This window comes from Dysgonomonadaceae bacterium zrk40 (genome assembly GCA_016916535.1).
GTDB lineage: Bacteria > Bacteroidota > Bacteroidia > Bacteroidales > Dysgonomonadaceae > Proteiniphilum.
Window position 1 is genome coordinate 1959887 of the sequence record CP070276.1, and the last position, 115343, is coordinate 2075229.

The window sequence follows — 115343 nt, forward strand, 5'->3', positions numbered from 1 at the left end:
ATAAGGTTCAATCACCCGAAATATGTTATATTTGCTCAATATTTCAATATCCAAAGCATGAAACAAGACTCGTTCTCACTATCCGAACTTAACCGTCGGGTGAAGAATGCCATCAGCGATCACCTGCCGGAAACCTATTGGTTGCGGGCAGAAACCAGCGATGTGCGCCGCAATCAGAACGGTCACTGCTACCTGGAGTTCGTGGAGAAGGATGCAGAGAAACAACATATCGTGGCTAAGGCACGTGGGATGATCTGGTCGAATGTCTTCCAGATGCTTTCAGCCTATTTCGAAGCGGAGACGGGACAATCCTTTACTTCGGGGCTCAATGTGCTGGTGCGTGTGTCGGTCGACTTTCACGAGCTGTATGGTTTCTCTCTTACCGTGGTCGACATCGAACCCTCCTTCACACTGGGCGAGATTGCCCGCAATCGACAGCAGGTGCTCCGGCAACTGGAGGAGGAGGGGGTGCTGACACTCAACAGGGAACTGGAGCTACCGGAGCTGATCCGCCGCATCGCAGTGATTTCCTCCCCCAACGCAGCCGGTTATGGTGATTTCTGTGACCAGCTAGCTCGCAACAGCGGAGGGTTCATTTTCTACACGAAATTATTCCCCGCCATCATGCAGGGGGAGCGCAGCGAGAGTTCCATCATCGCTGCGCTGGAACAGGTGTTCCGTTACAGTGATCACTTCGACGCGGTGACCCTCATCCGTGGCGGTGGTGCCACCTCCGACCTGAACTGCTTCGATAGCTACTCGCTGGCAGTCAACGTGGCACAGTTTCCCTTGCCGGTGGTGAGTGGCATTGGTCATGAGCGTGATGTGACGGTGCTGGACCACGTGGCACACACCCGTGCCAAGACACCCACCGCTGTTGCCGAGTTTTTGATCGGTCACACCTTGAAAACGGCTTCAGAGCTGGCGGACCTTGAGGAGCGGCTGCAGGGTAAAACCCGGTCGGTGTTGCGGCAGGAATCGTCAGAGATCCGCCTCTTTAGCAAGGACACCGTACACCTCTCCACCCTCCTGTTGCAAAAAGAGGAGGCACAGACTCAACAGTTGTCAGAGACGATGCGACATCTGCTAAAACAACAGTTGCAGCAGCAACGTCATCAGGTGGAGAGCATGGAACAGTATGTTCGGATGGTGTCACCAGCAAATGTGCTGAAAAGGGGGTATACCCTCACCATCAGGAATGGCAGCATCATCACCTCCCTCCACGACGTCGCTCCCGGAGATGTGATCGAGACCCACTTTCGTGATGGCATCGCCACCTCGGAGGTGTGTGGCGTGAGCAATCGTCAGGAGGCGGAAAAAATCTGAGCGTGAAAACTTCAAAATATTACAGAATGGATACCAATATGGAACATATGAGCTATACAGAAGCAAAGAAAGAACTTATCGATATCGTTTTCGCCATCGAGACGGGGGAGCTTGATGTAGATGCACTGACCGAGAAGGTGAAGCGGGCCTCCGAGTTGATCCTCTTCTGCCAGGCGAAGCTCACCCAGACTGACGAGGAGTTACAGAAGATACTCGACGACATCACATGAAACCAACAAAACAGCAAAGCGTGATCATCGTTGCCGGAGGTAAGGGCCTCCGTGCAGGCGGGGAGTTGCCGAAGCAGTTTCAACTAATTGGCGGCCTTCCGGTACTGATGCATACCATCGCTGCTTTTCACCGTTACAACCCTGAAATCATCATCGTGGTAGTGCTGCCGGAGGGTTTCGAGTCTCACTGGGAGGAACTGCTCCGCACGCACCATTTCACATTGCCTCATCGCACGGTAACGGGTGGAGAGACACGATTCCAATCTGTCCGTAACGGACTGGAACTGATTCCTGCTGAAGGGTTGGTGGCGGTTCATGATGCGGCACGCCCCCTGGTGACGAGAGAACTGATCGGCCGATGCTTCAAGGCCTGTGACACCCAACAATGCGGTGTGATTCCTGTGGTACGTGAAAGCGCCAGCGTGCGGCTTCTCACGGATGAGGGAAGCCATATGATAGACAGGGAGCTGTTGCGGTTGGTACAGACACCGCAGCTCTTCCCAGCCGCGGAATTGAAAAAGGCATACCAATGGCCATACGATCCCGCTTTCACAGATGATGCATCGGTAGCCGAGAGGCAGGGTCTCCCCATCCTGCTGATAGAGGGTGAGGAAAGCAATATCAAAATCACAACACCGTTTGACTTTTTGATCGCAGAGCAACTGCTTCTTCATCTGCCAAAATGATAGAAACGATTCCTGTTTTTCAATAAATAGGACAAAAAGTGGGGTTTTGTGAAAATAATCATTCCATTTTGTCATTATATCATGTATTTTTATTATTTTTGATGAAATAATACAAAGCTCACTTCTCATGGAAAAAATTGATAAATTAGACAGACAGATACTGGAAATCATCTCACAGAATGCCCGCATCCCTTTCCGCGATGTAGCTGAGCAGTGCGGAGTATCGCGTGCCGCCATCCACCAACGTGTGCAGCGGATGATTGAAAATGAGGTGATCACAGGATCCGGCTATCATGTGAACCCGAAGGTGTTGGGTTATGCTTCCAGTGCCTACATCGGTGTGAAACTAGAGAAAGGATCTATGTACAAGAACGTGATCCCCGAGTTCGACAAGATCCCCGAGGTGACTGAGTGCCATTTCACAACAGGACCCTACACCTTGCTGGTGAAGCTGTATGCCCGTGACAACGAGCACTTGATGGAACTGCTCAACAACCGCATCCAGGAGATTCCCGGCGTGGTGGCCACCGAGACGATGATCTCGCTGAGCCAGAGCGTAAAGCGCGAGATCCCAATCATGCGCGAGAGTAACTGACATCCCTCTTCCGACTCCAGCCATACACCCCTTCACAGGGACGCAGCAGCGCGACCCTGTGTAGGGGTGATTTGTTAAATTCCATTTTTTTACTTACCTTTGCACAGCTTTTGAAAAGGATGTCTTACCTTTTTAAATGCAATACAGTCGGTTTATCAGCAGGTTTTCAGAAGGTTACATGTCCATCCCTGTTACATTTTAACACGTTTCCCGGCTTCCGGGTTTTAGGTTAAGTCCTTCGTAAAAGCTATCTGTCGATGCTTTCCCTTTTTCACGGATGATACAATCCATATTACTGAACAGAGAAGAAATCTCTGATCTGCTTCATCGTTGATTAATCAACATTCAATCCAAAATAAAACTCGAATGGTTTATCAAAAAATTTTACTGATTATTTCACTGTTTTTTATTGCCTCCTCACTCTACCCACAACCTCCTGAAAAGGAAGATGGCTTCACTTTGGGCGGGGCACTTCGCTACAACCTGATGTCGACGAACTACGAGAGCAACGGAAACAAACTTAAAACGAAGACCGACTGGGATACCTGGCGCCTTAACGTGGAGGGATCCCACTCCGGCATCGACCTGAGCTTCGAATACCGCTTTTATCCCTCCAGTGGAACTCATTTCATACATCACGGTTACCTGGGATACGGCTTCACAGATAAGGTATACATGATGCTGGGGGTATCGCAGGTACCGTTCGGTATCGCCGACTTTGCTTCTCATTCCTGGTGGTTCCAGATTCCCTATTACCTGGGACTGGAAGATGACTACGACATGGGGGTGCGGTTCGACATCGCGCCTGCCGACAATTTGGATCTCTCGTTTGCCTACTACCGGCAGGCGGAGCCGGCGGGACCGGTGGCGGGAACGAACAATGTGGGTCAGGGGAGATACTCCTACGACATTCTCCCCGGTACAGGCTCCTTCCTCAATCAGCAGGGGGAATTAATGAGTGCCTATGCAACCCTGCATGAGGTGGATCAGTTCAATGCGCGCCTCAACTGGGAGTTTATCCCCGGCTGGGTGGCAGGTCTCTCCGCACAGGCGGGTGGTCTTTACAACCCCAAGCTGGATGAGACTACCACTTCAACTGCATTTGCCGCTCACCTGGCCGCCACCTTCGGTCGCTTCAGCCTGAAAACAGAGTTGATCAGCTACGATTACAACGCCCTGTCAGACGAGGGTGATAAACTCGATGTGGTACAGATGGGTGCCTATGGTTATGATTATGCGGGAGGTGACAATTACAGCGGTGGTGTGGCGGCCAAGGCTAATATCTATGTGGCCGGTCTAGCCTACACGTTGCCAGTCTCATGGGGACCGTTATCCTCCATACAGGCTCACATCGACTATTCTGTAGTAGACAAGGCCGAGGAGACGTTTTACAATACCCACCACTTGGTACCCGGTATCCTTGTTACCGCCGGTCCTGTTTACACCTACGTGGATTACGCTATGGGTAAGAATCAGCCCTGGCTGACAGATGACTTCGGAAAGGGACTGGGTTCGGGAGTTGAAGATCCCGACTGGAACAGCCGTCTCAATGTCAATGTAGGTTACTACTTTTAAACAACTATTATGACTGAAAACAACGATAGAACGGTAAAAATAAAAGTCGAGGATCTTACACTGATCTTCGGTAAGCGCAAGAAAGAGGCACTGGCGATGCTTGAAAAAGGAGCATCGAAAAAGGAGATCCTGAAGAAGACAAAGTGCACAGTAGGGATCAACAAGGCCAGCTTCGAGGTGTATGAAGGAGAGGTCTTCGTGGTGATGGGCCTCTCCGGTAGTGGTAAGTCAACACTGATTCGCTGCCTGAACAGGTTGAACGAGCCGACCGCAGGGAAGGTTTTTTTCAAGGATCACGACATCACCCGTGAGGGAAACAAAGAACTGATGAAGACGCGCCGCTACGAAATGAGCATGGTGTTTCAGAAATTCGGCCTGCTGCCCCACAAGACCATCCTGGAGAATGCCGCTTTCGGCCTTGAGCTGCGAGGAGAACCTAAGGAAGAGAGGGAGAAAAAAGCACTTCAGGCACTCGAAACGGTAGGTCTGAAGGGATATGAGGAGCAGCTGCCCGCCGCCATGTCTGGCGGGATGCAGCAACGTGTTGGTCTGGCCAGGGCACTGGCAAACGACAGCGAGGTACTGCTGATGGACGAAGCGTTCTCGGCCCTCGACCCACTGATCAAGTCTGACATGCAGGATGAACTGTTGCAAATTCAGGAGAAGCTGCAGAAGACCATCGTCTTCATCACTCACGACCTGGATGAGGCAATCAAGCTGGGTGACCGCATCGTGATCATGAAGGATGGTGTGATCGAACAGATCGGCACCGCCGAGGAGATTCTCACCAACCCGGCCAGTGACTATGTAGAGGCATTCACGGAGAAAGTGGATCGCAAGACCATCATCACCGCTGAGACGCTGATGTTCCGCAAGCCCACCTTGCTGCATCTGAAGAAGGATGGTCCCATGCAGGCGATTCGCAAGATGCGCACCATCTCGGTAGATGTGCTGCCGGTGGAAGATGAGAAACGGGTGTTCCTGGGTTATGTATGGCTGAAAGATGTGCTGAAGCTGGCCGATAAGAACGAGAACTCGCTGCAGTCGGTGATCAGAACAGAGGTGCCGAGTGTCTACAGCCATTATACGGTGGAGGAGATGCTGCCACTAATCTCGAACCACAACTACCCGCTGGCGGTGGTCGACGAGGAGAGCAAGCGGTTGCTGGGTATCGTGACCCAGACCTCATTGATCATCGAGGCTACCCGCTTCGAGCGTGAAGAGGTGAAAGAGTTAATAGAAAAAGCAAACGATATTTGATATGGAAAGAGTAATAAACTTAGGTAAATATATAGAACAGGGAATCAATGCCCTGGAAGAGAATTTCTCTTTTCTGTGGAGCGCCATCGACGATGGGATCTCCTGGACGGTAGATCATCTCAACGACTTGTTGCTGGGCATTCCCTTTGTCCTCTTCCTGCTGCTTATCACTTTCCTGGCCTACTACGCCAAGACAGGCAGTAAGCTATTCAGGAAGGAGGGGCTGAAAATGGGGCTCGGATTGGCCTCCTTTGTGGTCGTCGGCTTCCTGCTGATCTATCTGATGGGCTACTGGGAGGATGCCATTCACACCACCACGCTGGTACTGGTGGCTACCTTTATTGCCCTGATCCTTGGAATTCCACTGGGAATCCTCTCGGCAAGAAACAGGACTGCTGATATGATCATACGCCCTATTCTCGATTTTATGCAGACGATGCCGGCCTTCGTATACCTGATTCCGGCCATCTTCTTTTTCAGCGTGGGGAATACGCCGGGCATCATTGCCACGGTAATCTTCTCACTGCCCCCGGCAGTGCGTCTCACCAGCCTCGGCATCAGGAATGTACCCTCTGATGTGGTGGAGGCGGGACATGCTTTCGGTGCCACCGAAAACCAAATCCTATACAAGATTCAGCTGCCGCTGGCCATGCCGACCATTTTGACCGGTGTGAACCAGGTGATCCTGCTGGCGCTCTCGATGGTGGTAATAGCCTCAATGGTAGGGGCCCGCGGACTGGGTAGCATCGTCTATCAGGGGATCCAGCAGAACGACATCGCGAAAGGGTTTGAGTCGGGTCTCGGGATTGTGATCCTGGCCATCATCCTCGATAGGATCACCCAGTCGATTGCCAATAAGAAATAGAATGATAATTTTAAAACAGAGTAATATGAAAAAAATGAGCAAACTACTGTCCATTCTTATGGCAGCATCGATTCTGCTGTTGATGACAGCCTGTGGCAACAGCCAGAAAAGTGACCGTGAAGAGGTGACCATCCTCTACCCCAATTGGGCCGAAGGAATTGCCCTCTCCTACCTGAGTAAGGTGGTGCTTGAAGAGAAGGGTTACGATGTGGATATGATCAACCTGGAACCGGGACTGATTTATGGTGAGCTGTCGAAAGAGAACTCAAAGGGGGATATCTTTCTTGATGCATGGTTACCCCACACTCACAAGGAATATTGGGAAGATTATGGCGACAAGCTGGAGAAGCTGGGTGAAGCATTTAGCGGCGGTACCACCGGGTTGGTGGTTCCCTCCTATGTCACCATCAACTCAATCGAGGAGCTGAATGCAAACCGAGACCGATTCGATGGTGAAATCATCGGTATTGGTAGTGGAGCAGGAATACATGCTAGCACACTGAATGCGATAGAAGCATATGATCTCGACTTTGAACAGATCACCTCCAGTGGCCCCGCAATGGTTGCCAGCCTCGACAAGGCAGTCAAGAATGAGGAGTGGATCGTGATTACCGGCTGGAAGCCTCACTTCAAGTGGATGAACTTCGACCTGAAGTACCTTGAGGATCCCAAAGGGGTTTATCCCACTGATGTGTGTGCCATCATCTCCAGAAGAGGATTTAAGGAGGATATGCCTGAATTGGCTGCCTTTTATGGCAAGTTCAATCTTAGCGAGGACTATCTTTACAGTCTGATGGCAGCCATTGATGAGCAGGGTGAAGAGGCGGGTGCCGCAGCATGGTACGAAGCCAATAAGGCGATGATAGACGGCTGGTTCGAGTGATCAATGCCACAATTCATTCGCTATGAAAAGAAGAAAGCCGCCCCGAGGGCGGCTTTCTTCTTTTTTAATCTGTCGGGATGAGGTGACTCGAACACCCGACCTCCACGTCCCGAACGTGGCGCGCTAGCCAACTGTGCTACATCCCGATGATTTGTGGGTGCAAAGGTAAATAATTTTTCTGTATTCGCTCAAATTTAAGATAAAAAACAATGTGATGCGTATAACGAATAAAAAAATTGGGTACATTTGCAGGGTAATCCTGCGGCAATAGCTCAGTCGGTAGAGCATTAGCTTCCCAAGCTGAGGGTCGCGAGTTCGAGTCTCGTTTGCCGCTCCCTCAACATCAAGCACTTATCGGTATTTACCGATAAGTGCTTTTTCTTTTGGGTAAACAATGGGTAAACATTTTCCGTAAAACATCAATAATTATCTCATTCCATCGATAAGATAATTCCCGTTAAGCATAAATATTCCAACCCTTTTTATTCCTAATTAATCGATATTATCTTCCCCAACTCTCCTACATTTCTTTCATCAATCCATCCCATTCCCCCATTGGTAACATTTAGGAGTATAACTACCTGTACCAACAATGTTACCAATCCTTGTAAAAACTGCTTTCCTTCACAAAATCACCAAAACAGCCAAAGAACCAATTACATAACAAGCTTCAGCGAACCACCCAACCCATTTAGAGACCACCCGGCCATCCTCCCAACCCCCTGGCAACCCCCAAAACGTGTTACCAATTCCCCCGGGAACGGTCACCCCTCCGCTCCCTTATCCCTTACAAAATCAAACCTATCTGCTGTTTATTGTTTTTTATTCTTATTTTTGTAGCGATGTCGGTCAAACGTAAGATATATTTTTCGGTGGTGCACTAATCCGAAATTGGGACATCGGCATGAGTCTTGTTATCTTGGTGCCTATCGTTCTCAAGTAGAACACTCGGCACAGCGTGTAAACTGGTAAGCGGTGTAATTGCTACAGCGTTTGTCGGATGAGTGATATTTTTTCACTTTTTGAAAAAATTCCTTTTGAAGCATGAGGTCTTTGGATTAAGATCAATTGCTGTGCGTATTTAATTCTAACTGTCCTTCCATGAGAGCGAAAGAAAAGCTTGAGTTCAACAAAGCTGAATTCGAATTCTACGAGCTTGTCAAAAAATCAATCTACGATCTTTATTCCCTGAGAACAAACAAACGAAAAACAGAAGAGTATTGCGACAATCATCTCTTTGCCGATGCCAGGTGTCGGGAAATCTTCAAAATCAACAACTGCAATCATGAATCGGTCAATTTCCATGAAAACGATGATGAAATAGATCACCTGATCTCCTACAGGGTCCGGAAGGAGATTCAAAACGCCATCTGCGACGACAAAACATTTATCTATGCCTACAACATCATCGAACGGGACAATAATCCCTACGACTATCATTACAAGAGCAAGAGTCTCCAACTCAAACCCGAGACTCTAACCACCTCGAGAGAGATCGAGGAGGAGATATCACGCTACAAGGAGGACTATCCGAAGAGCAATTTGAGCGACTACCTGATCGATGAGGCGAATTTTAAATTCTACAACGAACGCTTCTTGAATCTTAATTTTGATGATGAGGGGTGGCTCTTTATCTTCAACAAGGCTTACGAGATCTTCGATCGCATTCGCACCTTTGCTGCAAATCCCTCGCAAGCCCATCATATAGCCAACAACATCTATTTTGGCGACAAGCTGATGGAGGATGCAATACTCGACTTTCTACTCCTTCTGATCGATAACTACTCCTACGATCTGACACCGGAGCAGGTGAAGAAGTTCAGGTTGCTGGCATTCTTCATCCGCAAACATCGCGACCCGCAGACGCTGACAATTGAGAAGAAATATCTCGACAGAATTCCATCCCTCAACCTGGCTAAGGTGGACTGGATGAAAGCTACACGCTATTTCAAGGTGTTCGTCAATCGCTCACTTAGTTCACAAAACATGTGTGCAAGGGCAAGCAAGTGGCTTGAAAAAAATCTCCACCTTTTGGAGATCCGCCTCCGGCTCCTCTCTTTCAAAAGGTAGTATTTTTTTCGCCACCCTTGCACACACCGCATCCACACTTAGCTCTTGCGCTCCCACTCACTTCGCTCCCATTCCCCGTATCTGCAATGTGATTGGTTTTAAACACCCAACAGCATTCCCAATCACGGCCAGTCTAAGATCGCTTCGTTTGGTGCTCATCGCTGCGTGGCTGCTTGTTTTGTTGCACAACGCTCGCTCAATCCTCACGCGTGGCTACTCTTGCCCCCTTGAATCCCCAATAAGGTATTCGCTTCGCTCATACATTATTTGAAAGGGGGCAACCGCCACTCCGTGTTTCTGCTCGCCTGCGGGTCGCTCAGGCTAATCGGGGTGTCACACTTTTTGTAAATCTACCGCCCCACCACATCACCGGAGTCCCTTTCTAATCCCATCGCTTTGCCATGTCCATTCCGCTCGCTCCCTCTCCGCCCGACCCTCATGCTTCGGGTCGGACCGGATCCTGCGCTTGCTCCATTCACATCGCATCGCTCTCTCGGTTCTGCACCTCCGCGTTACTGCCGTGTTCGCTATAGCTCTCTCTGTCGGCAGCCGACCCTCATGCTTCGGGTCGATCTCCCTCCTCCGTTCGCTTCGCTCGCACCGCAACGCTCCCCGCGTTTACCACCACCGATCTTTCATCGGTGTGAGCTTGCTTCCGCTCCTCATCTGTTCCATTCCGCGCTTTCACGCCAGGCGCTTTCTACCAATGGACAAGGGATATCAAGCTTTCTTCCCGCCCTTGCAGCCAAGTATGCTTCGCACTTCGCTGCAAGGCCGCCCTCCCCAAAGCCCCTGGCGTTTCATCGCTCCATTCCACTCCTTTCGTCGCTCCACCAAGCTCACACCTTCCCGGAGGCCATATAACAAAAAGTCCGCCACCCCGGCTGTCATCAGCAGGCGTCACCAGCGCTCATTACTTCGCGCTCCCTCATGCCACCGCCTTCGCTCCACTCGCGTCGGCTCGCGCCTCGTCACTCCGCAAGCAAAAACAGGTCGCTGCGCTCCCCCGTTTTTCCATTGCTCCGTTCCAGCTCAAGGCTGCATTTCCTGTTCTTGTCCTATTTTAATCCATTAATAAAGGCTACAACATATAATTTCGTTTGTTCAGAAATAATCACTAAACTTGCAATTGTTGTTTTATTCAACTGTGTGGTTACTTTAATTAACTTATTTCTGAAACTACCCAAATGGTACTTTTTTAAGTCATTACCATCTCATTAATTTTATCAACTTATTACCGAAATTTTAAATATAGTCATTTTATTATGAGTGAATTAAATCAAATAATAGCTTCTCCTAAAAATGGAACCGAAGATTTGACTTTCAACGGACAAAAGACAGAATACAAGCTATTTGACTTTTGGCGTTGGAGCGTTTCGGATCTTTTGAGTAACGCTACCCGTGGTAGATTAGCCGAATTTATAGTTGGAACAGCAGTTGGAATAAATCCTGATCATATTCGCGACGAATGGGATACCTACGACCTGAAAACAGTAGATGGTATAAAAATCGAAGTAAAATCTGCTGCATACATCCAATGTTGGAGTCAAAAATGTTTTTCATCAATCTCATTTTCGATCAAGCGATCTTTTTATAGGGTTCCGGATACAAATAATGAATCTGTTAAACTTAAAAGATACGCTGACCTATACGTATTTTGTGTCTTAAAACACAAAGACCAGAATACAATTGACCCGTTAAAAATGGAACAGTGGGATTTCTACATCTTGCCTACTTTTCGCCTTGATAATTACAAAAGAAGTCAAAGTTCAATCACATTGAACTCTTTAAAGAAACTGACCGTTCCGGTGTCTTACATTGAATTAAATAACCGTATTCAGATAGCTTTTTCAGAACAAACAAATTACATTTCACATTCAGTTCAATGATGCAAGTACAAAAACTATATCAGCAAGAAGCCAAAATGATTTACGACATAAATGGAATTCCTTTGATACAGTATTTTTTTTAATAAAAATCCTATCCCCTTCCGCATTAAAAACCCTACATTTGCTCCATGCAAAAGGAACTCAACACCCAGAAAATCGAACTGATTCATCCTGAAAGCTCTGAGCAAAAATATCCCTACATCGGGGATATCCAGGCTGGGTTTCCCTCTCCGGCCGAAGATTTCTTCCACGATTACATCAGCCTCGACGAGCTGCTGATCGATCAAAAGGAGACCACATTCTTTGCCCGAGTGACCGGCAGTTCCATGAGCAACGATTTCAACGACGGTGATTTGCTCATCATCGACAAGAGCCTGGAGTGGGAGGAAAACAAAATTGCCCTCTGCTTCATCAATGGTGAGTTCACCTTAAAACGGATCAAGGTGAAAGATAATAAATGCTTCCTGCTCCCCTCGAACCATGATTTTCCCCTTATCGAGGTCAACTACGAACAGGGTGTGACGATCTGGGGCATTGTCAAATATTCAATTCGCAAACACTGATGTACGCGCTGGTCGACTGCAATAACTTTTACGCCTCCTGCGAAAGGGTTTTCAACCCTTCGCTGAACGGCAAACCTATCGTTGTTCTCTCGAACAACGACGGTTGTGTCATTGCCCGATCCAACGAGGCCAAAAGCCTCGGCATCCCCATGGGGGCGCCGGCTTTTGAGTATGAATCTGTTTTCCGTCGGAACAGTGTCAAAGTCTTCTCCGCAAACTTCCCGCTTTATGGTGACATGAGCCGCAGGGTGATGAGCCTGCTCTCCAACTTCTCCCCCGATCAGGAGATTTATTCCATCGACGAGTGCTTCCTGAATCTCGATGGCCTCAACGTGGACCTGCAACAGTATGGTCTGCAGATGAAATCCCGGGTCGAAAAGGGTACCGGTATCCCGATCAGCATTGGAATCGCACCCACCAAAGCTCTCTCCAAACTGGCCAACCGCATCGCGAAGAAGTTTCCCAAGGAGACCGGTGGCAGCTACGTGATCGACAGCGAAGAGAAAAGGATCAAAGCCCTCAAATGGTTGAAGGTGGAGGATATCTGGGGTGTGGGCAGAAGGAATGCGAAGAAACTCTATACCATCGGTGCCAACAAGGCCCTCGACTTTGTACAACTCCCCGAATCCTGGGTGCTGAAGAACATGACGATCGTCGGATTAAATCTTCAAAAGGATTTAAAAGGGATCCCCACCCTCGAGATGGTACCGGTGGAAAAGAAGAAGAGCATCGCTACCACTCGCACCTTCGAGTCGGATCTCCGCTCCTTCGATGAGGTGCGGGAGCGCATCACCACTTTCACGGCCATGGGTGCCGAGAAGTTGAGGCAGCAGCGGTCGCTCTGCAAAAAAATGATCGTTTTCCTCGAAACCAACCGTTTCAAAGAGCACGAAACGCAATACTACCCGTCCATACAGATCAAACTTCCTTTCCCGACCAACTCCACGCTCGAGCTGGTGAAGTTCGCCAACATCGCTTTGAAACAGATCTACAAGCCGTATCTCTATTTCAAGCGGGGTGGGGTGTGGTTCACCGATTTTGTCGATGCCAACGAGTTCCAACCGTCGCTCTTCTTCAACTCCGATCCCAAACATAAAAAACTGATGGAGGCCATCGACGGCCTAAATCACAAGTACCACAAGGAAGTGGTCCGCATCGCCACCCAGGATCCCCGCAAACACAAGATGCGCCAGGAACACCTCTCCAAACACTTCACCACCGACATCAACGAAATTCTTACTGTCGGATTGTAGTTCTTGCAACCCCATAAATGAACCCCCGCAAAGATACGGTGGCTTCCGCTGTAATCTTACAAGGTCAAGCCCTCCGGGTTTCCGATCAAATCTCCAATTCCGCTTCCGCGGAAATCGTATTTTACCGGAAAACCTTGCCGATTACAAAGCCACCCTTTGCTGATCGCTATGGTTTCATTTATTCCTTCGATCTATTTCTGTTCGCGCTTATTCTAATTTTCGACGATTAATTAGAATTAAAAGATTCTGATCCTATATTTTTCACTTCCATTGAAGTTCCATTCTTTTCGCTCCAAATTATTAGAGTATTGTTAGAGTATTGTTAGATTTTACCCTTTCTTTCCCCTGCAATCCAATGCTTTTACAAGCATAAAAGCGTAATCCTCACCGGTTTAATTGTGCCTTGATTTCCATTTGTAATTTTATTTCCGGAGATGGCCCGATAGGTATCTGCCCTGGGGCTAGGTGGTTTCCGGCCGGCATCGGTTTACGATTCCGTAAACCAAAAATTTCAGAGTCACCCTACCGACAAGTCAATACCAACTCCGTACCATCTCTTATTAAACCATATGTTTAACATTTTAAAATTTATCTATCATGGGTACAATTAAACAAGGTATTTTAGGCGGATTCTCCGGCAAGGTGGGGAACATAGTCGGAGCCTCCTGGAGAGGCATCGATTACATCAGAAGCATGCCTGCCAGCGTGCACAACCCGCGGACCGAGGCACAGGTGTCTCAGCGCACACGGTTCTCTATCATCGGCAAGATGTTGAAGACTTTCGTCCCGATCATCCGGGTGGGCTTCGCAAGCAGCGTCGGTACGGGTAAGAGTGCCTTCAGCGTGGCGATGTCCTACAACGTCAAAAACGCGGTGATCGGCATCTACCCCGACTTCGAGATCAACTTCCCGTTGGTGAAGTTGACTTCCGGAGAGCTCTATGGTGCCGGCAGTGCATCGGCGACAAGCTCTGGGGGGAGTCTCGACTTCGTGTGGGACACCGATCTGCTCAACAACGCGGCAGCCACCGACAAGGTGATCCTGATGGCATTCAACCCGATCACCGGTGATGCATCCTACGACATGGATGCGGCTACCAGGGCCGACGGCAGCGGTTCACTGGCTGTGCCCCCCACTTGGGATGGCGGATTCGTGGATACCTACCTTCTGCTCACCTCGGCAGATGGCAAGTTGGTCTCTAATTCGGTCTATGCGGGCCGGGTTGAGGTCTCGATGATTTGATCTTTGTTCGGAGCCGCCCCACGGGCGGCTCCGTTTCTCCCTCTGCAGGCTTCCGGCTCCAGGAGAATCTAATGGATTGCTACGATGGATATGTTGATGGATATACTTCCGGTGAACGGTGAATGGCTGGTCACCATGAGTTCTTTCCTGGGCGGTGGCGCCCTGGGGGGATGGATCTCTGCGGTGGTGAACCGCAAGGAGAACAAACGTATAAAGCAAAGCGAGGCTTTCCAATCGGAGGCTTCCGCCAAACGGGAGGATGCCCTGGCTGCAACGGAGATGATGGGTCTCCTGGAACGTACGGTGGCCCATATGGAGAAGATGAACTCTTACAACAAATCCAACTCCGAAGAACTGTTGAGACTCCTAAGGGATAAGGAGGGCATCAACGAGAAGCTGAAGAAGGATCTTGCCTTGCTTCAACTGCAGATCACCGAAGATCACCGACGGATCACCGGTCTCGAGAAAACTGTCGAACGGGAGATCCGCTGGCGCAAGGATGGGGACGATCACTACTGCTTGGTGGTGGATTGTCCAAACCGTTTACCACCTCGTGGTACTTTCAAACGGGTTGAGGAACAACAATAAAATTAAACTCAATTCAAAAACATCATGAACCGGCAACTCTTCTTTCAGGAAATCAATCGTTCTCTCTTCAATGGGAAGCTGAATGACCGCCAGCGGGAGGGGATCCTCCACAAGCTGGCAGCATTCGACAAGTTCGAGGTAACCGTCGACCAGTGGATTGCTTACATGCTGGCCACTTCTTATCATGAGACCGCGCATACCATGCAACCCATTGAGGAGTGGGGGAAAGGCATGGGGAAATCTTACGGGAAGAAGATCAAACAAAATGGCCAGCCTTACACCTGGCCGGACAAGATCTACTACGGCCGCGGGGATGTCCAACTGACATGGTATGAGAATTACGAACGGATGGGTGATCTGATGGGCCTGCCGCTCCTGGAACAACCGGAGCTCGCGCTCGATCCCGAGATCTCTGCCCAGATTCTGGTTGAGGGAATGATCCTGGGTAAATCCAACCGGGGCGACTTCACCGGCTATTCGCTCGAGAACTTTTTCAACCCCCAACGCGACGATCCCTTCGGTGCCCGCAGGATCATCAACGGCCTCGACAGCGCCCACACCATCGCCGGGTACCATTACAAATTCCTGGAAGCAATCCGTAAAGCATCATGATGAACGAACACAAACTTACAGCTTCACAACTCACAATTGTTGTACCAAATGCTACACCAATTTTTGTACCAGTGATTGCACCAGTGGTTGCACCAAATAGAACAACACCGGTTGTCCTTCTGCTCTTCACAACCCTACTCTTCCTGGTGGGCTGCAAACCCAAACAAATCATCACTGAAAAGGTGGTGACAAAGATCGACAGTACAGCTGTGATCTCTTTAAAGAATGAGCTTCATGCAAAGGAGATCCAGGTAGAAAACCTCAAAACCGATTTTAAGCGCCTCAGCGATGAGAATACCCGGTTGATGAGTGAAGCCTCAACCCACACCATAAACTACGACACTGCGGCCGCTGTGGATCCCCACACAGGTAAATACCCCATTGCAAGTGAAACGATTACCCAAAGCAAAAGCCTGCTTGAAAAAACAATCAAAGAATTTGAGATCCTGGAACAGGAGTACAACAATGAGATTTATAAACTAACCAGGGAAAACCAAAACCTTGAATTCACCCTTGAAACTTTAAAAGAGGAAAACCATTCTCTTAAAGAGAAAATCACCACAACAACCGGATTTAATTTCAAACTTTTCTTTGCAGGTATGATCTTCGGTATTGTACTTATACTTATTTCAATTGCTTTTAAAAACAAAATTTTATCCCTCAAAATACCGAGCAATTTATAACGGTTCTCAGCTATACGCAGGCAGGGATTTTAACCACTGAACTTCCTACGAAGAACTGAACTTCAAATTTAGCACTTTCCTGTCCTACGAAGCACGAATCCCCTGCTTGCGTATAGGTGATGTGTGCGCCCTGCATGAGCAGAGCGCACCTGCTGCAAGCAACAGTAAAATTTCAAAATTACAAATAATTTTGGTTAAACAATGCTCTAAGCAGGTGTATTTTTCCAGAGGGTGTAAGTCCCTTATGCACGGGGTCGTGCCCGAAGCATTAGCAAGTCGCAAGCTGGTTGTTGGTGACGACAGCAGTGAAGGAAGCGAGACTGCAAAATCCGGTACTGACGAACAGAAACGGTATATGAGGCATAATTGTCCTGGGTAAGCAACCACATCATTGTAACGCCCAAAAGGTAGTTTGTGGACAGATATGTAGATACCGCAGGGATTGGAGGAAGGAAAAAGCTCTTACCGGGGGAGATCTCTAAGCAGTAAAATGTAATGAGAAGTCAGCCGAGGTCATAGTAATTACGGAAAACGAGCCGGCAAGTGATAGAAATCCAGAGAGTCGGAGGTCTCACGAACGTAATGAAGGACTGAACGTTAAGAAGTTTTTAATGCGACATGGATTTTCAGCAATGAAATAGCCTGTAGCAAGCGAAACAGGGCAAGAGAAGATGATTAAATTAGCAAACAAAAACGAAATGGAATTGATCGAGCAAGTGATTAACCGTCACAACATGATGCGTGCATTGCAACAGGTCAGGCAGAACAAAGGTTCGGCAGGAGTTGACCGGATGCCTGTAAGCGAACTATACGACCACCTGACAAAGAACAGGGAAAGTATAGGGCAATCATTGTTAAATGGCACTTACCTGCCACAACCCATTTTGGGGGTAGAGATACCCAAGGGAAATGGGAAGACACGTCTTTTAGGTGTGCCTACCGTGGTTGACCGAATGCTTCAACAAGCCGTAGGGCAAGTTTTAGCCAACCGGTTCGAAATGGAATTTGAGGATTACAGTTATGGATTTCGCCCGAATAAGAATGCCCTGCAAGCGGTACTCAAAGCATTGGAGTATATAAACAATGGTTATCAGGATATAGTAGACATTGACCTGAAGAGCTTCTTTGACGAAGTAGACCACTGCATTTTGCTGCAATTGTTGTATCGCAAGGTAAAATGCCCGCTTACGCTGCGTCTTATCCGCAAATGGCTGCGAGCGCCGATTTTAATCAACGGGAAGTTAGTCAAACGCCGAAAAGGAGTACCACAGGGCAGTCCGCTGAGCCCGATTCTCTCCAATATCATGTTAGATGAATTGGATAAAGAATTAGACAGACGTGGATTAAAGTCTGTCCGCTATGCTGACGACTTTAGCATTTATTGCAAAAGCCAATGGCAAGCCCGCAAAACAGGCAACGAGATCTTTCTCTTTCTAAAGAGTAAACTACACCTGCCTATTAATCGGGAGAAAAGTGGAATCCGTCGCCCCGTAAACTTTTCGCTATTAGGATATGGTTTTGTGCCCACTTACAAAAAGGGGGAAAAAGGCAAATACCAGCTGGTGGTAAGCGGCAAAGGATGGAAAAACCTGAAACTAAAACTCAAAGCCATCACCCGAAAAACCACACCCGCCAGTTTCGATGAGCGTATCCACAAACTGAAAGAAGTACAGCGAGGCTGGCTTCAATACTACCGCATGGCAAGTATCCAGGAAAAACTCAAAGATGTGGATGGGTGGGTGCGTAACCGGTTACGTTGCTGTATCTGGAAACAATGGAAGAAATCCGAACGAAGACGGAAAAACCTGATACGTTTGGGCGTTGACCTTGAACACGCATACAGCCACAGCCGTAGCCGAATGGGTACATGGGCGGTCGCCTGTAGCCCTATTTTGAAAACCACCATCACGGTGGAACGTCTGCAACAACGCGGTTACGAACCTATGTTTACTTATTATCAGAAAATTGCTCCATTTCTTAACGAACCGCTGTATACGTGAACCGTACGTACAGTGGTGTGAGAGGCTCTCCCCGTCAGCCAAGGCTGGCGGGGCAGTCTACTCGATTGTATGCTGGTGTTTATCCTTCAAAGTCAATCCGTCTCAAGTTTTAACAAATTTAACAGTTTTCTTATCAATCTGCACAGACGTTGATTCGGAGTACAAATTTATTTTGTTTTTGTGGGTGGGTAAATCCCCAAACCGCCCTTAAAGGCGGTTACTTGGGCTGGCTTTGTAAGCTCTTTGGCAAGCTTTGGTCGTGCGGCGGCTCGTGGGGCTTGCCAATGTGCTTACAAATAGGGTGGGCTTTTCCATCAGCTTCTCACTGTTTTACCCAATGCTTCTAACAACTGCGGATTATCCTCTAAACCAATCTTTGCTACTGCATAGAATTCACTCATCCAATCATCTATTTTGGCAAATGCAGCATCTTTTATTTTTGTTGCATCTTGTGATTCCCCTTTTTCTTTCAGATAAATTGCTCTTGCTGCTTCTAATCCAGATATTAGGGTGTTTGCTGCTGTCAAGTCGTCAACTGATATTTTTAAACGAGCTAATTTACCTTGAATAGCAGAATCGGCAGATGCAACACTGTAAAACTTTTTTGCTGCTTCTAACCATTTTATATATGTCCGTGGCATTACGCCTGAAATGGCTAATTTATCTGCGATTAATGAATCATTTCGGAATACAACTTTAGCTTTTTTTCGATGGGTGTTAAATGTGTCTTCTAATTGCTCCTTTTTACTTGAAAAATCTGCGTAAGCGGCAGATGTTTCATCATCTTCGGTTTTGTTTGCATCGTATGCAGTCCGGGTTTTTGTAAGCAATGCTTTACCTTCTGCGATAACTACTGAATCATAACCTAAATCAGCCATAATAGCCGCAATTTCAGGTTGGGTCTCCGCATTTTCCAAAGCTACCCGGTACAATTCCAAAGTTGCTGTGTCTGTAAGTTTTGTTCGTGATGCCATAATTAAATTTTTAAAGGTTAATAATTAATTACATTTGGTTTTTTCGCTTTTACAATTCTGTTTTTCAGTCTTACAATTGCGTTACCCCCACCGACATTTTCTCTATTCGGATTTGAAATTGATTTTTCCGACCGTACTGCAATATTTCCCCTACTTGCCAGTCTTTTTTTCCTTTCTACTATTGCATTTTTCAAACTTACAACTGCTATTTTTCAACTTGATGTTGTATTTGTAAAACCAAATGTTAAATATAATGAAAATACTTTTTGTAGGAACTCAGTTGCATTTCCGTTTTGTTAAAAAATCAGCAACAACTTTCATTCTTTTGTATCGAAGGGCATTTTACCGAACCATACGAACAATAAACGCAGCAATCGCCTTTTTTGGGTTTTATAAAAGCTTTGCACTTTTCACACTCATAGAAGAACTGGCATGAATCTTCAGGCATTTCTTCTTCTTTTTGATGCCCGCAATTTGGGCAGGTTATGATTGAGTGGTATTGAATTTTCATATCTATAAAGTTTTCAACAATCAGTTTTACATTCCTTTTCAATCCTTTCATTCTCAATTTGAAAGGTAGTGTGCCCTATCCCGAATTCGTGTTCAAGTTTCTTCTGCAGTTCAGAAATAAATTCATCGTTAAACCCTTCCGGCATTATCAGGTGGGCGGTTAAAGCTATTTGGGTGGTACTCATTGCCCAAACGTGTAAATCGTGAATATCGTTAACTCCATTTTGGGATAAAAGAAAGTTGCGTACTTTATCAAGTTTTATTTGTTTGGGTACTGCATCCAGTGCTAAATCAATGGAATCGGCAAATAACCGCCATGTACCCCAAAGGATGACCAGAATAATTATAAAACTCATTACCGGGTCAATCCATTGAATTCCGGTAAGGTTAATCAAAAGCCCGGCAACAACTACACCCAACGACACCCCGGCATCGGCAGCCATGTGCAGGAATGCCCCTTTGATGTTCAGGTCATCCTTTTGGCCTTTCAGAAACAGCAAAGCCGTTATGGTATTGATTACCACACCTATCCCGGCAACAATCATTACTTGCGTACCTGCCACGGGTTCTGGATTTTTGAATTTTCCTACAGCATCCCAGCCAATTGCTATTACTGCCCCAAAAAGCAATAGCGCATTGAGTATCGATACAAGAATGGTTGTTTTGCGTAAACCATAAGTGTATTTCCCTTTTGGTTTTATGGAAGCGAGCCTGATTGCAGCCCAGGCAAAAATCAAACTCAGTACGTCGCTGGCGTTGTGGCCTGCATCGGCTAATAGTGCTGATGAGTTGGCTAATAAACCATAAAATATTTCAACGGCTACAAAGGTGATGTTTAAACCGATGCCAATAGAAAAAGCTTTTCCGTAACTTTTGTTTGTCGCATGTGAATGTGCCATAATTTTACTGATTTAATTTCTTGGGGCGTACATAATGATTCCCATCCCGATAAGCGCAACGATTCCCCCAATTATATCGTACCTGTCGGGGATAAACCCGTCTACTTTCCAACCCCACAGTATGGCCATAATGATAAAAACTCCACCATAAGCGGCATATACACGCCCAAAATTAGCGGGTTGCCACAATTCCATACATTATAAGAATTATCCCTCCGATTGCTCCAAACCACCAGGGTTTATTTTCCCGAAGCCACAGCCAAACAAGGTAACCACCGCCGATTTCACAGAGTCCGGCTAAAACAAATAAAAGTATGGAATAAACTATTTTCATAAGCATCTATTTCCCTAATTTTAAAATTCTTAAAGCCCCTCTTACCACAATCAAAAATACAATTGAGCCAATGATTAAATCGGGATATTTTGATTGGGTCAACAATACCAAAATACCTGCAAGGATAACGCCCGTATTGATAATAATATCGTTTGATGTAAAAATCATGGTAGCTTTCATGTGTGCTTCTTTGCTCTTTGACTTTTGCAACAGATATAGACAAACTGAATTCGCAATCAATGCCAGTATTGATACAATTATCATGGTTTGAAAATCCGGCACCTCTTCAAAACTGATAAACCTACGTATTACTTCTACGAGGCCTATCAGTGCCAATGCCAGTTGAAAATAGCCACTTAGTCGGGCTACTTTTTTCTTGCGGGTTACAGTTGAGCCAACTGCCCAAAGGCTTAGGCCATAAACCAACGCGTCTGCCAGCATATCCAGTGAATCGGCAACCAGGCCCATAGATTTTGAAATAAAACCTGTGGTAATTTCAATGAGAAAAAAAGCAAAATTGATAATCAGAACTGTCCAAAGCAGTTTCGATTGTACTGATGAATCGTCCTTGAATTCATCCTGTTGGACAACAATGGTTTCTTTGTGTTCCGTGCCCAATTTGAGTTCTTTAAGGTGTTTTTCGATTTCCTCATTTTCTTCGGAATGAAACACGGTGAGCTTCCGGTTTTCAATATCGAACACCAAACTTTTAATTGTGGAAAGCCCTTCCAGCTTCATCCTGATAAGGGATTCTTCGGAAGGGCAATCCATTTTGCTGATGGTAAATACAGATTTGAACATGTTAACTATTCTTTATGTAACACCACGTTTAACGGAATAAAGACACCTACTTTCAAGCCCCAATTAATATCATCAACAGGTGTAAACAGGAATACAAAGGCATTTCCCACGTTACCCAATTTGAAATTGGGGCCGGTCTGAAGTATGAATTTTTTTTCATCAATCATATACTCTTCCGCCAAAACCCACGATACAGGAATCTTTTTGTCGAAGCCGACAAACCAATATTCGTTAAAATTGTAGATAGCGTTGGCAAAGGGCGTGTATCCCACCGACAGGTAGGTTTTATTATTGAACATGGCGCCCAACTCGGCATGGATACGCGTTATTTCCGTTTTGTTACCGTCAAAATCGTACATCACAAAAGGGTTAACACGTACCCCTGTGATTACTTTTAACCGTTCGCCTTCCTGGGCATTCGCTGTGAATACCCAGAAAAGTACGAAGGTTAATAACAACAGTTGTTTTCTCATTTCCAAAGATTTTTTAAATACTTTAGGTTAAAATACTGGCCGTATTATACGTTTTCAATGACCTTTTCAAGTTTTGCCCTTATTTCGTTGGCGATTTCCCCTAATTTGTCATTTTCAACCGCCAGCATCGAAGCCATCGGGTCAACGGCAGCTACTTCTGTTTTGCCATCATCCAGTTCCTGCACAATCACATTGCAGGGAAGCATGGCTCCGATTTTATTTTCGGCCCGCAGCGCTTTATGTGCAAATGGCGGATTGCAAGCCCCTAAAATTTGGTATTTATTGAAATCGACATCCAGTTTCTTTTTCAATGTGGCCTGCACATCAATCTCTGTCAAAACCCCGAATCCTTCTTTTTTAAGTTCTTCGGTTACTTTCTCAATGGCTTCATCGAAACCGTACTCTGTTATCTTTTCAATGTAATACTTCATGATTTTTTATTTTACATTAAATCTTTTTTTCGTTCTTCAAATTCTTGTTTATCAATTTCTCCCTTGGCATAACGCTCTTTTAAAATATCGAGCGCCGACTTACTTTCGGGTAGGTTGCCGGGGCGGTTATTTTGACTCATTCCTTTAACAACCATCCAAACAACGGCAATTACGATAATGAGCCCTATAACCCACCACCAGCCCATTCCCATTCCCCATCCGTGACACCCAAATCCATCCATCATAACATTCTCCTTTCTTTTTATCGCTTGTTTTTTTAAAAACCGAACTGGTGTTTACCAACAATTGCTGCGACGTGACATCATCATCTGTTTACGAGAATTCATTCCCATATTACCTGCATGCCAGCAATTTTCCGACATATCCCACCAATTGTAATTGTTGTTGTTAAAGTAGGTAAGCTGCTTTTCAGTAAGAAGTTTTTTTACCTGAACTTTTGTCTCCAGGTTGATATCCTCAATTTTTTCTTCTTTATCGCGGATAGTGCTTCTCAGTGATTTCACCTTTTTTACATAGAGCTCGGGATTTGAATTAGCAGCCCGGTATTCCATTCTCAAACTGCGAAGCTCATTTTCGATTGGAAGCTTTTTCTCGTAACTGTTTTTACGTAGCTCATTGATTTCCGTAATTTGTTCGGCTGATAAGGCATATTCCGCCGGGGTGTTGTTGTTCCACCATTGGGCATTAGCGTTTACCGACCAGTTTGAGTTACAACAATGAGGTTGTGCCATTGCCTGCGATGCAGAAAAGATAATTAATCCTGCAAGTAAAAAAGCCATTTTAAATTTTCCAGTTTTCATAATTAATAATTTTTAATGTTAGACATTCTAATAATTTCAACATCAAAATTACCAATAAGTTAGTGCAACACTATTGCAAAGTTAATCGCAGCGAGGACACACACCGTTAATAATGAATTGAGCATTATCGTAGGTGTAGCCTTCAGGAAGTTTAATGTTGGGAATTGGAAGTTCTTTCATACAACGTGTTCTGCCACAACGTGTACAATAAAAATGAACGTGCAGGTCATGTATATTACATGTGCATTCATCATCGCAAACGGCATATTTAACCGAGCCTGAACCATCATCAACAGGGTGGACAATGAAATTTTCCTCGAATGTTTTAAGCGCCCTGAAAATGGTTGAACGCTCCACTTTTTCAAATCGTTGCTCCAAATCCGCCAGGCTCAGCGCTTTCCCGGTTTCGGCAAGTGTTTTATAAACCAGGGTTCGCATGGCTGTTGGTTTGACGTTTTTCGATTCGAGTTTTTTGTCGATTTCCTTGTTTTCCATATCGTCAAATATTTATGAGAGAAATATTATTCAGAACTTTCATACCCCAAATTTACATAAAAATGTTTAATAACCTTACGGGATTTATCTTTACAACTTCAATTGCTGTACTACCCACATCTTTAATTACTTGACTCCTTCAAATACTTCAAAATAATTGGAATTGTTCTGAATTGTAAATTTGAAAATACATGAATTCATTTTTGGATTAAATCCCCCAAAATGATTGTCATTTTGATTGTGTTGGGTATTCATGTGATTGGTCCAGGCGTTCCATTGGTCAGTTCCCGCCCAGTTGCTGTTGCCCCAACCTTGATTCATATTTCCCCAGCAATTGCCATCGTTCATCCAGGCGTTATTTGTCCAACCGGATTGGCGGTTTGTGCAAAAATCATAATTATTGCGATTATGTCCATATTCAGCAAAAAAATCTTGTCCGGTATAACACACCATAATGCTGTCATAGTTTTGGTATAGTTGCATTGTAAAGGTTGAATCAAAATTGTAGGACAAACAATGCATACTAACTAAGCTATCGTTTATTAGCGTTACATTTAATGTCGCCAGACTGGACTGATTAGTAGCTGTACTCTTAAGAGTACCTGTATATGTGCCGATTACGCTGGAAGCTAAAGTATTATCCAAGGGTGTTTCTTCTTCCTTGTTACATGAATAAAAAAGGAATCCAACTACTGCTACCATTAAAAAAAATAACTTTTGTATTTTTCATGCCAGTAAATAATTTATTTCGTTTCATTTTTCTATCCTCCTATTTTATTCCAATATAAATCCTGCATTTTTAACTTTTGCCTCCAATTCGCTATACGCAATTTGTTTTGGATTGTATTCAATCAGTACCTGGTTCGATTTACGATATAACTTAAAATCTTCAACACCTTTAATTCCGTTTAACAAAGTCGTCAATTTCTCGTTATCACCTTCTTTATGCTCAACAAAACAGATTACGGTTTTTCTTTCATCAATTTTAATTGTAGTGATTTTATTATTATCATTAAGTTCAGCTTCTATATAGAGGGCAAAAGGTAAATCTGTCAATTTTGTTTCCTCCCCGTTGTATTTAACAGTCATGTTTTTGTCTATCTGAACCGGCATGCAAGCCTGTGTTCCTAAAACACATATTACAATTCCGTCGTCACCTAATTTTTCACCACCGACTGTTCCAATAATTTTTTCTGTTTCCTGCGCATAGATGTTCGCAATTGATACACCAAAAATCAATACTGTTGCTTTGATTACATTTAATATCTTGTTCATTTTACTTTTTTTATAAATTTTAAGTTATTGTATGCGAATTTTTTGTTTGATTTCGCTTTTCTGAAAGCGGGCAAGTTGCCTTGCCTGCCTTCAAAAAAAGCATCTAAATCTGTTACAATCCTTTGCTATTCAGAAAGGAATTGATTTTATATGAACCACTTGACTGGTTGTATGCATGTAAGGCTGAATTTGAACTAAACAACAATTCCATTTCAGAATAAAGTGGGTCGTCAGCGGGAATAACATTATTGACTCTAAAATTACTTCCATATCTATTTTCCAAGTTTTAATATCCTGAAAGCCCCCCTGACCACAATTAAAAAAACAATTGCACCAATGATTAAATCAGGATACTTTGATTGGGTCAACAAAACCAATACTCCTGCTGCGATAACACCAGTATTGATAATAATATCATTCGATGTGAATATCATCGTGGCTTTCATGTGTGCTTCTTCACTTTTTGATTTTTGTAATAAATAAAGGCAAACGGAATTGGCAATTAATGCCAATATGGAAACAATAATCATGGTTTTGAAATCCGGCACAGCTTCGAAACTGATAAATCTGCGTATTACTTCTATAAGCCCAATCAATGCTAAAGCCAGTTGAAAATAGCCACTCAGCTTTGCCACTTTTTTCTTACGGAACACAGTTGAACCGACAGCCCAAAGGCTAAGACCATAAACAAGTGCATCTGCCAGCATATCCAACGAATCGGCAACCAAACCCATAGATTTAGAAATAAAACCCGTGGTAATTTCAATAATAAAAAATGCAAAGTTGATAATCAAAACCGTCCAAAGGAGTTTCGATTGTACCGATGAATTGTCCTTGAATTCATCCGCTTGGACAACAATTGTTTCTTGGAGTTGCGACCCTAAATTGAGTTCTTTCAGGTGATTCTCAATTTCAGAGCTTTCTTCAGAATGAAAGACAGTAAGTTTTCGGTTTTCAATATCGAACACCAAACTTTTAATCATGGAAAGCCCTTCGAGTTTCATCCTGATAAGGGTTTCCTCGGAAGGGCAGTCCATTTTGGAAATGTGAAATGTACTCTTTTGCATATAGTTATTTTTTGTAGGCCAACAACCTCAAGGCATTAAATACCACAACAAGGGTTGAACCTTCGTGAATAACTACGGCAAGGCCTATGCCGGCCAGCCCAAAGATGGTTGCCGGAATAAGTAAAGTAACGATACCCAGGCTAATCCAGAGGTTCTGTTTTATAATACTTGTTGCTTTTCTGCTCAGGCCGATAGCAAAGGGAAGGGTTTCCAGTTTGTCGCCCATTAGGGCAATATCAGCGGTTTCGAGTGCCACATCAGAACCGGCCGCGCCCATGGCTATGCCCACGGTGCTATTGGCCATTGCGGGGGCATCGTTTACGCCATCGCCTACCATTGCCACCTTCGATTCCTGCTCTTGCAGTTTCTTTATGGCATCTACTTTTTCCTCTGGCAACAGGCTGCCCCATGCATCGGTCAAGCCTATTTCTTTGGCAACGGCATCGGCCACTTTCTGGTTGTCGCCCGTGAGCATGACCATCCGTTTGATTCCGATTTTCTTTAATTGCACCAGCGTACTTTTTGCTTCTGCCCTCGGGGTGTCCATTAAGGCGATGATGCCTACATAATCGTCATTCCGGCGAATAAGCATGGTGGTGTTCCCTTCGGCTTCGAGGGCTTTTACTTCTTCTACAATGTTTTTGGAAGGTTTTTTATCATCGAGGGCTTCATACAGTTCCAGGTTGCCTATATATACTTTATCATTCCCCAGTGCTGCCTTTATGCCTTTACCCAAAACGGCTTCCAAATCTGTGGCCTCGGGAATACTATTTCCTTCCAAACGTTTTTTACCGTCCCTTACCACCGCCTTTGCCAAGGGGTGGTCGCTCAGGTTTTCCACGGCAATTGCCATTATCAGCAATTCATTCTCATCGGTATTGTTCAGCGGAACTACTTTAGTGAGTTTTGGTTTGCCTTCGGTAAGTGTCCCGGTTTTATCGAAAGCCAGGGCGGTCAAAACCCCCAGGTCTTCCAACGGTCGCCCGCCCTTGATAAGCACCCCGCTTTTTGCGGCCCTGGCCACCCCGCTCAATACCGCACTGGGCGTGGAAATGGCCAGAGCACAAGGGCTGGCGGCTACCAGGACTGCCATGGCCCTGTAAAAGCTGTCGCTAAAATTTTCGTCTATGACCAAAAAAGCACCGAGCAATACAACCACCAATCCCAAAACAGCGGGAACGAAGTATTTCTCGAATTTATCGGTAAACCGCTGGGTGGGTGATTTCTGCGTTTGAGCTTCATTTACAAGCTTTACCAAACGGGAGAGGGTAGAATCTTTAGCTTCCTTAATAACCTTAACATCTAATGTGTTGTTACCATTGATTGTGCCCGAATAAACCCTGTTTTCGTCACTGATGTTTTTTTCGTTGGAATAGTCTTTTTCGGGATCTTCAACCGGTATTTTATCCACAGGAATACTTTCGCCCGTGATGGGGGCCTGGTTCACACTGCCTTCGCCGCTAACCACGACGCCATCTGACGGGATTTTGCTGTGTGGCTTCACCACGATGATATCGCCTATACACAGTTTTTCAACACCTACTTCTTCAATCCTCCCGTTCTTTTTTAGAAAGGCGGTTTTAGGGGCAAGTTCAGCCAAAGCAGCAATAGATTTACGGGCTTTGTTCATGGCATATTGTTCGAGGGCATGGCCCATACTGAATAAGAACAGCAGCAAAGCGCCTTCGGCCCATGCACCCAGTATAGCTGCACCAATAGCGGCAACCAGCATCAAAAAATCAATTTCAAATCCACCTTTACGTACGGCTTCGAACGCTTCTTTGGTAGTGTAGAAACCGCCAAAGAAATAAGCTCCGATGTACAACGATAGGCTTACCCATGAAGAGACTGCATCTACGAAAGAAAGGCCAAAACCAATGGTCAGCAATATTCCCGAAAGGATAGAGAAAACCAACTCCGTATTTTTACCAAACAGGCCGCCATGGGTATGTTCATGTTCTTCTCTTTCTTTTTCTTTGTGTTCAGGCTTCTTGTCTTTCGGTGCTTTCTCTGTTTCTTTGATGCCGCGAAGATATTCCCCGGCTTTTAAGGCAGTATCAGTTATTCCGAGGTCTTCTTTTCGTAAGGCTTTAACGATTGCCGCTTCATCCATCTGGCTTGTGTCGAACTCAGCCCGTACCATTCCCGAGGCAGAAACCGATACTTCAATCATACCGTTTAAGTCGCGCAGGTTACGCTCGATGCCGCGCGCATGGCGCGGGTGGCGGATACCTTCTACGCCGATGAGCTTGTGCCCGATTTTTTCGGTAATGGATGCCCCGGTTTGCCGGGCAATTGAACGTACGCGGTCCATGGAAATCAGTTCCGGGTTATAGTGAAAACAGAGTTGGGGCACGCCCTTATCTGCAGCTTCTAAAACATGGACTTTTTCCAGACCCTTTTGCTCCTGAAGCAGTGAGATAAGCTCCTGAACGCATTGGTCTTTTTCGTTTGGCACTTCGGGCAAAATGAGTGGTATTTCTATTTTTAGTTTTTTCATATTCTTTAAATATTAAAACCCGTTTTCCAGTCCTGTTTTCACCCGATACACTTTTTCAACATCGGAGACATAAATTAATCCATCGCCTGGATTTAATGTTTTACCATATTCCGAAATGATGTTTATTACCGTATTTATCTTTTCTTTTGCTACTACCATTTCAATTTTTGCCGTTGGGCTATCGGTTATGGAGAATTTTTGGGAAACAAACGCTTTGTCATCCTGAAATTTCCCTGTCCCTTCTGCAGTAGAAATGGTCATGTTTTCAAACCCAGCATCTTTTAAATGCTGAACAATGTCGTTCACTTTATTTGGTCTTATAAATGCTTTTATTTCTTTCATCATTTCCTTATTTTTAATGTTCGTGTTCTGTTTCTTCCTTTTTCATATCGGCCAATAAATAGTATGCCGCATTCATTACTACCTGTGTATTTTCGGGCAACGGATTAATCAGTCGAATTTCGGTATATCCTTCATCTTTCAGACCAGGGATAACCTCAACCATCCTGAATGCCGTTTTATTTTCTGCTGCATCATCATCGTCTTCATCTCCATGCTCGTGCCCCTCATGGTTTTCTTCTCCGACATGTTTTTCAAGAGCCTGCTTGTCCAATATAAAAATGAATGATTTTGTGCCTTCAGCAACAATGGCATCATTGGGAAGTGCCCGCGTATAGTTTTCATCGGTATGCAAATGGCCGTTAATGTACATACCAGGAATAAGTCCGGATACCTTCTCATTTATTTTTGCATGAACGTGAACTGCTCTCGAATTGGCCTCAAACTCTTTTCCAATGGCAAATATGGTTGCTGTTAATTCTTCGCTCGGGCGGTTTGATACTGTGAAATGAACTTTTTGACCTTCTTTAACAAGATACACATCTTTTTCATACACCATAAAATCGGCATGGATAGCGCTGTTGTCTGAAATAGCAAAAAGCTTGTTTGTTGCGTCAACATAGGTTCCCACCTTAATATTCACTTCATTAACAAAACCGTTAATAGGAGAATTAATGTTTATGGTATTTGAAATATTGCCCTGCATAATTTTATCGGGCGAAAGATTCAGCAATTGCAGGCGTGATTTTAATCCTTCGTATTTTGCTTTTGCCGTATTGTATTCCGCTTTTGCCTGTTGGAAGTCTCGGCCTGCACCAACATTGTTTTCAAACAATTCTTTTTGGCGTTCAAATTCCTGTTCCAGAAATTCAAGCCTGTTGGCAACTTCGGCAAAACTTTCCTGTAAGGCAATGTAATCCGGATGTTCAAGTACTGCCAATAATTGACCCTTGCTTACCCGGTCGCCATGGAATACTTTTATCTCTTTTACATTCCCGCCAATAACAGCTGTAATATCGGCGCTGTTTGCAGGAGGTACTTCGAGTTGCCCGTTTGACTTTACTACCGTGGTTAGGTTGCGCATTTGAAAAGACCCCAATTTTAATTTCAGGGCTTCCCGTTGGTTTTTATTTAATATCACAATGCCTTCGGGGCTATGTTCTTCGTGTTCTTCGCCTTCTCCGGCTGTTTTGTTTTTTGTGTTGCACGATATTAATGTGGCGATTGCCATCAATGCTATAATTATTTTTGTATTCATCGTTACTATATTTTGTTGATTATTTACCTGTTATGAATTTTAATTGGGCAGACAATTCGAAGTATTCTGCCTGTTGCATTAAAAAGTCTTGTTTTGTCCGTATGGCTGCTTCTGTGTTCTGAATAAACTGGACATAGTCGATACTGCCTAAACGGTACGCCAGGTTGGAAGCCTGAATTTGTTCGTCGGCCAGAGGCAATGCTTCTTTTTGATAATAGTTGATAACCTGTTGCAAAGTAAGGTAACGGCTGATTTGCTCGTTGTACCCGGCTTTCAGTTCCAGTTCCTTTTGCTCGTACTGTTGGTTTGCAATTTGGAAGTCAATTTTTGAAGCTTTGGTTTTGCCCGATTGTGAAAAGAAAGCCAGCGGGACAGAAATACCTACTTCCCATCCATAAAATCCTGAATTGCCGTCAACCGACTGCCATTTATAACCCAAGTCTAACTTTGGAAGGAAATTGGCTTTTTCCGCTTTCCATGCCGATTCTGCCACATCAATCCCGGTTGAATAATAATTCAGCAGCGGGCTTTCGCTCAATGAATCAATTTCGGAAACTATATTGAAAGCATACTGCCCCAAATCCTGTATGTTAACATCTACCGCAATCGGGTATAATAGGTATTGATTCAGAATTTGCAAGTTTGCCAAATAGTTGCTTTCAGCTTTCTTTAAATTTACCTGCAATTCTTTGTATTTGGCCGATGCCGAAAGATATTCGATTTTTGAAGTTGCCTGTGTATTGTAACGCAACTCCGCAGCTTTCTGAAAATCGGTGTACAAGGTGTCAAGGTCTTTAAATAGTTGCCATTGCTGTTTGGCATGGACTGCATTGTACCAGGCAAGACTAACATCACGAGCCAACGAATATTCGGTAAGTTCCTGACCGGATAAAGCTTGTTTTGTACGGCTGTTTGCAAGCTTGCTTTTAGCCGGTATGCCGAACAGGTCAATGTCTGTTTGTCCAATCCCGATTTTGTTTTGAATACCCGGTGCGTTGTTGCCTACTTCTTCTTTCCCGGTATAAATCGAAGTCGTTCCCAGTTCGTATGCCGTAGCTTTTAATGCTTCCTGTTTGTCAACTTCCAATTTGGCTGCCTTAATTGCCGGATAGTTTTCTTTTGCCCTTTCAATGGCTTGTGGCAATGTTATCGTAGAATCCTGCGCATTGGCATTTCCTGAAATTCCCAAACCTGCAATCACAACAAGAACGGTAAACATCCCTAAAGCTGTTTTTGGCATTTTTATTTTTTTAACGCCACTTTCAACAAATTTATAGAGAATAGGTAGCACAATAAGCGTCAACAAGGTTGATGTCAACATTCCTCCAATCACCACAGTAGCCAAAGGGCGTTGAACTTCTGCTCCTGCCGACGTGGAAACCGCCATAGGCAGAAAGCCCAGAATATCGGTTGAAGCTGTTAATAAAATTGGACGGATACGCCGGATTGAACCTTTTTTAATAATGTCGTTTATATGGAGTTTGCCTTCTTCTTTCAATTCATTAAAACCGCTAATCAACACTAAACCGTTAAGTACCGCAACGCCAAACAGGACGATAAAACCTACGCCAGCCGAAATACTAAAAGGCATATCACGCAAATAGAGCGAAAATATACCCCCAACAGCGGCAAACGGCACAGCCACATAAATCATTAGCGTTTGTTTAAACGACTTTACAGCGAAGAAAACCAACATGAAAATTAATGCCAAAGCAAGCGGAACAACCAGCGACAAGCGTTTTGAAGCCCTTTCGAGGTTTTCGAACGCACCGCCATATCGGATATAATAGCCGGTTGGCAGTTCTAGTTTTTCATCTAAGACAGATTGGATTTCTTCTACAAGCGATTTCACATCCCTGTCGGCAACATTAATCCCCACGTAGGTTCTACGGTTGGTATTGTCGCGGCTAATTTGCATCGGTCCTGGCTGGTAACTAATTTCGGCCACTTCTTTTAAGGGAATTTGATTACCATCGGGAAGGGTTACAAATAAATTCCTGACATCGTCAATACTTGTGCGGTGTTCCTCATCCAGTCTCACAACAAGGTCGAACATCCGCTCGCCTTCGTAAATGCTTCCGGCAACGCCACCACTAAAAGCGGACTCAACAATGGTATTGAGTTCCTTAATCTTCAGGTTGTAGCGGCCAAGCTTGTTGCGGTCGTAATGAACGGTAATCTGTGGCAATCCTCTTGTGGCCTCTGCTTTTACACCAGCCACACCATCAATACCAGAAACCAGCCCAGCAATTTCCGTAGCTTTATCAGCCAGTAATTCCAAATCATCGCCATACAGTTTAATGGCCACATCTTCACGGATACCAGTTAACAGTTCATTGAAACGCATTTCAACAGGTTGACTGAATTCATAATTGATACCGGGTAATACGCTGATTTTTTCTCTAACTTTATCAATTAATTCTTCTTTCGATGCGGCTTTTGTCCATTGTTTCTGAGGATTTAAAATCACAAATATATCTGCAATGTCCAAAGGCATTGGGTCCATGGGTAAATCTGCCACACCAATCCTGCTTTGAATACTTTCTACTTCATCAGGAAAGTTTTCCAAGACAATTTGTTCCAGTCGGGTAGAAGTTTTTGTGACTTCGCTCAATGAAGTTCCCGGCTTTAAAAATGCCTGAAAAGCAAAATCGCCTTCATCGAGTTTTGGGTTAAATTCGGCTCCCATCCGTGTAAACAGAAAACTGCCGGAAATCAAAAGCACAAAAGCAATTGTTATTACAATCCAACTTCTTTTCAATGACCAACCGATTACGGGAGTGTAAGCATTTTCGAGTTTCCCAATTATTTTATCGCCCCAGGTTTTTTTGTCTGTTTTAGGTGGTTGGAGGAATAAGGCTGCCATCATTGGAATATAGGTAAGGCACAATATTACCACGCCCAAAACGGCAAATCCAAAAGTCATAGCCATTGGTATAAACATTTTACCTTCAACACCCTGCAAGGCTAAAACCGGGATGAAAACAATCAAAATAATCAACTGACCAAAAAATGCTGAGTTCATCATTTTGCTTGACGAATTATAGGCAATTTCGTTTCGTTTCGCCTGGTCGAGTTTTGTGCCGATAAGGTTTTTACGGTGCAGGTAAAAAATCATACTTTCGACGATAATAACCGACCCATCGACCAATATCCCGAAATCGAGCGCCCCCAAACTCATCAGGTTTGCCCATACCCCAAACAGGTTCATCATGATAAAGGCAAATAGTAATGCCAGAGGAATTGTAGATGCCACGATTAATCCGCCCCTTAAATTCCCCAGGAATATTACGAGGACAAAAATTACAATTAGCGCACCCAACGACAGGTTTTCTGCAACCGTAGATGTGGTACTTTTAATGAGCTTACTGCGGTCAAGAAAAGGTTTAATTTCAACACCATCAGGCAGTGATTTTTGAATTAAAGCCATTCGCTCTTTTACATCCTTAATCACATCGTTTGAGTTTTCGCCCTTCAGCATCATCACGATACCGCCAACAGCTTCACCCTTACCATCTTTTGTAAAAGCGCCGAAGCGGACAAAACTTCCGTATTTCACTTCTGCTACATCCCTGATAAAAATGGGTTGCCCGTCAATGTTTGCGACCAAAGTGTTTTTAATATCATCCAACGAACGCATCAACCCTTCGCCACGGATAAAGTTGGCCTGAAAATTTTTCTCGATATATGCGCCGCCTGTGTTCTGATTGTTGTCGTCAAGTGCTTCAAAAATATCCGAAATGGCTAAACCCATACTTCTGAGTTTATCAGGATTAACAGCGACTTCGTATTGTTTACCCCTGCCCCCAAAAGAGTTTACTTCTACCACTCCGGGCAGCATAGCCATTTGTCGTTTTACAATCCATTCCTGCATGGTGCGCAGTTCCATGTCGTTATAAACGGTATCGTAACCGGGTTGCACTTCAAGCGTGTATTGATAAATTTCGCCTAATCCGGTGCTGATTGGCGCCATAAACGGTTCCCCAAATCCCTGTGGAATTTTTTCTTTCACTTCGGCTAAGGCTTCACTTACCAACTGCCGGGGAAGATATGTCCCGGCGCTTTCTTTGAAAACAATGGTTACAACCGAAAGCCCAAAACGTGACACACTTCGTATTTCGGTCACGTCGGGCAGGTTCGCTACTGCCAATTCTACCTGATAGGTTACAAACTGTTCAATGTCTTCCGTGCCCAAATTGGGTGCGGTGGTAATTACCAAAACCTGATTGTTTGTAATGTCAGGTGTGGCGTCAAGTGGCACTTTCGTCATGGAATATATTCCGCCAATAATCAGTCCGATTGTCATCAGCCCGATAAGTGCCTTATTCTTTATTGAAAAGGATATTATACTGTTTATCATTTCATCTAAAATTTATTTGTTTGAATCTTGATTTTATTTTTAATATTTCGTTTCATAATATCTATTGAAATTTTCTTTGTTTTTGAAATAGACCACGTCCTGTTTATTCCTTGTTTTAAGTCCGATAATTGCGTCAGCTTTGTTTATTGAATCTCCCGAAAATGCATCGGCAACCATTGCCACTTCCTTGAAATGTTTTGCGAGATGATTAAAACATTGTTGGCTACAGAAATAGTAAACTTTATTCTCAAAAACTGCTTTAGTACTTTCATGAATCTGTAAATTATCCCCATTCATACATATCCAGTTTTCAGGCATGTTCTGACCATACCATACAATTTTACGCCATGCGAACCTGGTTTCGCAACGATAGGTATAGAAAATCAGAATTGACATAAGACTCAGAAGAAGGATGCTGAAACTTATCAGCATGGTCCTGTTAAATTTTTTATTATCAAGCTTTTGCTTTTCAAGAAGCTCCTGCTTGCTTAATCTCTTCTTTTTCATACTTAAAAGATTAAGTGATTAATATTGCCGATAAAAAATGTGCTATCGGATTTATAAGAAAATCTAAAAGAAATTAAACAGCGAAGGGAGGTGCCCTCAATGAATAGTTGGTGAGAAATATTTGTTTGGGAGGAGAAAAACAAAAATAAATAATGCCAATTACCTCGTCAACATTTAATGCTATATCTGACTTTGATTCACTTCTAAAAAGGTCGAAATGTAGTTGCGTTACAAGCGGTAATTTTACATCAACATCGCCAGATTTTTCTGAAACGACAATATTTAAGGCATGGCAATGCGTTTCAGGATTTTCTCCGTGCTTTTCAGATTTTGATGTTTTACACTCCGAACTTTCCGAATGTGATTCAACGGAATCGAAATGATGATGATGAGGAACAACAGCATGGGCAAAAATAATTATCCCTGCAATCAGCACAAGAAATTTACCCGTATGTTTTTCCAATAAACTCAATCTCTTACAGTTTTAAAATGTTGATACAAAGTTATAACGACAAATATACACCAAAGTTCATGCAACCGGGTTGCAAAGTTATTTTTTACAATTTGAACAAACTCCTTTTACTACCATATTTGCGCTTTCGAGGGAAAAACTACTGGGGAGGTTTATAGTTGGAACAGGAATGTCGTTTAAACAAAAGGTTTGATTGCAATTTGTGCAAAGAAAATGAACATGCAGGTCTTCGGGGTCGCACTCGCAATTGTCCTGACAAAGCGCATATCTCAAAGAACCCGAACCATCTTCTATCGAATGAATCAGTTTGTTTTCCTGAAATGTTTTTAGTGTTCTATAAAGAGTTGCTTTATCGGCTTTTTCAATTTTTTGTTCTAATTCAGGCAAACTAATAGCCGTTTTTTGTTCTGTTAGAACTTGCAAAACCAATTGTCGCATTGCAGTTGGTTTGATGTTTTTTAAGTTGAGTTTGTTGTCTATTTCCTTTTTCATTTTGTCGGTTCATTTCTTAATAGCTCAAAAGTAACAATTCAGCACGAGTGTGTAGGCAAAATTGCAGCTCTTTTACAAGCCTTTGGTTTGGGCGTTGGCTTGTGGGGGCTTGGAAATGTGCTGCAATGTGGGGTGGGGTTTCTTTCCTTTTTTTGCGGGGGGAGAAAAAAAACAAAATAAATTCCATCAAATTTGCACCGACTTGTCAAAGAGCTAAATATTTTAATCTGCTTGTTTTAAACTGCACCTATCAGTCTTGAAGGTTCTCTTTTTTCGCCTTGTTGCTAACATCTGTGTATACGCCATACTATTGCATATACATTTCATATATGCTACCTGTTTGTTTTTATAATATTCATATTATAAATACTTTATGGAGACTGTCTGTTTTTTGTGCAATTGCGCATACAGTAATTTTCCCTGAGCTGATTCTTCATAGGTTATGACTTCTCTTCAATATTTACCTAGGTGAGAATGACCACTGCTCGTTTAGTTCTCAAAGGGATTTCAATGATATGAGTTAACTTTCCACCATTTCTTACTATTGGCAATTGATTCAAGCAACGAATTTACGAAAACATTTCTGCTTTACCTATCAATTCTTTTATCCAATTTGTGCTATTTCTCTCGATTTTCCTTTGAAGTTTCTTTAATCGCCTGGAAGAACAAGTCTGTCCTCCTATCATGACTAATCGTTCCTTCTTCCAGATCCATCAACTCGATGGCTCTCTGATACGCTTCATCGCTTACTCCTACGTGAAATCGCAATTGATCTTCTCCCTCACCACTTTCCAGTACGACATGGTGTGAATTTTTCTCTTCTTGCATCAATTCTGATTTATTTCCAGGTTATGATTCTCAATAAACAAATATAGACAAAGAACAATTAAAAATTTGACAACCTGTGTCATTATGAAAATAAACCTCTGATAAAACTATAAGGTTTTTTCATTTCTCATTCACGCAAATCAGTTTTTTTGTCAATATAATCCTTCACATCCTCAATATTTTCTTTTATTTTTGCATTGTTACATCGTTGGATTTTAAATATATAGTCTTTGACTACCTTTGCCAATATTGAATTCAGTTCTTTTTAAGGATAAATACGAAAGATGAAAAATGTTCTTATGCCATGGATAATGTTTGCCTGGATACCTCCATTGAACAACTATCTGAGATTGAGGGTTTGAGTAATAGTACATTTAATATTTGCAAATACAACAACCTCAACAATCTCTTCCAAATACTGGATTACTATAATTCACATGGCCACTTTCATGACATTAGAAATTGTGGATTACAGACCAGTAATGAACTGGTACAAATTTCCCAAAAATATATTTCTCTCCATTCTTCAAATAAAATGGCGGATATTGAACTGCCAGATTTAAAATCCCATACACCTCTCGTAGAACTGCCTGAACCTGAAAAATATACTCATTTGCAAAAGATGATCTTTACTAATTTCATCAACATTAAAATTATTTTACTCTCTGTTCGTTTAAAGAATACACTTAGAAAGTATTTAAATGATGATTATTCTTTCGATACCTTTGAAAGGATGATTCTCTTAACTCCTGAAGATAAATTGAGAAATATCAATGGATTGGGAGAGAAGTCATTTGTTGAATTGAGAAAACTCATAAACAGTGTAAATGAATACATCGATACTTTCATACATAGATAATCTTACATATTCTTTTTTCTTCATGGCTGATATAGTTGCAAAGTTAAAGCACCTGGCACATGATACTTATGGCCCCCCCCGGCAAAAACAGCTATCCCTATTAAAGCCGTTCTCTATATTCCAAGACAGCAACAACTCTCAATTTCCTAACACCACACTTCCCTGGCTGTTTTTGCCTTACCGGTAGTGAAATCCATCTACCAACTTATGTTCCTTGCAACATCCCCCTTCACACCGCATCTCAACAGTCTCCCAAACATTAACCGGTCTCCCCGTTTCCCATCCGAAGCCGGTTTTTCTCCGCCCCATCTCTCTCACCGCCCCACAAAGTCCAACCGGAACAGGAAATAAGGTGTTCGTCAATCGCTCGCTTAGTTCACAAAACATGCCTGCAAGGGCAAGCAAGTGGCTTGAAAAAAATCTCCACCTTTTGGAGATTCGCCTCCGGCTCCTCTCTTTCAAAAGGTAGTATTTTTTTCGCCACCCTTGCAGGCACCGCATCCACACTTAGCTCTTGCGCTCCCGCTCACTCCGCTCCCGTTCCCCTCATCTGCAATGTGATTGGCATCTACAACCCAACAGCGTTCCCAATCACGGTCAATCTAAGGTCGCTTTGTTTGGTGCTCATCGCTGCGTGGCTGCTTGTTTTGTTGCACAACGCTCGCTCAATCCTCACGCGTGGCTACTCTTGCCCCCTTGAATCCCCAATAAGGTATTCGCTTCGCTCATACATTATTTGAAAGGGGGCAACCGCCACTCCGTGTTTCTGCTCGCCTGCGGGTCGCTCAGGCTAATCGGGGTGTCACACTTTTTGTATATCTACCGTCCCCCCACATCACTGTTGTCCCTTTCTTATCCCATCGCTTTGCCATGTCCATTCCGCTCGCTCCCTCTCCGCCCGACCCTCATGCTTCGGGTCGGTCCGGATCCTCCTCTCGCTCCATTCACATCGCTTCGCTCTCTCGGTTTTGCACCTCCGCGTTACTGCCGTGTTCGCTACGGCTCTCTCTGTCGGCAGCCGACCCTCATGCTTCGGGTCGATCTCCCTCCTCCGTTCGCTTCGCTCGCACCGCAACGCTCCCCGCGTTTACCACCACCGATCTTTCATCGGCGTGAGCTTGCTTCCGCTCCTCTTCCGTTCCATTCCGCGCTTTCACGCCAGGCGCTTTCTACCAATGGGCAAGGGATCTCAAGCTTTCTTCCCGCCCTTGCAGCCAAGTATGCTTCGCACTTCGCTGCAAGGCCGCCCTCCCCAAAGCCCCTGGCGTTTCATCGCTACATTCCACTCCTTTCGTCGCTCCACCAAGCCCACACCTTCCCGGAGGCCATATAACAAAAAGTCCGCCACCCCGGCTGTCATCAGCAGGCGTCACCAGCGCTCATGACTTCGCGCTCCCTCATGCCACCGCCTTCGCTCCACTCGCGTCGGCTCGCGCCTCGTCACTCCGCAAGCAAAAACAGGTCGCTGCGCTCCCCCGTTTTTCCATTGCTCCGTTCCAGCTCAAGGCTGCATTTCCTGTTTGACCCAGTCCAATCACATCCTGAAAACATTTATCTTAATCTAATTACCGGGCACAGTGGAACCTTAGAACACACGTCGCTTCGCGACGTGTGTTTTCTTTTTTCGATCCAACCACATTTGCGTGATCCTTGTTCTCACAATTCCCGCTTGCAACAATTGAAACAAAATAATCTGTATAAATTGGCAGGAAAAACTGATCAGTTTTTCCGCCAATTCAATAATCATTTTTAATGAAAATCTTTCATCTCGTCCAGTGGAAAAACCCTACATTTGCTCCATGCAAAAGGAACTCAACACCCAGAAAATCGAACTGATTCATCCTGAAAGCTCTGAGCAAAAATATCCCTACATCGGGGATATCCAGGCTGGGTTTCCTTCGCCGGCCGAAGATTTCTTTCACGATTACATCAGCCTGGACGAGCTGCTGATCGATCAAAAGGAGACCACATTCTTTGCCCGGGTGACCGGCAGTTCCATGAGCAACGATTTCAACGACGGTGATCTGCTCATCATCGACAAGAGCCTGGAGTGGGAGGAAAACAAAATCGCACTCTGCTTCATCAATGGTGAGTTCACCTTGAAACGGATCAAGGTGAAAGAGAATAAATGCTTCCTGCTCCCCTCGAACCAGGATTTTCCCCTCATCGAGGTCAACTACGAACAGGGTGTGACGATCTGGGGCATTGTCAAATATTCAATTCGCAAACACTGATGTACGCGCTGGTCGACTGCAATAACTTTTACGCTTCCTGCGAAAGGGTTTTCAACCCTTCGCTGAACGGCAAACCTATCGTTGTTCTCTCGAACAACGACGGTTGTGTTATTGCCCGATCCAACGAAGCCAAAAGCCTCGGCATCCCCATGGGGGCGCCGGCTTTTGAGTATGAATCGGTTTTCCGTCGGAACAGTGTCAAAGTCTTCTCCGCTAACTTCCCGCTCTATGGTGACATGAGCCACAGAGTGATGAGCCTGCTTTCCAACTTCTCACCCGATCAGGAGATCTATTCCATCGACGAGTGCTTCCTGAATCTCGATGGCCTCAACGTGGACCTGCAACAGTATGGCCTGCAGATGAAGTCTCGTGTCGAGAAGGGTACCGGTATCCCGATCAGCATTGGCATCGCACCCACCAAAGCTCTTTCCAAACTGGCCAACCGCATCGCGAAGAAGTTTCCCAAGGAGACCGGTAGCAGCTACGTGATCGACAGCGAAGAGAAAAGGATCAAAGCCCTCAAATGGTTGAAGGTGGAGGATATCTGGGGTGTGGGCAGAAGGAATTCGAAGAAACTTTATGCCATCGGTGCCAACAAGGCCATCGACTTTGTGCAGCTCCCCGAATCCTGGGTGCTGAAGAACATGACAATCGTCGGATTAAATCTTCAAAAAGATTTGAAGGGAATCCCCACCCTCGAGATGGTACCGGTGGAAAAGAAGAAGAGCATCGCTACCACCCGCACCTTCGAGACGGATCTCCGCTCCTTCGATGAGGTGCGGGAGCGCATTACTACATTCACGGCCATGGGTGCCGAGAAGTTGAGGCAGCAGCGATCGCTCTGCAAAAAGATGATCGTTTTCCTCGAAACCAACCGTTTCAAAGAGCACGAAACGCAATACTACCCATCCATACAGATCAAACTTCCTTTCCCGACCAACTCCACGCTCGAGCTGGTGAAGTTCGCCAACATCGCTTTGAAACAGATCTACAAGCCGTATCTTTATTTCAAGCGGGGTGGGGTATGGTTCACCGATTTTGTCGATGCCAACGAGTTCCAACCCTCGCTCTTCTTCAACTCCGATCCCAAACACAAAAAACTGATGGAGGCCATCGACGGCCTAAATCACAAGTACCACAAGGAAGTGATCCGCATCGCCACCCAGGATCCCCGCAAACACAAGATGCGCCAGGAACACCTCTCCAAACACTTCACCACCGACATCAACGAAATTCTCACTGTCGGATTGTAGTTATTGCAACCCCATAAATGAACCCCCGCAAAGATACGGTGGCTTGCGCTGTAATCTTACAAGGTCAAGCCCTTCGGGTTTCCGATGAAATCTCCAATTCCGCTTCCGCGGAAATCGTATTTCACCGGAAAACCTTGCCGATTACAAAGCCACCCTTTGCTGATCGCTATGGTTTCATTTATTCCTTCGATCTATTTCTGTTCGCGCTTATTCTAATTATCGACGATTAATTAGAATTAAAAGATTCTTATCCTATATTTTTCACTTCTATTGAAGTTCCATTTTTTTCTCTCCAAATTATTAGAGTATCGTTAGAGTATTGTTAGATTTTACCCTTTCTTTCCCCTGCAATCGAATGCTTTTACAAGCATAAAAGCGTAATCCTCACCGGTTTAATGGTGCCCTGATTTCCTGTTGTAATTTTATTTCCGGAGATGGCCCGATAGGTATCTGCTTTGGGGCAGTGAGGATTCCGGCCGGCATCGGTTTACGATTCTGTAAACCAAAAATTTCAGAGTCACCCTACCGACAAGTCAATACCAACTCCGTACCATCTCTTATTAAACCATATGTTTAACATTTTAAAATTTATCTATCATGGGTACAATTAAACAAGGTATTTTAGGCGGATTCTCCGGCAAGGTGGGGAACATAGTCGGAGCCTCCTGGAGAGGCATCGATTACATCAGAAGCATGCCTGCCAGCGTGCACAACCCGCGGACCGAGGCACAGGTGTCTCAGCGCACACGGTTCTCTATCATCGGCAAGATGTTGAAGACTTTCGTCCCGATCATCCGGGTGGGCTTCGCAAGCAGCGTCGGTACGGGTAAGAGTGCCTTCAGCGTGGCGATGTCCTACAACGTCAAAAACGCGGTGATCGGCATCTACCCCGACTTCGAGATCAACTTCCCGTTGGTGAAGTTGACTTCCGGAGAGCTCTATGGTGCCGGCAGTGCATCGGCGACAAGCTCTGGGGGGAGTCTCGACTTCGTGTGGGACACCGATCTGCTCAACAACGCGGCAGCCACCGACAAGGTGATCCTGATGGCATTCAACCCGATCACCGGTGATGCATCCTACGACATGGATGCGGCTACCAGGGCCGACGGCAGCGGTTCACTGGCTGTGCCCCCCACTTGGGATGGCGAGCTGGTGGATACCTATCTGGCGCTCACCTCGGCAGATGGCAAGCTGGTCTCTAATTCGGTCTACGCGGGCCGGGTTGAGGTCTCGATGATTTGATCTTTGTTCGGAGCCGCCCCACGGGCGGCTCCGTTTCTCCCTCTGCAGGCTTCCGCGCTCACGAGAATCTAATGGATTACAACGATGGTTATGTTGATGGATATACTTCCGGTGAACGGTGAATGGCTGGTCACCATGAGTTCTTTCCTGGGCGGTGGCGCCCTGGGGGGATGGATCTCTGCGGTGGTGAACCGTAAGGAAAACAAACGAATCAAGCAAAGCGAGGCTTTCCAGTCGGAGGCTTCCGCCAAACGGGAGGATGCCCTGGCTGCGACGGAGATGATGGGTCTCCTGGAACGAACGGTGGCCCACATGGAGAAGATGAATTCCTACAACAAGTCCAATTCGGAGGAGCTGCTTAGAATCCTGAGGGAGAAGGAGGGCATCAACGAGAAGCTGAAGAAGGATCTCGCCTTGCTTCAACTGCAGATCACCGAAGATCACCGGCGTATCACCGGTCTCGAGAAAACGGTGGAGCGGGAGATCCGCTGGCGCAAGGATGGGGATGATCACTACTGCTTGGTGGTCGATTGTCCAAACCGTTTACCACCTCGTGGTACTTTCAAACGGGTTGAGGAACAACAATAATCCCACAAATTCAATTTCCAAACATCATGAACCGGCAACTCTTCTTTCAGGAAATCAACCGTTCACTCTTCAACGGGAAACTGAACGACCGCCAGCGGGAGGGGATCCTACACAAGCTGGCAGCGTTCGCCAAGTTCGAGGTGACTGTCGACAATTGGTGTGCTTACATGCTGGCCACATCTTATCACGAAACCGCGCATACCATGCAACCCATTGAGGAGTGGGGGAAAGGTGCGGGTAAATCCTACGGGAAGAAGATCAAACAAAATGGCCAGCCCTACACCTGGCCGGACCAGATCTACTACGGCCGTGGGGATGTCCAACTGACATGGTATGAGAATTACGTACGGATGGGTGATCTGATGGGGCTGCCGCTCTTGGAACAACCGGAGCTCGCGCTCGATCCCGAGATCTCCGCCCAAATCCTCGTTGAGGGAATGGTCCTGGGCAAATCCAACCGGGGCGACTTCACCGGCTACTCGCTCGAGAACTTTTTCAACCCCCAACGCGACGATCCCTTCGGTGCCCGCCGTATCATCAACGGCCTCGACAGCGCCCACACCATCGCCGGCTACCATTACAAATTCCTCGAAGCAATCCGAAAAGCATCATGAATAACTTAGTCAAACATACAGCTTCACAACACAGAATTGTTGCACAAAATGCTACACCAATCTTTGCACCAATCTTTGCACCAGTGGTTGCACCAGTGGTTGCACCAAATAGAACAGCACCGGTTGTCCTGTTGCTCTTAGCAACCCTGCTCTTCCTGGTGGGATGCAAACCCAAACAAATCATCACAGAAAAAGTGGTGTCAACCACGGACAGCTCAGCCGTGATCTCTTTAAAGAATGAACTTCAGACAAAAGAAATCCAGATTGAAAACCTCAAAACCGATTTTAAGCGCCTCAGCGATGAGAACACCCGGTTGATGAGTGAATCTTCAAGCCACACCATAAACTACGACACCGCGGCCACTGTGGATCCACACACGGGCAAATATCCCATTGCAAGTGAAACGATCACCCAAAACAAAAGCCTGCTTGAAAAAACGATCAAAGAGTTTGAGATCCTGGAACAGGAGTATAACAATGAAATTTATAAACTAACCCGGGAGAACCAAAACCTCGAATACACCCTTGAAGCTTTAAAAGAAGAAAACCTCACTTTGAAAGAAAAAACCACCCCAACAACCGGATTTAATTTCCGTCTATTTTTTGCAGGGATGATCTTCGGTATTGTACTTATACTTATTACAATTGCTTTTAAAAACAAAATTTTAACCCTCAAAATACCGAGCAATTTATAACGGTTCTCAGCTATACGCAGGCAGGGATTTTAACCACTGAACTTCCTACGAAGAACTGAACTTCAAATTTAGCACTTTCCTGTCCTACGAAGCACGAAACCCCTGCTTGCGTATAGGTGATGTGTGCGCCCTGCATGAGCAGAGCGCACCTGCTGCAAGCAACAGTAAAATTTCAAAATTACAAATAATTTTGGTTAAACAATGCTCTAAGCAGGTGTATTTTTCCAGAGGGTGTAAGTCCCTTATGCACGGGGTCGTGCCCGAAGCATTAGCAAGTCGCAAGCTGGTTGTTGGTGACGACAGCAGTGAAGGAAGCGAGACTGCAAAATCCGGTACTGACGAACAGAAACGGTATATGAGGCATAATTGTCCTGGGTAAGCAACCACATCATTGTAACGCCCAAAAGGTAGTTTGTGGACAGATATGTAGATACCGCAGGGATTGGAGGAAGGAAAAAGCTCTTACCGGGGGAGATCTCTAAGCAGTAAAATGTAATGAGAAGTCAGCCGAGGTCATAGTAATTACGGAAAACGAGCCGGCAAGTGATAGAAATCCAGAGAGTCGGAGGTCTCACGAACGTAATGAAGGACTGAACGTTAAGAAGTTTTTAATGCGACATGGATTTTCAGCAATGAAATAGCCTGTAGCAAGCGAAACAGGGCAAGAGAAGATGATTAAATTAGCAAACAAAAACGAAATGGAATTGATCGAGCAAGTGATTAACCGTCACAACATGATGCGTGCATTGCAACAGGTCAGGCAGAACAAAGGTTCGGCAGGAGTTGACCGGATGCCTGTAAGCGAACTATACGACCACCTGACAAAGAACAGGGAAAGTATAGGGCAATCATTGTTAAATGGCACTTACCTGCCACAACCCATTTTGGGGGTAGAGATACCCAAGGGAAATGGGAAGACACGTCTTTTAGGTGTGCCTACCGTGGTTGACCGAATGCTTCAACAAGCCGTAGGGCAAGTTTTAGCCAACCGGTTCGAAATGGAATTTGAGGATTACAGTTATGGATTTCGCCCGAATAAGAATGCCCTGCAAGCGGTACTCAAAGCATTGGAGTATATAAACAATGGTTATCAGGATATAGTAGACATTGACCTGAAGAGCTTCTTTGACGAAGTAGACCACTGCATTTTGCTGCAATTGTTGTATCGCAAGGTAAAATGCCCGCTTACGCTGCGTCTTATCCGCAAATGGCTGCGAGCGCCGATTTTAATCAACGGGAAGTTAGTCAAACGCCGAAAAGGAGTACCACAGGGCAGTCCGCTGAGCCCGATTCTCTCCAATATCATGTTAGATGAATTGGATAAAGAATTAGACAGACGTGGATTAAAGTCTGTCCGCTATGCTGACGACTTTAGCATTTATTGCAAAAGCCAATGGCAAGCCCGCAAAACAGGCAACGAGATCTTTCTCTTTCTAAAGAGTAAACTACACCTGCCTATTAATCGGGAGAAAAGTGGAATCCGTCGCCCCGTAAACTTTTCGCTATTAGGATATGGTTTTGTGCCCACTTACAAAAAGGGGGAAAAAGGCAAATACCAGCTGGTGGTAAGCGGCAAAGGATGGAAAAACCTGAAACTAAAACTCAAAGCCATCACCCGAAAAACCACACCCGCCAGTTTCGATGAGCGTATCCACAAACTGAAAGAAGTACAGCGAGGCTGGCTTCAATACTACCGCATGGCAAGTATCCAGGAAAAACTCAAAGATGTGGATGGGTGGGTGCGTAACCGGTTACGTTGCTGTATCTGGAAACAATGGAAGAAATCCGAACGAAGACGGAAAAACCTGATACGTTTGGGCGTTGACCTTGAACACGCATACAGCCACAGCCGTAGCCGAATGGGTACATGGGCGGTCGCCTGTAGCCCTATTTTGAAAACCACCATCACGGTGGAACGTCTGCAACAACGCGGTTACGAACCTATGTTTACTTATTATCAGAAAATTGCTCCATTTCTTAACGAACCGCTGTATACGTGAACCGTACGTACAGTGGTGTGAGAGGCTCTCCCCGTCAGCCAAGGCTGGCGGGGCAGTCTACTCGATTGTGCCTTCGTGCTTTATATAGCATATGTTCTAATTGCTTGTACAATGCTTTCAGTATTCCAACGGATATCAATTTTAGACCTTGAATAAACTTCTGTCGAAATTCTTTCTTGTCCTCTGGGAATTACTCCTACAATCGGGATTCCATAAGATTGTGCAGTTTCAAGTTCCCAAATCATCCATTCGCTATGTGATGCGTAAATGCCTGCTAGTGCCAAAATGATATTGGAATTTCGAATTCTATCTCTAAGTACTGATTTCACATAAGTTGCATTCTCAGAGTTGATTGGAACTTTCTTTGACGCTTCTAGAAATTCTACATTAAAGTAGCCGCGTGCGTTAAGTAAGTTTTGTAAAGCTTCAAGGTCATCACCATGTGCCCATGAATGGCTAATGAAAATTTTAAACTCTTTTGCCATTTTATTTTGAATTTAATTGATTAATGTGTTTCACGGAATCTTGAAAAGTTTCCATTTCCCATGCCTCAGGGTGACAGTTTTCAAATAAGGATTTATACTTCTCAAACAGGTCAACATTGTCTTGGGCAAGATGACAATTCGCTAATGTTGCAAAAATCCATTTTAAATCACTTCTTATCTCAAAATCCTCGTCATCACTGAGTTTTTCAATAATGTTTATGATTTCTTTTCTGGTCTTTTTAGCCTCTACTTTTAAATATATTTTTTCATCTGAATCTGATGTAATTTCTGATTTGAAGTCTAGGCAAAGTGCATAGTTTTCTCCTGTATAATAATCTTGATTTATTGAGAATCCTCTTTTATAATATTCGATTGCTCTATCAAGATATTCAATTACTTCTATGTCATTTTGCCAAAGTCGCTTATAAATAGCTCCTGTTATACCCAAAGTTTCAGGGTCTGTAGTGTTTCGGTTCTCGGGTTCTAATCTACTTATGATAGTAAGTGCATCATTCAATGCCACTTTTGGATTGACAGTTTTGTCTTTATATGTACATAGAGCCCATTGTTGGATAAAATAAGTATCACTTTCGACTTTCTCTGTTAGCTTTCTCCACATTTTAGACGCCTCTGCAAAGTTTCCATTTTTCATTTCTATCTTGGCTTTCTCAACAAGGGCGAAAATGCTTTTCTCTTTAGATGCTAAATCTTTTATAATTTGAACATACTCATCTTCGGGTAATGTATATGGTTCAACACCTCTAATATGGTGAAAAAGCGGGCTGTCTGTTTCTTTAGCTTTGTCTATTTCGAGAATTAAACTGCTTAAGTGTGTTACACATCTTTCAGCTTCTGATGCCCCTATGTCTTCCCCCATATGAGCGTATGTAAACGTTTTATTATGATTTATGTCAAATGGTATATTGCCATCTTTTTCTTTCATTACAATTGTAGAGTAGGGTCTTGCAGCGTGTCGAATGCCAAGTTCGTAAATTGCATTTGGGTTAAATGTAGTTATGTCTGCAATAACTAAATCTGCTCTAATAAGCAGAGCATACATGCTTTTGTCAATAATTCCCGATTCTAAAATTTCATCACCTCTTATGCAAGTATAGCCTGCCTTTACAACCGCAGGCTTAATTATACGATGATATGTTGCGTCAAGGTCGTAGGTTTTCCCTAGTGTCGGGTCGGTCTTTTTACCATAACCCATAATCACAAAACATATTTTTTCCATTTCTTTCAATTTCTATTAGGTGTCTGGTTGTTTTTTAGCATGAGGCACAACGGTTACGTATATGAAACGTTTGGCATTTCGAAGCACTTTCCTGTCAAGTTACAAATACTTTTGATACGAGCCGAAACGTACTATAACTCACTGACTGCCAAATGTTTTATATATGATGTGTGCGCCCTGCATGAGCAGAGCGCACCTGCTGCAAGCAACAGTAAAATTTCAAAATTACAAATAATTTTGGTTAAACAATGCTCTAAGCAGGTGTATTTTTCCAGAGGGTGTAAGTCCCTTATGCACGGGGTCGTGCCCGAAGCATTAGCAAGTCGCAAGCTGGTTGTTGGTGACGACAGCAGTGAAGGAAGCGAGACTGCAAAATCCGGTACTGACGAACAGAAACGGTATATGAGGCATAATTGTCCTGGGTAAGCAACCACATCATTGTAACGCCCAAAAGGTAGTTTGTGGACAGATATGTAGATACCGCAGGGATTGGAGGAAGGAAAAAGCTCTTACCGGGGGAGATCTCTAAGCAGTAAAATGTAATGAGAAGTCAGCCGAGGTCATAGTAATTACGGAAAACGAGTGTATATATTAATTAAAAAGTACCCCACATTTCAATTTAAAAGTATACCACTTACAACTATGAATGGATTTTATCCGTTCTTAACAAATGATAAGTATGTATACAAAACAGGAAATCATTATTAGCAGCTATCGTGATGGTAAAAGCCAGCGTACTATAGCCCGCGAACTGCAGATCAGTCGTAAGACTGTCAATAAGTACATTCAGGAGTATGAAGCAACTTTAGAATCCTCTGATTGCAAAGAGACAGCCGGTGCATTATTTTTATCCGGCAATCCAGTCTATAAGATGACTGTACCCCGCGGTAAACTAAAGCTTACAAACGATGTGCAAGAGTTTATAGATAAACTGCTTTCTAAAAACAAAGAGAAGCTTGAGCAGGGATTGCAAAAGCAGCTGATGAAAAAGAAAGACATCCATGATGCACTGCTTGATCATGGTTTTGATGTAGGATACACCACGCTGTGCAACTACATAAGGCTTAAAGAGAAGCAGCAGTCATCTAAAGAGGCATATATCCGTCAGGCTTATGCACCTGGTGATATATGTGAATTTGACTGGGGTGAGATTAAACTTTTGATTGGTGGTAAACGCACAAGCTTACAACTTGCTGTTTTCACCAGTGCCTACAGTAACTGGCGGTATGCTTTTATCTATAATCGTCAGGATACACTCGCGTTTATGGAAGCTCATACACGCTTCTTTGAGAAGATTGGCGGTGTATACCGTGAGATGGTTTATGATAATATGCGGGTTGCAGTAGCAAGGTTTGCAGGTAATCATGAGAAAGAGCCCACTCGCGCTTTACTGGAGCTTAGAGGTCATTATCAGTTTACTCACCGCTTTACCAACTTCTATCGCGGGAATGAGAAAGGTCACGTAGAGCGCAGCGTGGAGTACGTGCGCCGTAAAGCCTTTGCTCCCAAAGATGATTTTAACTCTGCCCATGAAGCTCAACGGTGGCTTGATTCCACTTTAGAGAGGCTTAACGGGGTTAAACAGCAGGGTACGGGCAAGAGTGCCAATATGCTTCTGGAGGAAGAGAGAAGAGTTCTGGGCAAACATCCGGTATCAGTGATGATTTGCAGTGAACAGATCCAGCTAAGAGCAGATAAATATGCAACCGTCAGCCATCAGGGCAACCGTTACTCTGTACCCGATCATCTGGTAGGCCTGTTTGTTGATGTGAGCATCAGAAGCAGAGAGGTATATATCTTCTTTGAAAATAAACGGGTTGCCATTCATTCCCGTAGCTACAAGCCTCATGACTGGGTAATTGATATAGAACATTACCTTGGCACATTCAAGAAAAAGCCGGGAGCTCTTGCCGGAAGCAAGGCTCTGGCAGACAATAATTATCTGAGAGATCTTTATCTCAACTTCTTCCAGGATGAGCCTCGTGAGTTTATTGAACTGTTATCTTACTGCCGTGAACAGATGGTTAGTGAAGAGAAGCTGGAAGAATCAGTAAAGCGATTACTTGGCACCTGTGCTGACAATGTTACTGTCGAGAGGCTGCTAGCTCTTATTGGTAACAAGCATCCTGTAACACCAATAACAGAGACCACAGATAATATAGCCATTAAAGCTAAAGAACAACTAACCTGGATTACCCAATTAATGCATCAAACAAACAACAATGGACAATATAAATCAGCAAATAGCAGAATATAGCAAAGCTCTCAGACTGCCTGTTTTCAGACGAGATTACAAAGAGCTTGCAGCAGAGGCTGCTAAAGAGAGGATCGATTATGAAGAGTACCTTCTAAGACTCATGGAACGTGAGTGGGAAGTTAAGCAGGAGAACCGTAAAAAAGCTCAGATAAGGAATGCCAGGTTCCCTTCCAAAATGTATCTGACTAACCTTGAGCGAGATCAATTGCCACAGGGTGCAAAGGAAAAACTGCCTCTGCTTGAAAGACTGGATTTTATAGCATCATCACAAAATGTGATACTATCCGGTAACCCGGGTACAGGCAAAACACACATAGCGATAGGGATTGGACTTAAAGCCTGTATGCAGGGATACAAAGTATTGTTTACAACCGTACACAGACTACTGACTCAATTACGTGAATCGCAGTCCCAAAAGACTTTAAAACAGGTTGAAAATCAATTTGAAAAGTATGATCTGGTAATATGTGATGAGTTTGGATATGTATCTTTCGATAAGCAGGGAGCAGAGTTGCTGTTTAATCACCTCTCTTTAAGAGCAGGAAGAAAATCAACCATCATAACAACAAACCTTGGCTTTGACCGGTGGGAAGAGATCTTTGGAGACCCAGTACTTACAGCTGCTCTTGTAGACAGGCTAACCCACAAAGCACATCTTGTAAATATGAATGGTGAATCGTACAGATTAAAGGAAACTAAAAAAATGATGAATGAAAAATGAAAATAACAGTCAGAATAAGAACGCCTGTTTCCCTGTTGTTGGCGGTACCGCCAACAACAGGGAAACAGACTTGGAGATTAATTTAAAATGGTATACTTTTGGATTGAAATACCGGTATACTTTTGGGGTGAAATAAACAAACGAGCCGGCAAGTGATAGAAATCCAGAGAGTCGGAGGTCTCACGAACGTAATGAAGGACTGAACGTTAAGAAGTTTTTAATGCGACATGGATTTTCAGCAATGAAATAGCCTGTAGCAAGCGAAACAGGGCAAGAGAAGATGATTAAATTAGCAAACAAAAACGAAATGGAATTGATCGAGCAAGTGATTAACCGTCACAACATGATGCGTGCATTGCAACAGGTCAGGCAGAACAAAGGTTCGGCAGGAGTTGACCGGATGCCTGTAAGCGAACTATACGACCACCTGACAAAGAACAGGGAAAGTATAGGGCAATCATTGTTAAATGGCACTTACCTGCCACAACCCATTTTGGGGGTAGAGATACCCAAGGGAAATGGGAAGACACGTCTTTTAGGTGTGCCTACCGTGGTTGACCGAATGCTTCAACAAGCCGTAGGGCAAGTTTTAGCCAACCGGTTCGAAATGGAATTTGAGGATTACAGTTATGGATTTCGCCCGAATAAGAATGCCCTGCAAGCGGTACTCAAAGCATTGGAGTATATAAACAATGGTTATCAGGATATAGTAGACATTGACCTGAAGAGCTTCTTTGACGAAGTAGACCACTGCATTTTGCTGCAATTGTTGTATCGCAAGGTAAAATGCCCGCTTACGCTGCGTCTTATCCGCAAATGGCTGCGAGCGCCGATTTTAATCAACGGGAAGTTAGTCAAACGCCGAAAAGGAGTACCACAGGGCAGTCCGCTGAGCCCGATTCTCTCCAATATCATGTTAGATGAATTGGATAAAGAATTAGACAGACGTGGATTAAAGTCTGTCCGCTATGCTGACGACTTTAGCATTTATTGCAAAAGCCAATGGCAAGCCCGCAAAACAGGCAACGAGATCTTTCTCTTTCTAAAGAGTAAACTACACCTGCCTATTAATCGGGAGAAAAGTGGAATCCGTCGCCCCGTAAACTTTTCGCTATTAGGATATGGTTTTGTGCCCACTTACAAAAAGGGGGAAAAAGGCAAATACCAGCTGGTGGTAAGCGGCAAAGGATGGAAAAACCTGAAACTAAAACTCAAAGCCATCACCCGAAAAACCACACCCGCCAGTTTCGATGAGCGTATCCACAAACTGAAAGAAGTACAGCGAGGCTGGCTTCAATACTACCGCATGGCAAGTATCCAGGAAAAACTCAAAGATGTGGATGGGTGGGTGCGTAACCGGTTACGTTGCTGTATCTGGAAACAATGGAAGAAATCCGAACGAAGACGGAAAAACCTGATACGTTTGGGCGTTGACCTTGAACACGCATACAGCCACAGCCGTAGCCGAATGGGTACATGGGCGGTCGCCTGTAGCCCTATTTTGAAAACCACCATCACGGTGGAACGTCTGCAACAACGCGGTTACGAACCTATGTTTACTTATTATCAGAAAATTGCTCCATTTCTTAACGAACCGCTGTATACGTGAACCGTACGTACAGTGGTGTGAGAGGCTCTCCCCGTCAGCCAAGGCTGGCGGGGCAGTCTACTCGATTGGCAACTGGTGTTCATTCATATCCATCTGTTTATTATTTATTTAGCTTTTATTTCTTGTCATTGTCAAACTGCACCAACCTTACCACGAAGCATAAATTTATTTTGTTTTTTGTGGGTGGGCAATCCTAAAACCGCCCTCAAAGGCGGTTACTTGGGCAGGAGAGGCGGAAGCTCTTTTGCAAGCCGCTGGGTTGAGGGTTGGCTTCCCGAAAAAAATCGGGACAGGCTGTGGGGCTTGCAAATGTGCTTACGACTGTGCGTGGGCTAAAAAAGTGATTTAACATTAAAAACTATATTTCAATTTAAACATAAACATATTATTGTCCTTCAGATTCGAAAACAAATTATCTCCTTTTCCATCAAAAATGGGGATTGATACAGTGATTTCTGAATTAATAGTGGCTTTGTATGCAATCTCAGGCATATACACAAGTGCATAATTGTCTTGAATATTATCCCAGTCGGTAACTATAAAACCGCCACCAATGGGAGTAATTTTCAGCTTATTATTTAAAAATGTTTTTTCATATCGTAAAAAGAAATAATCGTTTAGATTTTCTCTTGCTCTTTCATGAATAAATCCGTGTAAATATTGAACATTAAGATAAGACCCGTCAGAGAAAAAATAATCACCACCAACTACAAATTTAATGTATGGTTTTGTTTTATCTAAGACTAACGAATCCTGGGTAACAGGAACAGGCGACATTGGGTAAAATGCTGATAAATCATTAGTCATTATAATATCTTTTTCCGGAATAAATGCTGCTGCTTCAGCCCAAACCCCAAATCCTGCTATGCTTGTTACTAAATCAGCTCCAATTATATGTGTTCTTGCAAACGATAGTTGTGAATTTATATTTATTCCACCAAGCTTATCAACCGGAATAAAAGTGTTTTTTGTGGCGAAAGGCAAGCCATCATATCCCCAAACATAGCTTAAAGAAAAATTAACCCCTTTAGCAAATCCTTTGAATTTTAAACCTGCCGAAGAACTTTCGCCAATATTATATTTTGGCATCATTAACGTATCAGAAACACTTTTTAATACCATTCCATCCGGCAGTTCCATTGTGGAATTCAGGATATTGGCAAAAATACCAACAGGCATATTTGCAGGCTGGAAAAAAGGGATAAAAACGCCCTGCAAAGAAAAGTCGTTATTAATATAGTAATTCAAGTTGATAGCATCGGAGCCTCTGCGACGGCCAAAATCAAGAATATCCTCCAAATCCAAAGGATTAAGATTGTCGGTTGGATTCAATTTGTCGGCAGTTCCCCAAACAATACGCTGACGACCAATGGTTAAGTCTAAGTTTTTAGTTAGAAAACCATTTAATTGAACGTAAGCTTCCCTGATTTCAAGATTATAAGGGTCAATAATCCCTTTATTATAAAGGTCAGCTGATGAATTTATATCGGGCAAGCCAATATTGCGTAACCATACCTCGCTATAAAACTTAGAATTTCCAGTTACTCGTTTGTCAAGGTTTAAAGTCAGACGGTTTTCGTTCCAGGCCCAATCGTTAGGTGATTTAAGTAAAAAACGTTGGTCGGTAAAAAGTTCACCTGACAGTTTGAGGCTGTTTGCTTCCTGCGCATTGGCAATACCTGAAGTTAAAATGAGTAATACCAATAATTGAAATAGTTTTATTCTTTTCATCTGATTGTAATTTAAAGTGATACGTATATTTATTGTAAAAGGTCTTTAGTTAATAAAATATTTCTTTTTGTAAAAAGCCCTATCCCAATGAGAATAAAAACAACTCCACCAATAAAAATTGGCCAGTAAAAATTTTCGGGATAGTATTGAACAGAAAATTTTAAAATGTCTTTAGCCTGCAGCGACCAAATATCGGCAGCCGAATAATGACTGAGTATAAACCTTATGTAATCTTGGGTAAATGATATAATTATTATTACAGAGCCTGTTATTAACATTACAAGTTCATGAGCCTTTAAGTGAACCTGTTCATTGCGTGCGGAAAAATAAAGTATTAGTAAAGCTAATAAAATCATAAGAAAAGATAGAATTAGTGGGGCTACTACAGGGCCAACCCAGGTTACAGGCAATAGGAATAGAATATCCATTGTCATTAAAGATTCTGGCCAGTTTATTAATATTTTCAGGAAGATATAGTAGAAAATATCCCAAACGGCAAAAGAATATAAAAAGTAAGCAAACCTTGTAACAGTTGATTTGCCTACAAGGATACCAATAGAAAGAAGCATAAGCAAAGAAAAGGCTTCTCTTAGAATTTCTGTTGTTGCAAGCACCCTTTCGATAGGCTGTAAAGGGAAAGCAAATCCATTGGGATATATAATTTCCCTTAGGTAAATTACAATTGCACTTTCGAAAAAGCCCATCGAAACAGCAAAAACTGTTATCCAAATTATTGTTTTTAGTTTCATCCTAAATAGTTTTAGCTTGTCATTTTCTAAAAAGATGTTTCAATATCTGATAATTTATAATCAGCGTATAAATTATTTCTTTAGCTTCAAATAGAAAATGTTTCGTTGCTTTAACAAAGGTTGTTTTTTTATATTTAATGGGATGCTTTAATCCCTCGAGATAAACTAAAGTAACTTTCTTTTTTCTCGATTTGTAGTATATGTTGATTAAGGTTTCTACCCCAAACCTGGATCCCTTCATTTTATCCAGAATAGGCAAAAGATCAAGCCTTAGTAATGCTCTTTCGCCCGTAAATGATTTGAACGGGTTTAATTTTGTATGTATTGCTGTTTCCGTTGGCTGTCCCAATACCATATCGGCCTCATTTTTGAATATTGGTGTTATTAATTGAGCCAAATGTTCTTCCTGTAAATTTGATAAATCAGCATCAACAAAAACAATTATATCACCGCTAGCATTCTCAATGCCTTTTGCCATTGCGTAGCCTTTCCCTTTATTTTCAGGAAGGAGAACGTACTTAATATTGTGTAAGCCGAATAGTTCAGTTAAAATCGCATCCGTTCTATCGGTTGAACCGTCATTAACAACAATAACCTCGTCAAAAAAGTAATCGCATACGGTGGTTACTACTTCTTTGATTGTTTTCTCCTCGTTGTAAACACAAATTATGGCCGAAATTTTACTCATTGTTTCACTCTTTTAGAAATTTGTTTTTCTACAGATTTTAGTAAAAGCTCATAATTCTTAAAGGCTGTATAGGCTATTTCAAAGCCTTCGTTAATATAGCCTGTTGTTGCCTTAAACGCCTTAAACGAAGACATTTTTTTGTACTTATCCTTATGTGTCATCCCTTTTAACCTGATAAATTTTATGGACTTGCCAATCGATATGTAATAAAAATACAATAGAGTTTCTACACCAAAACGTGACTCCTTCATTTTATCAAGAATTGGTATAATATCTTCTTTGTATAAAGCTCTTTCACCTGTTAATATTTTTAAAGGATTTACATCCTGGCTTAAAATATTTACAGTAGAATAGCCTAAAACCATGTCCGATTCTTCTTTTAATAAAGGGTTGGTTAATTGATTAATGTATCCCTGAATAATGTTCGACTGGTCGGCATCAACAAATAGCATAATATCAAAGGTTGAATTTTCAACTCCCACCGCCATGGCGTATCCTTTCCCTTTGTTTTCTGTAAAATGGATTGCCGTTATCTCAATCTCTTTCTGCAGCTCCTCAATTATTTTCTTAGTATTATCCGAAGACCCATCATTAACTACAATAATCTCACTAACAATTAAAGATTCTGAAACTGAAAGGATGACATCTTTTAGCGTTTTCTCCTCGTTATATGCACATATTATTGCCGATACTTTTTTCATATTGCATTTTTTAAGTTATAGACCTGTTTTTTTTACAAATTGTGACCAATCGTGGTGAGACCTTGATATATCGAAGGTGCTGTATGAAATGGGCTTGCCTATTTTAACCCTGATGGTTTTATTTCGTTTGTTAAATAGTTCATGAGGCAATAGAACTAATTCCAAGGTTTTACTTATTCCAAAAGTTTTCCGGGCTATGTATATAAAATAAAAAAGAAGTGAATTTCGCCCGTAGAAATAAAATGGAACAACGTTACGCTGATACGCAACTGCTTTCTTAATAAACCCTTTTTGCCAGTCACTATCCTCAACTTTTCCTTTTTTAATCCTCGAAACAAGACCAGCGGGGAAATGAGTAATAGGGATATCAGACTTAAATTGTTTCTCCAATTCTAAAATATACTCCCTTGGATTTGTTCCAAAAACATTTACCGCAGCAATATTCTCTTTTAAATGAGGAATAAGCATAAATACGTTGTTGCCGATAGCCTTAAAATCACCGTATTTGTTAGCAACTGTGCTTGTTAAAATTAAGCCATCAACAAATCCAAAAGGGTGATTTGCCACAAAAAAGCATTTGCCATTGTCGGGTAAATTCTCAATTCCTTCAAGTTCTACTTTTATGTTTAGCTCCTTAATTATTTTAGGCAAAAAATCAACCCCTTCGTAATCAGCGTAAGCAGATAGAATTCTATTTATCTCATTTTGCCTGATAATTAGCTTAATCAGGTAAATCACAAAGTCGGGCAACCGTTTAAGAAGTTTCGAATCACTTGCTTTAATGAGCTTATGAATATTGATATATTCTTTTGATAAATCCATTCCCTTATAGGTTTTTATAATAATAATTTATTGCCTCTTTTGCTGCACTTTCCCCTAACTGTATCAATTCTTTTGCCTTGTAAAAATCAAAGGTATTTGCCGAATCGTATGGTATATTAATTATCATATCGGGTTTATGTTTCTCGATGCTCATTTTTGCAATCTTATGTATCATTGCCGATGTCGTACTGCTTAAAAGTGAGTAATACCCTGTACTGTACTTGTCACCAGTTAAGATTAAGGTCGATATGGTGTTCATCAACCTATTTAAATATCCGTTATTAGTATTTGTTTCTTTTGGAATATCAGTTTTTTTGTCACCGTAAAGATTCACTACTATCAGCATATCTCCATTCTTACGGGACACGTATTCAATAGGAATTGGATTAAGAACGCCACCGTCAACAAGAATGGTATCAGTGTATTTTACCGGCGTAAAAACTGCCGGAATTGCAACGGATGCACGGGCAGCTTCATAAAAGCTTCCTTTTGTAAAAACCACTTCTTTTTCGTGGAGTATATCAGTAGCAACGGCAGCAAAGGGGATGGGCATATCTTCAATATTCATATCAGGGATAAAAGTTTTCATTTTATCAAAAACCCGCTCACCTTTTAATAAGCCATTTGTTGCAAGCGTAAAATCCATAAAGCCCCATACATCCCTTTTGTTAAAGGTGCTTACCCACTTGGTATATTCTGGTATTTTACCTATGGCATAAACGCCGCCAATAACCGACCCGATAGAAGAACCTGAAATAGAAGATATTTGAAAACCCAGCCGCTCTAATTCATTTATAACGCCTATATGAGCAAGCCCCTTTGAGCCACCACTTGATAGTACTAGTGCTACATTCTGTTTCATATTTTATACTTTTAGTTCAGGTGAAAAATTTTCAGGATATTTTGCTGAAACATCAGAATACAATTGAGCAATCTCTTTTCTTACTATACTAATATCTGTTGGGTTATAAATCACTTTTTTAATTCCGATTTCTTTCTTCTTATAATCAATGTATCCAACAACAATGGGGACATTTGCTCGTACAGCCATATAGTAATACCCTTTTTTCCATCGTATTGTTTTTGCCAATTGCCCTTCCGGAGACAACACGATATGAAGTTCTTGGCTAATATTAATTAATTCAGCAACATAATCAATGTACTCCTTGGTTTTACTCACGGGTATAGAACCAAAAATCTTAAAGAAATAGTTTAATGGAAATTTGAAAAATTCTTTTTTTGATAGAAATTTGTAATTTATACCTAACTGCATTAAATATAGTTTTCCATAAAATCCATCCCAGTAGCTAGTGTGTGGGGCAAATATGATGATGCTTCTTTTGATGTTTGGAAATTCGCCTTTGATTTTCCAACCTAATAAATATTTCAATATAAAACCAGAAATCATTATTTTTTAAATTAATCTTTTGATATACGAAATCAAATCACCAACAGTCTTAATTTCATGAAACATATCATAATCAATTGTTATTTTTAGTTTATTTTCTAAATTCATAAACAATTCGGCTAAATCAAGATTGTCGAATTGTAAATCATCTTCAAACGAGTAATCAATTTTTATATCAGATACTTTGATATCGGATAAATCACTAATACTTTCAATTATTATTTTTTCCATAAAAAAATGTGTATTCTAAAACAATACTCCGTTGACCTTTTTTAAATGCCTGTTAGTGAGTAATTTGCACAGTGCGCAATGTTTATCACAACTCTCTGATAATAAAAACTTTGCGCCATTGCGTCTTTGCGTTTAGATTTTTTTCAACGAACTATTGCTAAAATAAATTATAATTTTTTCAATAAAACGGCACCACTTGAATAACCACCACCGAAAACCGATATAACGATTGTGTCATTTTGTTTGAATCTATCCCAGTTTTGAGATAAAACAATGGGGGTACTTGCAGAACCTGTATTTCCTAAATATTCTATATTTGTTAATAGTTGAGATGGTTTTAATTTCAATTTTTCAGCAACATAATCGGTAATTCGTTTATTTGCCTGGTGTGGAATTAAGTAGTTCAATTGGCTGATAGGAATGTCATTTTTGTGTAAAATTTGCTCTGTTTCCTGTATCATATAAGTACACGCATATTGAAAAACGTCTTTTCCAAAAGGCATTTTTATACCTCCATTACCAGGTCTTAGGTAAACGCCTTCTATACTTTTGCCAATGTTGCCTAAGCCAGTGGTATTTATATCAATCACTTCAATGTCTTCATCTGAATGTCTTTCATTTGATAAAACCACTGCTGCTGCACCATCGCCCCATAAAAAACCCGAATTCTTGTCAGAATCATCGTTATATGCACTATTGTTTTCTGAAACAATAATTAATGCTTTGCTTGCTTTATTATTTGCAAAATAACATTCGACTATTTCAAGAGCATTTACAAATGAAGAACAGGCGGAATCAACGGTAAAACATTTAGCATTAGCAATATTGAATTGATTTTGTACTGCATGAGCCAATGTGCCAACTGTATCATAAGGTGTGTAGGTTGCACCGATTATTAAATCAATTTCATCTAAGGATAGAGGCGATTCGAAATAGGCCTTTTTAACGGCTTCAATCGCCATTGAATTTGTATTTTCTTCGGGACGAGTTCTTCGTCTTTGCTTAATTCCGCATTTGGAAATTATTTCTTCATCAGAAATACCATAATTATCAGTGAAAAACGCGTTAGGGACTATAATGTCCGGTTTATAAGAATTCGCATAATTGATTATCATATCATGAAGTTTATTTTTGTATTATGTTATAAATTTGCGTTTTATAACATTTTTAACATATATATATGTTAAAAAATCAGCACATTAACTATTAAATTAATGTGCTAATCAAAATTTTTATTGTTTCAATTTTCTAACGGTAAAGTCATCGTCTGTTAACCCCGTGTCGTATTCCACATCCGACATTTGCATTTTAGTTTTGTGATTTTTCTTCAAGTCGGTCATTTCAATTTCTGAGGCATTCCAATAGTTGCCAATCTTTTTGAAAGTATATTTGGCTTCTTTTATTTTATTATTACCCTTGTTGTAGTATTCCATAGATTCTGGGTAATAATTTGTTTTATTAACACGTACAATTACTTTCGAATAATCCGATTTACCACTTATAGGAGTTAATTCCAAAACAAATACATTGCCTTCTGTTTTTGCTAATTTTGGGGTGTACTTTACCGAGAATGGTACAGATTCCATATCGTCATAAGAAAAATCGGTGCCTGCAAAGTTTTGATTTTTAGCGCTGGAAGCAATTCTTCTTTCTCTGCCAAAAGCCGGTAAATACAAATACATTACATCATTAGGAAGTGATAAAATGGCGATGCCTTCCTGTGATGCGGGTGCAGTAAAACGAAACATTCGTTTATCGGTTCCTTTCTGCTGAATGGTCGCTTCACGGATTTCTTTGTTGCCATTTTTATCAATCAGGATAATTGTATTTTTCCCTGTCATGTCTTTGGGGGCATACATTACATCGTCCATTTTTTCCAAAATAGTTGTTGCATCTTGTGCATTTGCAGAAATTATACTGCTTACTCCGATTAATACAGTTAATACTGCTGTTCTAAATGTTGATTTCATAATTATAAGTTTTAAATGTTAATGATTATTTGCTATTATTTTATGTTTTCTGTTTGCCAGTATAAGAATAGCAGGCAGCAGTGATAGCGCACTAAACCCGGAACCAATCATACTAATGCCAATCAGTAGTCCGAAATTTTGTAAGGGTACGATTTGAGAAAACAGAAGCACTAAAAATCCTGCTAAAACCGATACTACATTAATTATTATTGCCTTGCCGCTCAATAAAATAACGCTTTCGATTGATTTTTCGGCATCTCCGTTTTCCAGCAGATGATTATTAAATCCGGTGATAATATGGATAGAATAATCAATGCCTATACCCAAAGCAATACTGCCTACCAATACGGTTGCTATATCGAGCGGAATTCCGGTTATTCCCATTATTCCTAACAGGACAATAATCGTTGCAACCACGGGAATTGCGGCAAAAACTCCTTTAGAAGCAGACCTCAAAATCGCGCTAACAATCAATATAACCAGTGCAATAGCAATTAACAAACTGTTGCGCTGGCTGTTTAATAAGCTGCTATTGAGCTTATCGTAAACGGATGGCATACCTGTAAGCTCTATTTGGCAATATTCATTTTGGTTTTCTTCAATAAAACGGTTCATTTTTTTAGTAAATGCTTCAATGTTTTTAGTATCAACTGAGGCAAATTTTGATTGAATTACTCCTTTGGTAAGGTCGTTATTAACCAGTTGCGGCATCACATCCTGTCCATCAAGCAGGAACCATAATTGCTCAATTTTTGCCTTTTCACCGGGTATTTTTTCCCCTTCGCCCATGGCATCGTTCATTTGTTCAATAAGGTCGGCCACCGATTGGGTTATGTCAATACTTGGGTCTTCTTCCATAAAACGTTGCGTTTCAATCATCTTTTGTAGAACTTCAGGACTTTGCATATCGCCTTTAAAAACAACGAATATGGGTAATGACCCACCAAATTTTTTCTGCATTACATCTTCTGCCACCCGGGTAGGATTATCTTTTTTAAAATAATCTGCCATGTTTACACTGGTTTCAATTTGAAAAATCCCGATAACACTTACCAGAAGAATTAATGCCCATGCAGTAATAGTATATTTAGGATGTTTAAAAAGTGTTTTAGTTAGCGGTAATAATATTTTATGGGTTAAGACCGTTTTCTTTTCTGTATTTTCAGCAGGTTTTTTCTTTCGATACGTTGACAAAGCTGAAATCAGAGCCGGCACAAAGAATATGGACAACAACAAGGCGATGAATGTACCGACTGCTGTGAATATCCCAAAGTCCTTAATCATTGTAAGGTATGCGCCAAAAACGAACGAAACAAAACCTGTTGCAGTCGTGACTGCTGCCAATATGACCGGAATGATAATATATGCAACCCCCTTGATTAATGCTTGTATTCTGTCCTGAAGGGCCATGTGGTTAATACTGTTCAGCACATGAATGGTATAGGCACTGCCCACCGCAAGTAGTACAACCGGTATGATATTTGATATAATGGTAAGCTCATAGCCTGCAACAGACATTATTCCCAAAGTCCAGACTACAGAAATCCCGGCAACCAGCAACGGCAATAATACGCCGCGAAACGATTTAAAACTAATCCAAAGAATAATTGCTATAACAAGAAAAACAATGGGTATCAACCAAATTATATCGGATATTATTAAATCGTTAATATCGTTCATCATCATTGGGAGCCCGCCAAAGTATAGTGTTTCCGGCAGGTCCATATTTTCAATCTTCTCCTTTATTTCTTTTGCAATAGTTTGATTATCTGCATCCGGAAGCAGGGTGAACATGATTGCCGTCGCCTTACAGTCATCGGAAACAATTACCCCCCGGTACATGTCTTTTGACAGAACATAAGCTTTAAGGCTGTCTAAGTCAGATGGGTCTGTCGGTAATTCATATTCATCAACCAGCTTTCCTATTTCAATCCCCCAATCGGAGCTTTTAATATCAAGTATATTCGTTAAACTTGTTACGGTAGAAACGCCTCGCGTGTATTTAATACTATCAGTAATTTGTTTAACATGTTTAATAACCTCTGCATTAAAAACATCTTTAGTTTCTAACACAATCATGCCCATATCATTTCCGGCAAATTCCGTTCCTATATCTTTATAGAGTTTGGCAGTCGGGTCATCATCGGGTAAAGAATCAATAATATCAGGATTTATAGGCAAGTTTCTTAGTTGATAACCCAAAAAAACGGTTAATACCACAACAACTGAAATTATCAGCCATTTTAGTCTGATTATTAATTTTACAAATTTGTTCATGTTTTAATTTATTATTATTTACACTAGTATCGTTTTATAGTCAGTTTTGATTAAAAAAAATCAGGTGGCTAAACCTTTATTCAATATGTTTATTAATCCATCAAAGTAAGGTGAATATTTCTCGTACTTATTTTGTAGAAAGAATGGTATTTCAAGACCTTTCAGAACCATTAAAAACATATCCAGCAAAACGTCAATATCTGTAACTAAAGTAAACTCGCCTGTATTAACACCTTGAAGAATGATTTTCTTCAGGTTTTCTTTTTCCCAGGTATCTAAATCAGCTCTCAGGTCGTCTATAAAGTGGAAATGTTCAAAAAAATCGGCTCTTAGCGTTTCATGGTAACTTGCTGCTGAATTAAGGATTTCCATTCTTTTGACAAGATAGCTATGCAACTTTTGAGAAGCATCCAAATCAGAATTGTTAGCAATAACTCCCAACTGGCTTTTAAGGTTAGTAATTTCCTTTAAGATTACTTCTCTGAATAAATCCTCTTTACTCGCAAAATGGTAGTATAACGAGCCTTTTGCTTTACGTGCATTTTTTGCTATTTCGTCCATAGAGGTTTTGTGAAACCCGAACCGGCTAAACAGTTGGTTTGCAACTCTCAATATTGAATCTTTAGTAGTATCTATGCTCATATTCTATTTGTACTAAAATTGTTTTATGGTACAAAAATAGAAATATTTTATCAATCCAAAAAATTTATTCAATCTTTTTTAACATAACATAACGAATGTATTGTCGTAGCAGTTGTGTGGTTGGGATATTGCAGCTCTTTTTCAAGCCTTTGGGCAGAGCGTAGTCTCGTGTGGGCTTGGAAATGTGCTGCAATGTGGGTTGGGGTTTCCTTTTTTTGCGGGGGAAGAAAAAAACAAAATAAATTTCCATCAAATTTGCACTATCCTGTCAAAAAGCTAAATCCTTTCTTATTTTAATTTTGTCAATATCGTATCTGTCTGGTCGTCTGTTTTTACACTTGTTGCCAACGTTTGTGTATACGCCATACTATTGCGCATATATTTCATATATGCTTCCTGTTTGTTATTATAATATGCATATTATAAGCACTCTATAAAAATTGTATGTTTTTAATGCAATTACGTATACAGTCTTTTTATTTGGCAGTTATTAAGGTTAGTACAACTCGGAAACATATGTTTCTCATCAGTACCAGGGTTATAGATGCAAAACTACCAATTATTTAGATAAACAACGAAAAATATCGATAAATTCTTTCTAATGGTAAAAATACTAAGCCCTAAGTATATGCTATATGCTAGATTACCCTTCCTGAATTAATCACCGCATACCTCTTCTCCGGATTCAGTAGCTTCAAATTGATCTCCAGCCTCTTTTTTGCCGTCAGGTTTACATACCCGGCCGTGACATCTTTCTTCGTACTGTGGCCGACCATTTTCCTTACTATAATCGGATTGACAAACATCTCACTCACGAGATGGGAAATGTAGCTGTTTCGGGTGTAGGAAGTTGAAATATTGGGATCCAGCTCAAGCGCTGTCGCGATCTGTTTCAAGGACGAGTTGATCGGATCCAGGGCAAAATTGATTTGACGTTTGATGTTTCTTTCATTCTGTATGGTTGGTTCAATGCCGTTCAGAAAAGGAAATATATACCCGTCCTGTTCTTTGTTCCCCTGCCGGTTGATGATCTCAACCATCGGCGGAAGCATCGGAGCATAGATGAAGGTCGGTTTCTCCCCTTTTCGCAATGTTTTCTTTCTTTGGAATACAATCTCTCCGGATGGTGCATCGATGTTTTCATAGCGCAATCGGCAGAGATCTCCAAAGTTCAAGCCATTGCAGTAGAACATGAACGCGAAGATGTCTTTTGCTAGCAACAGCTGCGGATGATCGGTCTCAAAGTCCTCAATTCTCCAGATATCCTCAATCGACAGTGCTATCTCTCTTCTGCCTCCTTCTGGGATGATGTACTTGCCCCTTTTCGTTCCAAATGGATAATGCTTCTCGCTGATATATGCTGTCTCCCCCTCTTTGTTGTTGATCAATGCCCTGATGGTCCTCATGTACAGCCCTATGGTCGAGTCGGTGATCTCTGTTTCTCTCCAGAACGTCTCACATTCGTTGAAGAAGCTGGGTGTCAATTCCTCGAATTGGATGTTGATCTGTATGTCAAGCTTGTTTTTTCCTTTCGATTTGTACTTGTTTTTCGTGCATAGTTGAATGAATTCTTCTTTTTCCTTTCTGTTCCGGAGGGTCTGGTAATATTTGAATCTTTTCAACGCATTCAGCGTTGTCCGATAGATGGAAGCATTCCCTATGCTGTACTCCATCTCCAGCGATTCAATCTTTTTCTCAAAAGCTTCATTCACACTTATAGTAGTATGATTCTTCAAAAGTGCATCCAAAGCTTCAAAGGAGAAATCGTTTGTTTCAATCAGTTTTTCAATGTAATTTGTCAATGTAAGATTCAAAAACCGATGAAGAGTCTGTTTAATTATTTTATGTTTTCTCAAATCTCTGTTTACAAATTCATCCCATTCAATGTCAGTAAACTCAAATCCTGAGAAATAGTGTTTTAACTTCCTGTTAAATGTTATTCGCCAGAATACTGGAGCTTTTTCTTCTGTATTTTCGCGGTATTTTCTCGTCAAGATTACAGAAACATTCCTGTTTTTGTACTTGAAGTTTTGATCACTCCTTTTTATATTACTCATACCTAACATAAAACTGTAGATTAAATCATTCTATTTGGGTAAACAATGGGTAAACAAATGTAGATAAATATCCCAAAATATGAGCAAATAACGATAAAATTTAACACTGTTAAACTTGTAAATAACAGATAATCAATATAAATATAAATATTGGGAAATAACGGAAGATATAGAAAAAAGCTTCCCAAGCTGAGGGTCGCGAGTTCGAATCTCGTTTGCCGCTCCCTCAACATCAAGCACTTATCGGTTAATACCGGTAGGTGCTTCTTTCTTTGGTGCCTTTCGCGTCACATCGGCTGGACATGGGCGCCTGCCTCTCCATAAAAATTTGGAGGGGCTTTGGAGGGGCTTTGGAGGGGCATGGGAGGGGCATGGGAGAGGCATAAGCCCTGTACCTGCGAATGAATCTTTGTCTTGACTTGAAACAGGTTCTCACTGTTTACTCCAGATGCGGGTGTTGAGGTTCAGTTCTGTCACGATGGCAATGGCCATCTCCAGGTCAAGGAAATACTCTGTTGTCTTATCTTCTGAGAGTATCGACGAGTAATAACGGGGTTCAAAGAGTGGTTTCCGGTAGGGAATGGCGATATAGAGGGAAGATTTCACAAAGGAGACCTGCATCTTCTTTCCTGTGCGTTGTTTAAAATCGAGGAGGCGCCTCATCAGACTGGCAGAAAGGATGTAGCGGGCCTCCACCTGATCTATGCCATACACCACGAACTCCTTTTCAAATTCAGGATCCTCAAGGCGGATCAGTTCACCGAAGCGGTTTTTTGAACTGTGAAATAGTTTTCCTGCCCGTCCGAACAGTTTCTCAGCCCTATCGGGTAAAACATAATATTCCCCTTTGAAATGCTTGTTGAAATCGGCTTTGAAAAACAACCCACCGAAGAGTGGGATCCATCTCTCCGATTTGCCATCTTCGTCGTCACTCACTACCGTTTTGTATTGGGCATGTATCTCGGAAAAAGCGATTTCTGTCTTATCAATTTTGCCACTCACGCAGTCGTCTCCGCTGTAGCGGTCGGGTTTCGGATAGAACAATCCGGAAGCGATGAACTCTCGCTGGGGGACATGGTTCTCGGCTTCGTAGAGCAGACTCTCGTCAATGAACTGTACAATTGAGCTGATGATGTCGTTCTTGTAGCGGCTGACAAATTTCTTTCTGTTTGCATGAATAAGGCCAAAGTAATAGAAGAGAGAGAGAATGACAACAATTACTGTTAGAATGATTGGTACGTTGGCCTTGCTTTCGGTGAACCAGACACCGTAAATCATCCTGTTCACAACAAACCCAATCACGAAGAGAAGAGCAAGGATAAGGATGTATAGAAGGGTGATACGGATGTTTTTGGCGCGTGTCTGGCGTCGGAACTTATTCAGATCCAATAGTGACGGCTGAAGCGTTGTCCTGTAAAATGATCTGAATTCGTTTTCGGTTTTCATCGACGTGAGTTAAACAGAGAATTGACATCGATGTTGTTTCTTTCAGTATCGGGTGTTTCCAGATATGGCTTGGGGCTGACCCCCCGGATGGAGGCAATCAAACTCGACGGGAACAACTGAACGCCGTTGTTGAATGCGAGTACTGAAGCGTTGTATGCCCGTCTGGCAGCTGAGATCTGTTCTTCCACCTCGTTGAGTGATGCCTGCAACTGTAGGATGTTCGTGTTCGATTTCAGGTCCGGATAGTTCTCCATCGCCACGTTCACAGAACGCATGGCACGGTTCATCCTGTTGTTGATCTCGATCACCTCATCACTGCTCAAGCCGGATTTCATGGCCTCGCTCCGCAGTGCGGTGATCTCGGTAAGAACGCTTTTCTCGTGTCCCATATATTGTTGCACCGCAGCAACCAGGTTTGGAATCAGGTCGAATCGTTTTTTGAGGTAGGCATCGAGGCTTGCGAATGCATTATCGGCCTGATTACGCCGGAAAGTAAGTCTGTTGGAGAGGATGACATACAGGAGCAGCAGGAAAACAAGAGGTGCTGCAATGAGAATGATGGTGAATGTTTCCATGATCGTAATAGTTGTAATTGAAAATGTTTATCACATCTTAAGCTGTGTCGCTTGGTTGAAACCGAACCGGTTTATCAGGTCGTTCACCACCTGAATCGCATCCCTGCCCCCTGTAGCGTGTGATATCTCACGGTTCAGCCGGATGATCTCACTGGGATCGTTTGTCTGTGTGCCAATATTTTTCAATTTCGCACCAAGTTCTTTCCAGTAATTGATGTCGGCTTCTGTCTGCAGGTATTCACTGCTACCCGGTTTTGCTTTTGCCAGATCCTGTTCCAGTTTCTTCATCAGCATGTTGTCGATCTCCTTGCTCGCCTCCCTGCATTTGGCCTGCATCTTGGAGGTGTTGCTCAGCATCGGATTCTTTTCGATGGAGTTCACTTTCACATCCAGCACCTTTCCGATGCTGGCCACATCCTTGGGGGCCAGTTGCGAGAAATCCACATCTTCGTTTAACAGTTCGGGCGTGGAAAACGCTTCGGCATGCATCGATGTGGTGAGGTTCATCTCCGATTGTTTGGCGCTGATGTGAAACATCTCGAAGTAGTCCTGATTCATGGCTTGTTGTGCATCCTGCATGAACTCCCTGGCGTCAACCCTTTTCCCGTTTTTGATGAAAAAGGAGGGCTCACTTCCAGTGGTGGCTGAGACAGGTGCCAGGTCCAGGTCCATGCTCGAAGTGCCGCCGCTGGAGGCATTCCTGAACTGCCTGAACCGGATATCAGACATATCGTAGCCTTTGCTCCTCAACGACTCCGCCATCTTCGGTATCATTTCATTGTAATTTTCCTGCACACTCCGGTCGAAACTGATCCTCAGTTTTCGATCCGCCTTGTACTTGAAAAACCACTTGGCGTGATAGTCGGCATTCATAGAGGCAGCCAGTTGGTTCAACTCATTTTTAACTGACCCAATTTGGGTTGCGTTTGCCACTTCGTCCATTTGCAGGATAATCAGTTCATCATTTAATCGGTTGAACGATTTCACGGCATCCTCCGCTTCCAGCTTGCTGCGTGTGGTTCGTATCTGGTCAGTTAATTCCCGGGACCGTTGTGCAGGGGTTTTCACCAGGGGCCTGAAGAGGCGGCTTTCATTGCCGAAGAGAGCAGTAGCCCCTTTCGATACTACAGAGACACCCACTTCAAACACTTTCCCGACAATATATTCGGTCCCGGCGTTTTTTGCACCCACCCAGATCTGAGAGGAGGTGGTGGCACCCTTCTTTTGTCCTGCCTCGTAATAACCATTCACAAATGCGGCCACACCACCGGTTACGGGCGACCATGCACCGGCAGCCTGTATGACACCTTCTTTGGGCCCTCCCCCAAGATAGCCCGTTACACCACCGTAGACGGCGCCCAATGCTTTTGTGCCATAAATGGTTGCCGCAGCTTCGGCACCATAAGCACCTGCCAGGGCACTCGATCCCAACCCGACGCTAATGGCACCGGCTGCAACAATCGTTGACTGTGCCCAAAACTCGTTCTCTTCCGAGTTGACGATGGCCTCCGTCGCTACCGCATGATCATACTCCCCGTAACCCTGCAACTGCTTGTTCAAAGCCAACGCCAGTGAACGTGCCTTCTCCACGTCACCCGATACCAATGCATCCCCGTCGATCACACTTTCTGCCAGCTTGCGGGCGGTCTCGCGCTGGTCCCAGGGGAGGCGCTTGATTTGATGGTCAACGATGTATGCCGCTCTCCGTGTGGCATCACGACGGGCTGCATCAATGTGCATGTCATGAATCATCTTGTTCCGCGCATAGTCAGCGAACATGGTGCGCGTTTGAACCAGTTCACCCGTCTGAAGGGTAGCCACAGCATCTTCTTCACTCTGCATGGTGGACTGCAGTCCCATGATCCGCATATCGATATCGGCCATCTCTTTCCTCAGGCTTGTGGCTTCCTGTGTGTTTCTTGCCTGCGAAAGCCTTTCGGAGGCACGTTGCTTGTATTCCCGTTCGCGCTCTATCTGCTCACGGATGGAGTTGATGATTTCCCTGCGGGATGCGATGGACTCCTCCCTCGACTGCTTCTCTAGAGCCAGTGAGTCCTCCATTCTTTTGTTTCGTGTAGAGCGTTCTTCGGCTTCTTTTGCCAGTTGGTTGTTCTTCTCCTCCTCACGGCGTTCCTTTCTCGATTTCTTTTTGGCTGCCATGTCGGCCATGATGTTCGCTCTCAGGGCTTCTTCAAAATCAACGATGGCATCGTTGGGTATCACGCCGTTTTCTGCGAAGGCATATTGGCTCCAGCGATTTTCTGCCGTCCATTCAATGGCCGTTTTAAAGAAGAAACCACTCCGCATGATGCGTGTTCCATAGTTGTTGCATGCAGCTCGGTAGGCTTCCTTGTTGGCCACCAGACCGGGGTTCTCAAGGTCGGACTCGGTCACCGCCGAATATTCGCGCAACCGGAAATAGTCGAAAGTGAGCTTTGAAATCAGCATCACCGTTACTTTTGGAAAATAGGAGACGAAGGTCCCGTCGGAGGTGATGTCGGGCATTTGGTCATTGTTTGACGGCAGATCCAGCTGTTCCACCTTGACACTCGACAGACAAGCTTCGTCTGTCTCCATCTCCTCATCACTGCAGGGGTCCGATTCGACAAGCTGAATGGCATAGTAGGTATCTTTCCCGTTAACTTTTGTCTTGAACAGATACCGGATCAAGGTTTCTTTCAACTCATCCAGCCCAGCTGCCTGATAGGGACTTTCGCGGGTTCCTATCCAGCTTTCCCCTAAGTCGATTTCCTCTTCTTCCTGTTGAAACACTCGCCTGTAACGGTTGTAAGCCTCACATTTGGCATCGTTGGGGTTGGGAGGATTGCCCAGCTGCTGGATGCGATCAGCCAGTACCTGCATTGCTGCATTGAGCGACTCCATACCCGTGGTGTGTAATTTCGCCTCGAAGAGCGCTGCATGAAAAGCCTCCTGGTCGTCCCAATCCACAGCCGTGGCGGCATCCAGCATAACCATCTGGACCGCTGCGAAGGTACGCAGGTAAGATTCACGTGCTGCCAGAAACTGGCTGATCAGGGGATTCAACCGATTCAGGTAGTCGATGATCTCCTGTGTAGGATAATTGAACAGTGGCGCCCATGTTTGCTCAAACTGCCGTCCTTCCTCTTCCGGCATCGGGCCGTATATCAGTCGCATACCCTCAAAAGCAACCGTTACGGCAGCTTTGTAGTCGAACGCAGACAAGTGGGTGATGGAGGACAACGGCTCAGGAATTATCGGTTCAACATCACCCAACGGCTTGATTACATCAAGGCCCGTTTCCTCCCAGGGCATCCCGCTGGTGACCAGGTTGGCTGGAGCACAGGGATTGGCAGCGGTAAATGTTACTTTGGGGATATCCTTCAGGTCATGCAAGGGAGGAGTCTTGACTGTCTCTTTTTTCCCTTTCTTCTTCTCTTTTTTTTGCAAACTGGTGTTGGGATGAACCTCCATGTTCCTGTGCTCATTCAGACCTGCAAGCATCTCAGCAGGAAGGCTTCCTATTGCAATACTGATGAGGATAAAAAGGATTGTCTTTTTCATAGTATGAATCGTTGGTGTTTTACCATATCACATTACAACAACAGACAAATGTATTCACAAATATTATTAATTTTTTACTGAAACATAAAAATAAATTCACAAAACATAAATTTTTTTTTACGCGCATATAAATATATCTTTGTCACCGGGTCTGATGACTCATCCATGAGATCTTACGTACCAATACAACACAAGGGATAGACCATGAACAAAACAATTTTTTTCTTTCTGACAGGAATTTGCAGCCTGATGATCTTCCCCTCGCTGAGAGCGCAGGAGTTTCAATTAGGGAAATCCGGATATTTCCAAAACAAAGGGGTCGAGGTGATGGCTTACGACGATATCTACCCCGAGGGACACCAGGGTGGGGTGTCGCTCATCATGCATGGCAACCGGGTGGCTACCAACGGTGACATCCGCCTGGAGCCGACGCCGGGGCAATGGCAGCCCGTTCCCAAACAAAACAGACGGGATGCTGATATCGATGCCAACAGCATCACAGCCCATCTCACCTTTCCCGATTCTGCCCGTCATATGACAGGCTTCAATCCGATGATATATCCCGATTTCATGTTCCACTACAAGGTGAGCGTACGGGGTGACGGAGCAGCAGTAGTGGTCACCGTAGACCTGGACCGGCCTGTTCCCGAGAAGTTCCTCGGCAAGGTGGGGTTCAACCTGGAGCTCTTTCCCGGCACGCTCTTCGGGAAGCCATGGATCATGGACGGGCAGAGCGGCTTCTTCCCCCAGCAGCCCAACGGTCCCACGCTGCAGGAACCATCAAACCATCCCCATCAGGGCGATTACAACCCCGGCGGAAAAGCTTCGGTGGCGCAGCTGAGCGGTACAGGCTACAGTCCCATCATCGCCGATGATATTGTCTCGGAGCCCTATGCCGTGGGAAAGCGATTCACGGTGCGCCCCGATGATCCCTACAACCGATTCACCATCGAGTCGAAGGGCACAAACCTGAAACTGTACGATGGTCGTATGAACCACAACAACGGCTGGTTCGTGCTCCGAAGTGAGGTCCCTGCCAGAAAGACCGATGGTGCCATTGAGTGGGTGATCACACCCAATGTGGTGGAGGAGTGGCTCTACCGACCGGTGATACAGACCTCGCAGGTGGGGTACCACCCCGCTCAGCCCAAGGTTGCAGTGATTGAGCTGGACAACAGGGAAACGAAGCGCCTCCAGGCGGTGCTCTATCGGATCACGGAAGAGGGCAGGCAGGAGGTCGCGGCTGCACCTGCCTCAGAGTGGGGCAAATTTTTGCGATACAACTACCTCAAGTTCGATTTCTCGGAAGTGAAAGAGGAGGGCCTTTATCAGGTGGGTTACGGAGATTCACGTTCTTCGGTGTTCCGCATAGCGGGTGATGTTTACGATCGAGGCGTCTGGCAGCCGGTGCTGGAGTATTTCCTGCCTGTGCAGATGTGCCACCTGCGGGTGAATGAGAAATATCGTGTGTGGCATGATTTCTGTCACATGGATGACGCCCGTATGGCTCCCGTCGACTTCAACCACATCGACGGCTATGTGCAGGGTCCCTCTACCCTTACGAAGTTCAACCCTGGTGATCAGGTGGCGGGATTGAATGTCGGTGGCTGGCACGACGCGGGGGACTTCGACCTGCGCGTGGAGTCGCAGGCGGGTGAGACCTATATCCTGGCATTGGCCTATGAAGCATTCGGCAAGCAGTATGATGCCACCGCCATTGACCAGAGCTCACGAGTGGTTGAGATCCATCAGCCGGATGGAAAACCTGACATGCTGCAGCAGATTGAGCATGGTGCGTTGAGTGTGGTGGGCGGATACCGCGCCCTGGGCCGATTGTATCGCGGCATCATCTGCAATGACCTCCGACAATATGTCATGCTGGGTGATGCGGGTGCGATGACCGACAACAACCCCGGGAACGGAGACGATCGTTGGGTCTTCACAGAGGAGAACCCCACCCGTGAGTTGACCACTGCCGCTCAGCTGGCCGCCACCTCACGTGTGTTGAAAGGTTTTAACGATACGCTGAGTGTCCAGGCTCTGGAGGTTGCCCGCGAACTGTTCGACAGGACGCCTGTGGCAGCACCATCGAAAGCATCGAAACTGCACGCCGCAACGGAACTCTACCTGACCACCGATGAAGAGCAATACAGGAACGTTCTTTTGCAGGAGCGTGAATTTATAGCGGATAACATTGAACGTGTGGGCTGGTTCGTGGGTCGTGCCGAGCAGAAGATGAACGATGCCCGGTTCTCCAAAGCGGTCCGAGATGCCCTGCTGGGCTTTCGCGATCAGCTGGAGGAACAGGGCGCAGAAACACCTTACGGCGTTCCTTATCGGCCCAATATCTGGGGTGCCGGCTGGGATATACAGCGTTTTGGTTACAACCACTACTTCCTTCACACCGCCTATCCCGACATCTTCGGTCCGGAGTTCATCTACAACGCCCTTAACTTCATTCTGGGATGTCACCCCGGTTCCAACACTGCGTCGTTTGCCTCAGGAGTGGGTGCCCGGTCGGCCACGGTGGGGTATGGGTTGAATCGAGCGGACTGGTCCTATATCCCCGGGGGAGTGGTTTCCGGTACGGCGCTAATCCGTCCCGACTTTCCCGAACTGCTGGAGTTCCCCTTCCTGTGGCAGCAGGTGGAATATGTGATGGGCGGAGGCTCCTCCCACTACATGTTCCTGGTGCTGGCAGCACAGCAACTATTGTCTGAATAACATTACTGAAGAGCTGTCGCTGAGTAGAGACAGCGCAGGGAATCTGTACTCCAATTCAGAGTGCATAGATTTTCCCCTCTTCGGTTTTTGTCCAGGTATCAAATCCCATTTCACTCCATGGCAGGTTTATGTCAAAATTATAGGGCCAGGGGTAATGCGGCCTTTTCTCTTCCTTCGACCAGAGGTGGGTCACTTTCCCTATGCGTATCGCAGGATTCCCTGCATGGAACTCAAAATCGGGCACATTTTTGTTGATAAGCGACTTGGCCCCGATCAGACAATGCTTCCCAATGGTCAATCCGGGTAAGATGATTGAGCCTGCAGCTATTTGTGAAAAATGACCCACGGTTGTGCCCATCAGATGATTGGAAGGGGGCAGGGGGTCATTGGTGAAAACGACGATGGGGTAGATGAAGACGAAGCTTCCGAAGAGGCACTTGCTTGCAATCTGCACGTGACTGTTCAAACGACAATAGTCCCCAAATGTCACATCACCCTGCACATCACTGAAGGTCCCCACCGAGCAGTGTTTCCCGAAAACCGATTTCTCTCTGATGGAAACCATGTTGCCGGTGGTGAAGTACTCCCCAAAGAGGCTCCCCGAATAGATATCTGAACCGCTTCTGATAAGCGAATAGGGGCCAATCTCTGTTCTGGGATTCACGTAGCTCTCATTTTTGTAGAAATGGACATTCGGCTCACCAATGATACAGTTATCCCCGATGATGGCATGATCCATGATCTCAACATGATCATGAATAATGGTGTTTCTCCCTATCTGCACATGGTTTCCAATGATTGCAGATTTGCTGATAGCAATGTTCCTGTTCATACGCACATCGTTTTTTAAGGTCTTTGATCCCTTGTGATGGGGTGTGATGCATCATGCATCACCTTTTTACCGATGGCATTGAGATCAAACAACAAAGAAAATTCAATTATTTTCGGCATCTTATTGCAGGCAAGTTTTTGTTTGCAGCATCTCTTTATTTTATCCCTCAGGTCATCCCGATCACAACCTTCATTAACAACTACCAATGCTCTGATAGCCTCACCCAGCAACTCATCCTCAACAGCTGTCACCGTACAGTCCACCACTTCAGGGATTGATACGATCACCTCCTCAATCTCTTTGGGACTGATGCGATGCCCCCCGATTTTCAAAATCCCTTTCTTACGGGCAGTCAGAAAGAGAAACCCATCCTTGTCGAAATAACCCAGGTCACCGGTGTAGAGCCAGCCATCTATCAATGTTTCGCTCGTGCCGGCCGGATCGTTATAATACCTGCTCATGATGTTCTTCCCTTTTGCAATAATTTCACCTGCTTCCCCTGCTTTCGTGGGTTGGCCATGATGATCCACGATATCCAGTGTAACGCCGGGGATGGGAATACCGACAGAGCCCATTTTCTGTTTCAGCGATGCGGAAGGCAGGTAGGTCAGCCGTGCCGTTGCTTCGGTTTGTCCGTACATCACAAAAAAATCGATGTCAGGAAAAGCAGAGACAAATTCCTCGATGAATGCTTCATGCAGTTTGCCTCCTGCCTGGGTGACATAGCGCAAATGGGTGAATCGTGTGGTTTTGAAGGTGAGTGATTTCCGCAGCAACATCTGAAAATGACTTGGAACGCCTGCAAAACCGCTTAATTCATATTTTACCAAATTGTCGATTACGCTTCCCAGCAAAACAAAATTGTTGTTCAGCAGGATGGATGCTCCCACTTTGAGGTGGGTATGCAGCACCGACAATCCATAACAGTAGTAGAGAGGCAGCACCAGCAGGATGGAATCGCCTGAGTTGAGCTTTAAATAGGATAGGATCGACTCCGTGTTGGCCCGGAGGTTCAGGTGGGTCAGCATCACCCCTTTGGGCAGTCCTGTGGATCCTGAGGTAAAGAGAATCTCGGCCAGTCTGCTTTCATCAAAAGCACTTATCTCCGAAAGGTCTCTTTTACTGTTTGCGTTGCTCCCATCCACTGATCGCAGGATCTCTTCCAGACGCGACTCGTTGCATGTCTCACCCCTGAGAGAGAGTCTTTTCAATGACTTGTCAGACACGAATGACCAATTACAACCTGTTGCATCTGCGATGTAATCCAGGTTCTCCTGTTCTACGGAAGGGTTGAGTGGCACACACACATTACCCGACTTGATGATTGCCAGATAACAGGTGATGAAAAAGCGAGAGTTCTGACTGATCAGCAGAATTTTGTGCTCTGTGCCCAATCTTCCTGAAAGGTAGTTTGCGAGAGTCAGTGACCGTTCATAGAGATCTTTGAAAGAGAGCTCTTCACCTTCATTCATGATGAATTTTTTATCCATCTCCTTGCTCTCGCTGAACAGATAGTCGAACAGATTCATGGCAATAACATTATCGGATGGGTTCAAAAGTAAAGTGGTCCCGATCGTAAATATGCAGTTGTCTTTCTTTTTCTTTTCAGGCTTGCAATGATATTGCCGGTCTCCTCCTCAGTTTTACCGACCGATGCAGCAATTTCCTGCACACTGTAATTGTTCTCCACCCCGTAAGTGATCAGATCCACCATGCTGTACGGCATCTGGAAGAAGAACTCTTCCTGTGTTTGTTCCGCGCTATAGGTATCGGTTGTGGGTATCCTGTCAATGATTTCCCCTGGAACACCCAGGTGCTTGGCCAGTTGATAGACCTGTGTTTTGTAGAGATGGGCTAACGGCATCACATCTGCTCCGCCATCTCCATGTTTAACAAAGAAACCCTGCTCCACCTCTTGCTTGTTGGGGGTATCTATCACCGCATAGTAAAGAGTTTCGGCATAATAATAGAGCATTGACATCCTTGTACGTTGCTTGAAATTAGAGGATGCCACAATTTGCAGGTAGTCTTTCCTGGAAAGCACTTTCCTTTTCTCTTCACCGTTGGGACTCACAACCGTCACGGAAAAGAGAGGGGGGATGTTCCTCTCCGCCGATTGGTTGATGACGATTTTGGACTTGTCAGTGAGGGGGTTGAACTCCGGAATAGCTTTTTTTATTGCCTGGTTGCGGCGTTCATAGCATCCGAAGCCCCTGAGGGCATCGGTAATGTGCTCCACAACAGCCTCTATCCCGAACCGAGCGGCCAGTCGCCTGGCCATCAATTCGCTGTCAGAACTTGATTCTGTTTCCGGCAATATTACTCCCAGCACATTTTCAGCACCAAATGCCTTCACTGACAAGGCCAGTGTTGTCGATGAATCGATGCCTCCGCTAATGCCCACGACCGCTCCCTTGCGGTTCAACTGATGCACCACGGTGTCATGCAGTTTCAATGCCATCTCGTTGCATACACGTTCGATATCTTCTATGTAAAGAAGATCAGGTGTCAATTCCTTTTTCGCATTCTCCACATTCATAGCATTACGCATTTTGATGTTTACCGGCAAAAACAACCCTGTTCAAGGGTACCAGCTCCGATTCCCTCAACGGGGGTACAGACCTCTCCACAAAGCAGGAATTCAAGATCTGGGTCGACAATATAGCCAGGAATGCCATGCCGTCAATTTCGGTGATGTGCTGCATCAGTTTCATCTTATCCAGCAGCATCTTCACCTTCTCATAATCGAAAATACCGGTTGCGACGATCTTTTCTTTTGCAAGCAGCTCCTGCAAGCTGCCGGAGAGGTATGTCTGACCAAAGGAAGAGGCGACAGGAGCCCTGTAAGGCTGTTTTCTCCTGGCCACAATCTCCCGGGGCAGCCTGTCGCTCATCAACTTTTTCAACAGATATTTCTCTTCCAGCCCCTTCAATTTGTAAGAGGGCCTCAATCGCATGCAGAAATCGATCACCCGATGATCCATAAAAGGATATCGTCCCTCCACCGAGTGGGCCATGCCCATTCGTTCACCCTGTGAAGAGAGGAGGTATCCGGAGGTGAAGATGGTTGCTTCAAGCCATTGGGCACGTGACAAGAGATCAACCCCGCTCAGTTTGGACCTCACCTTTTCTGAAAGTTCCTCCACGGGATTGTAATCAGCAGTCTCCGCTTTTAGATTGTGCGAGAAATAATTCCTGATACGCGCTGAATTGTTCCATCGCAACAGATGAGAATAGAGTGGAGATGAGGTTTCTCCCAACTTGTATCCGAAGAACATTTTCAGTGCCATCTCGCTGCTGTCCCCCATCTGTGCCAAATAGGGGTAGAGTTTTTTCAGCAGCAGGGGCCTGTAGTTCGACGAGGGCTCTTTCGCCCAGAACTCCCTGATCATTGCCTCTTTGTAAATATTGTAGCCACCCAGGATCTCATCCGACCCTTCACCGGTAAGTACGGTCCCGAAATGGTTCTTCTCGATCAATTGAGAGAGTAAAAACATGGGTACAGGGGCACTGCGCAACAGTGCGGTTTCTGCATGCCATACCACTTCCCTGAAATGGGCAGCGATATCAGCATCGTGACAGAGCAGGTTGTGTGGATTGGTTCGGAAGAATTCGTTTGCAATGTTTTGATAGGACGACTCATCGTAGCCCTGGTTGGCAAAGCCAATGGAGAATGTGTCGAGTGGAATCTCCGGGTGAATCTTTTTCATGTAGGCAATGATCACGGAAGAGTCCAGTCCTCCGCTTAAACAGGCTCCGTATGTCTGACCCGGATTTGTCCTGATGGCTACTGCATCACGCATGAGCTCATCAAACAGACCCATGGAAGTTACGAGCGAATCGGTGGAATACTCTTCCGGCATATAGACCGGGTATTCCCAATAGGATTCAATTCTCAACCCCGCGCTACTCACTTTCAGAGTGTGTCCGGGTGAAAGCTCAGAGACTCCTTCAAAAATTGTTTTCGGGGTCAAGGTTGTCCAGAAAGTTGTAATCTGCGTGAGAGCGCTGGATGAAATTTTTGGTGTGACATGCGGATACTCAAATAGCGCTTTCATTTCGGATGCAAAAGCCAATCCCCCGACTGTAAGGCTGTAGTACAACGGACAGATGCCCACCCTGTCGCGGGCAAGTGTCAACTCCTTCTTCACGGTGTCCCAGATGGAAAATGCAAATTGTCCGTTGATCATATGCAGGCACTTCAAACCAAACAGTTCATACAGATGAAGAACCAGTTCAGCATCTCCATCCGATTTCAGGTGATCTCCCTTATCAAACACCGTTGACCTCTATGCAGTGCGGTTAAACAATGACCCACTCCATGCAATCCATAATGACGCATCATCATTCGTGCAGGGAGAGTCTGTTGCCTGGATCACTTGTGAAGCACCCTGACATTCACCCAATCCGACACATCCTGAAACATATACTCCATTGTGGCTCGATCCCCTGTGCTTGATTCGTGTAAGCATCCGTGTAAGCACATTTAAAGGATCAACAGTTTCACATTCAGAAAAAAACCCAACCAATCCAGACATTTTTCTCCATATTAGTGAGAAACCTACAGCGACAGTCGCTGATCGTTATTCTATTTGCTCCAATTTTTTGATTACAAATGCTGCGATATTGTTGATGGATCTAAAATTGTCGTCCACCAGATCGCTGTCCTGAACCTCAATCTGAAATTCCTGCTTTAGGAAATCAATTAAAAAAGGAAGCCCATGGAATCGAGTAAACCATTGTCAAATATTAAGGTCTCCTCCCGAATACTATCTTTCTGAGAAAAAGATTCCCTTACAATGTACTCTTTTATACTTGCAGTTATGTCAGCTCTTTCCAACATCTTAATGAATCTATTGAGGTGTTAAAGATAAAACAGAATTAACACAGTTGAGTTTTAGAATTCAGGTATTTAACATTGTTAATTTACTTTGCCAAATGGATCTCGTTTGGGATGTCTTTCTGCGGTCATTTCCAATCAGCCATCAGCCCTTGTTAAATAACTCCAAATAACATGCAATGTCGCCTGGGTGACATATTTTGCGATGGTTGGCGGATACCTTTGTGATACAAATAAAAGGAAAAATCCCAACAACCAAAAATTAAAAAAGTATGAAGACAAGAATTGACATGTCACCTACAAGATTGCAGCGTTCGCTGTTCGTTTTATCATTGATCGCCATTTTCTCATTCCTGGGCATTCAACCCGCATCGGCTCATTGCGATTCATTCGATGGACCCGCCTTGGTTGATGCCGCCAGAGCGTTGGAGACAAACAATCTGGAGTTGATAAAGAATATGTTTTTACTTGTGTTGAAACGAATATTTATGAACGCGTAATCAACACCCTACTCTCTTTTCCCTGAGCCTGTATCCCAATAGCCACATCCCGTAAAGGAACACTATCAGGATACTGGCTTTTTTGTGTCAGCATGACACTTAGCAGGGTAATCTTGTTTTTAGTTGTTAATATCTTAAGTCGCAAATCATTTTTCTCGCGTTTCTTTGTTATCAGGAATATATTGCCTATTTTTGTATAAGCATCAGGAATCCGACAGGATACCAACCGAGCAGCAAAGCCACGGTGGTTCAGCATGCGGGACAACAGTCCAAAAAAAGCAGTCTGCCAATCTTTTATGCTGCTGTCATTTTAAATATGAGCATTATGAAAGATTTTTTTTATGCCTTTTCACCGTTTCACGTATGCGTGATGCCGCTACCCGGTTTGATCCTGTCCTGTCATTTTTTAACCAACAGAAAAAAATAAGAGATGGGAACAAAGAGAATCTTTTTCAGTAACCAGCGGGGAGTAGTCGTCACCGAGAGTGACTTGAAACGGAAGAATATCCCCGAAATCAAACAGGTATCCAGGTTCTACTACCAAGGGATCCCCAGGTTCGTTTTCGAAATTGAAGGAGCGCCGCAATTCAACACGATCAGGATTTACTTCTTTCATACCCTGAGGGGTGGCGGATGCATAGACTACATTGAAAGTATGGAAAGGTATACCGACAACTTGTCGCTGAAACCCTTCTCCGGTAGAGAGGATCGGGACGAGACACTGTTGAGGATTATGCATGATTTCGAACAGGTGAACCCCGATGAGGATCATCTGAAACGGTTGATCCGGAGGGCAACTGAGTCGATCGATGACCAGCACTTTAGTGAAAACATGCAGCGCATCTTAAAGTATCTCTTCATCCTGGAAAGAAGAGCTGCTACTGCATATATCGACAAGTTGATTAACAGGCATCGCTATATCGTGATACACAAAAATTGATTTTCTTTTTGCTTAAAATAACTGTGGAATTGGGAGAAATATGCGAAAAAATTTGTTCTTTTGTAAGGACCAAGTTTCAATATTACTATTATGCCGATTCACGATTTGTCGGAACTGGTGCAACGCGCCAAAGAGAGAGGGAGATGTACCGTTGCGGTTGCAGCCGCAGAGGATGAGGATGTGCTGATTTCCCTGTATCATGCGATGCAGGAGGGATTCGTAGCCCCCCTGCTGATTGGTGACAGTGAGAAGATTGCAGCTTCATCCCGCCATGCAGGTATTTCGACCGGAGAGATGGAGGTGCTGGACAACCGTGAGGGCGCTGCCGTTTCGGCCCAAATAGCCGTAGCGAAAGTGAGAGAGGGGCGTGCCGGCATGCTTATGAAAGGGCATGTGGGTACGGCCGATCTGCTGAAAGCGGTGCTCGACAAGGAGAAGGGTCTAAACACCGATGGATTGTTGAGTCATGTGGCCTTTTTCGAGACGCCTTACTACCACAAGGTGTTTGGCCTTACCGATGCGGCGATGAACATTGCACCAGACCTGGAAGGTAAGAGACAGATCCTGCTCAACGCCGTAAAGCTTTGTCACCGGCTGGGAATCGTCAACCCCAAGGTAGCGGTGGCCGCTGCGGTGGAGAAGGTGAACCCGAAGATGGAGGCAACGCTGCATGCTGCGGCACTGAAAGAGATGAACCGCAACGGAGAGTTGCCGGGTTGTGTGGTGGATGGTCCTTTTGCCATCGATATCGCCTTTAACCGCGAATCAGCATTGTTGAAGGGCATTGAGGGGGAGGTGGCCGGAGACGTGGACCTGATCCTCTCTCCCGATATCGAGGCGGGAAACATGTTCTACAAGGCGCTCAACTTCCTGGGAGGTGCCGTCTCAGCGGCTCTTGTGACCGGGACATCTGTGCCCATCGTGCTCACCTCGCGGTCGGACAACGACCGCAGCAAACTACTCTCCCTGGCTTTGGGAGCCGTGATCAGATAATCATGCAAAAAATATAACCACAAAACCAGCAACTTATGGCAACCAACACCCGCATCCTGGTAATCAACCCGGGATCTACTTCTACCAAGATCGCCATCTACCAGCAGGAGAAGGTGATCTTCCTGAAAACCATCAAGCATTCACCCGACGTGTTGCGACGATTTGAAAAGATTACCGATCAGTACGAATACCGGAAGGATATCATCTATGAAGAGTTGAAGAGCGCAGATGTGCCGGTGGAATCAATCGATGCCGTAATCGGTCGCGGGGGCTTGGTGAAGCCCATCGCGTCAGGCGTCTACCGTGTGAACGATGCCATGCGCGACGATCTGCTTGCATGTAAGCGGGGCGAGCATGCGAGCAACCTGGGGGCACTGATTGCGTATGACATTGCCAAGTTGCTTCCCTCGGCAGAGGCTTTCATTGCTGATCCGGTGGTTGTGGACGAGCTGCAGCCGTTGGCCCGCTATTCCGGTCATCCTCTTTTTGAGAGAAGATCAATCTTCCATGCCTTGAACCAGAAAGCGATTGCCCGTGCACATGCCAAGTCGATCATGAAGAAATATGAAGATCTCAATCTGATCGTGGTGCACCTGGGTGGCGGAATCACCGTGGGAGCCCATCAGAAGGGGAAGGTGGTGGATGTGAACCAGGGACTGGATGGAGACGGTCCCTTCTCACCCGAACGTACCGGGTCACTGCCCGTGGGCCAGTTGCTGAAGGTGGCTTTCAGCGGCATCTACAGCTACGAAAAGATGTCGGAGATGATCGTGGGCAAAGGGGGGATGATGGCTTACCTGGGTACCAACGATGCCTACATTGCCGAACGTGAGGCGAAGGATGGAGACAAGAAACACCGTGAAGTGTTGGAGGCGATGGCCTATCAGGTAGCGAAGGAGATCGGTGCCATGGGTACCGTGCTGAAAGGTGAGGTGGATGCGATTCTGATCACCGGCGGCATTGCCAACAGCAAGTGGTTCTGCAACCTGGTAATAGAGCGGGTCTACCGCATTGCACCGGTGCATGTTTACCCGGGACAGGATGAGATGGGTGCTCTGGCGGATAACGCCCTGCTGGCAATCAACGGGGAAATCGAGGTTAAGGAGTACCAATAGGAGAATGCATCTGTTCAATCCCGAGCACGACCTGGCGCTGGCCAACTTTTCACCCAACTACACACCGCCTGCCTCGGCTACCCTTATGGCTGCTGAGCTGGCGTTGCTGCCGGCGTGGTACAGCGTGGGTGAACCTGTTGTCGCTGAGGGGGAGCAAAACCGCCTGCTCCTCGAAGCTGTTCGTCAGTGGCTGCCGGTCACTTCTTCACTGCTATCATCCACTGAAATCAGCAAATATCCAAACCAACCCATCCTTCCCTGGGGCTGGAACCCGGCCCTGCGAAAACGACTGATCTCCTGCGGGGTGCAGGAGGAGCGCCTGCCTTCAACCGATGAGTTGTTACGACTGCGGGAATGTTCCGACAGGCGACATGCGGTCCGGATGCTGCGGGAGCTTCAGGAAGCGGAACCGGCCTTCTGTGGCGAGTCACATCATTTCACCTCTTTGGAAGAGCTGTTGAGATATCTCTCCTCTTTACCGGGGGATAAGTTGTTAAAGATGCCGCTCTCCGGCAGCGGCAAGGGATTGATTCGTGTGCTGGGCAGGATTACCGACAAACAGACCGACTGGTGCAGGCGGGTGATCCGCGAGCAGGGGGGCGTGGTGGCAGAGCCGGTACTGAACAGGGTGAAGGACTTCGCCATGGAGTTCTACCTCGAAGAAGGGAAAGCTCGCTTTGCCGGCTTCTCACTTTTCAGGGCAGCTGTCTCAGGTGCCTACCTTGGGAACGAGTTGCTCTCCGATCACTGCATCAAGGAGAGACTCTCCGCTGATATCCCCGGAGCTCTGCTGGAACAACTGCGTGAGTCACTCACAGTAAGGCTTGCCGCCCGCTTTCCTCATTACACCGGATATGCAGGGGTCGATATGATGATTTGTGATACCATGGAGGGATATCGAATCCAGCCATGCGTGGAGATTAATATGCGGATGAACATGGGAATGGTGGCACGCATCTTTCACAACCAATTCATGGAGGAGGATAGTGAGGGAACCTTTAGGGTTGGTTATTTTAAAAAGCCGGGCAGTGCGCTGTTCCATCATCATCAGATGCTGCAAGAGCATCCTCTCAGGGTGCAACAGGGCCACATCACCTCCGGCTACCTGGCACTCACACCGGTCACCGAGGTCACCCGCTACGAGGCGTATGTGATTGTCTGAGATTCGACAAACAGCATATCAAAAAATGATTCCGCAGCCTCCTGTTATACAGGCACCGCGGAATCATTTTTTTGTGAAGATACATCGTGCTTACTTCTTCAACTGCTCTGCAAAATGCTTGTAGAAGAGGGGTATGGTGCGGATGCCGTTGTAGAACTGCTCTAACGGGAAGTTCTCATTAGGGGAGTGGATCGCATCAGATCCCAGACCGAAGCCCATCAGCACCGACTTGATGCCGAGGATCTCCTCAAAGGAGGCGATGATGGGGATGCTGCCGCCGGAACGGACCGGTACCGGCTCCCTGCCGTAGACTTCGCTGTATGCCTTCTCTGCCGCTTGGTAGGCCGGCAGGTCAATGGGACAGACGTAGGATGGACCTCCGTGGAGGTACTCCACCTTCACCTTGACCGACTTGGGGGCGATCGACTCAAAGTACTTCACGAAGAGCTTTGCAATCTTGTTGTGGTCCTGGTTGGGTACCAGACGAGTACTGATTTTGGCGTAGGCTTTTGACGGGAGTACCGTTTTGGCACCTTCACCGGTGTAGCCGCCCCAGATACCACAGACGTCGAAGGTAGGCCGTATACCGGTGCGCTCGTTGGTGCTGTATCCTTTCTCACCGAACAGTTCCTTCACGTCAAGCGCTTTCTTATAGTCGCTCAATGAGAAGGGTGCCTTCGCCATCAAGTTGCGCTCTTTTTTTGATACCTCTACCACATCGTCATAGAAACCGGGGATCAGGATGCGTCCATCGTCGTCCATCGTCTGTGCGATCATCTTTGCCAGCGCATTGATCGGGTTGGCCACGGCACCGCCGAAGAGTCCCGAGTGCAGGTCCACGTTGGGGCCTGTCACCTCTACCTGCCAGTAAGCCAGCCCACGCAGTCCCGTGGTGATGGAAGGCACGTCGGGGGCGATCATCGAGGTGTCGGAGACCAGGATCACGTCGGCTTGCAACATCTTCTTGTGTTGCTTGCAGAACTTGGGCAGGTTGGGTGATCCCACCTCCTCTTCTCCTTCGATGAGGAACTTGACGTTGCACGCCAACGTGCCCGATTGTACGAGGTACTCGAACGCCTTGGCATGCATGAAGCCCTGTCCCTTGTCATCATCCGCACCACGTGCCCAGATCTTGCCATCCTTCACCACCGGCTCAAATGGATTGGTCTTCCAAAGTTCAACAGGGTCCACAGGCATCACATCCATGTGGGCGTATACCAGTACGGTGGGGGCATTCTTGTCGATGATCTTCTCTCCATAGGTCACCGGGTTGCCGTCGGTCTCCATCACCTCGGCCTTGTCGGCACCCGCAGCCAGCAGGAGCTCTTTCCATTTTTCGGCCGCACGGTACATGTCCGGTTTGTGCTCAGGAAGCGATGAGATGGATGGGATGCGGATCAATTCGAACAGTTCATCAAGGAAACGTTGTTCGTGGGTTTTTACATACTTGTCGATTTCATTCATTACGGTTAATTTTATAATGATTTTTGATTGTTACAAATATAGGAAAATTACTGCTCTTTGCCTTTTCATTCTGCATTATTGGTCGATTCGTAGGAACATTTATCGCACCCCTCTCGTCTTCATCTTCAGGATGTAGACCGATGTGCGGGCAGTGATGAACAGGATGTCACGCTTTTCTCCGCCAAAACAGACGTTGGAAGGACTCTCCGGCACTTCAATCTCACTGATCAACCTCCCTTCAGGTGAGTAGACCCACACCTTTCCCATTGTAAGGTAGATGTTTCCACCGTCGTCGATGGTCATTCCGTCCGACCCATGGGGAGCAAAGTAGGTCTTGTTCTCCAGGGAGCCGTCAGGCAGGATGTCGTATCGCCAGATTTTCCGGTCCTCGATATCGGCCACGTAGAGTGTTTTGCCATCCGGGGTGCCGATGATGCCGTTGGGTTGCTTGTAGTCGTCGATCAACCGAGTCACCTCCCCGTCGGGTGTGAGGAGGTACACCCCCCGTGCTTCCTGTATCTCGCTGTAGCCTTCGGGCCAGTAGGGACGGTGGTAGTAAGCATCTGTGAAATAGATATCACCATTGGGTGCTATCCAGAGGTCGTTGGGTCCATTGAGGTGCTTCTCTTCGTAATCCTCAAAGAGCACCTTCCGCTTATCGCGGTTCTCAAAGAGGATGATCCTGTTCTGCGCATCGGCACAAGCCACCAGCTTCCCCTCTTGGTTGAAGTACAAACCATTGGAGCGTTCGGTACCCTCCAGCCAGAGGGAGATGCCCTCCTGTTCATCCCAGCGGTAGATGCGGTCGTTGGGCTGGTCGGTGAAGTAGACACTTCCATCTTTGGCCACAGCGGGGCCTTCGGTGAATGCGTAGCCGGTTCCCGCTTTTTGTGGAACGACTCCCTCTGCAACAATGTCGCATTCCTGGGCGGTTAGTGCTGTTGTGAGAAGGATGCATGCAAGGGTTATGGATGGTTTCATATATGTAAAATGGTTACTCTGAATATTCTACGGTCGCTTGTAACCTTCACGGTAAGGTCTGGCGAGCATTGCTGCACCTGTCTCGTTGCCGGTGATGGTCTGCCGCTCCGCATCCCACTTTATACTGCTGCCGGTCTCGTAGGCGATCATAGCCAGCTGCACCGTGGCGGTGGAGCGGAAGGCATCGTCAATGGTGCAGCTGATCAGATCTCTCTTACCGGTTCTCACGGCCCTGATGAACTCAGCCACATGCTCCTCTTGCATGCGGGGAGAGGGAATCTCCATCACCTCCTGTCGGCTGTTGCGGCCCGCCGGCTTCAGCACCAGCCGGTTGTCGGCAGCAAAGAGGGTACCCTTCTCACCGTGGAAGAAGATGCCGTTGTTGTACTGCGGATCCATCTCTCCCGTGCCCCAGAGGCGATGCTGCCAGATGAGTGGCACCTCGCCGAACTGCATCGTCGCCCTCAAGGTGTCGGGGGTGTTGGTCAGCCCCTGCAGTGCATGGATGCCTCCCTGGGCTTCAATTGATGTGGGCATGTCGTACCCAATGATGGTGCGGATGATGTCGATGTTGTGAATGCCCCAGTCCACCAGGTGACCGTTGCCATAGGCTTTCTCGAAACGCCACGACATATGTCCTTTAGAGGGACTGTAAGGCAGCAGGGGTGCCGGGCCGCACCAGGCATCCCAGTCGAGCGATGCCGGCGGATCCTGGATGGTGGTGTCATCAATATTGGGGTTGTAGTGTATCTGTGCTTCTATCTGGTGCACCTTACCGATCCTGCCTTCACCGATCAGCTCCTTGGCCCTGCTGAACGCCTTGTTCTGTCGCCGCTGAAAGCCTATCTGCACGATGTTGCCCGCCTCGTGGGCCGCCTTCACCATCGCCTTCCCCTCCTCGATGTCGTAGGCCAGAGGCTTTTCACAATAGACGGGCAGCCCTTTTCGGTTGGCGGCGATGAACTGAAGTGCATGCCAGTGAGTAACCGTGCCGATCAACACCGCCTCGAGACCACTTGTCTCCAGCAGCTCCCTGTAGTCCTTGAACCCTTGTGGACGACTGCCCTGCAGTGATGCCAATTCGTTCAGGCTGTTCGCCAGATGTTGGCTGTCCACATCGGCGACAGCGATCACCTCCACGCCGCCGGCCTCCAGTGCCGCCTTGGCGATTACCATGCCGTACCAGCCACTGCCGATCAGGCCGATCTTCAGTTTCCTGTCGTGATCGTTTGCAAATAGAGGAGCGGATAATCCGGCGGCCAATCCTGCCGTCGCCAGTGATGAGCTTTTGATAAATGTTCGTCGGTTCATAAGATCAGGAGAATTTGTGTGGGGTATTTGTGATTCACAGTAGGTGAAACACATTTGCAGTATAAAATGTTTGCCATCAGCCGTTCGGTTGATTCGGAAAATTGTGCTATATTTGAAATAAAATGAGTCTTATGAAGCTAAACACATTCAGTGCCATTGTCATGGTGGTAACCCTACTGGCGGCATGTACAAACAATCAGAAGATGAATCAGGATATGAATCAGGCGACCTATATCACACCGGTACAGGCCGAAGAGGTGATCGCACAATTGAATGACTCGCTCGGTGAGGCATCTGCATTCCGCATTGAACGGGGTGTAGAGCAGGTGGCTGCCCTCTGGCGAGAGCAGGATGGAGACGCTGAAGCGTTTGCACAGTTCTGCAAGAGCTCGTTCGTGGGCGACACGGCGGCACTCGTCACGCTGTTCACTACGCTGGAACGCAACTTCGAGGTGATGGGCGGATACTTTCACAAGATGGATGTGGAGCTCAAGATGCCGTTGCAGTTGGAGGGGCCTGCAATCACACCTGTGGATATGATGTTCGGTAGCTACGATGCGTCGGCACATCTTACCGACGACCTCTACGGCAACAAAGTTGCTTTCCTTACCGCACTCAACTTCCCCTTCTACTCTCTTGAGGAGAAGACGGAGCTGGGCACCGGATGGAGCAGGAAAGAGTGGGCCTATGCCCGGATGGGGGACCGCTTTATCTCACGTGTGCCGGCAGCCATACAGCAGGATATCTCCAAGACATTGACGGAGGCCGATGCTTATATCTCCGACTACAATATTTTGATGGATCACCTGCGGAACGATGCTGGTGAACAGCTCTTCCCCGAAGGGATGAAGCTGATCACACACTGGGGGTTGCGCGACGAACTGAAGTCGAACTATGCCGACAAGGAGCGGGGAGTGGAGAAGCAGCGCATGATTTACAAGGTGATGCAGCGTATCATCGACCAGTCCATTCCGATGGAGGTGATCAACAATGGATCCCACACCTGGAACCCGATGACCAATGAGCTCTTCGCTGCCGGAGAGATCGTACAGGGTACCCCTGAAGAGACGCGCCGCTATGAGGTGTTTCTGGAGAATTTCCTCGCCATGCGCCAGCTCGACGCTTACTCTCCCCATTATCCCACCCAGCTGACCCGTGCCTTTGACGGCACCATGGAGGTGCCGCAGAAAGATGTGGAGGCGCTCTTCGTGGGGTTGCTCTCCTCACCGCAGGTGAAGGAGGTGGCCTCCTTTATCGCCTCACGCCTGGGACGGGAGCTGGAGCCGTTCGATATCTGGTACAACGGTTTCAAGGGCGGTGAAGGAATCCCCGAGGAGCAGCTGACAGCGCTCACCTCAAAGAAATATCCCGATGCGGAGGCTCTGGGAAATGACCTGCCCAACATCCTGGTGAAGCTGGGCTGGAACCCTGAGAAAGCGAAGGAGATCACCTCGCTGATCACCGTCGACGCCTCCCGCGGTGCCGGACACGCCTGGGGGGCCGCCATGCGGAACGACCTCTCCCGCCTACGTACCCGTATCGGTGAGGGAGGGATGGATTACAAGGGATACAACATCGCCGTGCATGAGTTTGGACACAACGTGGAACAGACCATCACCATGAACGATGTGGATTACTACATGCTGAACGGCGTTCCCAACACCTCGTTCACCGAGGCGGTTGCGTTCCTCTTCCAGAAGCGTGACCTGGAGCTGCTGGGCCTGAAGAACAGCAACCCCGACGAGGCGTATTGGCTTGCCCTTAGCAGTTTCTGGTCCGCCTATGAGATCATGGGTGTCTCGCTGGTCGATATTCGTGTATGGGAGTGGCTTTACGCACATCCCGATGCCACGGCGGTGCAGCTCAAGGAGGCGGTGATCGACATTGCCAAAGAGGTTTGGAACAGTTACTATGCCGGTGTGCTGGGGGGTGAGGATGAGACGCTGCTCGGCATCTACTCACACATGATTGATTACCCGCTCTACCTGCCCAACTACCCGATGGGTCACCTGATTGATTTCCAGATTGAGCAACAGGTGAAGGGGAAAAACCTGGCAGAAGAGATCGAACGGATGTACACCCAAGGGAGTATCATTCCCCAGCAATGGATGCAGCATGCCGTGGGGGCACCCATCTCCATCGACCCTTTGCTGGACGCCACAGCGGAGGCACTGAAGTCATTGAAGCAATAAATGGTTACGGGGTTGCACTTTTTTCACGGAAAAAGTGTAATTTTGTACCTGAACAGGAAAGATGCCGGAGTGGTCGATCGGGGCGGTCTCGAAAACCGTTGTACTCTCACGGGTACCAAGGGTTCGAATCCCTTTCTTTCCGCAATTCTTCACCCAGTCATGCACCATAAGGAGCAGGATTGGGTTTTTTAATGCTTCATGGAGACCAGTCCGGTGAACAGGTCGTAGGCGGTCTGGAGGTAGCTTTGCCAGGCAAGTTGTGCCTTCAGCTGCTCGCTGAGTAGTTGCTGTTGTAGGGTATACTCCTTTTCGTATTGCATCTGTGCTGCCTTAAGGTTCTGCATACTCAATACCAGATTTTCTTCGCAGAGGCGATAGCTCTCACGCAGTACCACGAGCTGCGACACCTCTTCCAGCCGCTCCTTCTCCTGGCGGTTGCGTATCTCCAGCAGGCTTGCCTCTTCCAGTCGTTGTTGCAGCCTGAGTCGTGACACCTCTTTGGCGGTGCTCAGCGACTGGCTGATGGGTATCTTCAGCGAAAGGCCGAGGTAGCTGTTGCCACGCCAGTATCGGTCGTTAAAGAGCTGAAGATCATTGTTGTAATAGTTGGTACCCAGGTAGCCATTGAGTGTGAGAGTGGGGGCATACTTCCATTCTGCCGAACGGGTACGCAAGGCTGCTAGCGACATCCTCTCATTTTGCTTCATCACTTCGAGCTCCTTCCCGGTCAGAGTTGTGGATGCAGGTTGATCCACCTTAGCCAGCAGGGAAGGGATATCCTCTTCCAGCTGCAACGCCGCTACGGTTTGGGATGTGACCTTAGCCCCCGCCAGGAAGAGCAGGTTGGCCCCTGTATCGGCTGCAATCTTTTCTGCACGCAGGCAGTTCGCCACAGATTCGTTATAGGCTTTTTGTATCTCATTTTTCTCCACCAGGGAGAGCTGTTCTTTTTCGTAGAGATCACCGGCGTTCCGCAGTAGCAGGGTATAATAGGATGTATCCTGTCTGCAGGAGCGGAGCTGTTCCTTTGCGATCACACATTCGGCATAGGCAATGGCGATCTGTTCCCGTAGCTCCTTTTCCGATATCATCTCATCATATTGCTGAATCTTCAACTGCTGCTTTTGTTCGCCCACGCTGTTCACCTTCTCGGGGTTGAAGAGGTCATAGCTGAGGTTGAGGCCTGCCGAAGCGTTCCAGGTGGTGTTGAACCGCAGGTACATCAGTTCACCCTCCGATGCATCGGGGTCGAAGAGATGGGCCGGCACCGGGGTGGAGGGGATGATCAGATTGCGCCGCAGATCGCTGGAGGCGTAGATGTCGGGCAGCTGCTGCAGACGGGTTTCATTGAGTCGTATCGCCGCTTCATCCACCATCAGTTTCTGTCTGATCCGCTCCGGTGCATGTTCCAGCGCGTAGGCAATGGTTTCTTCCAGTGTCAACCGTTCCGGACGCAACTCTTGTGCCGGCAGAAACAGGGTCAACGACAGCAACAGTGAAAGGGTGATTGATCTCTTCATAGTTTCACAATTTATCGGAATACGGATGAGGGTTCCACCTTTCTCAGTTTGTTGATGGAGAAATAGGAGCTACCTACCGAGATCAGCAGTGTCATTAGAAAGAGGAAGGTGAGCAGGGGCGGTGAGAGGCTGATGATCAGTCCGGCCCCGGCCATCCCGATTTTGGAGATGAACAGCAGCAGGAGTGATACCAGGAAGCCGGTCACAGCGTAGATCAACGACTGGGCGATCACCAGGCGGGTGATGTAACGGCCTGAGGCACCAATCGCCTTGAGGGTGCCGTAATCCTTAATTCGGTCGTAGGTAGCTGAGTACATGGTGAGGCCGATGATGAAGAAGCCGCTGATGATTCCGAAGATGACCAGTGTGGCAAAGCTCATGCCCATGTTGTTGGCGGTCATCACGTTGACGATGGTTCCGGTGCGGAGCTCCTCTGCAGGCCATGCCTTCAGGTCGGGTGCAGTCTGGTTGATGCGACGGACCACCGGTTCAATCATTTCAGGATTGCGTACGGTGACGATGATGCCGCTCACCATTGTTTCCGACAGTCCCGAGTAATAACGAGCCTTGTCGAGTGTGGTGTAGAGCAGTGGTGCGTTGAACCCCTTGGCATGTCGTGTGGTGACACCCACCGTGGCTGCCTTTCCGTTGATCTCGAAGCGGGTACCCCTTTGCACCTCATATCGCAGTGCCTTGTTGTCGTAATAGTCGGTCGACACGATCTCCGGTGCAGCCAGGTCGTGCAGCGAGCCACTCTCAATCAGCCCTGAGCTGGGTCCAGCCGCCAGTGCAGGGTAAACTGATCCGACAATCATGGCGGGGGCATCCTTGCCGTTGGGGAATTTGACCGTGACGGGAGTAATCACGAAGCCGTGGGTATCGTCCACCCCCTCGATGCTGCGCAGCTGGTTGATCCATCGCACGTCGAAGGGTGAGAGTTGGTTGGCGTTCTCAGTCTGCCGGTTCACCACGAACACCTGTGCATAGTCCGGGTTGGCATTTCCCACCAGTCCCCCGATCAGATTCGCCAGGTAGAAGAACATCCCCAGCTCGATGCCTATCAGGTAGATGCTGATGATGATGGCCGTGAGGATGCCCATGCTCTTGGACTTCTCGAAACGGACAAATTTATAGGCTGTAGTGAACATGTGCGATCAGTTTAGCTCTACCCTGCACTCCACTTTCGACTCAATGAACAATGTCTGTGGCACCTCATCGAGCAACACCTCTATCTCCCGTATGCGACGGTCTTCCAGGTCACTGCCGCTGTCGGAGAAGAGCGACTTGCGCTTCAGGTCGGGTGAGAGGCGCGTGATCCTGCCGGAGGCGGCAATGTTGCTGTCACCCGGGAGGTGAATGTTGCAGCGTTGCCCCACCGCCAGCCTGTCGGCAAACAATTCATCGATCTCGGCCATCACTACAAGAGGACTCTCGGGTGCGATGCGGCCATAGGGCTGATGCATCGTCACCGCCTCTCCAGTGCGGGGTGTGAGTGTGAGCAACGTGCCCCTGGCAGGTGCTCTGAAGGAGCGTTGCGACAGGTCGTTTTCCCGTGTAGCGCGTGCTGTTTGCATCTCCCACAGGCGGGACTGCTGCAAGCGGTAGTCGTTCTCCACTTTCTTCAACTGCTCGGTACCCTGATCCAGTTCCTTTTGCAGGCGACGCACCTCCTCTCCCGTAACGGCACCCACTGTCAGCAGCTCAACCGCATCCACATGACGCCGCCGCAGATCATCCAGTACGATCCGCTCCTGTTCCAGTGCCAGCCGTGCCGACTCCACCTGCAGTTGTTGCGTGGCGATACCGGCATCGCTCTCCTGCAGGGAGAGGGTCTCCACATTTTTCTCCAACACCAGGATCAGGTCACCTTCTCCGACCTTGTCTCCCGCTTCAAAGTAGCGCTCCTCCACAATGCCGGAGGCGGGAGCCGCCAGCTCCACCACGCCTCCCTGCGGGATCACTTTTCCGATTCCCACCACCTGATTGACGGAGAGGGACTCTACTGCGGGGGTGCTGTTTTTTTCGTTCCTGTTACCACAGGCTGTTAGTAGCAATATGGCCGACAACCAGCCAATCTGGTGTTTCATCATTATGCGTATCATCGTTCAATCTAAGATTTCCATTTCAAGGGCTCAAAAAGGATTCCGCAAACTAAAACTCATCTTCGATGTCAGTATCACTGATCATCCCTTCCGAGACGTAAATGGTGCGGTCTGCATATTTCTTCAGCCGCACATCGTGGGTCACCACGATCACTGCCCTGTTCTCGAGGGAGAGCTGGCTCAGCATCTCCATCACCATTCTGGCACTGTTGTGGTCGAGTGAGGCGGTGGGCTCGTCACAGAGGATCAGCTGCGGGTTGGTAATCAGCGAGCGGGCGATTGCGATTCGCTGCTGTTGGCCACCACTCAGGTTGCGGGGCAGGTTGTGAATTCTCTCCTGCATACCGAAGGTGTGGATCAGCTCCATCGCCTGTTTTCGGGCATCGTGGCGGTTCACCCCCTGCAACAGCAGCGGGTGCATCACGTTCTCCAGTGCGCTGAGGGGTGCCAGCAGGTTGAATCCTTGGAAGACGAAGCCTATCCGTCTTAAGCGCAATTGCGCCAGTTCCCGCTCCGGGAGGTCGTTTACGCGGGTGTCACCCACCCACACCTTTCCCATGGTGGGATAAATCACACACCCCAGCAGTGAGAGCAGGGTGGTCTTGCCTGAGCCGGAGGGCCCGACGATCAGGGTGATCTCACCCTTTCTAAACTCAGTAGTGGTGGGTTGCAGTGCGACGATGGTCGATTCACCCGTCTTGTACTCCTTGCCGGCTGCCTCGAGCCGTGCTGCAATTTCGGTCATATGCTTTTCGTTACAGCAAAAGAAGAGATTTTATTGCACATCTGCAAACATAATCTATTCCATTTTCCGGATACGGACATCGATGCCGCTCTCTTCCAGTTGCTCCTTGATTGGCTTTACATCGGTTTCACCGAAGTGGTAGGGGTAAAGCACATCGGGAGAGAAGAGCTTAGCGGCACGTACTGCCTGTACCACGGTCATGGTGTAGGGTTGGTTGACCGGCAAAAATGCGATGTCGATTGCCTTCAGTTCACTCATCTCAGGGATGTCTTCTGTGTCGCCGGCAATGTAAATTCTCAGTCCGTCAATGGTGAGGATGTAACCGTTGTCACGGTGACGTGGATGATACTGCTCCCGTCCCGGGGTCGTGTTGTAGGCAGGGACGGCATCCAGGTTTATCTCCTTGGTTAACTGCAGCCGTTCCCCGTTTCGAATTGCTTTTCCCTTGCCCAGGATTTCCTTTGAGGAGGGGTTGAGGATTAGCTGCGTCTTATCTTTCGTAAGTGCATCGATTGCCTTTGAATCGAGATGGTCGCCATGCTCATGGGTCACCAGGATGAAATCAGCCTTCGGGAAGGTAGTGTAGTCGGCAAACATGGTCACCGGATCCACCTGTATCTGCAGATTATCATAGCTGAGCATCAGAGATCCATGCTTGATAAAGGTGATCACTACCTCCTTGCCGTTGTTGGTGCGGAAAGTATCTTTATCGTAGTCTCCCGCCAGTAGCAGATGGGTCATGAGTAGAGTCATTGCAAGAAAGAGAATTCCAGGTTTCATAATGCTTGATCTTTAAAGTGATAACGTACGCTTGATATTAAAAACAAGCAGTAGCGCCATCTTGTTCAGGCGGACAATGGGAACTATCTCACTTTCGTGGCCCGCAGCATCTCCCTTTTTCCCGGGGGACCGGGAAGGCGTTCCACGGTGAAGCCGGCTGATTGCAGCATCCTTCGTACCGCTCCCTTGGCGCAGTAGGTGGTGAGGATGCCATCGTCAGCACACAGTGTGTAAAGCCGTTGGAAGATTGTCTCCTGCCACATTTCCGGCTGTTTTTCTGGTGCAAATGCATCGAAGTAGATCAGGTTGTACTGTCTTGGCGGTTGAAATTGTTCTGGATGGCTGAAGTCGTTCTCCTCCTTCAGCAGGGTGAAGTAGGGTGTGAGGACTTCCACCCTTTCCCATGGTGATTGATGCAGCAGGCGAAAAAACGGTTCGGGTTGATACTGTTTCAGCAACGCCAGGGTTTCATTTTTCATTTTTATCTGCTCCGGATAGTTGAGCTGCATGGCTGCAGCTTCCGCTAGCGGGTATCGCTCCAGCGAGTGATAAAAGACTTTCTTCTGCAGTTTTTCCGCCTCCAGCAGGGTCAGCAAGCCGTTCAGTCCCGTGCCGAACCCGATCTCCAGCAGGTGAATGTGTTCTTTGTTACAATGCCGCAGCCCTGCATCGATAAAGACATGCATCGATTCTTGTATGGCACCGTGGGTGGAGTGGTAATGCTCCTCCAGCTCCGGCACATAAAGGGTGTGCGATCCGTCTTCGGTGGTTTCTAATATGGTTTTCATTGTTATATGGTGGAACAAATGTAGGAAATCTTTGTTTACTATTTCCACCGACTCTCTAATTTTCGTACTTTTGTCGTTCAAAATCAACCTATGCAGAAATATCTTTCCATTCTCCTGATACTCATTCTGGCTGTTGCCTGCAACAACCCTTCCAAGAACAGAAGTGAAACGGAGAAGCCACAGCTCACCGTCACCATCGAGCCGCAACGCTACTTCCTGGAGCAGCTGGCAGGTGAGGATTACCGCATCAACACGCTGGTCCCTCCAGGCACCAGTCCCGAGACCTATGAACCCTCTCCCTCGGTGTTGATCGACCTTGGAAAGAGCGCCATCTACTTCCGGGTCGGCGACTTGGGGTTTGAGAAGGCATGGAGCCGACGACTGGCGGAGAACAACCCGGATGTGAAGGTTGTGGATTGTTCCGCGGGGATAGAGCTGATAGCGGGTGATCTGCATGACCATGAGGATGAGCACGGGGATCACTCAGACCCCTCAGATCATGTGGGGCACGACCATAACCACAGTGCGCTCGATCCCCATGTATGGTCCTCCCCCCGCGCCATGCGTGTTTTTGCACGAAACATGCTGGATGCGCTGGTGCAAGCCAACCCGGGGAGAGCCGAATTCTACCAGGAGAATCATCGTGATCTCACCAAAAAGATTGATGCGGTGGACAGCACGCTCACCACATTGCTTAATAAAGCACCCTCACGTTCTTTCATCATCTACCACCCGGCACTGGGCTACCTTGCCCGCGATTACGGATTGCAGCAACACAGTATCGAGTTTGAGGGGAAGAACCCTTCACCGGCACAGCTAAAGGAGCTGGTCGACCTGGCACAGGAGGAAAAGATCAACACCCTCTTCGTGCAACGCGGCTTTGACCTGAAAAACGGAGAAGTGATTGCCCGTGAGGTGGGTGCCGAGCTGTTTGAGATCGATCCCCTGCGCTATGAATGGGATGAGGAGCTGATCAGGATTGCCACCATCCTCTCACGATAAAGCGATGAAAAGACTGATTGAAATCACCAACCTGACGGTGGGTTACGAGAACAAACCCGATGTGCTGAAAGACGTGTCACTCACCATCTACGATGATGACTTCCTCGGCATCATCGGTCCCAACGGCGGTGGGAAGACTACCCTGCTGAAGACCGTGCTGGGGCTGATCACGCCTGTAGGGGGTACTATTCGCTTCTACGACGGCGAGCGGCAGGTGCCCTCCCTCAACATCGGCTACCTGCCGCAGATCAACCAGATAGACCGCAAGTTCCCTATCTCAGTCTCTGAGGTGATCCTCTCGGGACTGACCCTGCGCAAGCAACTCTTCAGACGATACAGTGCAGATGATAAACAGCGGGTGAGAGAGGTGTCTGGGCGGCTGGGTATCAGCGAACTGCTGCCCCGCGCCATCGGCGAACTGTCAGGTGGACAACTGCAACGGGTGTTGCTGGGCAGGGCCATCATCGACAACCCGAAGCTGATCATTCTGGATGAGCCGAGCACCTATGTGGACAAGCTCTTTGAAACCAATTTCTACAAGCTGCTGGGTGACATCAACAAGGAGATCGCCATCATGCTGGTATCGCACGACGTGGGCACCATCATCTCGCTGGTGAAGAACATCGCCTGTGTGAACCAGGGACTCCATTACCACTCCGGCAGCGGGATTTCTCAGGAGTGGCTGAACAACGCCTACGACTCCTGTCCCATCGAGCTGTTGGGTCACGGTTCACTGCCGCACCGGGTGCTGATGCAGCACGACCATGATGAAACAGCACCTCACACCCACTCACACGACTGACCTATGGGAGATACAATCGGAATCATTCTTGCCGTGCTATTGCTGGTGGTAGGTGCCATCGGTACCGTGGCCCCGGTGATTCCCGGGGTGCCGCTCAGCTGGGGCGGCCTCCTGTTGCTGAAGTTCCTCCCCTCCACGCAGGATGAAATTTCCTGGGTGGCAATTGTTTTGCTGGGTATCCTGACGGTGGGGGTCACACTGCTTGACAATATTCTTCCTGTGTGGGGCACCAAAAAGATGGGAGGAAACAAAAAAGTGGTGTGGGGTGCCACCATCGGACTGTTGGTGGGCTTCTTCCTCGGCCCCTGGGGAATCATCCTTGGCCCTTTCGTTGGGGCACTTGCCGGCGGAATCCTTTCCGGGACGAAATTTTTCCATGCTGTGAAACATGCCACCGGTGCCTTCTTGGGTTACATCACGGGACTCGTGCTCAAGCTGATCACCGTGGGATTGATTGCCTTCTTTTTCCTGCGGATATTGCTGTGATATGATTTCACAATGTAGCAGTGCCGAACAGTAGTAGACTGTATTTAGAAGAAGCGTTGCTGCTCACCCGGTTCCGGTAAACGACAGGCATCCCGCTTCCCAAACCATCTGTATCTGTTCCTGGCAATGAATGCGTAAAGCGCGTTTGAGATTTTCCGGGGGATGATCCTAAGTAGTATGGAGAGCCACGAATAACCTCTCAGTTGTCTGGTGATGCTGATTACGGCCTCCACCCCCTCCAGCCATTCATCCCCATCGATAAAGACAATCGTTTTCAGTGCGGTGTCAGCTTTGCCATGTTGCTCCAGCAACCTCCTGCCCTGTTCGCTTTGTTGTGGTGAGAAGCGAAAGATTTCCTGCTTGTCCTTTTTCAGGATGAAATTGACAGTGGCGTTACAGAAGTTACAGACACCATCAAACAGTATGATTTTCATTGCTTTTTAAACGCAATGAAGGTGTCATTGCCTATGACACCCTCATTGGAAAGAGAATTATTGTTTGATCAGGTACTCCGCAATTTGCACGGCATTCAGTGCGGCACCCTTGCGGATCTGATCCGATACCGACCAGAAGCTGAGTCCCTTGTCGTTGGTCAGGTCCTTTCGGATACGTCCCACGTAAACAGGGTCCTTGCCGCTGAGGTCTAATGGCATAGGGTACTCCTTGTTGGCGGGATTGTCTATCACCACCACACCTTCGGCTTTTTCAAACGCCTCACGGGCTTCCACAACCGAGACGGGGCGTTCTGTCTCGAGCCAGATGGCTTCGGAGTGAGCACGCATCACCGGCACCCGTACGCAGGTGGCACTCACCTCAATGTCGGAGTGCATGATCTTGCGGGTCTCGTTGTACATCTTCATCTCCTCCTTGGTGTATCCGTTGTCGGTGAACAGGTCCACCTGCGGAATCAGGTTGTAGGCAAGCTGATAGGCAAACTTGCTGATGGTGGGTTCCTCGCCGTTCACCAACTGTTTCTGCTGCTCTTCCAGCTCCTGCATCGCTGCGGCTCCGGCACCCGAAGCTGCCTGGTAGGTGGCCACATGCACCTTTGTGATGGGGGATAGATCGTTGATCGCCTTCAGTGCCACCACCAGCTGTGCCGTGGTGCAGTTGGGGTTGGCGATAATGTTGCGGGGACGGTTCAATGCATCTTCTGCATTCACCTCGGGTACCACCAGGGGTACATCCTCCTCCATGCGGAAGGCGCTGGAGTTGTCGATCATGATGGCTCCGTGCTTGGTGATGGTGTCGGCGAATGCGATGGATGTGCCACCACCGGCAGAAACGAATGCTATATCGATTCCCTTGAAATCGTCGTTGTGCTGCAGCTCTTTCACCTTAATCTCCTTGCCTTTGAAGCTATAGGTGGTTCCGGCACTGCGTGATGAGCCGAACAAAAAAAGTTCATCGAGGGGGAAGTTCCTCTCTTCCAGTACGCGCAGCAACTCTTGTCCTACTGCTCCGCTGGTTCCTACAATCGCGATGTTCATGAGAATAAAAATTTAATAATGTTGATAACCAAACCGACCTCCTTGTTCATCATTACTGAATGAAGGAAGATCATATAAATGTAAACCACAAAGATATATAAAAGCGGATAAATGAAGCAATCTGTAAATGTTAAAATGTGATTATTACCGGATGGCAATCTTTTTCGTGGTCTTTCCAATTTTCAGGATGTAGTATCCCCTGGGCAGATTGACCGGGTATTCACCAGTGCCGGGTGGTATGCGACGACTGTAAACCTTCACTCCCATGATGTTGAAAATTTCCAGAATCATCTCTTTTTGGAGATTCTCTACTGAAATCCTGTTTTCAAATACCTTGATTTCAATTACCGATTCCTGGTTCTCCCTCCCTTGTCTGATCGTATCAGTTTGTTGTGCCGTGATCCTGGCAGGGTCGTTTCCCTGCGCCAGGGCAGGAAAAACAGTAGCGCAAGCAAAAGCCAACAGCAAGATGAGCCAGTATTGTTTCATGGGCAATTGTTTCTGTCACAAAGATAGTATTTTTCCTTCATCAGCCAGATCCACTTCCGGGAAGAGTACCCTGGCTTCATTGAGCAGTGTCCCCAACTCATTGTAGCGTGATGAAAAGTGGCCGATCACCAGTTTCTTTACACCGGCAGCAACTGCGATCTCAGCTGCCTGTCGGGCGGTGGAGTGGTAGGTCTCTACAGCTCTGTTAAACTCACTCTCGGCGAAAGTGGCTTCATGGTAGAGCAGGTCTACCCCCTCAATGATAGGGATGATTTCAGGAGCATAGGCGGTGTCGGAGCAGTAGGCATACCGTCTGGGCGGGGCTGACGGGCGGGTAAGGATCCTATTGGGGATTACTGTTCCGTCGCCGGAGACAAAGTCGGCTCCCTCTTTGATGGCAGTGATCTCTTTGACCGGTATGCTGTAGTAGTTGATCATCTCCCGGATGATATGGTTTGGAGCCTCCTTCTCTTCGAAAAGAAAGCCGTTGGTGTGAACCCTGTGTTTCAGTGGAAAGGAGCTGATCCGGATATTTTTGTTCTCATAAATCACCTCCCTTTCCAGGGGATTGAGTGGATGGAGATGAATCTTGAAAGAGATATGGCTGCCCATGTAGGTCAACAGGGCTTTGAGCATAAAATCGATCTCTTTGTGGGCGTAAATGTGGAGGTCGTCAGTGCGTCCAAGCAGGCTAAGGGTGGATATCAGCCCGGGCAGGCCAAAGATATGGTCGCCATGCAGATGAGAGATGAAGAGGCTGTGTAGTTTCCCGATACGAGCTTTGTACTTCCTCATCTGTAGCTGTGTTCCCTCTCCGCAGTCTATCATGAACAACTTCTCGTTCAACTCCACCAGCTGTGACGGAGGGTTGTGCAGGGTGGTGGGCATGGCGGAACCGCAACCCAGGATGGTGATGTCGAACCTTGTCATATCAGCGGATACCAATCAATTTATGTGTCTGCAGACTGAGCGCCCACTCAGGATGCTCTCTGACCAAGGAGATGCAGTAATCTACATTCTCAGGAATCATCTGTTGGTTGTCAAAGATAGGACTTAGCAGATATCTTTCCGTTTTGGGAAGGATGGAGATGTCTGGCAACGGATCACCCTTCTCTATCGGAAAACGCAGTTCGTCTACGACGGGAATAAGCTCTTTCACCTTTTCGAAATGTTGCTTGGGACTGCAGGTGATATAGTCTATACCTTTCGGGACGCGACGGGTGCCGTTGGTTTCAATTGCCTGGGAGTATCCTCTCTCCTTGAAGAAGGCTACCACCGCATCGGTTAGTTGGAGGGTGGGTTCCCCTCCTGTCCAGACAATCCATTTGCAGGGCCAGTCTTCAATCTCGTTCAGCACCTCCTCCAGTGTCATTTTCACTCCCCTTTCAAAGTCGGTATCGCAGAAGCTGCAGGCCAGGTTGCACTTGGCCAGACGGATGAAGATGGATGCCTGCCCAGTACGTCCCCCCTCCCCTTGGAGGGAGTAGAAGATCTCATTCACATTCAGGTTCATAGATGGCTGAGGTCTTGGGCGTTTCACTTACTTCGATGGCGTATAGTTCCGGGAGCAGCGGCTTGAAGTGATCGAAGATCATCTTCGCCAGGTTCTCTGCCGAGGAGTTGAGGGGAGCCATGATGTCGTTGAGGTTCCTGTGGTCAAGTTGAGTGTCGATGTACTCCTTCACAACATGTAATTCGTTGTAATCACGTACGAAACCCTGGCTGTTCAGTTTTTCTGCACGCAGGTGAACGGTGACCACATAGTTGTGCCCATGGAGTCGGCTGCAGGGATGGTCATCGGGGAGGCCGTGCAGCGAGTGGGCAGCCGAGAAAGGAAATTGCTTGCTTATCTTGTACATTGTGATTTTGCTGATGTTTTACTCTTTTTCTTCGCTGTTGTCCACCCATTTCAGGTGGGTCCTTAGCGGATAATGGTCTGAGAATGGTACCCTGTCGACTTTTGTACGAAAGGGTTTCAATTCTTCACTGTGAAGGATGTAGTCGATGCGAAACAGGAAGAGGTCTTCGTGATAGGTGATCCCCGGTCCAAAGGCGGTGGAAACGTAGGCATCTTTCAATCCCCTTTTCATCCTTGAGTAGGCGTATGAGATGGGGGTATCGTTGAAGTCACCGCAGATGATGGTTCCATCAGTTTCCTGTGTTGTGATATACTTCTTCACTTTCTCTGCCTGTTTGGCACGCAGGCGGTAGGCACTGCCCAACCGACTACGGATGTTGCTGGCAACCTGCTCCAACTTTACCGAATCGCTGTTCTGGATGAAATCGCTGTAGAGCTTCTTGTCCTCCGCCATGATGCTGTTCGACTCCAGGTGTACATTCGCTACCGTATACCTCTTACCCTCTATGTTGATGGTGTAGACCGCTGCACCGTTGTAGGAGGACTCGAAAACAATCTCCTCCGTATCCTCAATGGGATGCTTTGAGAAACATGCCAATCCGAAGATATGATATTTTCCGGAAGATTCCAAACCTGTAACCGATCTGTAAGGATATTTATTCAGAATGCGGTTTACATCTCGCTGTGAAAAGATCGATTGTCCAGTCTTGCTCACCAGATACTCCTGCAGGCAGACGATGTCGGCATCGGTCGCAGCGATATAATCGAGGATAGGGTGCTCCTCAGAGTTCTTGTTCCGTTCCTCCGGAAAGCCTTGCACGTTGTAGGTCAGCACTTCTATTGTGCCGTGGGGCTCTTTCACCGGGAAAAGATGCATCGGGAAGAAAGTGGTGACCGGTTTGTGGCAGATCAGGATTGCCGCCAGGGAAATCAGGGCCAACTTCCACTTCGAGAAAAAGATCCAGAAGAGGAGGTAGGCCATATTGAGCAGAAAGATGAGGCCGAACCCCAACCCAATGTATGAGAAGAGGTTGGATTTCAGGGGTGACACCTTCCAGGAGAGAAAGGAGGTGAAGAGCAGCAGGATCACGACCAGGTTGGTGGCAAAGATGATCCACTTAATAAAGTCCCTGAACGACCGCTTTTTTTTACTTCTTGCTCGCATCGAAAAGCTTCTTTTTTTCATCTGATGAGAGGCTGCCATAACCAGACTGTTTCAACTTGTCCAGGATTGCATCAATCACCTCCTGCTCTTCATTCTTCCGCCTGTTGTACTCCCAGTCGGTCTCATTACGGCTGTGCTTCACCTTCATTCTTGCACTTTTCTGTCGTGGTTTGAAGAGACCTGCCACTCCATCGAGCAGGCGACTCATCCAGTTGGTGATATCTTTTCCTTGCTTGTATTGCATGGCAAAGAGGAAGCCCAGCAGCGCTCCCCCAATATGGGCTACATGTCCCCCGGGATTGGAAGCGCTTCCCAACGACAAGAAGTCGATCAAAAAAGCAAAAATGGCGATGTAGACGATCTTGATTGGACCCAGGAAAAGGAGATTTATCTGTACCTCGGGACGGTAGAAGGCAGCACCCATCACGATGGCCATCACCGCTGCAGAGGCACCTATCATCCATCCCCGGTCCATATCTGTATAGTAAGGGATTGTGTTGAAAGCAACCACGTAGAACAGGGCACCCGCCAATCCCCCCAACAGGTAGAGACTTCCCAGGGTGCGTCCGGAGAAATACTGCAGGAAGATTTGCCCAAACCAATAGAGCCAGAGCATGTTGAACAGCAGGTGCAGGAATCCCTCATGCACGAACATGTAGGTGAGAGGGGTCCAGATGCGACCCAGCAGTATAGGAACATGAGAGGGTACACCCAGGAAGGTGACCGGATCTAAAGCATGGACATTGAATAGCGTGAAGAAGACCATCACCACCTTCAGTGCAACAAATACAAGGGTGTTGATGAACAACAGGCGTGTGATCACATTCCCGGTTTTGTATTTATGTTTCAGGTTGTCAATAATATCGGCCATGGTTCCTGTCTTTTTTTCTCCAGTATAAAATCATAATGATACCAAACAGCATCCCTCCCAGGTGGGCAAAATGGGCCACGTTGTCGCCCGATCGGTTTGCAACGCCGAAGATGAGCTCCAGCAAGCCATAACCGATCACGAACCACTTTGCTTTGATTGGAAAAGGAAATGGAATGATGAACAGCTCGGCATTGGGGAAGAGCATACCAAAAGCGAGCAGGATGCCGAAAACGGCACCGGAGGCGCCCACGGTGACACTGTCAACCATGTAGAACATCTCCTGAGGGAGAACGGATTGAACCCTGATGAAGAGTATTAACAATTGGATGAGTCCTGCACCAATTCCGGTAACCAGGTAATAGGTCAGGAATCTTTTGGGTCCCCACACCTGCTCCAGGGTCCGTCCGAACATGAAGACTGCGAACATGTTGAAGAAGACATGGGAGATAGAATAGGGGTCATGCAGGAACATGTAGGTGACCAACTGGTAGATCCGAAAATCTTCTGACGCCGGAAAATGAAGTCCGAATTGCCCGGACAGGTCAATGTTTGCCCTGTTGAACAATACGAACTGCGCCAACCATATGATTCCGTTGATGATGATCAGGTTCTTGGTGACCACCGGTAACATTCCCGCAAAACTGTTTCTTGAATTGTACATATTCATACCCAACTGTTGAGGCGCAAAATTACGATTATTTCCTTCAAAATGCGGTTTTTCGCCACACAAAAGGATTTTTTTTATAAAAAACAAATACTTTTTATCATTTTTCTTGATTTTATAGGTTTTAACGCTTATATTTGGCGATTAGAAATAAGGCTCAGCCTTGACTTATAGTATGTTTAATTAATTTATTTACCATTTCTTATGAACAAATCAGAACTTATTAGCGCTATTGCCGAAAAAGCCGGTCTTAGCAAAGTGGATGCAAAGAAAGCACTGGACGCCACCCTCGACACCATCTCCGGTGAAGTTAAAGCAGGTGGTAAAGTTGTATTGGTTGGATTCGGCACATTCTCAGTGTCTGAAAGAAGTGCACGTAAAGGGATTAACCCTCGTACAAAGAAAGCCATTAACATTCCTGCAAAGAAAACCGCTAAATTTAAAGCCGGTTCGGAATTGTCTAATCTCTAAGGGCTTGGTCGAAGCATAAAAAAGGAACAAATCACAGGTTTGTTCCTTTTTTGCCTCTTCACCCTCCGGCGGTTAATTGGCTATCCTCCGAGTTTATTTTGTGCGTCCTAAAAAAGTGGTGAATATTTTGCAGCCATAAAAAAAATATTTGTACCTTTGTCATCCTGAAAATGACTCCGTAGCTCAGTTGGTAGAGCAATTGACTCTTAATCAATGGGTCGAGAGTTCGAGCCTCTCCGGGGTCACTTGATAATCAAGCACTTACCGCGTCAACCGGTAGGTGCTTTTTCTTTTGGGTAAACATTGGCTCAAACAAATAGGTGCTAAACGTGCAGTTCATCTTGGGATATGCCATCACACGCGATCCGAAGACGCCAATGAGGTAGGGAACATCGATATTCTCATACCGTAACCTGCAGAGGACTCCGAAGTTCAAGCCGATGCAGTAGAACATGAAGACGCATAGGTCACGCGTGCTGACCACTCTGAATTCCTCTTTCACCGAGTCAATCTTATCCTTGAAAGCTTGATTAAGAGTGAAATCCTTTGAATTCTTGTTCAGAAACCTGGTATCAAAGGAAGCTGGGGAAAACTGATTGTTGGATGCAAGATCATTTCGAAATCACTCTTTTTGGCCCGTCATAATCATACCGGAACCAGTTAAAGAGTGCCGTTCCCCCATTTTCTACTTCGTTGTAACTGAACAAGGCGATGCGGGCTCCTTTCCAGAAGCTGAATATGGCATCGAAAGATCGTCCGAAGAGGATGAAACGAATGTTGTCACTGCTGTAGTAGAACCGGTTCTCATGTGAGTTGAAATCGTACTGCATTTTCAGGTAAATCAGATCTCCGCTGAAGGGGATCTTCTCCAGATAGTTGGAATCGGTGTTGAAGTAATTGACTCTGATTCTAGCACCCGGGAGGCGATGGGATGCGTCAAACAGATCCTGGTTGCTTTCGAAGAAGAGATGGTTGCCATCTTCCTCTACACTAACACCAATCAGGTTGTACATCGAGCCAAAGCTGGCCAGCCCCGCTCTTTGTCCTTTTGCCAGCTTTGTAAGGTTGAGCGCTGTCACTGCCTCCCCGCTTTTGCCCATAATCTTTTGTGTCAAGCTGTTCTTAGCCCTCAGAAAGCTTTCGCTTTGGAGTGCTGTAAGGCTCAGGTAACCGGGATGAGAGGTCAGTGACCAGGCATCATTCACGGGGTTGTGGTTAAACTGCCACTGTAGACCCAGACGAGGTGCGTTGAAATCATCATCTGTTTGGGGGGCATCTATCCCGGAGCTGCTTCCGGTATGCGGTTTCTTCCATACGTAGACCGGCTCACCGATCCCGTTGCGGTCGATATCTGCACCCACCACCGGCCAGTCGTCCTGCCAGCCTGCAGGCTGCAGGTGCACCACTCTCCCCATGGGGCCGTCGGACTGGAAATGATAAAACCAGGACTCACCTTCGGGAGTTTCTACGAATGCACCCTGGTGGGGACCGTTGATGGTGGTGGATCCGGTCTCGAGGACCACCCTCTTCTCGTAGGGCCCATATATGTTTTTCGAGCGGAGCACCGTCTGCCAACCGTGCGTAACCCCACCTTCGGGGATGCTGATGTAGTAATAGTCGTTGCGTTTGAACATCTTGGGACCTTCTGCCACGGGTCCGGTATAGACCGTGAAGCCATCATCCAGCAGCGTTGTGCCATCGCTGCTCATCCGGTGGATGATGATGGGGCCGGCACCATGAAGACTGTGCGCAAGATAGGCATTGCCGTCGTCATCCCACAGGGGGCAGGGGTCTTCCCATTTTTCGACCGCTTTCACCTGTAGCAATGGTGACCATGGTCCTTCCGCCTTCTCCGCATTGCTCATAAACAATCCCTCTGTCGGTGTACAGAAGTATACCCAGAACCTGTTGTCGTGGTAACGAATGGAGGGGGCCCACGAACCGTTGGAGTAGCTCTCCACGCTGTCGTACGCCGGGAAATCGAGACGTGAATAGATCTGAGCCACGAGGCGCCAGTTGACCATATCTTCCGACTCAAGCACAGGCATGCCCATGTACTGAAACTCGGAACATACCATGTAATATTTGTCATCTACCCGTACCACATCAGGGTCGGAATAGTCGGCATATAGAATTGGATTGATGTAGGTGCCGTTCCCCTGATCCCCCCAGGAGCCTGTTTGTGCCGAATTTTGTGCTGCCGCGGGCAACGTGATGCAGGCCAACAGGATAATGAATGCGATTTTCATAGGTAGTGAAATTCTAAAAAAACGCAAGATACAATTATTTTAAGAGATTCAATCCCTCTTTGGCCGACTGATCATCGGGTGATATGATCAGGACAATCTGGAAGAGTCGTTTAGCCTCATTCACCTTGCCCAGGAAATATTTGGTCCACCCGGACATCAGAGAAGAGTAGTAATCAAAGGGATACATGCGTTGAACCTTGTCGAAATAGATCTCTGCCTGCTTGAAATCTTTCCTGTAGTAGTAGATGTTCCCCAGGGCATAGTTGACTTTCGAGTTCATGCTGTCGAGCCGGAGAATCTCTTTGTATACTTTTTCCAGTTCCTCCCCGTATTTTTCGGCTTCAAGCGGATAGCAGAGTCCCAGAAGTGGCTCAATGGCAGAAGGTGCCATGCTGACCGCCTGGCGGTAGTAGCGTTTGCTGGCTTCGTAATTACGGGAGAGATAGTTGAGCCAACCCAGGCGTAGTGTCTTGTGGTAGTCATACCCGTTAAGGCTGCTGAGAGCGCTGATCGCTTTCTCATAGTCGCCCGCCGATTCGTGGCGGTAGCTTTCGGCAAAGATTTGCGAGGGGTTGATCTGCGCTTCAAGGGCGAATGAAAGAGAGAGTAGCAGGATGACCAGCATCCACTTTTTTTTCAGAAGTTCCATGACCATGCGAAGTTTATCAGGTGATTGTTGTAACGGTATGTTTTGTAGTCGGTTGCAGACCATGAATAGCCCTCTTTCTGCTGCCATCCGTAGCCGGCACTCCATGTCATCTGCCGGACGAACCAGGAGAGGGTGACGCTGGCAGTGGCCATCAACGGGTCGTAGGTATCGTAGACGGTGAAGGAACGGTCGCTGATGTAGTTCAGGTGGTTGCCGATGCTGCCTCCGGTGTCGGCCCACAGCTGTCCAAACAGCCTGAACCCCAGATGCTGTGAGAAGAGGTATTGATGGGTGGTCCACCCCCCCGGGGTGTGGATAAGCGCGGCGGCAGTAGTGCCATAGAAGTTAAGGTTCCCCAGCGGGTAATAGGTGAGTGAACCCTTCGCCTGGTACTGGCTGATCCCTCCGAAGTCGGACCAGGAGAGGGCGATCTCCGGGAGGGTGTAGCGAGATCGTTTAGCGAGAAATGTGGTCACTGAGTAGTTGTTGCTGCTGCCCACATCGTTCCGTTCAATGTTGTAATAACCGCCGGCGAAGCCCCAGGAGATGTTGCCTGGAGTGAAGAACGACAGTGAAGCCACAAGCTGGTGCTGGGCAAGCTGATCTTCCCGGAGAAGCAGGGTGCCTGAGGAGCGCTGAAAGCGGGTGTTGTAGTATTGGTATCCAAACTTCAGGCGGCTGCGTGGCGATAGGTTGAAGTCGATGCCCAGTGTGGTGAAGGCCATGTCTCCATACTGGTTGAGTGAGTCATACCCGCTGCCGGCAGCGATGGAGCGATCATTTTCATTCATCAGGTATCCGCTGGCCAGTGAGATCCGGTCGACTGCCTTGGTGTGGTAACCAGTCACCGCCTGGGTGTGAGGTGCGAATGATGCAGCCAGGATGTGTGCCTTCTCCTGTTGACCGCTCAGCAGGAGAGCATAGTAGAGGCTCTCCTGCAGCAGGGCATCGTTGGGTGTTACTGCCAGCGCCCGCTCGTAGAAGGTTGCGGCAGCGGCATGGTTCTTCAGAGCATCGTAGGCAATTGCGGTGCGGTAGTCCAGGTAGTAGAAGGTGACCCCCTGGTTTCGTGCGGTACGGCTTGTCTCAATCAGTGCACGGTAATCTCCGTCAAGGTATTGGCGGTAGGTGATGCTATCTGTCTGCCTTATCAGCAGCGAATCCTGTCCGACCAGTACTACGGCGGTCATCCAGCAGAGCAGGAAAGTTAATCCCATTCGATGCATAACGGTTGTTTTTGGTTTTCAATCATGATCTTTCGCGGGGTGATTGTTACCGTCGCCTTCCTCTGTTGGCGCCAGAAGCGAAGCAGGGTGGAGGTGGTCTCGGTATGGTAGATAATCATTCCAGGGTAGTGGATGTTGTCGGTCTCAGCCAGCAGCGATCGATAACGTATGTTGGTGAAGAGTACAAAGGGTGCCAGCAAATCCTGCAACCACCGGGTGCCTGTGGGATGTTCATAGGTGAGCGGCATGCGGTCGTTCACTTCAATCCCTTTTCCGGCGCTGAGCAGTAACTTGAAGCAGCTTTGGTAGAAGTGGTAGAGAGGGGAGGTTTTTATCCCTTCAAAATCGGTGAAATAGAACAATGTGCCGTCGTTTTCGAAGTATGCCTTCGACCGGCTTTTCGGACAGCGGATGTAGCTTTTGTTGTAGGCGTCTGTGGCGATCTGCCAATCCCAGCTTTCGCTCCCCCGGCTCACCCTCAGCTGTCGTCCCGGCTTTGCCGCCAGTGCATCGAGCGCCAAGACCATCGGTGACAGCATGAAAAGGATCTCTCCCTCATTGGGTATCTTGCCTGTGTGCAACAGGGTCTTTCCTCCCTCTTCGGTAAAGAAGTAGCCGAAGGGGTAGGGGTGGGTGGCGGCTCCCAGCTCCGGTGTCAGCTGGACCTGAAAATGTAGGTGTGGCACCGGGGAGCGCCCTGAGTTGCCGCAGGCTGCGACCACCGCTCCCCTCTTCACGTAGTCGCCTGTGCGGACCCTGAAGCTCTCTTTCTTCAAGTGACTCATCTGCGTGTAGAGGCCGTTGAGGTGGTTGATGATGATGCTGTTCCCCCAGTTCTTCTCCATATCCATGTTGCCGATCTCATTCTCGTCTGTGATGTTGCTGACCAGGCTTACGTAACCATCTGCCGGTGCCAGTACCGGCTTGTTGTAGCAGTAATACTCCTCCCTCAGGTTCCCATTTCCGGAAAAGGGAGACCCATGCTCATCGGTGATCTCAAAATCGAGCGCTTTGCCCCAGGGCCCCAGGTGGGTGATCTCCCCGTCATAGCCTTGGCTCACAATCCACCGGTCGAGGAAGGGAAGCTGAAGCTTGAAGAGCATTTCCTGCCCGAAGCGATGCATGTAGTTGACATACTTGTAGACCGTTTTCTCCGGGTGGTAGTGCTGGATGTATGGAAAGATGAAAAAGCGGTTGTTGCTGCGTTGCTTGAGGATGTAGATCAGCAGGATGGAGAGTAGGCTGAAGGAGAGGGTGTAGGAGGAGAGTCCGATTCCGGTGATCAGCTGCTCGGTGCCGGTGTAGATGAGAAAGAGTACCGGGGTGAGGCCAATCACCAGCAGGTAGCTGTAGCTATTGGGCACCAGAAAGAAACTACCAATGGCCATCCCCCAGAAGATGTAGTTTACTCCTGCAAGATTCTGGGTCAGTATCCGCAGATCGACGCCCAGCCACTTGCTGGTGACAAAGGCAAAGAGGAAGCCGAGGAAGGCGACGGTCGATTTGATGCGGGAGTGGAGCAGCAGCGCGATCACCAGCATTGCTCCCACCAGGATACTGTCACTGAAGAAGACCGATGCCATCGTCCTGAGGTAATAGTAGAGCATCTGCGGCAGTTGCATATGGTCGAGGCTGTGTACCCAGTCGTACCATGGCAGCTTCATCTGTGCTGCCAGCAGGGTGGTGACCCGCTCAAATGGCAGGATTGGCATCACCCGGGTAAAAGCCTGGTAGGAGAGGTCGATGACGAAGAGTGTCAGTACGAAGGGGAGGGTGAGGATGGGGAGCTGATGTTTGTTGAAGAGGGTCTCAAGCCATATGCTCAGCATGAAGCCGAGAATGACGGCGAAGAGGAAGAGCAGCAGGAAGGGCAGGTTGATGTGGAACTTGTAACACATGCTGATGCCGATGAAGACGGCGTTGAAACCGTAGAGACCTGTTTTGATCTTCTCCTTCGGAAAGCCCAGAAGGTGTGCCAGCAGGTTGCTCAGCAGCACCGCCACCAGCCCACCCGCCCCCAGTCGCAGGTCGAGCAGACTCAGCAGCAACAGCATTCCTCCATAGAGCTTGCTGCGGGTGAAAAAGATCTGCCCGTAGCTCTGGATGATGCCGTTTAGGTGGAATACGGCAAAGGGATGAAGCGACCTTCCCATGGGCTTTTCAGGTTTGATGGGTTATCCTTACAGCTTGCATGCTTTCAGGTGGTCGGGCACTAACTCCTGACCGGTGATGCTCTCCAGGGTCTCATTTTTCCGGATCGTGTGGATACCCCCTGATGTATCAATCAATACCACCGCGGGGCGGAAGGTGATGAACTGCATCCACTGTGTCATGTTGTAGGCTCCCACCTCGTGTACCACCACCCGGTCACCTTTCTTCAGCAATGGCAGGCTTATGCTCTCGCGGATGCAGTCGATGTTCATGCAAAGGGGGCCGTAGAGAGCCATCTCTTCGCTGTGCTGCGTAAATTCCTGGGCAGGTGATATCCGGTGGTTGTACCAGAAGGAGGTGAAGAGGATGTTGACACCGATGTCGAGGATGGTGGATCTTCGTCCGTCAGAGAGTCGTTTGGAGGCCAGCACCGTTCCCAGCAGGTAGCCTGCCTCGTCGATTAGTGCGCGGCCGGTTTCAAGGATCAACAGCGGCAGCTCTTCCGGACGGAAGCCAAACTGCATGATGCTGCTGACGATAGCCTCTGCGTAGTCGTCGAAGGAGGGGATCACATCCGCCCCCTGGAGATATGTGCCCTTGAGGGTATTGGAGGAGCAGAAGCCACCCCCCATGTCGAGGTACTTCACCCGGACACCTGTTTTACCGGCAGTTGTCTGCATCAGTTGGCATAGCTTATTCGCCGCTGTTGCGTAGGCGGAGGGTGTCAGCATGTAGGTGCCGATGTGGCAGTGCAATCCCTCCAGCTCCAGGCTGTGCTGGGTGACGATCTTCATGATGGCGTTCCAGGCTTCGCCCGACTCATAATTGAATCCAAACCGGTCCCACTGAGGATAGACCCCGGTATCCATATTGATCCGGATGGCCACCCTGGCCTTTTTCCCGGTACCCTCCAGCAACTCGATCAGGGTGTAAAGCTCGTCGAAATGGTCGAGGTGGATCAGCGAGCGGTTGTCGACCGCCAGCCGCAGATCCTCCCTGCTTTTGTCGGGACCGTTGAAGATGATCAGGTTGCCAGGCACTCCGTTCCGGATTGCTTTCTGGTACTCAAACCCTGATACTACCTCCGCCCAGCTTCCCTCCTGGTGGAAGATGTTGCAGACGGCATCCAGGTAGTTGGTCTTGTAGCTCCAGGCGAACTGCACTTTCGGGTAGCGCATGGTGAAGGCGCGCATTGCCCGTCGAAAGGTCTGCCTGATGGTCCGTTCACTGAGGACAAACAGGGGGGAGCCATGTTCCTCCATCAGACTGCTGACCGATACTCCCTCGATCTCCTTCATCGGCTGTTGGAGGTTTCTGCTTCCGAACTTGTTCAGCATACCCGTGTTCAGCTTCTGAATCATTGGGCGTTCGTAGGTTGGTTTCATTATTTCTTTTATTAATGACCTGTAAATTACATCTCACCCGTGGTAGAGATCTTCTCGAAGGCTGAGATATCAACAACCATGTCGTAGGAGTACCGGATGAACATCTTCCCGCTCTCATAGCGTGTGAACGGCTCCACCTCCTCGCCTAGCGCCATCTTCACCAACGCCTCGGGATGGTTCTGCCCGCATCCGTTGGCCAGGTATACCCAGGCCGGAAAACGGGGGTTCATCTCAAGCAAGTAGTACTCATCTTTTTTACTCTTGATAAACTCCAGCTCACATCCTCCCCGCCAACGGCTCTTCTCTACCAGGCTGCGTGCTGTTTCCAGCAGCTTCTCATCCTCCAATGAGATCCCCGACCAGGCTTTCCCCTTGTCGGTGATGTAGAGCTTGCGCATCGGTACCGCACCGATGCATCTTCCGTTGCCATCTCCCAGGGCGGTGACGTTCACCTCGGTACCGGCGATGAACTGTTGCAGAATGACCGGGTAGCCCCACTTGGCCACGATCTTGTAGAAATAGGAACTGGCCTGTTCGAACGAGGAGGCGATCCAGGCATCGTAATAGCGCCCCTTCACCACGATGGGATATTCCACCTTCTCCTCCTCCTCCAGTTTTTTCAGTTCCTGGAGCTGGGTGATCATATGGCTCTCCGGAACTTTCACCCCATATTTCTCGCCGAATTTGTTCAATTCCGATTTCTGTCGCTCTTCGAACGATTCGTGCGTGGGCAGGAAGGAGGCGATGCCCAGCTCCTCCTTCATCCAGCCGGCAATTTTGATGAAGTTGTGCAGCTCCGCATCGAAGTTGGGGATAATCACGTCGGGTTGCTCCTTCTCCCGGATGTAGCGCAGTCGTTCCTGCAGCATGCCAGTGCCGCCCGTGGGGAGGGGGAGCTGGTAGACCCTGTGGGCCATCTCCTCCATGTAGATGCCCGGCTCGAGCGTTTCGTAGGAGAGACCGATGATGCGGACGTCGAAATCACGACTCTCCCGCAGCGCCCGGATCACCGGGATGCCGGGGCCGGGACTGTCGATGTTGTTCAGCCCGGTAACGGCGACGGTGATCTTACGCCTCTTCATACTCGGTGAGTTGGTAGCTCTTCAGCATGGTGAAGAAGTCGCTGAGATCCATCTCGGCGCTGTTTTTGTCCAGTTCGAACCTCTCACGGAATCTTTCCATAATCGATTCGGTCTCTTTTCCCTCCTGCAGCATGTGCAGCACAAATAGACCGGTCTCGTTCACGCTGAAGCTATCTCCCGTGAGCGGATTGAATATAAAACCGGTCTCGCTGATGGCGATGTTTTTTCTGATCTTCACGGTGTGAGTGTAATGGTTATTTGCAGTAAATGTATAAATTAATCGGGAGCAGACTCCCGATTACCCAATTATTTAACGAATCCTTTACTTTTTAACAGGTTCTCTCCGGTCACAGATGCCATTGTTGTTTGCATCTACAAAATTCACCGCTCGTCCCTTGCCGTTGCGCAGCCCGGCACCATTTCCTGGTCTGCGTCCGGCCCTGCCGCTTTCATAATAGTCGCAGATACCGTTCTCATCTGCATCTACGAAACCGCGACCTCCCCTGCCGCGACCGTTGCGCATG

At 46.5% G+C, this 115343-nt stretch carries 108 protein-coding genes, 4 tRNA genes, 1 pseudogene and 1 riboswitch (1 of these 114 cut by a window edge); of the genes and pseudogenes, 43 read left to right on the forward strand and 70 right to left on the reverse strand.

Features of this window, described 5'->3' with window-relative positions:
- Positions 1–57 precede the first annotated feature (57 nt).
- The 8 genes from JS578_08165 (at position 58) to JS578_08200 (ending at position 7420) form a co-directional block, all read left to right on the forward strand.
- Complete coding sequence (locus JS578_08165; protein ID QRX62871.1) at positions 58–1326, forward strand: exodeoxyribonuclease VII large subunit; 1269 nt, start codon at positions 58–60, stop codon at positions 1324–1326.
- Positions 1327–1364: 38 nt separating this feature from the next.
- On the forward strand, positions 1365–1556 hold the full coding sequence (gene xseB, locus JS578_08170) for an exodeoxyribonuclease VII small subunit (GenBank protein ID QRX64965.1): 192 nt from the start codon (positions 1365–1367) through the stop codon (positions 1554–1556).
- Positions 1553–2242 carry a 2-C-methyl-D-erythritol 4-phosphate cytidylyltransferase gene (locus JS578_08175; GenBank protein ID QRX62872.1) on the forward strand — a complete coding sequence of 230 codons (690 nt, stop codon included), beginning with the start codon at positions 1553–1555 and terminating at the stop codon, positions 2240–2242. Before xseB ends, JS578_08175 begins: the two co-directional genes overlap by 4 nt.
- Positions 2243–2369: 127 nt before the next feature.
- Positions 2370–2837, forward strand: coding sequence for an Lrp/AsnC ligand binding domain-containing protein (locus JS578_08180; protein ID QRX62873.1), 468 nt, complete (start codon positions 2370–2372; stop codon positions 2835–2837).
- A gap of 366 nt (positions 2838–3203) precedes the next feature.
- Complete coding sequence (locus JS578_08185) at positions 3204–4412, forward strand: hypothetical protein (protein ID QRX62874.1); 1209 nt, start codon at positions 3204–3206, stop codon at positions 4410–4412.
- Between the two features lie 9 nt (positions 4413–4421).
- Entirely contained in the window at positions 4422–5672 is a 1251-nt protein-coding gene (locus tag JS578_08190; GenBank protein QRX62875.1) for a glycine betaine/L-proline ABC transporter ATP-binding protein, read from the forward strand.
- Between the two features lies 1 nt (position 5673).
- A complete protein-coding gene (locus JS578_08195) occupies positions 5674–6537 on the forward strand; it encodes a proline/glycine betaine ABC transporter permease (protein QRX62876.1) in 864 nt (287 codons plus the stop codon).
- A 34-nt stretch (positions 6538–6571) separates the two neighbouring features.
- Complete coding sequence (locus JS578_08200; GenBank protein ID QRX62877.1) at positions 6572–7420, forward strand: glycine betaine ABC transporter substrate-binding protein; 849 nt, start codon at positions 6572–6574, stop codon at positions 7418–7420.
- 72 nt (positions 7421–7492) lie between these two features.
- On the opposite strand, the gene JS578_08205 is transcribed toward JS578_08200, so the two are convergent.
- Positions 7493–7566 (reverse strand) — tRNA-Pro (locus JS578_08205).
- 115 nt (positions 7567–7681) lie between these two features.
- On the opposite strand from JS578_08205, the gene JS578_08210 reads away from it, so the two are divergent.
- The 10 genes from JS578_08210 to ltrA (JS578_08255) all read left to right on the forward strand — a co-directional run bounded on the left by JS578_08210 (position 7682) and on the right by ltrA (JS578_08255) (position 18320).
- Positions 7682–7754: transfer RNA gene (locus JS578_08210), tRNA-Gly, on the forward strand.
- 767 nt (positions 7755–8521) lie between these two features.
- Entirely contained in the window at positions 8522–9490 is a 969-nt protein-coding gene (locus JS578_08215) for a hypothetical protein (GenBank protein ID QRX62878.1), read from the forward strand.
- Positions 9491–10755: 1265 nt separating this feature from the next.
- Positions 10756–11379, forward strand: coding sequence for a hypothetical protein (locus tag JS578_08220; GenBank protein QRX62879.1), 624 nt, complete (start codon positions 10756–10758; stop codon positions 11377–11379).
- Positions 11380–11507: 128 nt separating this feature from the next.
- Complete coding sequence (gene umuD, locus JS578_08225) at positions 11508–11942, forward strand: translesion error-prone DNA polymerase V autoproteolytic subunit (GenBank protein ID QRX62880.1); 435 nt, start codon at positions 11508–11510, stop codon at positions 11940–11942.
- Positions 11942–13195, forward strand: a complete 1254-nt coding sequence (locus tag JS578_08230) for a Y-family DNA polymerase (GenBank protein ID QRX62881.1) — start codon at positions 11942–11944, stop codon at positions 13193–13195. The genes umuD (JS578_08225) and JS578_08230 overlap by 1 nt, the downstream gene beginning before the upstream one ends.
- Positions 13196–13792: 597 nt before the next feature.
- Positions 13793–14437: a hypothetical protein gene (locus JS578_08235; GenBank protein ID QRX62882.1), complete on the forward strand. Its 645-nt coding sequence runs from the start codon at positions 13793–13795 to the stop codon at positions 14435–14437.
- A gap of 96 nt (positions 14438–14533) precedes the next feature.
- On the forward strand, positions 14534–15025 hold the full coding sequence (locus tag JS578_08240; GenBank protein QRX62883.1) for a hypothetical protein: 492 nt from the start codon (positions 14534–14536) through the stop codon (positions 15023–15025).
- 24 nt (positions 15026–15049) lie between these two features.
- The gene (locus tag JS578_08245) at positions 15050–15637 is read left to right on the forward strand and encodes a hypothetical protein (GenBank protein ID QRX62884.1); all 588 of its coding nucleotides are present in this window, start codon (positions 15050–15052) and stop codon (positions 15635–15637) included.
- Complete coding sequence (locus tag JS578_08250; GenBank protein QRX62885.1) at positions 15634–16320, forward strand: hypothetical protein; 687 nt, start codon at positions 15634–15636, stop codon at positions 16318–16320. The genes JS578_08245 and JS578_08250 overlap by 4 nt, the downstream gene beginning before the upstream one ends.
- 704 nt (positions 16321–17024) lie before the next feature.
- Positions 17025–18320, forward strand: a complete 1296-nt coding sequence (gene ltrA, locus JS578_08255) for a group II intron reverse transcriptase/maturase (GenBank protein QRX64966.1) — start codon at positions 17025–17027, stop codon at positions 18318–18320.
- 314 nt (positions 18321–18634) lie between these two features.
- Here the strand turns inward: ltrA (JS578_08255) and JS578_08260 are convergent, their stop codons facing one another.
- The 20 genes and pseudogenes from JS578_08260 to JS578_08355 all read right to left on the reverse strand — a co-directional run bounded on the left by JS578_08260 (position 18635) and on the right by JS578_08355 (position 36328).
- Positions 18635–19294, reverse strand: a complete 660-nt coding sequence (locus JS578_08260) for a hypothetical protein (GenBank protein ID QRX62886.1) — start codon at positions 19292–19294, stop codon at positions 18635–18637.
- Between the two features lie 17 nt (positions 19295–19311).
- Positions 19312–19488: a hypothetical protein gene (locus JS578_08265; GenBank protein ID QRX62887.1), complete on the reverse strand. Its 177-nt coding sequence runs from the start codon at positions 19486–19488 to the stop codon at positions 19312–19314.
- Positions 19489–19818: 330 nt separating this feature from the next.
- The gene (locus JS578_08270) at positions 19819–20703 is read right to left on the reverse strand and encodes a cation transporter (protein QRX62888.1); all 885 of its coding nucleotides are present in this window, start codon (positions 20701–20703) and stop codon (positions 19819–19821) included.
- Between the two features lie 12 nt (positions 20704–20715).
- Positions 20716–21037: pseudogene (locus JS578_08275) on the reverse strand (YnfA family protein).
- A 6-nt stretch (positions 21038–21043) separates the two neighbouring features.
- Positions 21044–21838: a cation transporter gene (locus tag JS578_08280; GenBank protein QRX62889.1), complete on the reverse strand. Its 795-nt coding sequence runs from the start codon at positions 21836–21838 to the stop codon at positions 21044–21046.
- 5 nt (positions 21839–21843) lie between these two features.
- On the reverse strand, positions 21844–22311 hold the full coding sequence (locus JS578_08285) for a hypothetical protein (GenBank protein ID QRX62890.1): 468 nt from the start codon (positions 22309–22311) through the stop codon (positions 21844–21846).
- Positions 22312–22355: 44 nt separating this feature from the next.
- Positions 22356–22742, reverse strand: coding sequence for a DUF302 domain-containing protein (locus JS578_08290; GenBank protein ID QRX62891.1), 387 nt, complete (start codon positions 22740–22742; stop codon positions 22356–22358).
- Positions 22743–22753: 11 nt separating this feature from the next.
- Positions 22754–22954 (reverse strand): SHOCT domain-containing protein, encoded by a 201-nt coding sequence (locus tag JS578_08295; GenBank protein ID QRX64967.1) that lies wholly within the window; start codon positions 22952–22954, stop codon positions 22754–22756.
- Between the two features lie 84 nt (positions 22955–23038).
- Positions 23039–23563, reverse strand: coding sequence for a hypothetical protein (locus tag JS578_08300; GenBank protein QRX62892.1), 525 nt, complete (start codon positions 23561–23563; stop codon positions 23039–23041).
- Positions 23564–23644: 81 nt separating this feature from the next.
- Positions 23645–24058 (reverse strand): transcriptional repressor, encoded by a 414-nt coding sequence (locus JS578_08305; GenBank protein ID QRX62893.1) that lies wholly within the window; start codon positions 24056–24058, stop codon positions 23645–23647.
- Between the two features lie 126 nt (positions 24059–24184).
- On the reverse strand, positions 24185–24760 hold the full coding sequence (locus tag JS578_08310; protein QRX62894.1) for a hypothetical protein: 576 nt from the start codon (positions 24758–24760) through the stop codon (positions 24185–24187).
- A gap of 72 nt (positions 24761–24832) precedes the next feature.
- A complete protein-coding gene (locus JS578_08315) occupies positions 24833–25333 on the reverse strand; it encodes a hypothetical protein (protein QRX62895.1) in 501 nt (166 codons plus the stop codon).
- Positions 25334–25605: 272 nt separating this feature from the next.
- Positions 25606–26400: a cation transporter gene (locus tag JS578_08320; protein ID QRX62896.1), complete on the reverse strand. Its 795-nt coding sequence runs from the start codon at positions 26398–26400 to the stop codon at positions 25606–25608.
- Positions 26401–26404: 4 nt separating this feature from the next.
- Positions 26405–28900 carry a heavy metal translocating P-type ATPase gene (locus tag JS578_08325; GenBank protein ID QRX62897.1) on the reverse strand — a complete coding sequence of 832 codons (2496 nt, stop codon included), beginning with the start codon at positions 28898–28900 and terminating at the stop codon, positions 26405–26407.
- A 12-nt stretch (positions 28901–28912) separates the two neighbouring features.
- Positions 28913–29242: a P-II family nitrogen regulator gene (locus JS578_08330; protein QRX64968.1), complete on the reverse strand. Its 330-nt coding sequence runs from the start codon at positions 29240–29242 to the stop codon at positions 28913–28915.
- 13 nt (positions 29243–29255) lie between these two features.
- Positions 29256–30497 (reverse strand): efflux RND transporter periplasmic adaptor subunit, encoded by a 1242-nt coding sequence (locus tag JS578_08335; GenBank protein ID QRX62898.1) that lies wholly within the window; start codon positions 30495–30497, stop codon positions 29256–29258.
- A 19-nt stretch (positions 30498–30516) separates the two neighbouring features.
- Positions 30517–34857 (reverse strand): CusA/CzcA family heavy metal efflux RND transporter, encoded by a 4341-nt coding sequence (locus JS578_08340; GenBank protein QRX62899.1) that lies wholly within the window; start codon positions 34855–34857, stop codon positions 30517–30519.
- A gap of 39 nt (positions 34858–34896) precedes the next feature.
- Positions 34897–35364: a hypothetical protein gene (locus JS578_08345; GenBank protein ID QRX62900.1), complete on the reverse strand. Its 468-nt coding sequence runs from the start codon at positions 35362–35364 to the stop codon at positions 34897–34899.
- A gap of 73 nt (positions 35365–35437) precedes the next feature.
- A complete protein-coding gene (locus JS578_08350; GenBank protein QRX62901.1) occupies positions 35438–35836 on the reverse strand; it encodes a hypothetical protein in 399 nt (132 codons plus the stop codon).
- Positions 35837–35914: 78 nt separating this feature from the next.
- Positions 35915–36328: a transcriptional repressor gene (locus tag JS578_08355; protein ID QRX62902.1), complete on the reverse strand. Its 414-nt coding sequence runs from the start codon at positions 36326–36328 to the stop codon at positions 35915–35917.
- 1132 nt (positions 36329–37460) lie between these two features.
- On the opposite strand from JS578_08355, the gene JS578_08360 reads away from it, so the two are divergent.
- The 8 genes from JS578_08360 to ltrA (JS578_08395) all read left to right on the forward strand — a co-directional run bounded on the left by JS578_08360 (position 37461) and on the right by ltrA (JS578_08395) (position 46641).
- A complete protein-coding gene (locus JS578_08360) occupies positions 37461–38015 on the forward strand; it encodes a hypothetical protein (GenBank protein ID QRX62903.1) in 555 nt (184 codons plus the stop codon).
- A 1799-nt stretch (positions 38016–39814) separates the two neighbouring features.
- The gene (gene umuD, locus JS578_08365) at positions 39815–40249 is read left to right on the forward strand and encodes a translesion error-prone DNA polymerase V autoproteolytic subunit (protein ID QRX62904.1); all 435 of its coding nucleotides are present in this window, start codon (positions 39815–39817) and stop codon (positions 40247–40249) included.
- Positions 40249–41502 carry a Y-family DNA polymerase gene (locus JS578_08370; protein ID QRX62905.1) on the forward strand — a complete coding sequence of 418 codons (1254 nt, stop codon included), beginning with the start codon at positions 40249–40251 and terminating at the stop codon, positions 41500–41502. The genes umuD (JS578_08365) and JS578_08370 overlap by 1 nt, the downstream gene beginning before the upstream one ends.
- A 597-nt stretch (positions 41503–42099) precedes the next feature.
- A complete protein-coding gene (locus JS578_08375; protein ID QRX62906.1) occupies positions 42100–42744 on the forward strand; it encodes a hypothetical protein in 645 nt (214 codons plus the stop codon).
- A gap of 96 nt (positions 42745–42840) precedes the next feature.
- A complete protein-coding gene (locus JS578_08380) occupies positions 42841–43332 on the forward strand; it encodes a hypothetical protein (GenBank protein QRX62907.1) in 492 nt (163 codons plus the stop codon).
- A 26-nt stretch (positions 43333–43358) separates the two neighbouring features.
- A complete protein-coding gene (locus JS578_08385) occupies positions 43359–43946 on the forward strand; it encodes a hypothetical protein (GenBank protein ID QRX62908.1) in 588 nt (195 codons plus the stop codon).
- A complete protein-coding gene (locus JS578_08390) occupies positions 43943–44641 on the forward strand; it encodes a hypothetical protein (GenBank protein QRX62909.1) in 699 nt (232 codons plus the stop codon). The genes JS578_08385 and JS578_08390 overlap by 4 nt, the downstream gene beginning before the upstream one ends.
- 704 nt (positions 44642–45345) lie before the next feature.
- Entirely contained in the window at positions 45346–46641 is a 1296-nt protein-coding gene (gene ltrA, locus JS578_08395; GenBank protein ID QRX64969.1) for a group II intron reverse transcriptase/maturase, read from the forward strand.
- 80 nt (positions 46642–46721) lie between these two features.
- Here ltrA (JS578_08395) and JS578_08400 read toward each other — a convergent pair whose 3' ends face one another.
- Both JS578_08400 and JS578_08405 read right to left on the reverse strand, forming a co-directional pair.
- On the reverse strand, positions 46722–47126 hold the full coding sequence (locus JS578_08400; protein QRX62910.1) for a TIR domain-containing protein: 405 nt from the start codon (positions 47124–47126) through the stop codon (positions 46722–46724).
- A gap of 1 nt (position 47127) precedes the next feature.
- Positions 47128–48363 carry a DUF4071 domain-containing protein gene (locus JS578_08405; protein QRX62911.1) on the reverse strand — a complete coding sequence of 412 codons (1236 nt, stop codon included), beginning with the start codon at positions 48361–48363 and terminating at the stop codon, positions 47128–47130.
- Between the two features lie 679 nt (positions 48364–49042).
- Here JS578_08405 and istA point away from each other — a divergent pair.
- From istA to ltrA (JS578_08425), 4 genes are all read left to right on the forward strand, one after another.
- Positions 49043–50620 (forward strand): IS21 family transposase, encoded by a 1578-nt coding sequence (gene istA / locus JS578_08410; GenBank protein ID QRX62912.1) that lies wholly within the window; start codon positions 49043–49045, stop codon positions 50618–50620.
- Complete coding sequence (istB, locus tag JS578_08415; protein ID QRX62913.1) at positions 50586–51341, forward strand: IS21-like element helper ATPase IstB; 756 nt, start codon at positions 50586–50588, stop codon at positions 51339–51341. The genes istA and istB overlap by 35 nt, the downstream gene beginning before the upstream one ends.
- A complete protein-coding gene (locus JS578_08420) occupies positions 51331–51477 on the forward strand; it encodes a hypothetical protein (protein ID QRX62914.1) in 147 nt (48 codons plus the stop codon). The genes istB and JS578_08420 overlap by 11 nt, the downstream gene beginning before the upstream one ends.
- A gap of 177 nt (positions 51478–51654) precedes the next feature.
- Positions 51655–52950, forward strand: coding sequence for a group II intron reverse transcriptase/maturase (gene ltrA, locus JS578_08425; protein ID QRX64970.1), 1296 nt, complete (start codon positions 51655–51657; stop codon positions 52948–52950).
- Between the two features lie 351 nt (positions 52951–53301).
- On the opposite strand, the gene JS578_08430 is transcribed toward ltrA (JS578_08425), so the two are convergent.
- The 16 genes from JS578_08430 to JS578_08505 all read right to left on the reverse strand — a co-directional run bounded on the left by JS578_08430 (position 53302) and on the right by JS578_08505 (position 71790).
- The gene (locus JS578_08430; protein QRX62915.1) at positions 53302–54681 is read right to left on the reverse strand and encodes a hypothetical protein; all 1380 of its coding nucleotides are present in this window, start codon (positions 54679–54681) and stop codon (positions 53302–53304) included.
- Between the two features lie 29 nt (positions 54682–54710).
- The gene (locus JS578_08435) at positions 54711–55430 is read right to left on the reverse strand and encodes a hypothetical protein (protein QRX62916.1); all 720 of its coding nucleotides are present in this window, start codon (positions 55428–55430) and stop codon (positions 54711–54713) included.
- Between the two features lie 19 nt (positions 55431–55449).
- Positions 55450–56118 (reverse strand): glycosyltransferase family 2 protein, encoded by a 669-nt coding sequence (locus JS578_08440; protein ID QRX62917.1) that lies wholly within the window; start codon positions 56116–56118, stop codon positions 55450–55452.
- Entirely contained in the window at positions 56115–56819 is a 705-nt protein-coding gene (locus tag JS578_08445) for a glycosyltransferase (GenBank protein QRX62918.1), read from the reverse strand. Before JS578_08445 ends, JS578_08440 begins: the two co-directional genes overlap by 4 nt.
- A gap of 15 nt (positions 56820–56834) precedes the next feature.
- Complete coding sequence (locus JS578_08450; protein ID QRX62919.1) at positions 56835–57641, reverse strand: glycerol acyltransferase; 807 nt, start codon at positions 57639–57641, stop codon at positions 56835–56837.
- Between the two features lie 4 nt (positions 57642–57645).
- A complete protein-coding gene (locus JS578_08455; protein ID QRX62920.1) occupies positions 57646–58503 on the reverse strand; it encodes a patatin-like phospholipase family protein in 858 nt (285 codons plus the stop codon).
- A 3-nt stretch (positions 58504–58506) separates the two neighbouring features.
- On the reverse strand, positions 58507–59049 hold the full coding sequence (locus JS578_08460) for a 1-acyl-sn-glycerol-3-phosphate acyltransferase (protein ID QRX62921.1): 543 nt from the start codon (positions 59047–59049) through the stop codon (positions 58507–58509).
- A 6-nt stretch (positions 59050–59055) separates the two neighbouring features.
- Positions 59056–59280: a hypothetical protein gene (locus tag JS578_08465; protein ID QRX62922.1), complete on the reverse strand. Its 225-nt coding sequence runs from the start codon at positions 59278–59280 to the stop codon at positions 59056–59058.
- Between the two features lie 167 nt (positions 59281–59447).
- The gene (locus tag JS578_08470; GenBank protein QRX62923.1) at positions 59448–60395 is read right to left on the reverse strand and encodes a ketoacyl-ACP synthase III; all 948 of its coding nucleotides are present in this window, start codon (positions 60393–60395) and stop codon (positions 59448–59450) included.
- A gap of 117 nt (positions 60396–60512) precedes the next feature.
- Positions 60513–61250 (reverse strand): outer membrane lipoprotein-sorting protein, encoded by a 738-nt coding sequence (locus JS578_08475; protein ID QRX62924.1) that lies wholly within the window; start codon positions 61248–61250, stop codon positions 60513–60515.
- 18 nt (positions 61251–61268) lie between these two features.
- A complete protein-coding gene (locus tag JS578_08480; GenBank protein QRX62925.1) occupies positions 61269–63527 on the reverse strand; it encodes an RND family transporter in 2259 nt (752 codons plus the stop codon).
- A 60-nt stretch (positions 63528–63587) separates the two neighbouring features.
- Positions 63588–64169, reverse strand: coding sequence for a TetR/AcrR family transcriptional regulator (locus JS578_08485; protein QRX62926.1), 582 nt, complete (start codon positions 64167–64169; stop codon positions 63588–63590).
- Positions 64170–64807: 638 nt separating this feature from the next.
- A complete protein-coding gene (locus tag JS578_08490) occupies positions 64808–65881 on the reverse strand; it encodes a phage integrase SAM-like domain-containing protein (GenBank protein QRX62927.1) in 1074 nt (357 codons plus the stop codon).
- Between the two features lie 777 nt (positions 65882–66658).
- Positions 66659–67672 carry a DUF3137 domain-containing protein gene (locus tag JS578_08495; GenBank protein QRX62928.1) on the reverse strand — a complete coding sequence of 338 codons (1014 nt, stop codon included), beginning with the start codon at positions 67670–67672 and terminating at the stop codon, positions 66659–66661.
- Positions 67669–68247, reverse strand: a complete 579-nt coding sequence (locus tag JS578_08500; protein ID QRX62929.1) for a LemA family protein — start codon at positions 68245–68247, stop codon at positions 67669–67671. The genes JS578_08495 and JS578_08500 overlap by 4 nt, the downstream gene beginning before the upstream one ends.
- 30 nt (positions 68248–68277) lie before the next feature.
- Positions 68278–71790 (reverse strand): hypothetical protein, encoded by a 3513-nt coding sequence (locus JS578_08505; GenBank protein ID QRX62930.1) that lies wholly within the window; start codon positions 71788–71790, stop codon positions 68278–68280.
- A gap of 204 nt (positions 71791–71994) precedes the next feature.
- On the opposite strand from JS578_08505, the gene JS578_08510 reads away from it, so the two are divergent.
- Positions 71995–74514 carry a glycoside hydrolase family 9 protein gene (locus JS578_08510; GenBank protein QRX62931.1) on the forward strand — a complete coding sequence of 840 codons (2520 nt, stop codon included), beginning with the start codon at positions 71995–71997 and terminating at the stop codon, positions 74512–74514.
- Between the two features lie 55 nt (positions 74515–74569).
- Here the strand turns inward: JS578_08510 and JS578_08515 are convergent, their stop codons facing one another.
- Genes JS578_08515 through asnB form a run of 4 tightly spaced genes read right to left on the reverse strand, consistent with a single transcriptional unit; the run spans position 74570 to position 79626 of the window.
- Positions 74570–75346, reverse strand: coding sequence for a hypothetical protein (locus JS578_08515; GenBank protein ID QRX62932.1), 777 nt, complete (start codon positions 75344–75346; stop codon positions 74570–74572).
- Between the two features lie 14 nt (positions 75347–75360).
- Positions 75361–76875, reverse strand: coding sequence for an AMP-binding protein (locus tag JS578_08520; GenBank protein ID QRX62933.1), 1515 nt, complete (start codon positions 76873–76875; stop codon positions 75361–75363).
- Between the two features lie 23 nt (positions 76876–76898).
- Positions 76899–77885, reverse strand: a complete 987-nt coding sequence (gene nadE, locus JS578_08525; GenBank protein QRX62934.1) for an NAD(+) synthase — start codon at positions 77883–77885, stop codon at positions 76899–76901.
- A 4-nt stretch (positions 77886–77889) separates the two neighbouring features.
- Positions 77890–79626, reverse strand: a complete 1737-nt coding sequence (gene asnB / locus JS578_08530) for an asparagine synthase (glutamine-hydrolyzing) (protein QRX62935.1) — start codon at positions 79624–79626, stop codon at positions 77890–77892.
- A gap of 832 nt (positions 79627–80458) precedes the next feature.
- Here asnB and JS578_08535 point away from each other — a divergent pair.
- The 5 genes from JS578_08535 (at position 80459) to JS578_08555 (ending at position 84896) form a co-directional block, all read left to right on the forward strand.
- Positions 80459–80686 carry a hypothetical protein gene (locus JS578_08535; GenBank protein ID QRX62936.1) on the forward strand — a complete coding sequence of 76 codons (228 nt, stop codon included), beginning with the start codon at positions 80459–80461 and terminating at the stop codon, positions 80684–80686.
- A 195-nt stretch (positions 80687–80881) separates the two neighbouring features.
- Positions 80882–80973, forward strand: a riboswitch (SAM riboswitch).
- A 143-nt stretch (positions 80974–81116) separates the two neighbouring features.
- Complete coding sequence (locus JS578_08540; protein ID QRX62937.1) at positions 81117–81626, forward strand: hypothetical protein; 510 nt, start codon at positions 81117–81119, stop codon at positions 81624–81626.
- A 90-nt stretch (positions 81627–81716) separates the two neighbouring features.
- A complete protein-coding gene (locus tag JS578_08545; protein QRX62938.1) occupies positions 81717–82619 on the forward strand; it encodes a bifunctional enoyl-CoA hydratase/phosphate acetyltransferase in 903 nt (300 codons plus the stop codon).
- 35 nt (positions 82620–82654) lie between these two features.
- Positions 82655–83734 carry a butyrate kinase gene (gene buk, locus JS578_08550; GenBank protein QRX62939.1) on the forward strand — a complete coding sequence of 360 codons (1080 nt, stop codon included), beginning with the start codon at positions 82655–82657 and terminating at the stop codon, positions 83732–83734.
- 4 nt (positions 83735–83738) lie between these two features.
- The gene (locus JS578_08555) at positions 83739–84896 is read left to right on the forward strand and encodes a hypothetical protein (protein QRX62940.1); all 1158 of its coding nucleotides are present in this window, start codon (positions 83739–83741) and stop codon (positions 84894–84896) included.
- A 90-nt stretch (positions 84897–84986) separates the two neighbouring features.
- On the opposite strand, the gene JS578_08560 is transcribed toward JS578_08555, so the two are convergent.
- The 3 genes from JS578_08560 to JS578_08570 form a co-directional block, all read right to left on the reverse strand.
- Positions 84987–86360 carry a dipeptidase gene (locus JS578_08560; GenBank protein QRX62941.1) on the reverse strand — a complete coding sequence of 458 codons (1374 nt, stop codon included), beginning with the start codon at positions 86358–86360 and terminating at the stop codon, positions 84987–84989.
- A 99-nt stretch (positions 86361–86459) separates the two neighbouring features.
- Positions 86460–87341, reverse strand: coding sequence for an SMP-30/gluconolactonase/LRE family protein (locus JS578_08565; GenBank protein ID QRX62942.1), 882 nt, complete (start codon positions 87339–87341; stop codon positions 86460–86462).
- A 27-nt stretch (positions 87342–87368) separates the two neighbouring features.
- Positions 87369–88652, reverse strand: a complete 1284-nt coding sequence (locus JS578_08570) for a Gfo/Idh/MocA family oxidoreductase (GenBank protein ID QRX62943.1) — start codon at positions 88650–88652, stop codon at positions 87369–87371.
- Between the two features lie 131 nt (positions 88653–88783).
- Here JS578_08570 and JS578_08575 point away from each other — a divergent pair, with 131 nt between their 5' ends.
- Positions 88784–90844, forward strand: a complete 2061-nt coding sequence (locus tag JS578_08575) for a hypothetical protein (GenBank protein QRX62944.1) — start codon at positions 88784–88786, stop codon at positions 90842–90844.
- A gap of 55 nt (positions 90845–90899) precedes the next feature.
- Positions 90900–90986, forward strand: a tRNA-Ser gene (locus tag JS578_08580).
- Positions 90987–91032: 46 nt separating this feature from the next.
- Here the strand turns inward: JS578_08580 and JS578_08585 are convergent.
- The 6 genes from JS578_08585 to mnmD all read right to left on the reverse strand — a co-directional run bounded on the left by JS578_08585 (position 91033) and on the right by mnmD (position 96779).
- On the reverse strand, positions 91033–92364 hold the full coding sequence (locus JS578_08585; GenBank protein ID QRX62945.1) for a TolC family protein: 1332 nt from the start codon (positions 92362–92364) through the stop codon (positions 91033–91035).
- A gap of 11 nt (positions 92365–92375) precedes the next feature.
- Positions 92376–93512 (reverse strand): FtsX-like permease family protein, encoded by a 1137-nt coding sequence (locus tag JS578_08590; GenBank protein QRX62946.1) that lies wholly within the window; start codon positions 93510–93512, stop codon positions 92376–92378.
- A gap of 6 nt (positions 93513–93518) precedes the next feature.
- Complete coding sequence (locus JS578_08595) at positions 93519–94454, reverse strand: efflux RND transporter periplasmic adaptor subunit (GenBank protein ID QRX62947.1); 936 nt, start codon at positions 94452–94454, stop codon at positions 93519–93521.
- A gap of 61 nt (positions 94455–94515) precedes the next feature.
- Entirely contained in the window at positions 94516–95211 is a 696-nt protein-coding gene (locus JS578_08600) for an ABC transporter ATP-binding protein (protein ID QRX62948.1), read from the reverse strand.
- Positions 95212–95265: 54 nt separating this feature from the next.
- Positions 95266–95991 carry an MBL fold metallo-hydrolase gene (locus JS578_08605; protein ID QRX62949.1) on the reverse strand — a complete coding sequence of 242 codons (726 nt, stop codon included), beginning with the start codon at positions 95989–95991 and terminating at the stop codon, positions 95266–95268.
- An 83-nt stretch (positions 95992–96074) separates the two neighbouring features.
- Positions 96075–96779 carry a tRNA (5-methylaminomethyl-2-thiouridine)(34)-methyltransferase MnmD gene (mnmD, locus tag JS578_08610; protein ID QRX62950.1) on the reverse strand — a complete coding sequence of 235 codons (705 nt, stop codon included), beginning with the start codon at positions 96777–96779 and terminating at the stop codon, positions 96075–96077.
- A 90-nt stretch (positions 96780–96869) separates the two neighbouring features.
- On the opposite strand from mnmD, the gene JS578_08615 reads away from it, so the two are divergent.
- From JS578_08615 to JS578_08625, 3 genes are read left to right on the forward strand one after another with little or no spacing between them, the layout of a single operon-like run.
- Positions 96870–97781: a zinc ABC transporter substrate-binding protein gene (locus JS578_08615; GenBank protein ID QRX62951.1), complete on the forward strand. Its 912-nt coding sequence runs from the start codon at positions 96870–96872 to the stop codon at positions 97779–97781.
- Positions 97782–97785: 4 nt separating this feature from the next.
- The gene (locus tag JS578_08620) at positions 97786–98583 is read left to right on the forward strand and encodes an ABC transporter ATP-binding protein (GenBank protein QRX62952.1); all 798 of its coding nucleotides are present in this window, start codon (positions 97786–97788) and stop codon (positions 98581–98583) included.
- Between the two features lie 3 nt (positions 98584–98586).
- Positions 98587–99069 (forward strand): DUF456 domain-containing protein, encoded by a 483-nt coding sequence (locus tag JS578_08625; GenBank protein ID QRX62953.1) that lies wholly within the window; start codon positions 98587–98589, stop codon positions 99067–99069.
- Positions 99070–99113: 44 nt separating this feature from the next.
- On the opposite strand, the gene JS578_08630 is transcribed toward JS578_08625, so the two are convergent.
- From JS578_08630 to JS578_08670, 9 genes are all read right to left on the reverse strand, one after another.
- Complete coding sequence (locus tag JS578_08630; protein QRX62954.1) at positions 99114–99503, reverse strand: thiol-disulfide oxidoreductase DCC family protein; 390 nt, start codon at positions 99501–99503, stop codon at positions 99114–99116.
- Positions 99504–99560: 57 nt separating this feature from the next.
- Positions 99561–100559 (reverse strand): aspartate-semialdehyde dehydrogenase, encoded by a 999-nt coding sequence (locus JS578_08635; GenBank protein QRX62955.1) that lies wholly within the window; start codon positions 100557–100559, stop codon positions 99561–99563.
- A gap of 144 nt (positions 100560–100703) precedes the next feature.
- Positions 100704–101048, reverse strand: a complete 345-nt coding sequence (locus tag JS578_08640) for a T9SS type A sorting domain-containing protein (GenBank protein QRX62956.1) — start codon at positions 101046–101048, stop codon at positions 100704–100706.
- Positions 101049–101063: 15 nt separating this feature from the next.
- Complete coding sequence (locus JS578_08645) at positions 101064–101978, reverse strand: ribonuclease Z (GenBank protein QRX62957.1); 915 nt, start codon at positions 101976–101978, stop codon at positions 101064–101066.
- Between the two features lies 1 nt (position 101979).
- The gene (locus tag JS578_08650) at positions 101980–102561 is read right to left on the reverse strand and encodes a radical SAM protein (protein ID QRX62958.1); all 582 of its coding nucleotides are present in this window, start codon (positions 102559–102561) and stop codon (positions 101980–101982) included.
- Positions 102542–102907, reverse strand: coding sequence for a 6-carboxytetrahydropterin synthase (locus JS578_08655; protein ID QRX62959.1), 366 nt, complete (start codon positions 102905–102907; stop codon positions 102542–102544). Before JS578_08655 ends, JS578_08650 begins: the two co-directional genes overlap by 20 nt.
- A gap of 18 nt (positions 102908–102925) precedes the next feature.
- The gene (locus JS578_08660) at positions 102926–104071 is read right to left on the reverse strand and encodes an endonuclease/exonuclease/phosphatase family protein (GenBank protein ID QRX62960.1); all 1146 of its coding nucleotides are present in this window, start codon (positions 104069–104071) and stop codon (positions 102926–102928) included.
- Positions 104055–104942 (reverse strand): rhomboid family intramembrane serine protease, encoded by an 888-nt coding sequence (locus JS578_08665; protein QRX62961.1) that lies wholly within the window; start codon positions 104940–104942, stop codon positions 104055–104057. Before JS578_08665 ends, JS578_08660 begins: the two co-directional genes overlap by 17 nt.
- Positions 104926–105603: a rhomboid family intramembrane serine protease gene (locus tag JS578_08670; protein QRX64971.1), complete on the reverse strand. Its 678-nt coding sequence runs from the start codon at positions 105601–105603 to the stop codon at positions 104926–104928. The genes JS578_08665 and JS578_08670 overlap by 17 nt, the downstream gene beginning before the upstream one ends.
- 207 nt (positions 105604–105810) lie before the next feature.
- On the opposite strand from JS578_08670, the gene JS578_08675 reads away from it, so the two are divergent.
- Entirely contained in the window at positions 105811–106077 is a 267-nt protein-coding gene (locus JS578_08675; protein QRX62962.1) for an HU family DNA-binding protein, read from the forward strand.
- Between the two features lie 172 nt (positions 106078–106249).
- A tRNA-Lys gene (locus JS578_08680) sits at positions 106250–106322 on the forward strand.
- Positions 106323–106330: 8 nt separating this feature from the next.
- On the opposite strand, the gene JS578_08685 is transcribed toward JS578_08680, so the two are convergent.
- The 9 genes from JS578_08685 to JS578_08725 all read right to left on the reverse strand — a co-directional run.
- Positions 106331–106579 carry a hypothetical protein gene (locus JS578_08685; GenBank protein QRX62963.1) on the reverse strand — a complete coding sequence of 83 codons (249 nt, stop codon included), beginning with the start codon at positions 106577–106579 and terminating at the stop codon, positions 106331–106333.
- Between the two features lie 109 nt (positions 106580–106688).
- Positions 106689–108326, reverse strand: coding sequence for a glycoside hydrolase 43 family protein (locus tag JS578_08690; GenBank protein ID QRX62964.1), 1638 nt, complete (start codon positions 108324–108326; stop codon positions 106689–106691).
- A 34-nt stretch (positions 108327–108360) separates the two neighbouring features.
- A complete protein-coding gene (locus JS578_08695; GenBank protein QRX62965.1) occupies positions 108361–108975 on the reverse strand; it encodes a tetratricopeptide repeat protein in 615 nt (204 codons plus the stop codon).
- Positions 108963–110192: a hypothetical protein gene (locus JS578_08700; GenBank protein ID QRX62966.1), complete on the reverse strand. Its 1230-nt coding sequence runs from the start codon at positions 110190–110192 to the stop codon at positions 108963–108965. The genes JS578_08695 and JS578_08700 overlap by 13 nt, the downstream gene beginning before the upstream one ends.
- Complete coding sequence (locus tag JS578_08705; GenBank protein QRX62967.1) at positions 110183–112354, reverse strand: urea transporter; 2172 nt, start codon at positions 112352–112354, stop codon at positions 110183–110185. Before JS578_08705 ends, JS578_08700 begins: the two co-directional genes overlap by 10 nt.
- Before the next feature lie 27 nt (positions 112355–112381).
- Positions 112382–113737, reverse strand: a complete 1356-nt coding sequence (locus JS578_08710) for an alanine racemase (protein QRX62968.1) — start codon at positions 113735–113737, stop codon at positions 112382–112384.
- A 26-nt stretch (positions 113738–113763) separates the two neighbouring features.
- Positions 113764–114819 carry an ATP-grasp domain-containing protein gene (locus JS578_08715; GenBank protein QRX62969.1) on the reverse strand — a complete coding sequence of 352 codons (1056 nt, stop codon included), beginning with the start codon at positions 114817–114819 and terminating at the stop codon, positions 113764–113766.
- The gene (locus JS578_08720) at positions 114806–115057 is read right to left on the reverse strand and encodes a PqqD family protein (GenBank protein ID QRX62970.1); all 252 of its coding nucleotides are present in this window, start codon (positions 115055–115057) and stop codon (positions 114806–114808) included. Before JS578_08720 ends, JS578_08715 begins: the two co-directional genes overlap by 14 nt.
- Before the next feature lie 84 nt (positions 115058–115141).
- A protein-coding gene (locus JS578_08725; protein QRX62971.1) for a hypothetical protein crosses the window boundary here: on the reverse strand, positions 115142–115343 show its end. 233 nt of this gene lie beyond the right edge of the window; 202 of the gene's 435 nt are visible here — the last part of the coding sequence; the start codon falls outside the window, past its right edge; the stop codon is at positions 115142–115144.

Bases quoted from the DNA above. Each gene is read 5' to 3' on its own strand.
- JS578_08165 (QRX62871.1), top strand. From the start codon at position 58: ATGAAACAAGACTCGTTCTCACTATCCGAACTTAACCGTCGGGTGAAG.
- xseB (QRX64965.1), top strand. From the start codon at position 1,365: ATGGAACATATGAGCTATACAGAAGCAAAGAAAGAACTTATCGATATC.
- JS578_08175 (QRX62872.1), top strand. From the start codon at position 1,553: ATGAAACCAACAAAACAGCAAAGCGTGATCATCGTTGCCGGAGGTAAG.
- JS578_08180 (QRX62873.1), top strand. From the start codon at position 2,370: ATGGAAAAAATTGATAAATTAGACAGACAGATACTGGAAATCATCTCA.
- JS578_08185 (QRX62874.1), top strand. From the start codon at position 3,204: ATGGTTTATCAAAAAATTTTACTGATTATTTCACTGTTTTTTATTGCC.
- JS578_08190 (QRX62875.1), top strand. From the start codon at position 4,422: ATGACTGAAAACAACGATAGAACGGTAAAAATAAAAGTCGAGGATCTT.
- JS578_08195 (QRX62876.1), top strand. From the start codon at position 5,674: ATGGAAAGAGTAATAAACTTAGGTAAATATATAGAACAGGGAATCAAT.
- JS578_08200 (QRX62877.1), top strand. From the start codon at position 6,572: ATGAGCAAACTACTGTCCATTCTTATGGCAGCATCGATTCTGCTGTTG.
- JS578_08215 (QRX62878.1), top strand. From the start codon at position 8,522: ATGAGAGCGAAAGAAAAGCTTGAGTTCAACAAAGCTGAATTCGAATTC.
- JS578_08220 (QRX62879.1), top strand. From the start codon at position 10,756: ATGAGTGAATTAAATCAAATAATAGCTTCTCCTAAAAATGGAACCGAA.
- umuD (QRX62880.1), top strand. From the start codon at position 11,508: ATGCAAAAGGAACTCAACACCCAGAAAATCGAACTGATTCATCCTGAA.
- JS578_08230 (QRX62881.1), top strand. From the start codon at position 11,942: ATGTACGCGCTGGTCGACTGCAATAACTTTTACGCCTCCTGCGAAAGG.
- JS578_08235 (QRX62882.1), top strand. From the start codon at position 13,793: ATGGGTACAATTAAACAAGGTATTTTAGGCGGATTCTCCGGCAAGGTG.
- JS578_08240 (QRX62883.1), top strand. From the start codon at position 14,534: ATGGATATACTTCCGGTGAACGGTGAATGGCTGGTCACCATGAGTTCT.
- JS578_08245 (QRX62884.1), top strand. From the start codon at position 15,050: ATGAACCGGCAACTCTTCTTTCAGGAAATCAATCGTTCTCTCTTCAAT.
- JS578_08250 (QRX62885.1), top strand. From the start codon at position 15,634: ATGATGAACGAACACAAACTTACAGCTTCACAACTCACAATTGTTGTA.
- JS578_08260 (QRX62886.1), bottom strand. From the start codon at position 19,294: ATGGCATCACGAACAAAACTTACAGACACAGCAACTTTGGAATTGTAC.
- JS578_08270 (QRX62888.1), bottom strand. From the start codon at position 20,703: ATGGCACATTCACATGCGACAAACAAAAGTTACGGAAAAGCTTTTTCT.
- JS578_08280 (QRX62889.1), bottom strand. From the start codon at position 21,838: ATGTTCAAATCTGTATTTACCATCAGCAAAATGGATTGCCCTTCCGAA.
- JS578_08285 (QRX62890.1), bottom strand. From the start codon at position 22,311: ATGAGAAAACAACTGTTGTTATTAACCTTCGTACTTTTCTGGGTATTC.
- JS578_08290 (QRX62891.1), bottom strand. From the start codon at position 22,742: ATGAAGTATTACATTGAAAAGATAACAGAGTACGGTTTCGATGAAGCC.
- JS578_08295 (QRX64967.1), bottom strand. From the start codon at position 22,954: ATGGGAATGGGCTGGTGGTGGGTTATAGGGCTCATTATCGTAATTGCC.
- JS578_08300 (QRX62892.1), bottom strand. From the start codon at position 23,563: ATGAAAACTGGAAAATTTAAAATGGCTTTTTTACTTGCAGGATTAATT.
- JS578_08305 (QRX62893.1), bottom strand. From the start codon at position 24,058: ATGGAAAACAAGGAAATCGACAAAAAACTCGAATCGAAAAACGTCAAA.
- JS578_08310 (QRX62894.1), bottom strand. From the start codon at position 24,760: ATGGTAGCAGTAGTTGGATTCCTTTTTTATTCATGTAACAAGGAAGAA.
- JS578_08315 (QRX62895.1), bottom strand. From the start codon at position 25,333: ATGAACAAGATATTAAATGTAATCAAAGCAACAGTATTGATTTTTGGT.
- JS578_08320 (QRX62896.1), bottom strand. From the start codon at position 26,400: ATGCAAAAGAGTACATTTCACATTTCCAAAATGGACTGCCCTTCCGAG.
- JS578_08325 (QRX62897.1), bottom strand. From the start codon at position 28,900: ATGAAAAAACTAAAAATAGAAATACCACTCATTTTGCCCGAAGTGCCA.
- JS578_08330 (QRX64968.1), bottom strand. From the start codon at position 29,242: ATGAAAGAAATAAAAGCATTTATAAGACCAAATAAAGTGAACGACATT.
- JS578_08335 (QRX62898.1), bottom strand. From the start codon at position 30,497: ATGAATACAAAAATAATTATAGCATTGATGGCAATCGCCACATTAATA.
- JS578_08340 (QRX62899.1), bottom strand. From the start codon at position 34,857: ATGATAAACAGTATAATATCCTTTTCAATAAAGAATAAGGCACTTATC.
- JS578_08345 (QRX62900.1), bottom strand. From the start codon at position 35,364: ATGAAAAAGAAGAGATTAAGCAAGCAGGAGCTTCTTGAAAAGCAAAAG.
- JS578_08355 (QRX62902.1), bottom strand. From the start codon at position 36,328: ATGAAAAAGGAAATAGACAACAAACTCAACTTAAAAAACATCAAACCA.
- JS578_08360 (QRX62903.1), top strand. From the start codon at position 37,461: ATGGATAATGTTTGCCTGGATACCTCCATTGAACAACTATCTGAGATT.
- umuD (QRX62904.1), top strand. From the start codon at position 39,815: ATGCAAAAGGAACTCAACACCCAGAAAATCGAACTGATTCATCCTGAA.
- JS578_08370 (QRX62905.1), top strand. From the start codon at position 40,249: ATGTACGCGCTGGTCGACTGCAATAACTTTTACGCTTCCTGCGAAAGG.
- JS578_08375 (QRX62906.1), top strand. From the start codon at position 42,100: ATGGGTACAATTAAACAAGGTATTTTAGGCGGATTCTCCGGCAAGGTG.
- JS578_08380 (QRX62907.1), top strand. From the start codon at position 42,841: ATGGATATACTTCCGGTGAACGGTGAATGGCTGGTCACCATGAGTTCT.
- JS578_08385 (QRX62908.1), top strand. From the start codon at position 43,359: ATGAACCGGCAACTCTTCTTTCAGGAAATCAACCGTTCACTCTTCAAC.
- JS578_08390 (QRX62909.1), top strand. From the start codon at position 43,943: ATGAATAACTTAGTCAAACATACAGCTTCACAACACAGAATTGTTGCA.
- JS578_08400 (QRX62910.1), bottom strand. From the start codon at position 47,126: ATGGCAAAAGAGTTTAAAATTTTCATTAGCCATTCATGGGCACATGGT.
- JS578_08405 (QRX62911.1), bottom strand. From the start codon at position 48,363: ATGGAAAAAATATGTTTTGTGATTATGGGTTATGGTAAAAAGACCGAC.
- istA (QRX62912.1), top strand. From the start codon at position 49,043: ATGTATACAAAACAGGAAATCATTATTAGCAGCTATCGTGATGGTAAA.
- istB (QRX62913.1), top strand. From the start codon at position 50,586: ATGGACAATATAAATCAGCAAATAGCAGAATATAGCAAAGCTCTCAGA.
- JS578_08420 (QRX62914.1), top strand. From the start codon at position 51,331: ATGAAAAATGAAAATAACAGTCAGAATAAGAACGCCTGTTTCCCTGTT.
- JS578_08430 (QRX62915.1), bottom strand. From the start codon at position 54,681: ATGAAAAGAATAAAACTATTTCAATTATTGGTATTACTCATTTTAACT.
- JS578_08435 (QRX62916.1), bottom strand. From the start codon at position 55,430: ATGAAACTAAAAACAATAATTTGGATAACAGTTTTTGCTGTTTCGATG.
- JS578_08440 (QRX62917.1), bottom strand. From the start codon at position 56,118: ATGAGTAAAATTTCGGCCATAATTTGTGTTTACAACGAGGAGAAAACA.
- JS578_08445 (QRX62918.1), bottom strand. From the start codon at position 56,819: ATGAAAAAAGTATCGGCAATAATATGTGCATATAACGAGGAGAAAACG.
- JS578_08450 (QRX62919.1), bottom strand. From the start codon at position 57,641: ATGGATTTATCAAAAGAATATATCAATATTCATAAGCTCATTAAAGCA.
- JS578_08455 (QRX62920.1), bottom strand. From the start codon at position 58,503: ATGAAACAGAATGTAGCACTAGTACTATCAAGTGGTGGCTCAAAGGGG.
- JS578_08460 (QRX62921.1), bottom strand. From the start codon at position 59,049: ATGATTTCTGGTTTTATATTGAAATATTTATTAGGTTGGAAAATCAAA.
- JS578_08465 (QRX62922.1), bottom strand. From the start codon at position 59,280: ATGGAAAAAATAATAATTGAAAGTATTAGTGATTTATCCGATATCAAA.
- JS578_08470 (QRX62923.1), bottom strand. From the start codon at position 60,395: ATGATAATCAATTATGCGAATTCTTATAAACCGGACATTATAGTCCCT.
- JS578_08475 (QRX62924.1), bottom strand. From the start codon at position 61,250: ATGAAATCAACATTTAGAACAGCAGTATTAACTGTATTAATCGGAGTA.
- JS578_08480 (QRX62925.1), bottom strand. From the start codon at position 63,527: ATGAACAAATTTGTAAAATTAATAATCAGACTAAAATGGCTGATAATT.
- JS578_08485 (QRX62926.1), bottom strand. From the start codon at position 64,169: ATGAGCATAGATACTACTAAAGATTCAATATTGAGAGTTGCAAACCAA.
- JS578_08495 (QRX62928.1), bottom strand. From the start codon at position 67,672: ATGAAAACCGAAAACGAATTCAGATCATTTTACAGGACAACGCTTCAG.
- JS578_08500 (QRX62929.1), bottom strand. From the start codon at position 68,247: ATGGAAACATTCACCATCATTCTCATTGCAGCACCTCTTGTTTTCCTG.
- JS578_08505 (QRX62930.1), bottom strand. From the start codon at position 71,790: ATGAAAAAGACAATCCTTTTTATCCTCATCAGTATTGCAATAGGAAGC.
- JS578_08510 (QRX62931.1), top strand. From the start codon at position 71,995: ATGAACAAAACAATTTTTTTCTTTCTGACAGGAATTTGCAGCCTGATG.
- JS578_08515 (QRX62932.1), bottom strand. From the start codon at position 75,346: ATGAACAGGAACATTGCTATCAGCAAATCTGCAATCATTGGAAACCAT.
- JS578_08520 (QRX62933.1), bottom strand. From the start codon at position 76,875: ATGAATCTGTTCGACTATCTGTTCAGCGAGAGCAAGGAGATGGATAAA.
- nadE (QRX62934.1), bottom strand. From the start codon at position 77,885: ATGAATGTGGAGAATGCGAAAAAGGAATTGACACCTGATCTTCTTTAC.
- JS578_08535 (QRX62936.1), top strand. From the start codon at position 80,459: ATGAAGACAAGAATTGACATGTCACCTACAAGATTGCAGCGTTCGCTG.
- JS578_08540 (QRX62937.1), top strand. From the start codon at position 81,117: ATGGGAACAAAGAGAATCTTTTTCAGTAACCAGCGGGGAGTAGTCGTC.
- JS578_08545 (QRX62938.1), top strand. From the start codon at position 81,717: ATGCCGATTCACGATTTGTCGGAACTGGTGCAACGCGCCAAAGAGAGA.
- buk (QRX62939.1), top strand. From the start codon at position 82,655: ATGGCAACCAACACCCGCATCCTGGTAATCAACCCGGGATCTACTTCT.
- JS578_08555 (QRX62940.1), top strand. From the start codon at position 83,739: ATGCATCTGTTCAATCCCGAGCACGACCTGGCGCTGGCCAACTTTTCA.
- JS578_08560 (QRX62941.1), bottom strand. From the start codon at position 86,360: ATGAATGAAATCGACAAGTATGTAAAAACCCACGAACAACGTTTCCTT.
- JS578_08565 (QRX62942.1), bottom strand. From the start codon at position 87,341: ATGAAACCATCCATAACCCTTGCATGCATCCTTCTCACAACAGCACTA.
- JS578_08570 (QRX62943.1), bottom strand. From the start codon at position 88,652: ATGAACCGACGAACATTTATCAAAAGCTCATCACTGGCGACGGCAGGA.
- JS578_08575 (QRX62944.1), top strand. From the start codon at position 88,784: ATGAAGCTAAACACATTCAGTGCCATTGTCATGGTGGTAACCCTACTG.
- JS578_08585 (QRX62945.1), bottom strand. From the start codon at position 92,364: ATGAAGAGATCAATCACCCTTTCACTGTTGCTGTCGTTGACCCTGTTT.
- JS578_08590 (QRX62946.1), bottom strand. From the start codon at position 93,512: ATGTTCACTACAGCCTATAAATTTGTCCGTTTCGAGAAGTCCAAGAGC.
- JS578_08595 (QRX62947.1), bottom strand. From the start codon at position 94,454: ATGATGAAACACCAGATTGGCTGGTTGTCGGCCATATTGCTACTAACA.
- JS578_08600 (QRX62948.1), bottom strand. From the start codon at position 95,211: ATGACCGAAATTGCAGCACGGCTCGAGGCAGCCGGCAAGGAGTACAAG.
- JS578_08605 (QRX62949.1), bottom strand. From the start codon at position 95,991: ATGAAACCTGGAATTCTCTTTCTTGCAATGACTCTACTCATGACCCAT.
- mnmD (QRX62950.1), bottom strand. From the start codon at position 96,779: ATGAAAACCATATTAGAAACCACCGAAGACGGATCGCACACCCTTTAT.
- JS578_08615 (QRX62951.1), top strand. From the start codon at position 96,870: ATGCAGAAATATCTTTCCATTCTCCTGATACTCATTCTGGCTGTTGCC.
- JS578_08620 (QRX62952.1), top strand. From the start codon at position 97,786: ATGAAAAGACTGATTGAAATCACCAACCTGACGGTGGGTTACGAGAAC.
- JS578_08625 (QRX62953.1), top strand. From the start codon at position 98,587: ATGGGAGATACAATCGGAATCATTCTTGCCGTGCTATTGCTGGTGGTA.
- JS578_08630 (QRX62954.1), bottom strand. From the start codon at position 99,503: ATGAAAATCATACTGTTTGATGGTGTCTGTAACTTCTGTAACGCCACT.
- JS578_08635 (QRX62955.1), bottom strand. From the start codon at position 100,559: ATGAACATCGCGATTGTAGGAACCAGCGGAGCAGTAGGACAAGAGTTG.
- JS578_08640 (QRX62956.1), bottom strand. From the start codon at position 101,048: ATGAAACAATACTGGCTCATCTTGCTGTTGGCTTTTGCTTGCGCTACT.
- JS578_08645 (QRX62957.1), bottom strand. From the start codon at position 101,978: ATGACAAGGTTCGACATCACCATCCTGGGTTGCGGTTCCGCCATGCCC.
- JS578_08650 (QRX62958.1), bottom strand. From the start codon at position 102,561: ATGAACCTGAATGTGAATGAGATCTTCTACTCCCTCCAAGGGGAGGGG.
- JS578_08655 (QRX62959.1), bottom strand. From the start codon at position 102,907: ATGTACAAGATAAGCAAGCAATTTCCTTTCTCGGCTGCCCACTCGCTG.
- JS578_08660 (QRX62960.1), bottom strand. From the start codon at position 104,071: ATGCGAGCAAGAAGTAAAAAAAAGCGGTCGTTCAGGGACTTTATTAAG.
- JS578_08665 (QRX62961.1), bottom strand. From the start codon at position 104,942: ATGGCCGATATTATTGACAACCTGAAACATAAATACAAAACCGGGAAT.
- JS578_08670 (QRX64971.1), bottom strand. From the start codon at position 105,603: ATGTACAATTCAAGAAACAGTTTTGCGGGAATGTTACCGGTGGTCACC.
- JS578_08675 (QRX62962.1), top strand. From the start codon at position 105,811: ATGAACAAATCAGAACTTATTAGCGCTATTGCCGAAAAAGCCGGTCTT.
- JS578_08690 (QRX62964.1), bottom strand. From the start codon at position 108,326: ATGAAAATCGCATTCATTATCCTGTTGGCCTGCATCACGTTGCCCGCG.
- JS578_08695 (QRX62965.1), bottom strand. From the start codon at position 108,975: ATGGAACTTCTGAAAAAAAAGTGGATGCTGGTCATCCTGCTACTCTCT.
- JS578_08700 (QRX62966.1), bottom strand. From the start codon at position 110,192: ATGGGATTAACTTTCCTGCTCTGCTGGATGACCGCCGTAGTACTGGTC.
- JS578_08705 (QRX62967.1), bottom strand. From the start codon at position 112,354: ATGGGAAGGTCGCTTCATCCCTTTGCCGTATTCCACCTAAACGGCATC.
- JS578_08710 (QRX62968.1), bottom strand. From the start codon at position 113,737: ATGAAACCAACCTACGAACGCCCAATGATTCAGAAGCTGAACACGGGT.
- JS578_08715 (QRX62969.1), bottom strand. From the start codon at position 114,819: ATGAAGAGGCGTAAGATCACCGTCGCCGTTACCGGGCTGAACAACATC.